Below are 89,578 nucleotides of genomic sequence, written 5' to 3' on the forward strand. Positions count from 1 at the left end.
TCGACCGCGTGCAGTCAATTTGGCATTCTTATGGCTGTTCACCCTGTCCTCGGCTCGGTTTACTGTTGTCTGTCAACTCCAGCTTTACCGGCTTGAGGCAGGGTGAACAACCTATTGGAACATTACATCTAGATCTTTTGAAACGCCCGCTTCAACGCTTCACGGCGAAAGCGAATTTCGCATACGCCTACGCGGCTGCCGGGGCAATTTCAAGAAGAAATTGTCCTATGCCGGATAGCGGGTCACGATAATGCTGGAATTCTGTCCGCCAAAGCCCAGCGAATTGGACATGGCCGCGCGCACATCGGCGGGACGCGCCGTATTAGGCACATAGTCCAGATCGCAAAGCGGATCGGGCGTGGAATAATTCAGGGTGGGCGGCAGAAGCCCCCGGCGGATGGCCTGGATGCAGGCGATGACTTCGGTGAGCCCGCCCGCGCCCATCAGATGCCCCGTGGCCCCCTTGGTGGAACTGACTGGCGGCGCGCCCTCCACACCTCCAAACACGTTTTTGATGGCCAGGGTTTCGGCCCGGTCGCCCAGCATGGTGGACGTGCCGTGCGCGTTGATGTAGCCGATGTCCTTCGGACGCAGCCCGGCCCGTCGCAGGGCCGCGCGCATGCAGGCCGCAGCGCCCGCTCCCCGCGGTTCCGGGGCGGTGATGTGATGCCCGTCGATGGTATTGCCCCAGCCCGCAAGCACCGCCTTGACGTCCGCGCCGCGCGCCAGGGCGTGCGCTTCGGTTTCGATCAGCAGGGCGCCGCCGCCCTCGCCGATGACAAAGCCGTCCCGGTTGAGATCAAAGGGGCGGCAGGCCGTGCGCGGCTCGTCGTTGCGGCGCGAAAGCGCCTTGGCCTGCGCCAGGCTGGAAACCACAATCGGGCATAAAATGCTTTCTCCGCCCATGGCCAGCACGGCGTCGGCCTCGCCGGAGCGCAGCAGCATGGCTGCCGTCATCAGGGCGTCGCCGCCAGCGGAGCAGGCCGTGTTCAGGGTCAGGCTGGGGCCGCGCATGCCGTGGATGATGGCCACCTGCGCCGCCGCCGTATTGCCGATGGCCATGGGGACGAAATGGGGGCTGACCTTATGGGTGGCGCTGGTCCGGAATGCATCCTGGGTGCGCGCCACAGTGGTGACGCCGTCCATGGCCGTGCCCATGACCACGCCCACGCGTTCCGCCTCGGCGGCCACGGCCTCCGCGTCAAGACCGCCGTCGCGCAGGGCTTCTTCCGACGCCGCAAAGGCATACTGCATAAAGGGGGAAGTGCTCCGGGCCACAGTGCGGGGCAGGAGAACGGAGGGATCGAAATCCCGGATTTCGGCGGCAATGCGCACAGGCAGGCCCGAGGCGTCAAAACGCGTGACCGGACCGATGCCGCAGGTTCCGTTGACCAGATTTGCCCAGTACGCGGGCACGCCGATGCCAATGGGGGTGACCGCGCCCATGCCGGTAATCACCAGCGCCATGTCTTTCATACAGCTACCTTTTGGCCGCCGCGCCCTTAGAAGCCGGAACCGGAGGCTGCGCCACCAGATCGCTCAGGGCCAGAATGGTATTGGCGTAGGTCTGTGAGTGATTGTAGGCCATCAGCAGCTTGTGCTGACGGGCCCGTGAAATTCCCGCTTTCCAGCCATGTTTGGCCAGATAGTTGGCCAGGCTGGCCACCGCGTCCGGCACACTGAACAGATCCACCCTGCCGTCGCCGTCGCCGTCCGCGCCATACACGGCGATATTGGACGGCATAAACTGGCAGAGGCCCACGGCCCCGTAAATGGAGCTGGGCAGAGAACGCGGGTCCGCGTTGTCGCGCAAGAGGTGCTGCACCAGGGCGCGCACTTCCTTGTAGGCCCAGTCCGCGCGCTTGGGCATGGTTTCGGCAAACCAGTCCAGATGCTCTTCATAACCGGGCATGCGCGGCAGCCAGTCGCTGATGTCTTGCGGTTGGCGGCTCACGGACATGCTGGCCAGGGTATAGAAGGCGTTTTCCGGCACATCGGCCAGCACCTTGCCCAGGCGCGTCTCCACAAAGAGCAGGGATGCGGCGATGGCCGGCGGCACGCCGTAGCGGGCCTCGGCATGGGCAAAGGCCTGGGCATTGGCCGCGATGAATTCCCGGCAGAGTCGGGCGTTTTTCTGTGTGACCACACCCTTGTAGTAGCGTGGCGCGGGCTTGCCCGAAGGTGGCTTGGGGAAAAAGCGCCGCATGTACAGCTCGCGCATTTTCCGGCCCATGGGGGACTGGCTTGGCGTGGCGGCCAGGGTGGCCAGCAGCGCGTCCACTCGCGGCCCGGACAGGCCGTCAACGGCCAGACGGTCGGCCAGGGGCCGCCAGACCGGGGCCATCGTCTGCATTCCGGCCTGGCTCCCGTTGTGGTCCGCCGCCTCAGCGGCCGGGACCACGGCCTGCGGGGCCGCTTCCGGCGCCGCAGGAACAGCGGGCGCAACGGGAGCTGGAATCGCGGGGTCTGCGGGAAGCCCGGAAGATTCAATGGATGCTGAAGGTATCGCGACGGGAACGTCCGCCGCCTGGGGCGGCAGATCGCGTTCCGTCAAGCTGTCGCTCGTCGCGCCCGCGGCGGGCGGCGTGGAAGCCGTTTGTGCGCCGCCGCAGGCGGCGAGCAGAAGACAGAGGGTCAGCAGAAAACAGCGCGGGCCAAACATCCGGCGAAAACGCCCGCTTTGACGCCGCGGCTGCCAGCAGGACATGGCTTAGAACTCCTGAAGAATCCAGACGACCTTCCCCAGCAGACGCTTGGAAAGCAGATCGGGCGTCAGTGAGGTTTCGGGGAAATCCGACGATTCGGAGCGCAGCAGATAGCCGTCCTGCGTACCGTTGAGAAACACCCGGCGCAGCATCAGGCCCTCATTGGGGGCGAACAGGGTGTAGATCTGGCCGGAAACCACGTTGGTGTCCAGCGTGTCCACGCCCAGATGCGCTCCGGGCAGGATGAGCGGGCTCATGTTGGCCCCGCGCATGCGCAGCACCAGCAGCCCCTCGCGTCCCAGAGAAAGCGGCAGCGAAATTTTGCCCGCCGCCGTCAGCTCGGGCCGGGGTTTCTTGTCACTGTAGGCGCATTGCATGTCATATTCCGTACACACGGAATTCTTGGCCAGAGCATCGCCGTAATAGGCCGCGCTTTCAGCCAGGGAGGCCGGCGCGTCCTGCGGCATGTAGCCCTGCTCGGTGCGCAGGTACATGGGCCCGACGCCCTGCTTGAGCCAGTCGGGGTTGAGTCCGTATTTTTCAAAAAGCTTCATATACCAGTCGCCGGGCACGGAATTGCGCCTCTTGGCGTCTGAGATGCTTGACTGGCGAATATCCAGCACTTCAGCCAGTTCCACCTGGGTGCGGCTGCTGGTCGCCAGTTTGATGCGTTCATATATTTCCGCAAAAACAGGCATGGGAATACTCCATAACGCGGAGGAACCGCGTCATCAGTGTTGCAGATTAAGCAAGGGCGCTTCGTTGGAAAGCACCATCTTGCTATTGTCCTTAAAGGACTTGCGCATAGCCTCCAGCCAACGCTGGTAGGCATAAAATTCAGGAGACTTGCTGTAGGCCTCGGCATAGGTGCCCGCGGCCTGGGCGTCGCCCTTGCCGCGCTCGACCTGCGCTTCACGGGCGGCTTCGGCCACAATCACGGAGCGCTGACGGTCGGCGTCGGAACGGATGCGCGTGGATTCCTCCTCGCCCTCCGACCGGTATTGCTTGGCCTGCCGCTCGCGTTCGGCGCGCATGCGGCCGAAAATGGCGCGCTGGTTTTCCGCCGGCAGGTCCGTGCGCTTGATGCGCACGTCCAGCACTTCCACGCCGTAGGGCTTCATCAGGTCCGAGACCTTGTCGGTCACTTCCTTCATGATGGCCGCGCGGTGCGAGGAAACCACCTCGGTGAGGGTGTACGCGCCCACCAGCGCCCGCAGTTGTGAATAGACCACGTCGTCCAGGCGCGCCTGCGCGCCCGGTATGCTCCGCATGGTACGGTAGAACTGGAGAGGATTGATGATCTTCCAGCGGGCGTAGTTGTCCAGCACAATGGCCTTTTTGTCCACAGTGAAGGCCTCGCGCGAACGCGCTTCGTAATCCAGCACGCGGGAGTCGAAATAGACCACGTTCTGAATGAAAGGCAGCTTGAAATGCAGGCCCGGACCGTACACCTCCGAAAGCGGATCGCCCAGTTGCAGCACCAAGGCTTTCTGGGTTTGATGCACGGTGAAGAAGCACTGGCTTCCCAGAGCCAGGATCACAAGGGCCAGAACGATCAGAAGCAGCGGATTGTTACGCATATCAGTGTTTCTCCACGGGCTTCGGATTCTGGATGATCTGGGAAGCCTGGGGGGTCTTGAAATCCTTGGGCGCCTGCGGCGCGCTCAGGCCGGGCAGCGGCAGATAGGGCAGCACGCGGGAGGCGGCAGCGCCGTCCATCAGCACCTTCTCGCCCGCGCCTGCCAGAATTTCTTCCATAGTTTCATAGTACAGCCGCTGCTTGGTGACCGCGGGGGCCTTCTCATATTCCAGGCGCAGGGCGTCGAAGCGCGCGGCGTCGCCTTCGGCGTTGCGTATGCGGGTGGCGCTGTAGGCCTGCGCCTGGTTGAGCATGGCCGCAGCCTGCCCCCTGGCCTTGGGCAGAAGTTCGTTACGGTAGGCTTCGGCCTCGTTGATGATCCGGCTTTTGTCCTCACGAGCGCTGGCCACATCCTTGAAGGCGTCAATGACCTCCTGCGGCGGATGCACGTCCTGCAACTGCACCGCGAGAACCTGAATGCCCGCGCCGTAGCGGTTGAGGATCTGCTGCAGCAACTGGGTGGCCTCACTCTGGATCTTCAGCTTGCCGTCGGTGATGGCCGAATCGATCTGGCTGTTGCCGATGACCTCGCGCATGGCCGCCTCAGCGGCGTTGCGCACCAAAGCCGTGGGCGCGCTGACATTAAAAAGGTATTGTACGGGATCACTGATCTTGTACTGCACGCTGAACTGCACATTGACGATGTTTTCATCGCCCGTGAGCATGGAGGCTTCCTCGGGGATGGTCCGCACCTGTCCCTGCTGGAAGGTGGTGGACTGCCCCACGGAGCGGAAGCCCACCTCACTGCGCAGCACCTGGGTGACCTGCGGCTTGTAGACCGTTTCAATGGGCACGGGCCAGGCATAATGCGGACCGGGACCCTCCGTGCGGTCATACTGGCCGAAGCGCAGCACCACGCCCTGCTCGTCGGGATTAACAATATAGATGCCCGACAACAGCCAGAGAACCACCACGGCCAGAAGCACCAGCAGCACCGCGCGGCCGTTGGGCACGCGCATCTGCGAGAGGCGCTTGAACGGGTTCGTATCCGGCCCGCCGCCCTTGCCGAAAGGGGTACGCCGCGCGCGCGGTTGCTCGTGCTCAGCGTCGTCGTTGTCCTGATTCTGGGGAGGTCTGGGGGGCGGATTCTGCCCCTGCTGCCGCTGCCGCTTTTCCTGTAATTTATCCCAATCCCAATTCATAGTGGAGGCAATACCTTCGTTTCAGAAGTACGGGGCGCCCGCAGAGGCCCATTAACGCTCACAACGGTGAGGAGTAGTGTTCATAGATAGGACACGAATGCGCCTTGGTCAAGACGGAGTGCGGCACACGCCATTATATGGCGCCAGAGAGGGGGGGGGAAGGGGCGCTTCCCGAGGGAGAAAGGGCGGTGCGGCGGGCGACACGCGGACAAGCTCCGGATTGCGAGAAGCGGGGCTTGTCCGCGCTTCTGCCACGGTTTCGCCGTGAACGGCTCGCGCGCGTCGCTAACGTGACGACTCCGCGTCCGGATTCGCACAAGGGCTGCGCAAAGATCTCCCGGCCAGCGGGATGACGCGCACCACGTGCACCACCTGGGCCTGCACCGCGAAATTGGGCACATATTCATCCTGCCCCGCGCGCGGCATCCGCCCGCTCCCGCCCTGCCAGAGCATGACGGCGAAAAAGCAGGCGCAGCCCAGCAGGGCGGCGCTCAGCAACGCATACGGCGTATTGTTGACGATCATTTGTCTTGCCATGGCAGCCTCCCGGAGCCGGGCGGCATATTTTTCAGCCCGAAGCTCCTGCCTATGGCAAAGCAAGAATCATGCCGGATAGTTCAGACTCCCGTCCGGCTCAGACCTGGCTGATGATCGGCACCACCACCGGGTCGCGTTCCAGCACACGGCGGAAGAAGCGCCGCAGGGAGGAACGGATGCCCTCCTGCATGCGGGTGAGCTGGCCGGGCCGGGCCGCTTCGATTTCGTCCAGCACCAGGCATTTGGCGTCTTCCAGCAAATGGCTGTAGTGCTGCTCGAAGACAAAACCCTTGGAAATCATTTCCGGCCCGTGCAGCACGCTGCCCGTCTCCGAATCCACCACCAGCACCACGATGACCATACCCTCGTCGCCCAGGATGCGCCGCTCCTTGAGCACGGCGGAGCCCACGTCGCCCACGCCCTTGCCGTCCACCAGGGTGCATTCCACGGGCACGCGGTCCTCCAGGCGGAAAGCGTCGGGCAGAACTGTCAGCGGACGGCCGTCCTCCAGAATGATAATTTTTTCCGGGTCCACGCCGCAGCTTTCGGCCAGGCGGCCGTGCTTGACCAGGTGCTGGTATTCGCCATGCACCGGCACGAAATGCTCGGGCCGCACGGCCAGCAGCATTTCGCGCAATTCCTCGCTGTGGGCGTGGCCCGAGGCGTGGATGGCGTGCACGCTTTCATAGAGCACTTCCGCGCCAAGGCGGTACATCTCATTGATCAGGCGGGAAATGGCCTTGGCGTTGCCCGGAATCATGCGCGAACTCATGACCACGGTATCGCCTTTGCGGATACAGAGCTGGCGGTGCCCGCCCAGAACCATGCGCGACAGGGCCGAAAGGGGCTCGCCCTGCGCGCCGGTGACCACCAGCACCAGCTGGTCGTCCGGCAGGTCCGGCACGCCGTTGTGGGCGTTGAAAAAGGAGGGCGGCAGCTTGGCGAAGCCCAGATCCCGCGCCATTTCAATATTGTTGGCCAAGGATTTGCCGCTGATGACCACCGTACGCCCGCGCTCGCGGGCCAGGTCGAAGACTTCCTGGATACGCTGGATATGGCTGGAAAAGAGCGTGATGACGATGCGCCCCTTGGCCGAATCGAACACCTTGCCCAGAGAATCCTTGACCTCCCGCTCGGTGAGCGAACGGCCCTCGCGCATGACGTTGGTGGAATCCGAAAGCAGCAGGCGCGCGCCCTCCGGCCCGGCGAAGTCCCGGAACAGCCGCAGGTCCGTGCCCGAGCCGCCCAGCGGATGGGGATCAATCTTGAAGTCGCCGCTGTGCACCACCCGGCCCACCGGCGTTTCCACGCCCAGGCCGAAGCCCTCAGGGATGGAGTGACAGACCGGAAAGAAATGAAAGGTCAGATCGCCCAGGGGCAGCACCGTCTTCGCGTCCACCGGACAAAGCTCCACCCAGTCCAGAATCTCGTGTTCGCGCAGCTTGTGCTCCACCAGGGCCAGGGTGAAACGCGAACCGTAGATGCGGGTGCCCTTGAGTTCCGGCACCAGCCAGGGCAATGCGCCGATGTGGTCCTCATGCCCGTGGGTGAGCACGATGCCCAGCAGCCTGTCCTTGACGGCGCTCACCGCGCCGAAATGCGGAATGACCACGTCCACGCCCAGATGGGCGTCGTCCGGGAACATCAGCCCGCAGTCCACCATGACCACACCGCCCTCTGTCTCCCAGAGCTGGCAGTTGAGGCCGATTTCGCCGAGACCCCCCAAGGGGGTGATGCTAAGATAGGGTTCGTTCATGCCTGCCGTCGTCTGTTCTTGTCGCGCCGCAAACGGGACGCGCTCCGTATGGATCGGTATGGATCAGCGCCGCATCAGATCTGGATGAAATTCGCCCATGGCCACGTAAATCTGGGCCAGGGCCGTGAGGTAGTCGGCTTTGGCGCCGGTCAGCGAGGCCTGGGCCGTGGTCAGCTTGGAAGAGGCGTCCAGCACGTCGAAGTTGGTGCCCACCTGCTCCTGATAGCGGGCCAGGGCCACGTTGTAGGCCTCCGTGGCCTGCTCCACGCCCTTTTCCGCCACGGAAATGCGCTTTTCAGCCTCATGCACGGCCAGCAGCTTGGACTTGATGTCGTAGCCCACATTGAGCTTCAGATTTTCCTCTTCGTAGCGCATCTTGGTCACCAGCCAGCCCGCCTGTTTGTCGGCGTAATAGGTGGCGCCCCACTGAAAAGCGTTCCAGGTGGCCCGCGCCCCCACCTCCCAGGTGGAGCCGCGCGAACCCCGGTCGCCGGATTTTTGCAGATCCGGGGTGTTGCCGGTCTGGTTGATGTTGTAATAGGCCTCCACCTGCGGATAATAGTCGCTCTGGACCACGCGCTGGTCCTTGCCCGCGATTTCCACGGACTTGGCCGCCATGTAAAGATCCGGCCGCTGGCGGTAGGCGATTTCCAGGCACTGCTCCAGCGAACGCCGGAAAGGCACGTGAGCCAGCTTGCCCGTGTAATTTGCCCTGGCCGTGGCCGGCAGGCCCAGCAGAGTATTGAGCATGGCCAGATAGGTGTCGCGGTTGTTCTCCGCCTGGATCAGCAGATTTTCCGCCTGGCTCACGTTGACCTCGGCCTGAAGCACGTCCAGGCGCGGACGCAGGCCCACGTCATAAAAAGCCGTGGTGATGCGCAACTGGTCGCGCAACCGGGCCAGGGAATCGCGCTCGCTGCGCACGTTTTCCTCGGCGCGCAGATAATTGAGAAAATAGGTCTGGACCTGCTCGGTCATGGCCAGTTCGGCATTACGCAAAGCGGCCTTGTCGCTGTCGGCCTGAAGCGCGGCCTTCTGGTAGGTGGCCAGCAGCTTGAAGCCCTGAAAGACCGGCTGGGAGATTTCCACGGCCCAGCTGTAAGTGCCCAGTTCCGGCGGACGCGTGCTGGCGGGCGAGTTTTTTTTCTCCTGCTTGATCGCCGTGTAGCTCATGCCCAGCTTGGGACCGAAGGCCCCGCGCGCCGACTTGCGCCCCTCTTCCGAGGAACGGCTCTGGGATTCCTGCGCGCCCAGGCTGGGATTGAACTTCAGGGCACGCTGCACGGCTTCGGGCATGCTGACCGCATCGGGCAGGCCCAGATGCGCGTCCTTGGTGTCCGGAGCGCGTTCCCCCGTATACAAGGGCGCGGGAGGAGACTTCATGTCACCGGCGCGGGACGCGGCCTGAGCCGCAGTCAAAGACGGACCGCTGAAAAAGCAGACGAGGCCGAACAGCCAGGCGCCGACGAGCAGACGGCACACGGAAGCGCGGCGCGAAAAAACGAGTATGCGCATGGAACGCAGCATACACATACAGGCGCGGCATTGGCAATACAGACTTTGCTCCGAGCCGACGACGCCAGCCCGCCCTGCTGTCCGCCCCCGCCGCGTCATGGCCGGAGGCCGCCCGGCCGGAGTCTACCCCTCCCGCCGGCTCGTCGTGGAGCCGCGGGGCTTTTTGGCATAAGCGCCGGAGTGCGGACGGCGCGCGCCGAAGCTTCTGGCCTTGCGCGGATACGGACTCTCCGCCCCGCCGTCGTCCACTTGCGCGGTCACCCGCATTCCGCAGATGAACACGCCCCTGTTGAACACGGCCAGCACGTCCTCGGCCAGATCCTCGGCCACCTCCACCACGCTGAACTGTTTGCGGATGCCGATGGCCCCGATATGACGGCTGGAGATGCCGCACTCGCCGGTGATGGCCCCCACCAGCTCACGGGGGGAAACCTTGTTGGCGTGCCCCACGCTGAGCCGCAGCTTGGTCATGGGCGCGGCGTTCCTCTGTTCCCGGGCGCGCGGCTCCGGCCTGCCTTTCGCCGCATGGTTCCGCGCGCTTTCCCGGGGAGGCCGCCGGGCTTCCTCGGCAAAGACGTCAGGCGCGTCGGCGCTGTCCTGCTTGCCGAAATCCCGTTGCATCAGCAGCTTGAGCAGGGCGGCGGACATATCGCGGCCGGTGATCTCGCCTTCCGGGAACTGCTCGGCCAGAAATTCCTCCACCAGCAGCAGCCAGCGGTCCAGAGTGCCGGCCTCGACGGTTTGGCGCACTTCCTCCAGCAGCCGCGAAGTGCGGATATTGTCCACATCCCGCAGGGTGGGCAGGCGGCCCTGGGTGATGCGGGCCTTGGTGCAGCGGATGATGTCGCGCAATTTGTAATGCTCGCGCAGGGTGACGAAGGTGAAGGCGCTGCCCACGCGTCCGGCCCGGCCGGTACGCCCGATGCGGTGCACGTATTTTTCCACGTCGTGCGGCATGTCGTAGTTGATCACCGCGTCCACGTCGTCCACGTCGATGCCGCGCGCCGCCACGTCCGTGGCCACCAGAATGTCGATGCCTTCGGCGCGGAAGCGCTGCATGACCCGGTCGCGTTGCGGCTGGGCCAAGTCGCCGTGCAGGCCGTCGGCCTGATAGCCCCGCTGTTGCAGATGCGTGCTCACTTCATCCACGCTGCGCTTGGTGGAACAGAAGACCAGAGCCTTGCGGAATCCCTGCGAATCCAGCACCCGGCACAGCGCGTCCATTTTCTGGTACGGCCGCACCTCGTAGTAGGTTTGTTCAATGGCCGGGATGGTGAGCATCTTGTGGGCGATGGTCAGCATCTCCGGTTCGCGCAGGAAACGTTTGCTCAACTCCAGGATAGGCGTCGGCATGGTGGCCGAAAACAGCACCCGCTGGCAGCCCGCCGGGGTTTGCTCCAGAATGGCTTCAATATCTTCGCGAAAGCCCATGTCCAGCATTTCATCCGCTTCGTCCAGCACAATGCAGGCCAGACCGTCCAGGCGCAGCGTGCCGCGCTGCAAATGGTCGATGACCCGGCCCGGCGTGCCCACCACCACCTGCGCGCCCTTGCCCAGGGCGCGGATCTGCCGCTCGATGAACTGCCCGCCGTAAATGGGCAGAATCGCGATGTCCCGCTTGCGGGCGGCCAGCCTGTTCAGTTCTTCGGCCACCTGAATGGCCAGTTCGCGCGTGGGACAGAGCACCAGGGCCTGCACGCCTTTTCCGGCACTGGTCTTTTCCAGAATGGGCAAACCGAAGGCCGCCGTCTTGCCGGTGCCCGTCTGCGCCTGCCCCAGCGCATCCCGTCCGGCCAGCAGGGACGGAATGGCCAGAATCTGAATGGGGGAAGGCTCCTCAAAGCCCAAATCCTTAACGGCGTCCAGAAGTTCCCTGGACAAGGCCAAATCTTCAAACGATGCGCTCATGCTTTTCCTGCGGATAAAAATGTACGAAGGAGAGAGCATAGCCTTATCTCGCGCAATGCACAATGAAAGTCCGCACCCGGACCAAAGCCCCGCACCGGACCCCTCATATTTGGAAGCATTCACTCTAAAATTGCAGATTCCGCATGGAGAAGCATCCGGACTATTCATAAAATACATAATAATAACAGCATATTATAAATAAAAATCAACCTGGCATGCTGATTGCTCTTCCATGGCATCACAACCGTGGAGAGGATTATGTTTCTACTGTTATTGGCGGCGGCTGTCTTTGTCGGAGGGCTCATCGGCACTGTGGGCGTGGGCGGCATTCTGCTGATTCCGGCCCTCAGCGCCCTGGCCGGGCTTTCCACCCATACGGCCATGGGCACGGCGCTGTTCAGCTTCATCTTTACCGGCCTGCTGGGCACCTGGCTTTTCCAGCGGCACGGCAGCATCGACTGGCGCATCACCATTCCGGTCTGTCTGGGCGGCCTGCTCTGCGGTTACCCCGGTTCCCTGGCCAACGCGGCGGCCCCGGCCTGGTTGCTCGACCTGCTGCTGGGGGCCGTGATCATCTTCGCGGGCGTCTATGCCCTCTTTCCGGCCAAGGGCGGTTCGCCGGAATACCGGGCCATGAAAGGCCGGGGGAATTTCAGGCAAAAGCTGCTTCTGCTGACCATCGGCGGCGCGGTGGGCTTCGGCTCCGGTCTGACCGGCGTCGGCGGTCCGGTGCTCTCCGTGCCGCTCATGGTCATCCTCGGCTTTTCACCCCTCACGGCCATCGCCACCAGCCAGGTCATCCAGATCACCGCCGCCCTGTCCGGCAGCGCGGGCAATCTGGCCCACGGCTTCATCGACGCCGACGCCGCCGTCTGGGTCACCGCCGCCGAGTTGGTCGGGGTCACGGTCGGCGCGCGTCTGGCCCACAGCATCTCACAGGCATCCCTCAAGAAAGTGGTTTCCGTGGTCTGCATCGTGGTGGGCGCGTTCATCATCCTGCGCGCCTGCATCTAACCTTTTCACCGGCACAGGAGGAATTCCATGCCTATCCGCCTCAAGGAACGCCCCATTTTCATGATCGGCGCCGAACGCTCCGGCACCACCCTGGTCATGGCCCTGCTTGGCTGCCATTCACGCATCGCCGTGCCCGAAGTGGTCTGGTACTACCCGCGCTTCCATCCCTATCTGCACACCTACGGCGACCTCTCCCAGGCAAGCAATTTCCGCGTCCTGGCCGAGGAAATGGTTTTCGGTCTGAAGACCCCCTTCTGGGGCATGAAGGTCAATCCCCGCACCATTGTGGACGAAGTGCTGGAGCTGGCTCCGGAACGCAGCTTCGCCGGGCTCTACGCGGGCATGCACCTGCGCTTCGCCCGGTACGCGGACAAGCCGCGCTGGGGTGAGAAGACGCCGCACAATCTCTATTTTGTGGGTCCCATGCACCATGACTTTCCGGATGCGCAATTTATCTATATCACGCGCGACGGCCGCGACTCCTGCGTGGACTACATGGAATCATCCTTCGGACCCACCAACATTTATTGCGCGGCCCATTCCTGGAAACGCTGCTGGAACGCGGTCAAGGAGTGGCGCGAACCCCTGCGGGACAAGGGACTCTGGCTGGACGTGAAGTACGAGGAGCTGGTGCGCGAACCGCAAAGGGTCATGCGCGGCGTGTGCGAATTCCTGGGCGAAGACTTCGAGGACGGCATGTTCGACTTCTATAAAACCGACCTCTGTCAGGCGCGCGGCGCTTCGCGCGACCACGCCCCGCTGGGCAAACCCATCAGCGACAAATACGTGGGCATTTACAAAGACCTGCTCTCCCGGCGCGACCAGCGCATTTTCGCGGCCGTGGCCGGCAAGGAACTGGAGGAAGCCGGTTACAAAAACGACGTGGACGCGGAAATGCCCGATCAGCGGATGATCGAAAAATACCTGGAATTCGACGGCCGCATCCGCGCCGCCACCCTGGACGGCTTTGAAGGCCATATCGTCTTTGAAAGCTACAACGACTGGCTTATCGACCAGCGCGAGGAACGCCGCAAAAAAGGCGTCTGGAATCCGGCCAATGCCCCGGTGGTCTTCCCGGCCGGAGACCCCGACGAAGAATACATCACGGGTCTGCGCGCGCCCGCCCGCTGGAAAAAGCACTTTTCCATCAAGCGGCGTTATGTGGGTGACGTGGTGCTGTAGCGGCCACGCCCTTTCCGCGCCCCGTCCGTGCGGACCGCGCGGGAACAACGCTCCCCGGCGGGCCGGGCCCCGGCCCGCCGGAACAGCTCCGGAGAAAGCTCATGTCCGATACCCATTCCGCAATGCGCCGCGCTCTGCTTATCCTGAGCGGCCCGGCCCTCCTGCTGCTGGCCCTCTGCCTGCCCTGCTTCGGTCCGCTCAACGCCCGTTTCGGCTTCGGCATCCTGTTCTGGATGGTCTGGTGGTGGATCACCACCGCCGTGGACATCAAACTGACCTGTCTCGTGCCCATTTTCGTGGTCTGCGTTTACAGCTACATGCCGCTGGGCAAGGTGCTGGAGGCCTACGTGCACAAGGAGGCCGCGCTCATTTTCGGCGCCACGGCCATCACTTCCGCCTGGGTGCGCTGGGGGTTCGCCAAACGCCTGGCCCTCAACTTCCTGATGCGCGTCAGCGGCAACGTGCGCGCCCAGACCGCCGGATGGTTCATCCTCTGCGGGGTCACCTCCTTTGTGGTGGGCAACACCACGGTGGCGGCCATGTTCGCGCCCGTGGCCGTGGCCTCGCTGATGTATGCCGGTTACAGCAACAATGAGGAACGCTGGAATTCCAAGGCCGCGTCCAATATCCTCATCGCCGTGGCCTGGGGAGCCAGCGTGGGCGGCATGGCCACCCCCCTGGGCGGCGGCCAGTCCGTGGTGACCTACGGCCTGCTCAACAAATATCTGGGCCACAACATCTATTTCCTCGACTGGACCCTGCGCATGCTGCCCGTTTCCGTTCTGGTGGTGCTGGGCGTGGGCATTATGATGTATTTCATGAAGACGGACCGGGAAAGTTTCGGCGGCAACAAGGAATTCTACCGCCAGGAACTGGCCAAGCTCGGTCCCATGAGCTACGAGGAAAAAGTCTCCTTCTACGGCTTTGCCCTGGCCATCGCCCTGGCCGTGCTCCAGCCGCTCTACGCCCCTTACACCAAGGGTCCGCAGTGGGCCTGGCTCCAGCCCACCCAGCTTTTCTGCATCATTCCCCTGCTTCTGCTCTTCTGGCCCTCACGCGGCGTCAAGGACGAAAGCATTCTTTCCCCCCGGACCTTGCGGGATCATTTCCCGGTGACTATCCTGTTCATGTGGCCCGCGGCCGTGGCCCTGAGCAAAATCCTGGGGGCCACCGGGGCCTCTGCCGTTTTCGGCCAGTGGATCACGCCCTTTGTGGGCATCAGCGACGGTTTTTCCATCGCGGCCTGGAGCGTGGCGGCCAACGCCCTTTCCCAGGTCACCAGCGACACTGCGGCGGCCGGGGTCATGGTTCCGCTGGCCATTGAAGCCATGAACCACTGGAACGGCCTGCAATTCGGCGCCGTGCCCTGGGTCTGGATCACCGGAGCGGCCATCAGTTGGAGCTACGCCGTGGCCTCGGCCACCGGCGCGCAGGGCATTGTGGCCGGTTACGGGGCCAATCTGCGCACCATGTTTCTCTGGGGTCTGGCGGCGGCTGTGATTTCCGTGGCCGTCACCATCCTCTACTTCTGGCTGGCAGTGGTGGTGCTGGGGCTGGACTTCTACATTCTGCCGCCCGCGTAAGGCATCATCTGTTCTTTCCTCCGCATGCCGATCTCCTCCGGGAAGCCCGGCGCGCATCCTCCGTCTCCGCGTCCGCCCTCAGGGCGGGCGCGGATGACACATTCCGGCGAATCCGCCACAGGACGCAGCCATGAGCCATGTTCCCTTCCGTTTTGCCTTTGTCTCCAACTCCCTGCCCGTGGCCCAGACCGTGCGCGACTACGCGGCGACCCGCCACCTGCCCATGGAAATCCGCCTGGCCGGCATGGAAGAGGCCCTGCCCGTGGCCCGCGCCCTGCTGGCCGAGGGCACGGACGTGATTCTGGGCGGCGGGGGCACCGGCAAACTGCTGCGCCGTCACTTGCGCCGCCCGGTGGTGACCATCGCCCGCAGCCACCTGGACATCCTCGAAGCCCTGCTCAAGGCGCGCGAGCACGCGGACTATATCGCCTGCACCTGCTACGGGGCGCTGCCTCCCTGGCCTGCCCTGTTTTCCGAACTGCTGCGCGTGCGTCTGCTGCCCGTGCCCTTCACCACTACCCAGGAACTGGTGTCCGGCATCAGCCGTGCCGTGGACCAGGGCGTAGGCTGCGTGGTAGGCGGCGGCATCTGCGCGGAGATAGCCCAGGCCCAGGGCTGCCGGGGCGTGGTGGTCACGCCGGGCGAGGAGGCCCTGGAGCGGGCCCTGGATGAAGCTCTGAACATCGCCCGCTCCCAGCAGCAGGACCGGGAGCAGACCGCCTGGCTGCGCGGTGTGCTGGAATCCCTGCATGAAGGCATCGTGGGCGTGGACACCGACGGGCGCACGGCCACCAGCAACCGCGCCGCGGAAGTTCTGCTGGAAGACCTGCTTGATTCCGCCGGTGCTGACGGCCCCGGCCTGCCGGAAAGCCTGGGGCTCGCCAAAGCCCTGAAAACCGGCCGCGGCGAGGAAGGGATCATCCGCCGCATCAACGGGCGCGAGTTGGTCATCAACACCCGTCCGATCCTGGTGGACGGCAAGCCGCGCGGCGCGCTGGCGGCCTTTGCTCCGGCCGCCCGCCTGCGCGATCTGAGCCGCAAGCTCAAAAACAGCGGCCGACGCGGCTTCATCGCCCGCCACAATCTGGACAGCCTGCTGGGCGCAAGCCCGGCCATGCGCGAGCTGCGCCTCCAGGCCGCCCGCTTCGCCGACGCGGACGCCGCCCTGCACATCCACGGCGAAAGCGGCACCGGCAAGGAGCTGCTGGCTCACGCCCTGCACCAGGCCGGGCCGCGCAGGAACGGTCCCTTCGTGGCCTTGAACTGCGGCGCGCTGCCCGACAGCCTGCTGGAAAGCGAACTCTTCGGCTACGACGAGGGCGCGTTCACCGGCGCACGGCGCGGCGGCAAGGAAGGCCTGTTTGAAATGGCCCAGGACGGCAGCATTTTTCTGGACGAAATCGCGGACATCAGCCCGGCCGTGCAGATCCGCCTGTTGCGCGTGCTGGAAACCGGCGAAATATTCCGTCTGGGCGGCGACAGGCCCATTGCCGTCAACGCCCGCGTGATCAGCTCCTCCTGGAAGGATCTGGTGGAAGAGGTACGGTCCGGGCGCTTCCGGGCTGATCTCTATTACCGCCTCTCCCTGCTGCGTCTGCAAACCCCGCCCCTGCGCGAGAGGCCGGAGGACATCCCTCTGCTGGCGCGACACATTCTGGCAAGGCTAAACATGGCGCACAAAGAACTTTCGCCCCATGTCCTGGGCCTGCTGAAGGACTATGCCTGGCCCGGCAACGTGCGCGAGCTGGACGCCCTGCTGCGCCGCTACTGCCTGCTCTCGGACGGCGGACAGTGCGACAGGGCCCTGTTGGAAAAGCTGCTTGACGATCTGCGCGCCACGCAGGGGCTGCTTGCCCCGGCGGAACGGCCCGCCGACAAAGCCCCCACCCTCCCCGACGGCCGCGCACAAGGCCGGGGCAATCTCAGGGAACGTCTGGAAACCCTGGAGCGGGAGATCATCCGCGCCGAACTGGAAAAATGCGCGCACAACCGCGGCCGGGCCGCCAAAAATCTGGGCATCAGCGCCAACACCCTCTGGCGTAAAATGAAGGCCGGTCCGCGCTGAACGCCACGCGGCCGCCGCCTGCCGACAATCTAAAAAAAATCTTGAAAAAAGAGACTACTCGTTGCATTCTCCGCCTCGAAGCCCTGTCGCGGGCCTAGCGGTTCCGCCCCCTTGCGGTGGACGTTTTTTTGCGTCCGTTGTCCGGCGTTGTTTTGCGGCCGTGCCGGAACAAAAACGGAACGCCCCTGACACGCCCGCGCGGCGGCGCAAAGCCCGCGCAAACGGCTTTGATCGCGCACTGTTACGGAGAACCACATGGAATTCAGTTTTTTTTCGATGATCGCCCAGGCGAGCCTGGTGGCCAAGGCCGTGCTGGCGCTTCTGGTGCTCATGTCCATCGGCAGCTGGGGGATGATGATCCAGAAGTTCATCGCGCTCAGCGCGGCCAGCCGCAAGGCTCTGAGCGGCACCGAGCGTTTCGAGAAGGCCGCCAGTCTGCGCGAGGCCGTGCAGTCTCTGGGGTCCGACCCGGCTTCGCCGCTCTACTACATCGCCCATCAGGGCGTCCTGGAGTTCAACCGCTCCAAGGAGCTGGGCAATTCCAGCGAAGTTGTGGTGGACAATGTGCGCCGGGCTCTGCGTCAGGGCGTCGCCAGTGAGCTGTCCCGCCTGCAGCGTTCCCTCTCGGTGCTGGCCACCACGGCCAACACCGCGCCCTTCATCGGCCTGTTCGGCACGGTCTGGGGCATCATGAGCTCGTTCCACTCCATCGGCATGCTCAAATCCGCCTCCCTGGCCACCGTCGCGCCGGGCATTTCCGAAGCCCTGGTCGCCACGGCCATCGGTCTGGGCGTGGCCGTGCCCGCCACGGTGGGCTTCAACATCTTTATGGGCAGGCTTTCCCAGGTGGACACCCTGCTGGTCAATTTCGCGGGCTTCTTCCTGAACCGCGTCCAGCGCGAGCTCAACGCCCACCGTCCCGTGCAGCGCGCGGGCGCCACGGAGCTGTAATCATGGGCGCGAGCCTCGGCAACAGCAAATTTGTCTCGGAGATCAACGTCACGCCCTTTGTGGACGTGATGCTGGTGCTCCTGATCATTTTCATGGTGGCCACGCCCATGATGAGCCAGGGACTGGACGTGGATCTGCCCCAGACCAAACAGGTGGAAGTACTGCCCACCGAAGCGGACCACATGGTCCTCACGGTGCGGAAGGACGGCAAGATCTTTCTGGACGAATACGGCGTGGACAATATGGAAGACCTGGAGGGCTACCTTCAGCGTCTGGTCAAGGAAAAGAACAAGAGCCTCTTTTTGCAGGCCGACAAGGAAGTTCCCTACGGCATCGTGGTGGAGGTCATGGGCCATATCAAGGCCGTGGGCATTGAAAAGCTGGGCGTGATGGCCGAGCAGCCCGAGGGCGCGGCCCCCGGCGGCGCGAAACCCGCTGCCGCCGGAACCCGGAAGTAGGTTCCGCATGCGCCTGGCCTCCTATGTCCTTTCTTTCTGCCTGCATCTGGCGGCCTTTCTGCTGATCTGGTTCTGGCCCAGCCATCCTCCGATCCGGCTGGACACCCCGCCGGTGATGATCAGCCTGGTGGAAGGCGCGCCCGGCGGCAACCGGACGCCCTCGCCCATTCTGGGGCATATGGGTGAACCGGCGGAAGGTCCCAAGGCCCCTACGCCGCCCGCGCCCAAAAATGAAATCGCCGCGCCCGCGCGGGAAGAGGTCCGGGAGCCCGCGCCTGTGCCCGCGCCGCCCAAGGAAGCCGCGCCGGTTAAAAAGCCCGAGCTCAAGCCGGAACCGAAGCCGGAACCAAAACCCGAACCCAAGCCCGAGGCCACCCCGGTAGCCCAGAAAAAGAAAGACCTGCCCAAGAAGGAAGAGCCTCCCAAGGACGAACCCCAAAAGCAGGAAAAAAAGGAAGAGCCCCAAAAGGCCAAGCAGGAGCAGCCCAAAAAGCGGGCCCCCAAGGAAGATCCGGTGGCCGCCGCTTTGCAGAAGGCCCGCAAGGCCACTTCCCGCGCCGAATCCGGCGACCGGGGCAACGCCATTGAACAGGCCCTGGCCCAAGCCCAGCGCAAGGCCGGCGGCAATCGCGGCGGGGGCGGCGGCGAAGGCGACGGCCCCGGCGGGGGCGGCCTGGGCGACGTCTATATGGGCCAGGTCATGCTGGCCGTGCGCCCCAACTGGGGCTTCGCCTCGGCGGCGCGCGCCAATCTGGCCTGCTCGGTCAGGGTCAGGGTGGACATGCAGGGCAAGGTTCTGCAAGCTGAACTGAGTCAAAGCTCGGGCAATGCCCAGTACGACGCCTCGGCGGTCAACGCCGTGGTGCGCACCGGTCAGGCCGGACAGTTCCCGCCGCCGCCCTCGGCCGAATACACGGACCTGGAGCTGGTTTTCAGCTATGATGAACTTATGGGACGCTGACCGGTCCGGGAGAAAGACATAACGCCGCTATGCCGCGTCCCCTTTTTTGCCGCTCGCGCGTCCTGAGTTCCCGCTGCCGGGCGACGAGCGCAAATGACGGGCATATCGGAATGTAAACCATGCGGACGTTACAGCCGAACTGGAGCCATGCCGCTGCGAAATATGCCGATTTTCGCCGTGCGATTGAATTAATGCGGGCATGCGGGGCAACGTCCCACGGACGGGATCAGCCAGAGTTCGGGCAATCCGCACTTTAACGCTCCGGCGCTCAACACTCGGCACACCGACGAGGTCCGGCAATTTCCGCCGCCCTCGGCCGCATATACAAAACTGGATCTAGTGTTCACCCTGGATGAACGATGGGGCGCTAATCCGGACCAATCCGGGAGGACGACATGGCATCCCCGTTGCGCGCGGGCCTTGCGGCCCTGTTGACACTACAGCTTATTACGGCGGTTCCGGCCTTCGGCGCAAGCATTGCGGCGGTGGATCAGAACGGCGGCTATTCCGGCAAGGTGCTGGACAAGGTTATTGCGATCTGGGCGCCGCCGCCGGCGCTCAAGGGTGATTTTACCGTCAGACTGAAAGTTTCCCTGGACGGCCAGGGCAAGGTGCTGGACTGCAGATCCGTCAAAGCCTCGGGCATGGAAGCTCTGGACAGCTCCGCCTGCGGCGCGGTACGCCAGGCGGCTCCGTTCGGAGCGCCGCCCTACGGCATGCCTCTGGACGTGCATCTGGCCTTCTGGACCGGCACGCCCAAGGGCAAGGCCCAGGCCGAAACCCTTTCCACGGAAGAAGCGCTGCGGGCGGAGGTCATGGCCAGGACCAAGGCGGAAGGCCTCATGGGCCAGCAACGGGCCAGTTCCGTGGAGGAGCGCGCCCGTGAGCGCGCCGAGGCCATTGCCAAAAACGCCGGCCAGCCCTTGCCTGACGTCAAGGCCGCGCCCGTGGCCCCGCCGCCCCGCGCCAAGGCCGCGCCGGGCGCAACGCAAAAAAACGCCTCCAAAAACCCGCGCTCCGGTCTCAGCACGGACAGCCCGGCCACCGAGAGCATTCGCTCCGCCAAGGGAAAAACCGCCGCGCCGTCCGCCAACGCCACGGGGCTCACTGAAGAAGAAATGCGTCTGGATATTGATGCGCCCGCCGCTCCGGCGGCTCAGTCGGTTCCGGGCAACGGCAAAACCGTGGATCCGGCCCCGGCCGCATCGCGGCCTGCGGAAAGCAAGCCCGCCGTCATGGCGCAGGACCAGTACGACGCGCGCTACAGCAAATATTTTTCCACCATCACCCGGAATTTGCGCAACGCCATGTTCATCCCCGCGGAAACCGCGCCGGGCACCTATTACGCTACAGTGCGGCTGGACGTGGACGCCGCGGGCGCCATCAAAAAATCCACCCTGCTGCAAGGCAGCGGGGACAAACTACTGGACAGATTCGTGCTTCAGGGCATTCGCCGGGCAGGCAGCGTAACGCCGCCGCCCGCAGGCCTCGGCAACACGCTGGACGTCACCTTTACACTGGTGCGCCGCTGAGGCGCGCCGACCGAATGAGGAACACCGAGCCATGAAAAAAATCCTTCTTCTCCTGGCCCTGGCTCTGTCTGCGGCGTTGGGGCCGTTTTTCGGTTCCGCCGCCGAAGCGGCCATGCGCGTGGATATTATGAATCCCGGCCAGAATATCGTCAATCTGGCGCTGGCCGCGCCGCTCAAAGGCCCGCAGGTCCAGGCCACGGGCATGGGCGGGGAACTGCAAAAACTGGTGGAGCAGAACCTGAGCTTTCTGCCCTTCATGCGCCTCACTGACCCCAAGGCCGTGCTGGGCGGTGTGCTCCTGCCCGGCTACGAGCCGCCCGCGTTGGACTTCAAACGCTTCCAGCTGGCCGGTTCGGACATCGTGGTCACCACTTTCTGGCCCGACGGCGACAGCGGCACCCGGCCCGTCCAGATCCGCGCTTTTGAAACCAATACCGGCGGCCGCCTGTTCGGCAAGGAATATCCCAAGGTCAACAGCCGCGACCTGCCCGAAGTGGCCGACCGCTTCTGCGCCGACCTGCTGGAAGCCCTGACCGGCAACGGCGCCTTCTTCCGCTCCACCCTCGCCTTTGTGAAGAAGACCGGCAAACTGAGCGCCAACGTCTGGCTGGTCAAGCCCACTGGCCGCGATCTGCGCCAGATCACCAATATGCCGGGCGAGGCCATGTCTCCGGCGTGGTCCCCGGACGGACGCTTTGTGGTCTTCACCCATATCGACCCCAAGTCCCACGCTCTGGGCGTCTGGGACCGCTCCACCGGCAAGGTGCAGCGCATCCGCTTCCCCGGCAACGTGGTGATCGGCCCGGCCTTCATGCCCGACAACAAGGTGGCCGTGGCCCTGTCCAACGGCAAATACCCGGTCATTTTTCTGCTCAACCATGTCTTCCAGAAGGAGCGCGTGCTGGAACAGAGCAACGCCATCAATGTTTCACCCACCTTTGACAGCACGGGCACCAAGATGGCCTTCACTTCCTCCCGTCTGGGCGGACCGCAGATCTTCCTCAAAGACCTGAACAGCGGCAGCATCAGCCGGGTGAGCAAGAACGGCACCTATAACAGCGAAGCCAATCTTTCGCCCGACGGCACCCTGGTGGTCTACAGCCGGATGACCGATTACGGCCACCGCATCTTCGTGCAGGACATGCTGACGGGCATGGAACGCCAGATCACCTTCGGCCCCGGCAGCGATGAGCAGCCCTCCTTCTGCGCGGACAGTTACTTCATCGCCTTCGCCTCCACCCGCAGCGGCGGACGCGGCATCTATCTGACCACCCGCCACGGCGGCGACGCCAAGCAAGTGCCCACCGGCGGCGGCGCGGCTTCTTTCCCGCGCTGGGGCATGCCTGTGACGCAGAAGTAAGGGTTACGCCCGGCCTCCGTTTGTTTTTACCCGGTCGTCTGAAGTTCCTTCAACGGCCGGGTAAAAAAAATTTTACGAATATGCCTTCCATACCTTGACAAAAATAGAGGGGCAGATACCATCTTTCTCGCGTGATCAAGGGATTACGCATTGTGCAGAAAGGAAAGGTATTTTTTTTGGAGTATGAGCTGTTCAGGAGGACACACAATGAAACGCTACGCTCTTATTCTTGCTCTGGTTATGGCCCTTGCCGCCGGTTTCGGCTGCGCGAAGAAAACCACCGCCGAACCCGGCTATGATGATGGTCTGACCCCTGAAATGCGGGCCGCCATTCAGCAGATCACCGACGCTCGCGTGTACTTCGCTTTCGACAAATTCAACATCCAGCCCGAGTACAAGGACATGCTGAAGACCAAGGCCGAGCTGATGAAGAAATACCCCAGCATTCGCGTGCGCATTGAAGGCAACTGCGACGATCGCGGCACCCAGGAATACAACCTGGCCCTCGGCGAACGCCGCGCCCGCGCCGCCTATGAATACCTGGTCACCCTGGGCGTGAGCCCCAACCAGCTTGAAATGATCAGCTACGGCAAGGAAAATCCGGCCGTTCAGGGTACCGGCGAAGCCGTGTGGGCCAAGAACCGCCGCGACGACTTCCGCGTGATCGCCCACTAGGCATCCGTTGACGCGTTTCCTCAAGGCCGCCCGCAAGGGCGGCCTTTTTTGTCGTCCGGCAGGGCACGCAGGGCAGGCATTCCGCGCGGCGCGGATTAAGCCCGGCAATCCGGCGCTTTTTGCCGCTCCCGTACCTGAAGAACATCGCTGCTCCCGATGCCCGTAAATCACGCTACATTCGCCAAGGGGCACGACCCTCCAGGCCGTTTTCCGGTCTGTCCGCGCGCCAAAAGCGCCATTTTCCTTGCCGATGCCGGAAAATCCCGCTTCAGCCGTTGCGGCGCAAGAGTTTTAGAGTGTTTTAATTTTGAAAGGCTCTAACGAGGCTACACAGCCGCCTCTCGCCACGAAGCCGTAAGTGCAATTTATTTTCGCTGTTAAGAGGCGGAATTGACGTTTATTTAAACTTTGAAATGTACAACATTTCAAAATTAATCTGCTCTAAATGTAATGTTACAATAGGTTGTTCACACTCATTCAAGTCGGTAAATCTGGAGTTACCATACTACTAAAACCGACCGATGGGGAAGGTGAACAGTCATACAAATGCCAAATTGACGGCCAAATGTTGAGAGGAAATGATCCGGCTGATGCATACCGTCCGGCCGCCGAAGTTGCCACCGACTTTGGCGTAAGCATACGTACTGCCAGAAAGTGGATGAGTCGCTATCGGCACGGAGGAGAATGTTTATCGCATGTTAGCGTTGCGGAAGATGCGTATGACAACTCGGCTTTTGCCGCAGCAGCGTGTTGCGCGCCTTACGCAAGCTTGCTTGCTCCCGGCTTGCCTCCTTGGAGGAGAAACTGCCTGTTGTCCGCTATCAATGGGAAATGCCGGGACAAATGCTGCATCTGGATATCAAGCGGCTTGGAAAGATTGATGGGTTTGGGCACAGAAAAGTAGGTACACGGCAAGTCCATCGACGCCGACCAGGCTGGGAATATTTGCACGTATGCGTTTGATGGCGCATCCCGCCTTGCATATGCGGCAATATTCTCGGATGAAACCGCAGAATCAGCAGTGAAATTCTTATGGTTTGCCGTTGCGTGGTATGCCTCACATGGGATTAAAGTAGAGCGCGTGCTTACGGACAATGGCGCTTGCTATAAATCATGAAATTTTCGCGATGTTTGCCGAGAATTCAGCATAAAACACAAACGTACACGGCCTTATCGCCCGCAAACTAACGGTGAAGCGGAACGGTTCATCAAAATAGCATTAAAAGAGTGGGCATATGCACCAACATACACCCACTCCCGGCAAAGGACCGATTATCTGTCGATCTGGACATACCGCTATAACTATGTGCGGCCGCATTCGGCTCTTGGCAGAAAACCTCCAGCTTCAAAACTGGGCGCAGGGTGAACAACGTGTTGACACTCTACATCTAGAGTCACTGCCGCTATCCATAAGCCGCCGGCACGGCAACGGCCAGCGCGTTTTTTAGAATTCTCCCGGCGTCTGCCATCCGCCTGCGCATCGCTCCGACGAAGCGATGCGATGCAACATTTTCTTCACAAGTCTGTAACCGGCTACCGTCAGCCGGAATCCCGCCAAAAATTCGCGCCTCCGGACTCTGAGGGGGCGGCGCTCAGCTTCCTTCAACCAAGCAAAAATAATGCGGACACGACCTCCGACGACGGGACAACAGCGCGGCTGGCCACACCGCCTGATGGGATTGCGGTTAGCTGATCCTATATGGCTGCTTTTTGAATCCGAACCGGCGAGAAGGTTATTTTGTACCTGCGTTTGAGCTTTTGGAAAACATATTTGAGAATCTGTGATAACGTTTGGGAAAATTGTGTGTTATTATAGATCAACTCAAAATTTAAAATCAGCTTATATACTTGTTCTATATACGCTGTTTATACAACATATTATTGATATTTCTTGATATTTTTAATTTTATTTAGTTTGACAAGATTAGTCTGGTATAAAAAATATATTCCCAGGACCTTGAAAATTTTCATTTATTATTTGATAAGCTATGCATAAATTTTTATTGCACAACATTATGAACATAGTGAGCCTTGGTCCGGCATAGTTACTACAGCCGACTGTATTTGTGAAATCAATGCCTTACCTTGCCGGTTTTCCGGGCTATGTGCGTCATGAACGGCCGGAGCGGACATGCGTTGGGTGTGACGCCTACTCCTCGGCCAGGCTTGACGATGTCGGCAACCGACGTGCGCTTTTCGAGTAAAAACTGATCACATGCCGCGGTTGCCATCTCAGGCTAAGGGCGGCACGAAGATCCCGGCATTCAAAGAGACACGATTGACTGCTGTCACAGGGGAGTCGCGCTGAGAAGGGGAGAGAGTGTTTTCTGTGGAGAGCATCAGACAAGGAGGACAATGTTATTTCAGCAGTTCAGCATCATCCATACTGCAACGCATAGGAGGAACCATGCCCCTTTCTTTTCGAGAGTTGGAATCCATCCTTATGGATCAGTTGCGTCTCTACCACCATCCCATAGCTGTAACCTGGCTGTTTACGGATGAAGAGGTGGAAGAGTTCAAACGCCGCGCCCCATATGTGACGCCGATCAAGCCGCTGACCTTCTGCCAGTGGGAAACCGCAGCCCGCATGCAGGGCAAGACTGTTTTGGGCACGGCGGAAACCCTGGCTTGCACCAATTCCCAGGTCAGCTTCGGCTGGCGCGAAATAGATGAAAAGGAAGTGAAGTCCCAGCTCAAATACTGTGTGGACGAGGCCCAGACCGAGCGCTTCCTCCGCTCCAAACCTCACATGCCCATGAACAGCCTCAAGGCGGTGGCGGTGGGACCGTTGGGCGAGGCCGTGCTGTCGCCGCATGTGATTCATTTTTATTGCGATAGTGTGCAGGCCTATCACCTGGCTGTGGACTATATGGCCGCCACGGATACGCACCCCCTGCGGCCGCAGATCACCATGAGCTCGTCGGCGTGCGGCGGGTCGGTTTTTTGCTGGCAGCAGAAGACATTCAATCACTGCCCGCCTTGTTCCGGCTCATATAACGCGGGCAAGACCGAGCGCGGAGAAACCTATGTATTCATCCCCGGCGAGCATCTGGAGGCCGTGGTGGCCCGCTTGCTCCAGCGCATTAAAAAAAGCGGCTCCAGCTCCGTGACGCGGCCGGGCGACTACTTCCCCGGTGGGGATATCTGCAAAAACTGCCCCCTGATCATCTTCAAGAACGGCGACGGCTCCGCCTGTGCGGGCTGTGGCAAAGGGTAGCCAGGTGAGTATGATGCTTATGTTCCGCAAAAACATATGGTGTGGAAAATTGCTGGCGATTTTCATGCTGACGGCCTGTTTGTTGGCGAGTGCGCCCGCCGGGGCCGCCATGCAGTCCGGAGAGCCGACGCAAGGCAGCCTGATGGAGGCCGCCCCACCGTCCGCGGCCGGAGCCGGAACCGTCAAGCCAACCTCCATGCCGACGCAGGCCGACACTGCCGACCGTCTCAAAACGGCCATTGCCTCGGCCACAGCCGCAGGCAAGATTGACTCCTCCGCCGCCACCGGCTTTCTGGGCATTCCCGGCGCGCCCAACGTCAATATGGTTCTGGCCTTCTGCTGGGCCGTTTGGGTGGGCTGGATATTCTCCAGCGTGGGAGCGTTCGGCGGCGTCATGGCCTCTGTGGGGCATATCAGCGTGTTCGGCCTGGGCGAGTACGCGGCCTCCTTCGGCAAGGGCACGCCCATGAACAAGCTGGTTACGGACTCCATTCGCGTGTCCAACCAGTGGCTGGTGGGCACCTCGTCTCTGATATCTTCTTTCAAGTACTGGACGCTGGGGCGCATCGTGCTGCCGCTGGGCATCGCCCTGGGCACGGGTTCGCTGGTAGGCTCCATTCTCACGCCCATTCTGACCCAGGGCAAGATCTCTTTCCGGGATTATGTGGGTTATTTCGGCGTGTTTGTGCTGGGCCTTGGCTGTTACCTGCTCTATGAAACCTCCCCGGCCGCCCGCGCCAAGAAGAAAAAAGCGGCAGCCGCGGCCAAAGCCTTTGAGGAGGCCAGCAAGAACCACGCCGGCAATGCCGCCGCGGGCACGCGCGTGACCATCGTCAGCGTCGGACTCAAGCGCGTGGTCTTTACCTTCTGCGGAGTGGAATTTTCCTTTAATCCCTACATGCCGGTGCTGGGCGGCTTCGTGGTGGCGGCCGTGGCATCTTTCCTGGGCGTGGGCGGCGGTTTTCTGCTGGTTCCTCTGTTGACCAGCATCGCCCAGTTGCCCATGTATCTGGCGGCGGGCACTTCGGCTTTCGCCGTGCTGGTGGGCATGGTGACCTCCATCAGCACCTTCATGTTCGGCGGCACACCCGTGTACTGGCCCCTCATCGGCCTGGAGTTGGTGGGAATTGTCATCGGTTCCTGGGTGGGCCCCATCACGGCAAAATATCTGCCTGACATCTGGTTGAAGCGCCTTTTCATCCTGGTGGCTTTTATCGTGGGCATCAATTACGTGCTGCGCGGTTTCTTCGGCGTGCGACTCTGGTAACGTCGCAGTGAAAGGACAACCCGGACCGCCGTGCGGTCCGGGCCTCGTCATCATGGATTTCACCTCACTTGTCCCTCCCTGGCTTGACGCCTTGCTGATCGCGCCCTTCCGCTGGCCAGCGGAACCTCATGCCGGTCTCTGGCTGGGTGCCGGATGTCTGGCTGGCCTCTGCCTATTGCTGGGGGAGCTGACGTCATCCCTGCTGTTCTGGCTGCAACGCCGCCGCCTGCTGGCCATGCAGGACAATCTGCTGCATTACCACAATCTCTCTGTGGACGCGCTCCATGCCGGGGACAAGACCGCTTACCTCGCCGCCAACAAGCTGGCCCATGAGGATTTCGGCCGCAACTTTTTCGCCCAGGCCGCCGTGGGCATGTCCGGCCTCTGGCCACTGCCCTTTGCTCTGGCCTGGATGTCCCTGCGCTTTGAGGGCATTACCTTGTATCATATCCCGGGCACGGATATGCACGCGAGTTATGTTTTTGTGCTCCTGTCCTGCTATCTGCTTTTGCATCTGATCTTCGCCCGCTGCAGAAAACATCTCCCCTTTTTCTCTTACATTGAGGGCATCAAGCGTCAGGCTCGTGAAAGGCGCGGCACTGCCCGGCATTTCTGAAGACGCGTTTGCCGTTTCTCCTTTTTGTTTGCGGTTCTTCGTCAACTCCCTTTCTGGTCCAGATAGAGCTCTGAGCTTTACCATATGGCATTATACCGGTAACCAGAAAGTTTTTACATGAGTCAGCCCTGCTCAGGCGCGGCCGGGCGCTTGCGGCCCGAACCGCCTCGGGCTACACTAGTCCCCCACGCGGCCGTGGGCCGCGCACAGACAGCAACCCAAGGATTCCCCATGAAAATAGTCATTCTCGACGGCGCCATACTTAATCCCGGCGATGTGGACTGGGGTCCCATCGAAGCGCTGGGCGACGTGATCGTGTACGACGAAACGAGCAAGGAACAACTGGCGGAACGGGCCAGGGGCGCCGATGTGCTGCTGGCCAACAAGACCTGCCTGCGCCGCGACGATCTTCCGGCGCTGGAGGACGCGCGCATGGTGGGCGTGCTGGCCACGGGGTACAATACCGTGGATGTGGATGCCTTTGCCGAACGCCGGATCCCGGTCTGCAACGTGGTGGCTTACGGCGTGGACGACGTGGCCCAGCATGCCATGGCCCTTTTGCTGGAGCTCTGCCGCCATACCAGCCGGCATACCGAAAGCGTCAAAGCCGGGGACTGGGAACGGGCCGAGCAATGGTGCTACTGGAAAAGCACTCCACTCTGCCTGGAAGGCCTGACCATGGGGATCATCGGCTTCGGCTCCATCGGACGCCGGATGGGCGAACTGGCCCACGCATTCGGCATGAGCGTGCTGGCCCATTGCCGCACGCCCAAAAATCCGCCGGCCTACAGTCCCTTCGCCTTTGCCTCCCTGGACCAGATTTTCGCGGGTTCGGACGTTATTTCCCTGCACTGCCCGCTCACGCCCCAGACCCACCACCTGATCAACGCCAAAAGCCTGGCCAAAATGCGTAACGGAAGCATCGTTCTGAACACGGCGCGCGGCCCGCTGGTGGACGAGGCGGCGGCGGCCGAAGCTCTGAAGAGCGGGAAATTGCGCGGCCTCGGCACGGACGTGCTCTCCCAGGAACCGCCCAGCCGGGACAATCCCCTGCTCAGCGCGCCCAATACCCTGATCACCCCGCATATCGCCTGGGCCACGGTCAAAGCCCGCCAGAACATTATCAATCTCACGGCTGAAAATATCCGCCGCTGGCAAGAGGGCCATCCAATCAACGTGGTCAACGGGGTGAGCGGCACAGCTGCACAGTGACGGCGGGCAAGCGTTCCGGGGCTTACTGCAACCGTTGTCGCGCAGCGGTCTGAGCCGTTCATGGCGAAACCGGGTCGTCCCGCCGCGCTGCGGGCACGGCGGCCTCGGGGCCATTCGCCCGCAACGTATTGCCACGAACCGCGCGCAGGCGTTTTTGCCCGCCGCAAGCAAGATTTCAAGCGTTACATTTCGCAGGGCCGACCATGTTCATCGACATCCATACCCACGCCTTTCATCCCAAGATCGCCCACAAGGCCGTCGATCACCTCAACAACTTCTACACCGTCGCCTGCGCCGGCGACGGTACCATAGACCATCTGCTGGTCCGCGAAAAACACGCGGGCGTGGACAAATGCGTGGTGCTCTGCGCCGCCACGGCCCCGGCCCAGGTGATTCCGGCCAATAATTACGCCATAAGCCTGCAAAAAAAACATGCCGAGGTCATTGGTTTCGGCACCCTGCACCCCGGCTACGCCAACTGGGAGGCGGAACTCAAACGGATCAAGGCGGCAGGCCTGCGCGGCCTCAAACTGCACCCCGACTTCCAGGGCTTCTGGCTCGACGACGCACGCCTGCTGCCGATTTTCGAGGCGGCCCAGAAGGATTTTATTTTTGAAATTCACATCGGCGACAAGACCAGCCCGGAGAAAAATCCCTCCTGCCCCTACAAGCTGGCCGCCATTCTAGACGCGTTTCCGGGCCTGACGGTCATCGCGGCCCACCTGGGCGGCTACCGCATGTGGGACCACGCCCTCAAAGCCTTGGGCGGACGGCGGCGCGAAAACCTCTGGTTTGACACCTCCAGCGTCACGCCCTTTGTGACGCACGGGGAACTGCGCGCCCTGCTGGACGCCTTTCCCCGTGAACGCCTGCTTTTCGGCACAGACTGGCCGCTGTATGACCCCGAGGAAGAACTGGAACGCCTGCAACGCATGGCCGGACTGAGCGATGCGCAACTGGAAGCCGTGCTGAGCAATGCCGAACGGCTTTTCGCGGCCCAAGGCCCGGCTCTGGCCTGAACCGGCATACGGCCGCGCCATTTCTCGGCGTTTACGGCAGCTGACGGCTCTTTTTCCAAAGAACCCGCCGGGCGGAGCGCGATTGACAGCCCCTCCCTTTGCGGGTAAAGCATTGCTCAAGCCGGACGGCGGCAACACTGCCAACCCCGTCAGGTCCGAAAGGAAGCAGCGGTAACAGACGTTGCCGGGTGTCCGGCCCACAAAAAACGCGACAAAGTCAACTTTGTCGCGTTTTTTGCGTTCACTAGAAAATTTTGCTTTTAAATTGCCCGGTCCGCTGCAAGAGCAGCCGCTCGCCACGAAGGCGCGTCATTTCTTTGTGTTGTTAAGCGCCGAAGCGGGCGTCTTCAAACGGTAACAATGTAACCTCTTAACATTAATTCGCTCCAGGCGTGCTTCGCCGCGCCATGGCGCGGCGGGCTCAACGCCACAAGCCCCTACCCCGGCGCACGCTCCGGCGCGCCGAACTTCAGGGGCGGAAATTCCTGCTCGTCCGGCTGAGACGGCGACGCCGGATCCAGGGGGGCAAAATCCTCGCCGCCTTCCCCGGCCGCCCGCGCGGCCATCAGGTCCACCAGGTAAATGCCGCGCATCTCTTCCAGATGCAAGCGCATGGCCTGCTCGGCCAGATCCGGATTCCGTTCTTTCAACGCCTCAAGCACGGCCACATGCGCGGTGTACGAACGTTCGCTCTGCCGCCGCACCTGCATGGAAGCATACAGGGGCGTAATCAGCCAGCCCCCGAAGCCCTCAGCCAGCAGCCCGAGAAAAGGATTACCCATAAATTCCACCAGAGCGCGATGAAAGGCGATATCCGCCTCGGCAAAGGAACGGATCTCCGACCTGTCCAGAAAGTTCCGCTGATTGACGAGGATGTCCCGCAGCGACCTTAACTGGTCGTCCGTCACCTGCCGGGCCAGTTGCCGGGCCACGGAAGTTTCGAAAAAAAGGCGCAGGTCATGGAGCTGCCGCCAGCCGTCCGGCGAACTGGAATAAATCTGCAACGTGGCGCGCATTTCGCCCAGCAGGGGCTTGAGCGTAAGCTTGCAGACCCGGGCGCGCATGCCGGGCGAAATTTCGATCAGACCCATGCGCCCCAAAGCGGACAGGGCCTCGCGCACTGCGGGCCGCCCTACGCCGAACTCCTCCATGAGCTCCCGCTCGGAGGGCAGCTTCTGGCCCTCCTGGTAAACCCCGGCCCGGATATCCTCCAGAAGACAGGTCAATACCTCGGTATGCACACGCGGACGCTGAATATTGCGCCGTCTGTTCCCAAGTATTTCTGTATAGTTGTTTTTCATGCGTATCGTTGGTAAGGTGTGAACAATTGGTGAAAAAAACTATGCCGGCGGGCTTAGTGTGCCCGGCTGGCACGGTTTTGTAAACCCGGCTGAACAAATTCGCAAAAAGGCAAAAGGCCAAAGTTTCTTTGTCCTTTTTTGGTATGACATGTTGACTTGTTAATAGCAATGACCTATTCAGAATGAAACGGCAAAAAGCAGCGCGGTCCGGCCACAAACCGGGCAGGCGGGCATGGCGCAGACGGTTTTGCGCGGCCCGGGCCCCCAAAGGGACCGATCCGCCCCGGAGTACTCCCGAGAGTGAGGAATGCGCGCCGGAACAAATGTCGCTTGATTGACGTGGCAGAGGTTTTTTCAGACGACTTTTATCCACAGGAGTCTTCACATGGCTGTTATGCGTTCTATCTTTTATGTGCCCGGCAACAATCCCAAATTTATTGACAAAGCCCCCAGCATCCCGGCCGACATCATCACGCTCGACCTGGAAGACGCCGTCCCCCCGTCCGAAAAGGAAAACGCCCGTCGGATGATCGTCGAAAACATGAACAAGATCGCCAAGGAAAGCGTGAGCGGCGCTGAAATCTATGTGCGCATCAACAATTGGGAAACCGAAATGACCAATGACGACCTTGAAGCCGTGGTGCAGCCCGGCCTCAACGGCGTCACCCTGGCCAAAACCGGTCATCCCGACGACGTGAAACGTCTGGCCTGGAAGCTGGAAGAACTGGAACGCCGCCGCGGCATGGAAATCGGCTCGGTGAAGATCTCCATGCTGCTCGAAACCGCCAAGGGCATCATGAACGCCTATGAGTGCTGCATGGCCAGCCCGCGCAACGTCAACGCCATCTTCGGCGCCGTGGACTACTGCCGCGACATGCACGTCAAAATCACCAACGAAGCCGTGGAGCAGCTCTGGGGCCGCGCCAAGGTCGCCATCGCCTGCCGCGCCTCCGGCCTTGTGGCCATTGACGCCCCCTTCGTCTCCTTCCAGGATACCGAAGCTTTCGAGCGCAACGTGCGCGACGGCCTGCAGATGGGCTACGGCGGCCGCATGATCATCCATCCCAGCCAGGTGGAGCCCTCCAACCGCCTGTACGCCCCCGACCCGGCCGATGTGGAATGGGCTCGCGGCGTGGTGAAGGTGTTTGAGGAAGAAGGCCTCGCCAAGGGCAAGGCCGCCGTGTCCTACCTGGGCAAGATGGTTGACACGCCCGTGTACGACAACGCTCGCGACATTCTGGCCGCCCAGGCTGAAATCGACGCCAAGAACAACAAATAAAGCGGCCTTGCCGCTTTGGGTTCCGGGCGGCGCGCGCCCGGAACCCCCTCAACCGGGGCCGTCTGATGCGCGAATGCACTGCGACATTCCGGCTCCGCCAACCGGATGCGTCCAAGGAGAACACATGTCTCGGATCAAAAATTTGCGTGAAGAAGCCCTGGCCATGCACAAGGATAACCTGGGGAAAATCGAGGTCCGGGTCAAAGTGCCCGTGCGGGATACCGATGACCTGACGCTGGCCTATTCTCCCGGTGTTGCCGAACCCTGCATGGAAATCAACAAAAACCCCGATATGTTGGACGTCTACACCAACCACTCCAACTTCGTCTGCGTGGTTTCCAACGGCACGGCCGTGCTGGGCCTGGGCGACATCGGCCCCGCGGCGGCCATGCCGGTTATGGAAGGCAAGTCCCTGCTTTTCAAGACCTTCGGCGATGTGGACGCCTTCCCCATTTGCGTCAATACCAAGGACACGCAAAAGATCATCGAGATGATCGAACTCATGGCCCCCACCTTCGGCGGCGTGAACCTTGAAGACATCAAGGCTCCCGAATGCTTCATCATTGAAGACGGCCTCAAGGAACGCGGCATCTTCAAGGGCGCCATTTTCCACGACGACCAGCACGGCACCGCCGTGGTCACCCTGGCGGGCCTGATCAACGCCCTGAAAGTGGTGGGCAAGAAGCTGGAAGACGTCAAGGTGGTCACCAGCGGCGCGGGCGCGGCGGGCATCGCCATCATCAAGCTGCTCATGGCCGTGGGCCTCAAAAATGTGATCATGTGCGACTCCAAGGGCGCCATCTGGGAAGGCCGCCCGGAAGGCATGAATCCCTACAAGGACGAGATCGCCAAGCGCACCAATCCCGGCAAGGTCAAGGGCGGTCTGGCCGAAGCCATCAAGGGCGCGGACGTCTTCATCGGCGTCTCTGCTCCCGACACCCTGAACGAAGATATGATCCGCAGCATGGCCAAGGATCCCATCGTCTTTGCCCAGGCCAACCCCATTCCGGAAATCTGGCCCCTGCAGCGCGCCTATGACGCCGGCGCCAAAGTGGTTTCCACCGGCCGTTCCGACTGCCCGAACCAGATCAACAATGTTCTGGCCTTCCCCGGCATCTTCCGCGGCGCCATCGACGTGCGCGCCACGGACATCAATGACGCCATGAAAATCGCCGCGGCTTACGCCCTGGCCGATCTGGTCAAAGCCGAGGAACTGGGCCCGCAGATGATCATTCCTTCCACTCTCAACCCCGATGTGGCCCCCATGGTCGCCGCGGCTACGGCCAAGGCCGCCATGGACAGCGGCATCGCCCGCGTGAAGATCGACCCCGCTGTTGTGGCGGAAAATTTGCGGAAGCGCCTGGCCAAGCAAGTGCGCGCCTGAGCATCTCGCTCACAAGAAATCCTCTAACCCTGTTGGGGAAAATGTATGTTGAGTGATTCCCTTGCCAAGGAATTCGAGGCCATTGTCGGTAAGGAAAATGTCTTTACCAGTGAAGCGGACCGCCAGAACTATTCGTATGACTCCTGCGTGTGGACTCCGTGCATTCCCGGCGGTGTGGTGCGCCCCACCAACACCGAGCAGCTCGGCCCGATTATCGAGCTCTGCTACAAGGAAGGCATTCCCATGACCGTGCGCGGCGCGGGCACCAACCTTTCCGGCGGCACCATTCCGGACACCACCGATACCATCGTCATCCTGACCACCGCCCTGAACCGCATTCTTGAAATCAACGAGGAAGACCTCTACGCCATCGTGGAACCCGGCGTCATCACCGCCCCCATGGCCGCGACCATCGCCTCCAAGGGCCTTTTCTATCCCCCGGATCCGGGCTCCATGTCCGTGTCCACCATCGGCGGCAACGTGGCCGAAAACTCGGGCGGCCTGCGCGGCCTGAAATACGGCACCACCAAAGATTATGTCATGGGCATGGAAGTCTATGCCAATACCGGCGATCTGGTGCGTTGCGGTTCGCGTTGCGTGAAATGCGCCACCGGCTATGCCATTTCGCCCCTTCTGGTGGGCAGCGAAGGCACCCTGGCCGTTACCAGCCAGGTGACCCTGAAGCTCGTGCCCCCGCCGAAGGCCTCCAAAGCCATGATGGCCCTGTTCACGGACATGCAGTCCGCCTCCAAGGCCGTGGCCGCCATCATCTCCGCCCACGTGGTGCCGTGTACGCTGGAATTCCTGGACCACGCCACCATCAACTACGTGGAAGACTATGTGAAGATTGGTCTGCCCCGCGACGCTGGCGCCATGCTGCTGGTCGAAGTGGACGGCCATCCCGCCCAAGTCGAGGACGACGCCGCCGTGGTGGAAAAGGTGCTCAAGGACTGCGGCTCCACGGAAGTGGTCGTGGCCAAGGACGCCGAACAGAAAAAGAACATCTGGGAAGCCCGCCGCGTGGCCATTCCGGCCCTCGCCCGCGCCAAACCCACCTTTATGATGGAAGACGTCACCGTCCCCCGTTCCAAGATCCCGGCCATGATCGCGGGTCTGGAAAAAATCGCCAAGGACCGCAACGTGACCATCGCCACCTTCGGCCATGCCGGCGACGGCAACCTGCATCCCGGCATCCTCTGCGACAAGCGCGACAAGCAGGAATGGGCCCGTGTGGAACTGGCCGTGGACGATCTCTTCAACCTCGGTCTTGAACTCAAGGGCACGCTTTCCGGCGAGCACGGCATCGGTCTTGCCAAAAAGCAGTGGCTTGAGCAGGAGACTTCGCGCGGTTCCATCATGTTTTCACGCCGGTTGCGCAATGCCTTTGACCCCAAGGGCCTGTTTAATCCGGAGAAAATCGTCGGAGCCCGTGGGTAGAAAATCCGCCGGGGCGGCTTCTGGCCGCCCCGGAACCATAAATCTCAAGCAGCCGGATGGACGGCAAAAACCTTTCCGTCCGGCACTGGGGCTGGAGCATGAACGATCTTACCAGGCTTGCCAATTCGTTGATGGCTCTGGACGACAAGCTGGTCTCCTGCATGAAATGCGGCTTCTGCCAGGCCTTCTGCCCGGTTTTTGACGAAACCGGCGAAGAAGGCGACGTGACCCGAGGCAAAATCGCCCTTGTGGAAAACCTGGCCCACCTTGTCATCCAAGATCCTGAAGCGGTTTACGAACGGCTTTCCCGTTGTCTTCTCTGCGGCGGCTGCAACTTCAGTTGCCCGGCCGGCGCGCCCACCATGGAAATTTTCCTCGAAGCGCGCGCCATTGTGGTCAGCTATCTGGGGCTTTCCCCCATCAAGAAAGCCATTTTCCGGACCTTGCTGCCCAATCCGCGGCTGTTCAACACCCTGATGAAACTGAGCTCGCCCTTCCAGGGCCTGTTCATCAAAAAAGACAATTCGCCGCAGAACACGGCCTGTGTGCCCATGTTCAAGGCTTTCATCGGCGAACGTCACATTCCCATGCTGGCCAAAAAGACGCTTTCGGCCAAAGTGGGTCCCCGCGACACCCCGGCCGGCAAAAGCGGCCTGAAGGTGGCCTTCTTCCCCGGCTGCATGGGCGACAAGATCTACACCGACATGTCCGAAGCCTGTCTGAAGGTTTTTGAACACCACGGCGTGGGCGTCTACATGCCTGACAATCAGGCCTGCTGCGGCATTCCGTCGCTGACTTCCGGCGATCTGAAGAGCTTCGGCAAACTGGCCGCCTACAATCTGGATCTGTTTGCGAAGAGCAAGTTCGACTACATCATCACGCCCTGCTCTTCCTGCACCGCCACCATCAAGGAACATTGGCAGAACGCTGAGGACCTCACCCCGGCGCAGCGCGCGTTTGCCCGTACGCTGGGCGAAAAAGCCATGGACATCAACGCCTTTGTGGTGGACGTGCTCAAAGTTACGCCGCCCGAGGGCGCGGGCCAGGGCAAGACCAAGGTCACGTATCACGAATCCTGCCACCTGATGAAATCCCTGCACGTCAGCAAACAGCCCAGGGATCTCGTCAAGATGAACAAGGACTACCAGCTTGTGCCCATGAAGGAAGCCGACCACTGCTGTGGCTGCGGCGGCACCTTCACCCTGACCCAACCCGAACTCTCCGCCAAGATCGGCCAGCGTAAACGCGACAATATCGTGGCCAGCGGCGCGGACGTGGTGGCTATGGGCTGCCCGGCCTGCATGATGCAGATCTCGGACATGCTCGCCCGCAACCACGACTCGGTCAAAGTCAAGCACACCATTGAAATCTACGCGGACTCCCTGTCCTAAAGCGATGCCGCTCCCCCCGGCGACGGGGGGAGCGGCCATGGCCTGATTTCAATCCCGGCCGCAAGGCCGGAACAGCACGAGCTGCCTGAAAAACCTTTCCGGCGGACCATGTTGCGACACCACGCCCGACTTTCGCAACACACCCGACATTGCGCGTCTGGCGCAACCTCTTCCCTCGACAGGCAAAGACCAGGAGGCAGCCCTATGAAACTGAACAAAACCGGTGAAGCCGGCGCGGCGGAAAGCGGCGACATTCTTGTGACCGTCGCCCCCTCCGAAGAGTCCGGCATCCAGATCGAACTGAGCGGCAAGTCCGTCATCCTCAAACAGTTCGGCAGACAGATCAGGGAACTGATCCGGAAGACCGCCGAGGAAAACGGCCTGGAAAACGCCCGGATCAGCGCCAAGGACAACGGCGCTCTTGACTGCACCATCAAAGCCAGAGTCCGCGCCGCCATCCAGCGGGCTGTTTAAAGGAGTCGCAGCATGAAAAGCATTTTGCTCATCAACGGCAACGACCCCAAAGCCCTGCTCAACTCCACTCTCTACGGCGCGGACGCTGTGGCCTATGACCTGCACGAAGCCGTGAGCGCCGATGACAAGGACGCCGCACGCCTGCTGCTGCAGGAAGCCCTGGCCTTCTTTGATTTTGGCGACTCAGGCGTTTTTGTGCGCGTGAACCCCATGGACGAAGGCGGCGGAGAAGACATCGCCGTGGCGGGCAAGGGAAAACCGCAAGCTTTTATTCTGCCGCGCGCCGATGCGCAAAGCCTGCCCCAGGCCGACGCGGCCATTGCCGCGCTGGAAGCCGCAAACGGTTTTGCCGCCGGGTCCGTCAAACTGATTCCCACTGTGGAATCCGTTGCCGCTCTGGAGAACATCAGCGCTCTGCTGTCGTCCTGCCCCAGAATCATGGCCGTGATCTTCAACGCCGGAAACTTTCTGAAGGATCTGGGCGTGGCCGAGACCGGCGACGCCGGCCAGATTCTCTACGCCCGCAGCAAGGTGGCCCTGGCCTGCCGCGCGGTCGGCATTCCGGCCATTGACCGGCCCTGGAACGATGTGAAGAACCGCGACGGCTTTGAGGCCGACGCCCGCAACGGCAGGGCCGTGGGCTTCAGCGGCAAGCTGGCTGTCAGCGGCGGCCAGGTGCCGCCGATCAACGAAATTTTCGCCTGACCCGGCCCTCCCGGCGGGTCTGGAGCGTTTCATGCCTGAGATGCCCGCTTGCCGACAGGCAACGCCCGCCGACTCGCATTGTGCGGCAAAAATGTGCAGGCAAAACTCCTTGCAGGGCCGATGACGCTTTTCATGCGAGAACCGCCCCAAGCCCGCCGCACGAAGCCTTGCCGACGCCCCGGGCAGCACACAGTTAAGGAAGATGAGGGAAAAAGACATGAAAAACATCCTCGGCCGTGAAATCCCCGAATATATCGAGGGCTATGGTCAGGTAAGGCCATATAAAGGCGCCTACGCCAGCATCGACCCCAGAACCAGAACCACCATCACCCGCCGCTCGATCAAGCCCGGCAACAAGCTGGAGCCCGGCGACGCCAAGCTGCTGGCCTCCATTGAGGAAGCCGTGGAAAAAACGGGCCTCAAGGACGGCATGACCGTGTCCTTTCACCACCATCTGCGCAATGGCGACTACGTCACCAACATGGTTATGAAAGTCATTGCGGACAAGGGCATCAAGGACATTCACGTGGCGGCCACCGGCATTTTCGCCTGTCACGAGCCCCTGGTGGAATACATCAAATCCGGCGTCATCACCGGCATTTCCGTCAACTACATTTCACCCGGCCCGGTGGCCAAGGCCATCACCAAGGGCCTGCTGTCCAAACCGGCGGTCTTCCGCAGCCACGGCGGCCGCCCGCGCGCCGTGGAGGCCGGCGACCTGCATGTGGACGTGGCCTTCATCGCCGCGCCCTGCTGCGACCATTACGGCAATATCAACGGCACCCACGGCAAATCGGCCTGCGGCGTGCTCTCCTATATCTATCCCGACGCCCAGTACGCCGACCAAGTGGTGGCCGTGACGGACAATCTGGTGCCCTACCCGGCCTGCCCCATTGAAATCACTCAGGATTTCGTGGACTACGTGGTGACCGTGGATTCCATCGGCGATCCCAACGGCATTGTCTCCGGCACCACCAAGGTCACCTCCGACCCCATCGGCCTGAAAATCGCGGCGGCGGCAGCCGAGCTCATCGACGAGACCGGCTACATCAAGGAAGGCATGTCCTGCCAGACCGGCGCGGGCGGCACCTCCCTGGCCGTGGCCGCCGAGATCAAAAAACGCATGCAGGCCAAGGGCGTAGTGGGCTCCTTCGGCGCGGGCGGCATCACCGCCTACTTTGTGGAAATGCTCAACGAAGGCCTGTTCCGCGCGCTCTTCGACGTGCAGGACTTCGACCTGGTTTCCGTGGCTTCGGCGGGCAGCAATCCCAAGCACATGGCCATGAGCGGTTCGCTTTACGGCAACCCGCACAACTGCGGCCCGGTGGTCAACAATCTGGACATCATGATCCTTGGCGCCACGGAAATCGACACGGACTTCAACGTCAACGTGGTCACCGGCTCGGACGGCACCATCATGGGCGCTTCCGGCGGGCACAACGACACGGCGGCGGGCAGCAAGATCTCCATTGTGGTCACCAACCTGCTCAAGGGCCGCCTCTGCGTGCTGCGCGACAAGGTGACCACCGTGACCAGCCCCGGCGAAACCATCGACGCGCTGGTCACGGACCGGGGCATCGCCATCAACCCCCGCCGGACCGACCTGCTGGAAAAACTGAAGAATTCCAAGCTGCCCATCATGGACATCAACACACTCAAGGAAATCGGCGACAAACTGGCCGGAAAACCCGACCCCATCGAATTCACCGACAGGATTGTGGGCGTGGTGGAATACCGCGACGGCACGGTCATTGACGTGGTCAGGCAGCCCAAATAACGCCGCCGACAAGAGATAACGACATTAAACCGCCGTGCGGTTCAATGTCGGCGTGGTCGAGCTGAGGTTGGAGCTTCCCTCGCCGCGTAGCCCCGGCATAACCGTTATCCCGCGGATATGCCGGGGCTTTTTCGCGCCTGAGGCTGCCGACTTTGGCGACAGCCTCGAAAATAGGGAGCAGGTCGCAGCTATGCTGCGCTGTTAGAGCAAGTTTACTTTAAAATTGCTCACAGAGTCGAGCAAAGTGAGACTCATCTCTGCTCTCTTCATCCGTAACTCGCTTCGCTCGAACGGCTGAAGGCGCCGCGACGCCGGAGTAGCCGCAATTCACTCGCGGCGTGCAGCTCCGGCGGAGACGTGAAACTTATGGGTTAGAACATCGTGTCCCGCTCATGTATAATCTTAAAGTTAATTCGCTCCAGTTGGCCAAAGGCGCTCCGAAGGGGCATTTCCCTTGGCGCAGAGCAGCGACAGCTTTTCGTGTCTTTCCGCTCGGCTGCTCTGCCGCCGTTAGCGGCGCAAACCGCGCGAAGCGGGATTTGTCATCCGTCTGGCGCGCGCTTTCAGCTTATTTGGCCTCTGAGGCAGCGGCCGCGCGGGCCTGCGGGCTCATGTGGCAGGGACGGCAGCCTTTGAAATTGGGATATTTGCCTGCCAGTTTTCGGTGACAGCCGTAACAGGAACGGTCCGTATCCGGGGAATGGTAGGCCATGAACAGGCTCATGGGATCGCGTTCGCGCGCGCCCTTGATGGAATGGCAGTCCTCGTTGGTACAGGAGGCGTAGCGGTTTCCCGGCAGCCCTTCATGGTGGCAGGTGCGGCATTTGACATCCTTGTGCGAGGAATGCCTGAACATGACGTACATGCGCTTGGAGGTGCCGTCATTGAGTTCAATGGGTTTCTTGATAGTGTTCAGATTTCCCCGTGTCTCCTGGGCCTGCGCCTGCACGGCGCACAGCAGGGAAAGCACGAACAGGGCAACAACGAAATATCTCATGAAGACGCTCCTGTTAAAAAAGATTCCAGAAGGAAGCTTTGAGCGGGCCCAACCCTTTGCGCGCCGCGACCATGTCCAAGTGTAGCATGCCCAGGGCCATGGCGTCCATGTCCGGAATCGCGTCGTTCTCGCGCAGGTCGAGCGTGGGGCAGTAGGTTTTGCAGCTGGTGCACCAGTCCAGGCGCTCTCCCCGGGCCGCCCCGCTTTCGCGCAGAATTTCCATGACGCCGTTGCCGTCCTTCCCGCAGGAGGGGCAGGCGCCCCGCCGGAATTTCCAGTTTGTGCCGCACAGCGAACAGTAGAGATGCTTTTTTCCGCCGCCGCCGGAAAGAAAGGCGTTTTTCTCTTCAAAAAACGGTTTGTCCAGCCAGCCGATAACCGGGAAAGAGCCGCAGACCGGGCAATAACCCTGCCGCCACGCGCCCTCTTCGTCCCAGGGCGCGGCGTTCCGTTCTTCCCGCTCAACCTGTCCGGTTTGGACGGCACGCGCGGCCAGGGCACGCAGGGGCGGTGAAAGAATAAATTCCGCTGCGAATTCCAGCAGTTCCGGGACCAGACCGGCCTCATCCGCGAGATTCCGGAACGCCGGGGCATCGCCGCTCAGCATAGCCCGGGCCAGGGCGTCGCGCCGGTCCGGCTCAGAATCCGGCCCCAATACCGGCGGAGCCAGAAAAAAAGCCTCCAGCGCGGTTCTCTGAGAGGCCAGGCTTTCCTGGGCGCAAAGCAGGGGCAGCAGCCTTTCCGCGGCCGTGCGCACGCTGATGCACAATCCCGTCAGGGGAGCGCCCGCCAGCAGGCTCAAGCCCCGCGCGGCCCGCTCTGTCTGCCATTCCGGCGGGCACGGTCCTCCGGCGGCCGCCGGATTTGTCCATGCCGCCGTCAGTTCGCCGGCCAGAGCCGAACGGGCTGCCAGTAGGTCTTCAAAAGCACGCAACACAGGTTCCAACACAGGACGGCGCGTAACGACGTCCGCCAGGGTTTGCGCCACGCTCTGACAAGATAGGACCATGTCCGCTCCCCATTGCGCGGAGGACGCGCCTCCGTCCGAAAAGTGAACACGGCGCGCGGACTTGTTCCGCGCGCCGTGTGGTTCCGCTCTATATGAAGGCGGCGTTTTCGTGATAGTATTCCTTTTCTTCCGCCAACAGATAAATGACACTCACGTCTTCCGCATCCACAAGGTGCGCCTTGGGAAAGCGCTCTTTGGCGACGGCCAGACGCTGTTGCGCCACGGCCAGCAGAGCCTCGCGCTCGTCAAAGACCATGGCCCCGGTGGGACAGGTTTTGACGCAGATGGGCGGCAGCCCGGCCTCCAGCCGGTCAATGCACATGTCACACTTGGCGATGCGCCTGGTCGCGGCGTCATAGCGCGGGATATTGTACGGGCAGGCCTCGGTGACGGCGCGCGCATCCTCGGCGCTGAGTTTGGCGCTTTTTTCCGTGGCCAGCACCGCACCGGTTTTGGCGTCCTTGACCAGCGCGCCGGGCACGGTCATGTCCGCCACGTCCACGCACACGGGCGACAGGCAATGACGGCACTGATCCGGAAAGAAATTCCAGACCACGTCGCCCGCCGCGTTGAGATGCTCGTGGAAACGCACTATTTTATAGTTGTTGGGGTTGAGATCCGGGGGATTCTGGTGTGTGCCGCGCTGCTTTGTGGCGTTGGCCGGAAGATCGTGCCATTCCTTGCAGGCCAGCTGGCAGCCGCGACATGCCGTACACCGCGTGGTGTCGATCAAAAAGGTTTTCGGCATAGCAATGCTCCTTGCGTGGGCGCGCCCCTGCGGACACGCCCGTCCGGTCAGGCTATTTCTGTCAGCTTGTCGGCCTTGCGCACGTTCACGCAACAGGCCTTGGCCTCAGGGATGGTCGTGTTCGGATCATAGGCCGTCACGGTCAGGCGGTTGGTGGCGTCGCCGCATTTTGGCGTGGTCCAGCCGAAGGCGAAGGGCATGCCCACCAGATGGACGGTTTTGCCCATAACGGTGAACGGCCGGATGCGCACTGTGACCATGGCGATGGCCTCCACGCGCCCGCGCGCGCTTTCGATAATGACGCCGTCGCCGTTGGCGATGCCCTTCTCCTTGGCCAGCTCATGGCTCATTTCAATATAGAGCTGGGGCTCGGCTTCCAGGAGGTTCGGCACATTGCGCGTCTCGCCGCCGCCGCACCAGTGCTCGGTCAGACTGTAAGTCGTCAGCACGATGGGATAGCGCGGGTCGGCCGCCTTGGCGAACTTGTCCATTTCCGAGTCGTGGAACTTGTACACCGGGCTGCTCAGCTGCCCGGAGAAGGGATGGCGGGCCAGAGGCGTTTCCGCCGGTTCGTAGTGCTCGGGGAAAGGGCCGTCCAGACGGCCCGTGCCGTATAACTGGGCATAGCCGTCGGTATTCATGATGAAGGCCAGCTTGCCCTTTTCCGTATCGGCCTGCGGGGGCCACGGCCCGTCGGGCACGTCGCCCACCCATTTGCCGTTCTCCCAGGCGATGACGGCCTTGGCGGGGTTCAGGGGCTTCCCGTTCACGTCCACTGAAGCGCGATTGTACAGGATGCGCCGGTTCACCGGCCAGCACCACGACCAGTTGGGATACAGGCCGATGGCGGCCTGCATGGGCGTCTGGCTGGGGTCGCGGCGTTTGGACTTGTTGCCCTCCTCTTCCGTGAAGCTGCCGCAATACAGCCAGTTCAGCGAGGATGTGGAACCGTCCTCCTTCAACTGGCCGAAAGCCGGGACCAGCTGGCCGCGCTTATAGGTTTTGCCGCCGACCTTGCTGTCGGCCCAGAACAGACCGTTGATGCGGCGGGTCCACTCCTCGGCGTCAAAGCTTTCCGGCCAGTTCAGCTTGAGCAGAGGGTCAGGGAACGCGCCGCCCTCGGCCTTGTAAAGCGCGCGCAGTCTGTTGACCAGAGGCACGAAGATGTCCGCGAAGCTGCGGGCCTCGCCGCCGGGTTCCACGGCCTTGTCGAACCACAGCAGCCAGCGTCCGCTGTTGCTGATGGTGCCCGCCTTTTCCACGCGGTGGGCCGAAGGCAGCAGAAAGACCTCGGTCTTCTTTTCCTTGGGGTCCACACCGGGACGGCGCCAGTTGTCCGTGGTTTCCGAATGGTGCAACTCCGAGCAGACCAGCCAGTCCAGGTTGTCCAGCGCGGCGCGCATCTTGTTGGTGTTGGGGAAGCTGTTCATGGGATTCACGCCGAAAATGAAGCCGCCCTTCATTTCGCCGTGGAACATCTTGTCCATGGTGTACATGTAGGAATAATCGACGCCCTTGTCGCCCTTGGGCAGCAGGTCGTAGCAGAAGTCGTTTTCCGGCGTGGCCGCGTCGCCGAACCAGCCCTTGAGCAGGCTGACCATATACTTGGGCCGGTTACCCCACCAGTTGGCGCTGTTTTTCAGCGCGGTCACCGGCGTGTTGGCCTTGTTGAATTCCGCCAGGGTCTGCCACTGGTCCTGTGGCAGGGCGATGTAGCCCGGCAGGATGTGGTACATCAGCGCATGGTCGGTGGAACCCTGCACATTGGGCTCGCCGCGCAGGGCGTTGATGCCGCCGCCCGCCACGCCGATGTTGCCCAGCAGCAACTGCACCAGGGTGGAGCAGCGAATATTCTGCACGCCCACCGTATGTTGGGTCCAGCCCAGGGCATAGAGAATGGTGCCCGCCTTGTCCGGTTTGCCCGTGGCGCAGAAGGCCTCATAAACCCGCAGCAAATTTTTCTCCGAAACGCCGGTCACGTCCGAGACATTTTTCAGACTGTAACGGGAATAGTGCCGCTTCATCAGATTGAAGACGCAGCGTTCGTTCCGCAGGCTGACGTCGCGCAACGGCGCGCCGTCAGGGCCTTTCTCGAACGCCCATTTGCTCCGGTCGTAGCTGCGGGTTTTGGGGTCATAACCGCTGAAAAGGCCGTCCTCAAAGGCATAGTCCTTGCCCACCACAAAGGCGGCGTTGGTATAATTGAGGACGTAATCTTTAAAATAGCTCTCCGACTGCAGGATATAATTGACCATGCCGCCGAGGAAGGCGATGTCCGTGCCGGAACGCAAGGGCACATGGAAATCGCAACGGGCCGAAGTGCGCGAGAACTTCGGGTCCACATGCATGAGGACCGCGCCCTTGTCCTTGGCCCGCATGATCCACTTGAAGGCGACGGGATGATGTTCCGCGGCATTGCTGCCGATAATAAGCACCGCATCGGCATTCTTGATGTCGATCCAGTGGTTGGTCATAGCACCGCGTCCGAACGACTCTGCCAGAGCCGCAACAGTGGGGCTGTGTCAGACCCGGGCCTGGTGGTCCATATGGACAACACCCAGGCCGCGCATGGCTTGATGGATGACCGCGCATTCCTCGTTGGAGGCGTGCGAGGTGCCCATCATGAAAATGCTCTCCAGACGGTTGACCGTCCGGCCTTCCGCGTTTTTCAGAACCATATCTTTGTCGCGGGCGTCCTTGACGCGCCGGGCGATCTGGTCCAGCGTCCAGTCCCAGCCCTTCTCTTCCCAGGTGTCGCTGTGTGGGGCGCGGTACAAAGGTTTTTTCAGCCGGTGGTCGTTGGTGTACATGCTGTACAGGGCCGCGCCCTTGGCGCAGAGCGCGCCCTCGTTCACCGGAAAATCCGGATCGCCTTCCGTGGAGACGAGCTTGCCGTCGCGCACATAGGCGATGACCTGACAGCAGACCGCGCAGAACGGACAGATGGTCACTACTTCTTTGGCGCCTTCAATCTTGAGCGATCTGGAGTAGGCCAGGGCATCCTCCAGATTGAAGCCCAGTTGCCCGAGGCTGAGGCACAAAGTCCCCATGCCCGCGAGTTTCAAAAATTTCCGACGTGAGCACTGCATAAGGCCTCTCCTTGTTGGAGCTGAAAAACCTCCAAAACAGCGACGGCCGTACGATTGCCGTCACTCGTCCGCACGCTTTCGCCTCAATATGTGTTTTCAAGCATATATGAAGACTATGCCAAAATGGAGCCCGTCGCAAGGGAGGAAAACGTTTTTTCGTTATTGCCCCGCGCACGGGCCGTCCGAAAAACAAAACCGCCCGTTGGGCCGCTCCATCCGTCAGGACGGAGTGGCCCAACGGGCGGCACGCTTTCGGAAACTATTCGATTCTAGGAGCTGTTTCTGAGAACAGATTAACTTTAAGAATATATATCCTTAAAGTTTGAAGACGCCCACTCCGGCGCTTAACAGCGCAAATAAATTACTCTAATGCCCGGTAATGCCATACTTTTTCAGCTTGTACTGAAGCAGGCTCTTGGAAATGCCCAGGTACTCCGCCGCCTTGACCTGCACCAGATCGGCGCGCACCAGCGCCCGGCGGATCAGGGCGGCCTCGATCTTTTCCAGTGTGTCGGCCAGATCCAGCTGCACGGGCAGCAGATCCACGGCGCTTTTAAACTGGGATTCCTCGTCGCGGATTTCCGCCGGAAGGTTGTCCACCTCAATGACCGAACCCGGCACCAGCACCAGACAGCTTTCCACCACGTTTTCCAGCTGGCGGATGTTGCCCGGCCATTCGTAGCCGGTGAGATAATTGAGGGCCTCGGTGCTGAAGGTCTTGGAAGGCATGTTGTTGTCCGCGATGACCTTTTCCACGAAATGGGCCACCAGCAAGGGGATGTCCTCCCGCCGTTCGCGCAGGGGCGGCAGGGGAATCTGGACCACGTTCAGGCGGTAATAGAGGTCGTCGCGAAAGGCGCCCTTCTCCACCATGGCCGCCAGATCCTTGTTGGTGGCCGCCACCACGCGGATGTCCACCTCAATTTCCTCGCCGCCGCCCACGCGCTCGAAGCGGCGCTCCTGCAGCACGCGCAGCAGTTTGACCTGGAGATCGGGCGTCAGTTCGGCGATTTCGTCCAGAAAAAGCGTGCCGCCGTCGGCCTGCTCGAAGCGGCCGCGCCGCATGGCCACCGCGCCGGTGAAGGATCCTTTTTCATGGCCGAACAACTCGCTTTCCAGCACGCCGGGATTCAGGGCCATGCAGTTCACGGACACAAAGGGCTTGTCCTTGCGCGGACTGGTGTAATGGATGGCGCGGGCCACCAGCTCCTTGCCGGTACCCGACTCGCCGGTGATCAGCACCGTGGAGCGGCTGGGCGCGGCGCGGTCCACCATGACCAGCACGTCGCGGATGGCCCGACTGCGGCCCACGATCTTGTGCACGCCGTAGCGCTCTTCCATGACCTCCTGCAACAGACGGTACTGGCGGTGGGCACGGGCGAGCTCCGTGGCGTTGTGGATGGAGAGCAGCAGTTCATCATTGGAAAAGGGCTTGGTGATGTAGTCAAAGGCCCCGTATTTCATCACCTCCACGGCGCTTTCAATGGAGCCGAAGGCCGTCATGATCAGCACCGGAATATACGGCCAGGACTTCTTGACCCGTTGCAGCACCTCCCGACCGGTGACCTTGGGCATTTTCATGTCCGTCACCACCACGTCCACCTCGCTTTCGTCCAAAAACGCCAGCGCGGTTTCCGGGTCGCTGATGGCCGTGACCGTATAGCCCTCGTCTTCCAGCAGGGTCTGAAGAACCAGAAGATAGTTTTTTTCGTCGTCCAGGACCAGAATATGCGATTTTTCACTCATCTTGAACCTCGGGCGCTTTCAGGTCGGCGGCGGGCAAAAGTACCCGCACCAGCGCCCCGCCTTCGGGGCCGTTTTCAAGTTCGATCTGACCGCCGTGGCTGGCGATGATCGACTGGACGATGGGCAGGCCGAGGCCCGTGCCGCCGTCCTTGGTGGTAAAAAAGGGATCCAGCAGACTGGGCAGGGTGGCAGGATCGAAACCCGGCCCGGAATCCAGAAATTCCAGGCGTACGCGGCCCGGCCCGTTTCCCTGGTCCGGCTCCAGACCGCCGCGAATCCGCACGATACCCGGCCCGTCCATGGCCTGCTGGCCGTTGACCAGAATATTGTAAAAGGCCCGGTACAGCAAATCCTTGTCCCCACGCACAAACAGGCCGGGCTCGACTTCACGCTCCACAGCCACGCCGTGGCGGCCCAGCTCCCCTTCCAGGAAAGCCATCACCTGATCCAGCACCAAGTTCACGTCCACCAGGCTCTGGCGGGGCTGGCGCGGCCGGGCGTAGTCCAGAAAATCGTTGACCGTCTGGGAAAGACGCACGGACTCGTCGTAAATGGCGCCCAGAATACGCGAGGTGCCCGCGTCGGCCTTGTCCGTACGGCGCTGGAGCAGTTCGGCGCTGGAGCGGATGATGCCTAGAGGATTGCGGATCTCATGGGCGATGCTGGCCACCACCCGCCCCATGCCGGCGAGCTTTTCATTGCTGTGCAGCTCGTTTTCCAGCAGACGGTTTTTGTGCATACGCTCGGCCAGGATCCGCTCGGCGCGGTGGATGAGCATCAGCAGCAGGCCGAACATGACTACCGAGGACAGCAGGCACATGACCACAATGATGCCCTGAAACGCCAGCACCTGCTCATAGTCGCCGGTAATGTCCTGGGTCAGCTCCAGCGCGCCCATGACCGGAGCCTGCTCGCCGGGCCGCAGGGTTTCGCCGCGCAGGGGGTAAAGCACGCGCAGCACAAAGGTGCCCTCGCGCAGCGGCACCCGGAAGGGAGCCTGCCAGGCCGGTATGCTGGAAATGATCTCGGACTTGGGGGCCGCGCCGTGCAGCACGTCGTCCAGATTGGGCGGCGACAGACCGGCCCGGCCCAGGTCTTCCTTCTTGGTGGAATACGCCACAAGACGCGAAAAATCATAGATGCGCAGCCGCTCCACGGGCAGCCCGTGGATCACGGACTGCACCACCTGATCCAGCCGTTCGTACTGGGCGGGCTGGCGCAGGGCGATGCGCCCGTTGGCCAGAATGGTGGGCAGGGCGAAACGCCGGAAAATCTGGCTGTTGAGGTTTTCCACCAGCAGTCGCGCGAAATCCTCCTGACGGGTCAGCAGGGTTTCGCGCGCCGAATTGGAAATAAAAAACGACAGTCCGAGACTGGTCAGCAGAATGACCACCAGCGACAGCCAGGACAGCGTGCGGGCATAGCTCAGGGGCAGGGCGCTTTCCACGGGCGCGTCCTGCCGACGGCAGTCGCAGTTTTCCGGCGCCGCGGGGTTTGACTGGCTCATGCGCGCCTCTTGGAACAATTCTCCATTGCAATACCCAAGCCTGAAGGCCGTTCAGAGCCTCAGGATACATTTCAGAGCGTTTTCAAAGCTGTAAAAAAGAAAGCGTACTCATAAAAGCGTCTTCACGAAGTAAACGCGGCGGTAGCCCTTCTCCACGCATCCGTGACTTTCAGTATAGCCCAACCGTGGATACCAGGCCAAATTCTCCGTCATGACCTCGTTGGTGTAGAGCTGAATACGCCGGCAGCCGAGACTGCGGGCCTTTTCTTCGGCGCAGCCGGCCAGCGCCCGGCCGTAGCCTGTGCCCCGAGAGCCGGGGCGAACCGCGATATTGTCCAGAAGGAGCGTATCTTTGTCCCGCGGGAGCAGGACCACATAGCCCTCGACCCTGCCCGCAGCCTCCAGCACCAGAATATTGCCGTTGCGGATATGGACGCCGTAGTCGTCAATCATGGGAAAGGGTTTGATGTCCATCCGCTCCAGATACACGGCATAGGCGCTTTGGGCGATATTCTCAATGGCGGCGCGGTCGCGCTCCTCGGCCGGACGAATGCAAAAGGCGTCTGGAGCAATCGCCTCACCATCTTCTCTGGTCATGTCCATGCGCCCCTGCCTGCCGCGAAAAAAGCGCGGGGTTTCCTTGCGACTGGGTATCTACAGCAGATTAATGTTAAGAATGTACATTCGTAATGCTTAAAGACGCCCGCTTCGTCGCTTAACAGCGCAAATAAATTGCGCGGCGGCTGCTCCCGCAACCGCCAGAGAAATTTCAAAGCGAAATTGCTCTAAAAGCCCTGTGTCCGTTGCGGCACAGCCAGATAGGCGGCCAGATCCGCTTCTTCCTGCGGGTAGCCGCCCGCGCCCAGGCGGGCGTTGGCCAGACGCTTGCCCAACTCCACGGCCGGTTGATCCAGAGGATTGATGCCCATGAGCCAGCCGGTGAACAATGTGGCGGCTTCCAGCAGCATCATCAGCGAACCGGCGGCGCGGGGCCCGGTGTCGCTCATCTCGATATGCACCAGCGGCACGCCGCTCTTGCACAGGGCCATGCGCGTGCCCAGCGCCTCGGCCTCCAGCAGGCTGCCGAAAGGCTTGGCGCGCAGCCAGGCCCATTGTTCAGGCACGTCCATGCCGAAATTGCGGCCCTGAGGCTGGTTCCGACTGGTCAGGAAGAGGCAGCCCTTGTCCCGCCGACCGTCCAGAAACATCTGGTTGATGGAATGCTGGTCCGTCACTCCGGTGGCCGGCACGGGCATGCTGCCCTGGCCGTCCTTGCCCAGACTTTCGGCCCAGAGCTGGCCGAACCAGGGACCGTAGGTGGCCCACTGCGGAATGTAACAGAAAAAAATCAACTGGCTGTAGCCATGATCCTCCAGGGCTTTGGCCCAGCAGGCCAGTGCGAAGGACGGATGCTGCCCGAGACTGTCGGGATGTTCCACCAGGGGACGGGCCACGTCGGCCGCGCCGTCCAGCAGAGCCTGCCAGTCGATGCCCAGAAAAGCGGCGGGCAGCAGGCCCACGGCGGACAGGGCGGAATAGCGCCCGCCCAGATAATCCGGCACTTCCAGGGCCGTGAGGCCGTAACGCGCGGCTTCCTCGCGCAGATAGCCCTTGTGCTCGTCGGTGACCACAATCATCTGTTCCTGCCAGCATTCTCCCAGCGCGGCCTTGAGCCAGTCACGCACCAGAAAATACTGGGCCAGGGTTTCAATGGTGCCGCCGGATTTGCTGATGCAGACCACCACGGTTTCGGCGGGATTGAGCTTGCCGAGCAGGGCTTCAAACTGTTCGGCGCAGACATTGTCTGCAATCCAGAGCCAGGGGCCCTTGTGGCCGGGACCGTCCTGGCCCGGCGCAAAGGCCCGCTGCATGGCGCGCGCGCCCAGGGCCGAGCCGCCGATGCCCAGCACCAACATATGCTTGTAGGCCTTGAGACGCGGAACCAGCGGAGCCAGCTCCACTTCCAGCTTGGCGCGATAGGGCATGGTCAGGAAAGGCAGTTCTCCGGCGGCCGCCTCGCGGGCCAGACGTTGCACCAGTTCCTCGCTCCGGGCCGCGCAGGCCGCGGCAGCCGTCTCGGGCAGACGGGCCGTATACGCTCTGGACCATTCAAGATTATGGGACATGACGCACCTCCCGCTTGGCACATTGGGGCTGGATGATTGCAATGAAAAATGACGCTAAAAAAGCCGCAAGGCCTTGGGCGCGAAAAAACGGCGGCGCACGGCCTTATAGGTTTGCGGGCGCACGCCGAAACGGCAGCGCCAGAGCGGGCAGCTCTCCCGCGCCGGGCAGGCCCGCACTTCGCGCCGGTTGCCCGCGCAGTTCATGCACTGCCGCCGTACGGCGCGCAACGCCGCCCGTGCCGCGTCGCCCGCCTCCGGGGTCGGGGACGCTTCGCCGGGCAGGGCCGCCAGACGCCAGACCCACAAAGGACATTGCGCGTCCGGACAGGATCGTACCGATCTGGAGGACGCCCCCTGGCATTCCAGGCAAAATTGCCGGATGAGCGCTATGGCGCCGCTTCTGGCCATGTTTATTCAGCCGCCGCCCCGCAGCACTTCTTGTACTTTTTGCCGCTGCCGCAGGGACAGGGATCATTGCGGCCCACCTTGGGTTCGGGCCGCCGGTAAGCCGCGGGACGCAGGGCCACGCCGTCCACATAATACATTTTGTCGTCTTTGCGCCGGAAAAAACTTTTCTCACCCAGTTGCCGGGGAATGCCGTCCAGCTCGTAAAACGCGCGGAACTCCACGGTATCGTATAGCTCGCCGTTTTCACCCACCGGCGCGTCGTTCTCGCACCGGCCCATTTCCAGACGAAGCCAGTGCACATCCTTACCCTGTTCCGCCAGTTTTTCCGCGGAAAGCCCTTCCCGGAAATCAGGATGCGTGCTCTCCACCAACCAGGCGTAGCGCCCCAGCGCATAGGCCGCGTAACGCGAACGCATCAAGGTTTCGGCATCGGCCGGCCAAGCCGCGCCGTCAATATAGGGGCCACAGCAGTCGGCAAAGGACAGGCCGCTGCCGCAGGGACAGAGTTTGGACATGAAAAAAGCCGCCTTTGTTTGACGCGGCCCGGGATGGGCCATGTCCTTCCCTACAGCATAGCCTATGGTCTGACGGGCGGCAAGGGCATGAAAGGCGGCGGAGCCCGTCAGCCGCGCTCGTCCGCTTCCGGCTTGGGAACGACGGGAGGCCGCAGGCAAACCAGGCAGCCGGGAAGCACAGGCACGTCGTCCAGCATGACCAGTTCCAGAACGCCCTTGTGCGCCTTTTCCGCACGCGCCTCGCCCAATGGCTGACCGGCGGCGTCCAGAATCTGGCGGGCTTCTCCGGGGCGGGGCGTGCCGGGTCCGGAAGCCAGGCACCAGATATGGCAGGGAGCGCCCTCCGCGCTGACGCGGAAGACCTCGCCGCAGCCCAGTTGTGTCAGCAGCCGGAAATAGCGGCGGCCCAGCAGATAGGTGAGCGCGCTGCAGACAAGCCCGAGACCGGCGCACCATGCGGCCAGCATAAAGGGATTCCAGCCCGTGATGCGGCGAATCCAGGAAAGCGAACCGGCCCGTTGCGCCTCTTCGTCGGCCCAGACCACCAGAACGAACTTCTGCGCACTCTGCGCCGTAGCGCCCTTGAAGGACAAGCGTAATTCGTAGCTGCCCGGTTCGGCCTGGGGTTCGGCCCGCACTTCGCCGCGCCACATGCCGTTGCCGAACCAGTAACCGGTGAAAAAGCCTTCCAGATTGAAATGCAGAGGCGCGTTTTCAGGCGTGAAGCGCACCTGCACGTCGCTGTTGAGCGGATTTTTGAGTGCCGACGGACCGGAAAGAGGTACGGCCTGACCGGACAGAATCTCCACCTGGTCAGAACCGGCGCGCATGCCCGCCAGCAGGCCGTCGATAAGTCCCAAAAGGGCCACGGCCAGCAGCAAGGCGCTGACCTTGCCCACAAGGCGCTGCCGCTGGCGGGTCTGCCGACAGGCGTCCCAGAGAGGTGTGCTGAACTGTAAAGTCATGGCTTCTTTTATACGGGCAAGCGGTCATTGGGACAAGCAAAAAGCGCGCGGTGTTTCGCGCGCTTTTTGCCGCTGTTCGTTGTCAGCGGCGCCGATAATCCGCGAACAGGCGGAACCTATTCCCGCTGTAAGTGAGCGGATTTCGTGCATCCCGTTCGGCGAGTTCTTTGAAAACAAGCCGACAACGGCACAAACCCCGCAAAGCGGGGTTTGTCATCAGTCCGAGACGCGTGGAACGCCGCGCGCCTGCAAATTTCGCCGCATCCGGCTCTCATGCCCGGGGGCGCTCCTGTCGCGCGTCAGCGGGCCAGAAGACAATTGCCCCCTGCTTCTTCCTGCACGCGCCAGCGCACCAGTTGGCGGCCCTTGCGAGGCAGGTCGATCAGGCTTTCATGTTCCGCCGGGAAACGCCGCCGCACCAGGCGCGTCAGATAGAAGGCCCCGATCCAGACCGGTACGGTGATGCCGAAAAACCAGAAACAGAACACCGCTTCCGACGGCCACGACGACCACTGGGAGGCCCGGTACATGGACAGGAACACCGCCCCCAGCATGAGCAGGTTGGCCGCGATGCGGATCAGCACGACATACAGGGATTGTTTGTAGCTGTTCATGATATTTTTCTCCGTCCGCGCCGCGCCGCCGGACGGGGTTCAAGCCCCGTCCGGCGGATTACGGCGGATTGCCGGGTTTACTTCTGGAAGATGTTGGTCTTGCTCACGTTCATGATACGAATGGCCTGATTCTTGTCGGAATTGCGGAAGGCGATGCGCATTTCGTCGCCGGCCGTCCAGGTGTAGGGCGGCAGATCCAGCGCGGGCGCGGGCACCTTGAAGGTAATCAGGGCTTCCAGACGCCTGGAGTAAATGGTGACGCTTTCCTTTTCCTTGTCCACGATGGGGAAGGTCTTGCCCGCCACCTTGGGATGCTTGGCGCCAATGTTCTTTTCCACATCCGTGAACTGCACGGGCAGTTCCTTGACGCTCTTGGAAGCCGGATCATAGAGCAGCAGGGAGGACTTTTCCAGATCGACCATCAGACGGCCGCCCACAGCGGGGACCGGACCCATGTCGCGGGCTTCGGCGGGCAGCTTGTAGGTATGTACGCCGCCGCTGTAATGGGGATTGAACTGGTCGTGGGTCACGTCCACCACGATGGTCAGGGTTTTCGCGGCCGGGTCAAAGGCCACGCAACGGCCCTGTTCCACACCGCCGTCAAAGTCGCAGGCCGCGAGAGCAAAGGAGAGGGCCAGCACCAGCGTAAGCAGCAAACTACGTATTTTCATGGCTTGTCTCCTTCTAGTTGCCGGCGGCGTGTTGCTTCTTGGCCGCAAGTTCCGCCTTGGCGCCCAGGACCATCCGGATAGTGATGTAAATGGAGATGGCGCTCACGAAGCCCAGCACTTCAACAGTGGCCAGCGGGCTGAAAAGCCAGGCATACGCGGGGAATTCAGCCTGGAGGAGCTTGAGCACAACGGACATCAGGCAGCCGAGTACGGCCAGGCCGAACACGATGCGGATGCCGTAACCCTTGACGTACTTGGTGGCGACGACGCCGATCTGAGCGCCAATGGCAGCGCCGCAGAGCATGATGATGGCGGCCAGCAGTTCAACGCGGCCCTTGTACGCATAGGAGGCCGTGCCGTACAGGCCGGAGATGGCCACTTCAAAGAGGTCCGTGCCCACGGCGAGGTGGGTCGGGCAGCCGACCAGGTAGACCAGGGCGGGCATGCGGATCAGGCCGCCGCCGATGCCCAGGATGCCGGCCAGCCAGCCGGTGAAGAAGCTGACGATAATGGGCAGCCAGGCCGAGCAGGTGATGTTGGCATGCTTGAAGTGCACGACCGGGGGAATCTTGATGGCCTGAAGCTTGCTCCCCCAGTCCAGACCCACGGCGGTCTTGTCCAGATCCTGATGCTGAGCCTTGGCTTCGCGTTCCTTCTTGCGACGCAGGGCCACATCATGGAAGACCAGCCAGGCCAGCAGGATGAGCAGCACCACGTACAGCCAGCGCACGACCTTGTCCACGGAACCGATGCGTTCCAGCCACATGACCATCTGGGCGCCGATTTCCACGCCGATAACGGTACCGATCAGCATGGTCAGGCCCAACGCGTAGTCCACGTTGCCGAACTTGCCGTGCCGCATGGTGGAAATCAGCGATTTACCGGCCATCTGCGCCACGTCGGTGCCGATGGCGAAAGCCATGGGGAAACCAAGAATATTCAGACCCGGCGTCACCATCCAGGCGCCGCCCAGACCGAAGAAGCCACCGATGATGCCGACGCCCAAACCGAGGATAACCAAGCCGGGCCAGAAAATGCTCACGCCGGAAATGGGCATCAAAATATACAGCCAATCCATATCCGCCTCCTTTCCGGGCTACTTTTCAGCCAGTTCGCGGTGTTTGAGGTCAATGCCGATGTGGGACATGACGATGTCAGCGAGAAAGCCGAGAAGACAGCCGAGAATCGGGATGATGATCATGGTCAGAATGGCGAAGAAGAAATGGCTTTCATTATACATTTCCGCCCACCAATACAAAATGCCGTCCAGCTTGCGGGTGTCGGCCACGATGACCACGTCGGCCTTTTTCTTGGCCGCCAGCGCCACTGAGGGCATCAGTACGGGCAGCATCAGCGCGCAGCCCAAAATCCAGGTCCAAAGCCTGCGCATTTTCTTCATGGTATCCTCCACAATTGTTTGGTTCCCTTCAGGCGGCGCAGCCGCCGGTCAAACCACATGCCACTGCAATTTGTGAAAATAATAGCAAAGCCCGTGCCACTGCGTGATTTCAAAGATTTTTTTCGTATTATTCCAGCAAATCCCGCTCACAGCCTTGTCAAAAAGGTGTTTTTTTTCTATATTCGGCCCAGAGCTTGCGCTTTTTTGCGCAACCAAGGAGGAACATGCGCTTTTTTGGTTTCATCGTCGGCGGCAACTCCGTGGAAACCGCCTCCTTTTTTGTGAACCGCAGCCTGACAAGCCGCATGTTGCTGCTGGGCCTGCCCTTGCTGGCAGCGGTTCTGGCGCTGATTTTTTTCGTGACCGGCGGCAGCCTCGCAAATCTCGTCAATCGCGCAATAGCGCGCAACACACAATTACAGACCCAGGCCATGAGCCTTGCGCTGGAACAGATTCTGGTGGAAACGCGCAACCAGCTGCTGATTCTGGCCGCCGGCTCCATGGACCGGCAGGAAATGGCGCGCCGCCTCAAATTCCGCTCCCGCGCCGACGGCCTGCGTTACCGCGAAGTGGCCTTCATGGGCCTGACGCCTGAAAACCGCTATCTCCTTTTAAACTACGGCGGCGAGATCATCGCAGTGCCGCCCCATGTGGCTCTGGACGCCCCGGCCGGTCCCTTTCACAACATCAGTCCCGGTCAGCGGCCCGGTCATGTGAACGTAAGCCAGCCCCTGGAAGTGGTCTATTCCATGGTGCCCATTGACAAGTCGCTGCAAAGCCTGGCCTTTTATGTGCTGCGCTTTTCGACGCCCATTTACGACGCGGCCGGAAATTTTCAGGGCATTCTGATTCTCTCGCTGGATCTCAACGCGTTGCGCGACACCATGTCGCTGTACTCCTCGCCCGAGGCGCCCATCAGTGCCGGAGCGGGAACCAGAGTGCGCAGCCTTTTTTTCGATCAGGACGGCTGGATGCTTTTCCAGTCCGAAAACCTCGACAACGATTCCGGCGAAAAAGCCCTGCGTTCCGATGCGGTGCGGGCCGGTTTCCGCGGGGATTTCGGCCGCCCCGGTTTCAGCATGGCCTTTCGTCCCGGCCCGGAACATCTCAACTATTGGACCATGGTGGCCGAGGTGCAGGCGGGCCGCTCCGGCCGGCTTCCTCTTTCGGAGGTGGGCACGGCCTGGAATAGCGGCCAGATGCGGGTTGAAAGCGTGAGCTACGCGCCGGTGACCTTCATGCCCAATCCGGAAGGCCCGCGCGTGGTGGTCGGCGGGCTGGCCATGCTGGACAGCAGCTTTACATCCACACATGCGGGCATACAGCTGCTGAGCATTTACACCCTCTGTTTTCTGGGCGGGCTGCTCCTGCTGGGGCTGAGCCTCTGGTGGCTCGCCCGCAACATGGGCCGGAGTCTGAATCTGCTTTCCGGCGAGCTGCGCAGCCGCAATGAAGACGACAGCGCCGAGCCCCTGAATCTGCCCCCTCTGCCGCTGGAACTGGAAGCGATCAAGCAGAACGTGGACACCCTGCTTAACCGGCTGCGCCGGGCCAGGGCCGACCAGCGCTCCCAGGCGGCGGCGCAGACCGCCCTCTGGCAGCGGGAGGCCGTGGAGGACCTGCCCGACCCGGCGGATCTGCCGACCCGGGGTCTGGTGGGCGCTTCCCTGCCGATGCAGGCGCTGTATGGTCAGGTTCAGAAGGCCTCCCAGGTGCTGGCCGATGTGCTGATCGTGGGCGAAACAGGCACCGGCAAGGAACTGGTTTCCGAGTCCATTCACCGTCTGAGCGCCCGCGCCGACGGCCCTTTCATCACCATCAATTGCGGCGCTCTGGATGAGGCCCTGCTTATGGACACCCTCTTCGGGCACGTCAAGGGCGCGTTCACCGAGGCCAAGCAGGCGCGCAAAGGGGCTTTTCTGGCCGCCGAGGGCGGCACCCTGATGCTGGACGAGGTGGGCAACGCCACCCCCAAGGTGCAGCAGGCCCTGTTGCGGGCGCTCTCCACCCGGTGCATCCGTCCTCTGGGCTCGGACCACGACGTGCCCTTTGATACCCGGATCATCGCCGCCACCAACGCCGAACTACGCGGCGACGGGCAGGACGGCTCCTTTCGCGATGACCTGTACTACCGGCTGGCCGTCATTACCATTCACACCCCGCCCCTGCGGCAACGCAAAGAGGACATTCCGGCCCTGATGGTCCATTTTATGAATGAGGCCGTGAAGACCCGCGAGCCGGGCATGCCCAGAACCATTCCCCGGATCAGCCGGGGCGCATTGGAAAAGCTCATGCGCCACCACTGGCCCGGCAATGTGCGTGAGTTGAAAAATACCCTGACCAGAGCCTTGACCTTTTGCGACGGAGATCTGATTCTGGCGGAAAACATCCAGCTTGATCCCGGCGGCCAGCCGGTGAACGACACGCCGGACGGCAAGGCTTCGCGGGAAAGCCGGACGCCGGAAGAGACAAAAGGCGGAGAGCCGGACACGCACCGTGATCCGCCCGCGCGTCCGGCTCCGACTTCGGAGCAGGGCACGGGGGAAGCGCCGTCCGTCCCGAATCCGGACCAGCTCAACCACCGGCAGCGGGAACTGCTGCCGCGCTTGGCGGTATTGGGCAGCGTGAGCCGCCAGGAATATCAGAACCTGGCTGGCAAGGGCATTTCCATGCGCACGGCGCAATACGACTTGCAACAGATGGTGCGCCTCGGCCTGATGCGCAAGGAAGGGCGCGGCCCGGCCCAGCGTTACGTGATCGTGCAGCCCGGCGGACAAACACCGGCCGACAAAGGACGCCCCAGATGAACGCCGTACAGACATTGCGGAAACTGCTGGGCCTCGCGCCGCGCATCAGCCGTGAGCAGGCCATGGCCGCCTTTACCCGCCGTTACGCCTCCTTCAAGGAATTGTTGCAGGCCAATGCCGACCTGGCCGGCATTCTGGCCGGGCTGAACGCGGCCCAGCGCGGCGACCGCAGCCTGGAAACCAGGCAGGTGCGCAAGGAAGCGCGCCGGGCCATCCTTCAGTGCGAACGCATGGCGGCCTGCCTCAACGACATTTCCAATCAGCGCCATCGGGATCTCAGCGCGGCGGTGGAAGCTCTGGGCGGCCGTATTGAACGCGAGTTGGAGCAGCACGCGCGCGGCGACGTGACTTCCCTGACCCTGCCTCTCAGCGAGGTGGACGCCAGCATGGCCTACAGCGTAGGCGGCAAAAACGCCAACCTGGGGGAACTGCGCAACATGCTGGACATGCCCGTGCCGCGCGGCTTCGCCATCACCATCAAGGCGGGGACGCTTTTTCTGTTGCGCAGCAGCGGCCTGTTCAGGAATATTTACAGCCAGTTGCGGTCGGTGGACACCGAAAAGCCGTCCACCATCAGCGCGGCCTCCCAGGAGGTGCAGCGTCTCATCCTGGAAGCCGAGGTGCCTGACACGGTGAGCGACCCCATGCTGGCGGCCTGGGACGAAGCCTTCGGCGCGGAAAGCGACATTGTGGCGGCCCTGCGCTCCAGTGCCGTCGCCGAGGACGGGGTGCAATCCTTCGCCGGGCAGTACCGCAGCATTCTGGGCGTCAGGCGGCAGGACCTGCTCATGGCCTTCAAAAAGGTTATGGCCAGCCTTTTTTCCGAGCGCGCCCTGACCTACCGGGCCGCGCACGGCTATGCCCTGGACGCCACGGGCATGGGCCTCTGCTGTCTGGAGATGGTCAAGGCCAAGGCCGCGGGCGTGGCTTTCTCGCGTCATCCCGTGGACCTGCGCTCCAACTGCGTGCTGATCAACGGCCTCTGGGGACTGGGCGAAATGGTGGTGGACGGCTCGGGCACGCCCGATCAATGGCTGGTTTCGCGGGCCACCCGCAAAATCACTCAGGCCACCATCGCCCATAAGGAGACGCGCCTGCAGCTCGCGCGCACGGACAAGGGCGTGGAAAGCGCGCTGGCCGACGTGCCCGAGGAACTGCGGGACGTGCCCTGCCTCAGTGACGGGCAGGTGCGGCGGCTGGTGGAAATGGCCCTGGAACTGGAGCGTCACTATCAGTACCCGCAGGATCTGGAGTGGGCCGTGGACGAAGACGACCAGATCGTCCTGCTCCAGACCAGACCCATGGGCCTGGACAGCACGCCGGAGGAGAGCGCGGCCCCGGCCCTGAAGCATATGCGGCCCCTGCTGTCCGGCGCGGACGTGGCGGCCAAGGGCGTGGGCTGCGGCCCGGTGGTGCGGGTGCATCCGGATGAGGATCTGACCCACTTTCCGGAAGGCGCAGTCATGCTGATGCAGCATTCCTCGCCCAACGCCATGACCGCCATGCAGCGGGCGGCGGCCATCATTGCCGAAACCGGCAGCCTCACCGGGCACATGGCGTCCATCTGCCGCGAATTCGGCGTGCCCACGCTGATGAATCTGGCCGGAGCCACCAGCCTGCTCGCGCCGGGTCAAGTGGTGACCGTGGACGCCTTGTCGGGCCGGGTTTTTGACGGCGAGGTGCCGGAACTGCTGGCCCTGCGCCTGGCCCGCCGACGCCCTGGAGTGGATACGCCCGCCCTAGTGCTGCTGCGGCGGGTGGCCCCGTACATTCTGCCCCTGCACCTGGTGGACCCGCAGTCGGCCCTGTTCAGCCCGGCCAACTGCACCTCCCTGCACGACGTCATGCGCTACGCGCACGAACTGAGCTATTCGGAGATGTTTCTGCTCTCCGACAGCCTTTCCGAAAGCGGGGCGGGCGGCGTGGCCAGCCATCTGGTCTGTTCCGTGCCGCTGGACCTCTACATTATCGACCTGGGCGGCGGCCTGAAACATCCCGAAGCCTCCACAGCCAAGCCCGAAGACGTGACCAGCATGCCCTTCCGGCATGTGCTCAACGGCATGCTCAATCCCGCGGTACAGGCCAAGGGTCCCCGCCCGGTGAACATGCGCGGTTTTCTCTCGGTCATGGGCCAGACCATGGTCGGCGGCAACCAGCACGGCGGCGAGCGCTTCGGCGACCGCAGCTACGCCATAGTCTCCGACCGCTACCTCAATTTTTCCTCGCGCGTGGGCTATCACTACGCCATTCTGGATACCTGGTGCGGCGACACCCTGAGCAAAAACTACATCCGCTTCGAATTCGCGGGCGGCGCGGCGGGCAATGAACAGCGCGCGCGGCGGGTGCGCTGCATCGGGCTCATCCTCACGGAACTCGGCTTTACCGTCGAGGTCACGGGTGATAGGATACGCGCGCGCTACCAGAAATACCCCAAGCTCGAACTGTGTTCGCGCCTGGATCAACTGGGGCGTCTGCTGATTATGACCCGCCAGATGGACATGCTTATGGTCAATGACGAAGCCGTCCAGGTGTACGCCGCCAAATTCCTCAACGGCGAATACCACTAAGCGGAGGGCTTCCACACCGGAAACCAATGAGGCCCCCATGCCCCCCTTTGCAGGACCGCCGGAACAGCCCAGGCGTTGGGACAAACCCTCCGAGCCGCCCCAGAAACTCTTGAGCCGCGACTTTATCCTGCTCTTTTGCATGGCCATGTTCAGCAACAGCTACATCGCCGTGTTCTACTGTTTCGAGCAATGGCTGGAAGGCCTCAGCATCAGCCCCAACTGGCGCGGCGTGCTGCTTTCCTCCCTCTTCGCCATGGTGCTGCTCTGCCGTCCCCTGGCCAGCGTGCTGCTGCTCAAGCGCGGCAAGCTGTTAGCCATGCTTGCCTCCATCATGGTCTCCAGCTGCGTCATGCTGGCCTATCCTTATGTCCGGGGAGAGCACGTCATCGGCATCATCTGGCTGTTGCGCATCATTCAGGGTATCGCCCTGGCCGTCTATTCCAGCTGCACTGTGGCCGTGCTGGTCAGCTGCATTCCCAAGGGGCAGAGCGCCAGAGGCTTCGCCCTCTTCTCCCTGACCATGCTGTTGCCTTATTCGATCATTCCGGCCCTGGCCGAGCGTCTTCTGCCCGTTCTGGGCGGCGAGCCGCGTCTTTTCGCCCTCACGGCCGTGCTGGGCCTGCCCGCGCTGGCCATGCTGATTCCCCTGGCCCCACGCCTGCGGACGCCGGAAATGCCCGCACAGGGCGAGAACAGCCTTTCGGGCCGCGCCCTCTGGCAGGCTGTGAGCCATTCGGGCCTGTTTTTCGTCTACATGGCCTGTCTGACCTTCAGCATTATGACCGTGCTGGCCATTTTCTTCATGAAAGGCCTCTGCGCCGTGACCGGCGCGCAGCCGGCCTGGTTTTTCTCCACCTACACGGTGACCATCATTCTGGTCCGGCTGTTCGGCAGCCACCGCCTGGACACGCTGCCCCGCTACCGGGTGACCACGCTCTGCTGCGCGGTGCTGGCCTGCTGCATGCTGGGCCTGGCCTGGGGGCCGCTCTGGGCCTTCATTCCCCTGACCTGTGTCTACGGTCTGGGGCTGGGCCTGCTCTATCCCCTGCTGGCCGCCGCCGTGTATGACCGCTCCACGCCTACCACCCGCTCCATCAATTCCAATGTGATGATGGCCACCTTTGACTCCAGCGGCATGCTGGCTCCCCTGCTGGGCGGTCTGGTGATCCATGCTGGCTACGGCTATCGCGGGGTGTTCACCGCCACCGCCGTCAGCGTGTTCATCTGCGGCTGCTGCATGGTGATCGACAGGACGCGGATGCTCCGGCGGGATGCGGCGAAGCGACGCCAAGCCGGAGCGGAATCCCTTTAACAAATTATAAGATGTAGAAATTCAAGAGATTGCGTCCTCTCTCCCCAACCGTTACGCTGTATCCGGCAACAGCGCGGAGTACTGACGCGGCACTGCGCGAAAAAACGCTCACGGCAGGCAGCCGGCGCTTTCCGTTCGCAGGCTTTCAGCGGCCTTTGAACATATGTATTATTGTGGAGTGGAACATGACCCCGGAAATGAAACAATATATCCGTCAATTTTATCTTGATGAAGCCCTGGACGCCGCCGTCTATACGGTTCTGGCGAAAAAGACCAAGTCGGAGCACAACCGCGGGGTGCTGGAAGCCATCGCGCGGGATGAACAGAGCCACAAAGCCCAGTGGGCATCCCTTTTGGACGCGCTTCCCCGACTCAGCGTTTTCCGGGTCTGGTTTTTTATCTTTCTGGCAAAAATTTTCGGTCTGACCTTTATCATCAATCTGATGGAATCGGGAGAAACCAAAGCCATTGAAAAATACAAGGCGGTTTCGGAACAATTCCCCATTGCCCGGAAAATACTGGAGGACGAAAGCCGGCATGAAGCGGAACTGGCCGCCATGATTGAAGAGGACGGCCTCAGCTATATCAGCTCCATGGTTCTGGGGCTCAATGACGCCCTGGTGGAGCTGACAGGCGCGCTCGCCGGTTTTACCCTGGCGCTGAACGACAACAAAATGATCGGCCTAGCCGGTTTCATTACCGGCGTCGCCGCCACCCTGTCCATGGCGGCCTCCGAATATCTTTCCAAAAAAACGGACGAGGGCGGGAAACATCCGCTGAAAGCGGCCACATATACCGGCCTGGCCTACATGTTTACCGTGGCCCTGCTGCTGGCCCCGTATTGCATCTTTTCCGCGCCGCTTGTGTCACTGGTCTTCTGCCTGCTGACCGCCGCCCTGATTATTCTGGGCTTCACCTATTTTGTCTCCGTGGTGCGCAAATCCTCTTTTCTGCGCGGCTTCCGGGAGATGCTGGCCATAAGCTTCAGCGTGGCTCTCATCTCCTTTCTCATCGGCTGGGGCGCCCGCGCCTGGCTGCAGATTGACGTGTGATTTCGCCCGCTCCCAAGCTGTTTCCGAGCGGGATTGCGGAGCATTGCAACGCTGAATGCGACAGGAGCCGATGGCCTTTGAAAAAACATAGCGCTCCAAAGGTCATCGGCTCCACCATACCGGTGTGCCGGTCATTCGCCCACATTCAGGCTCTCGGCGCGCACGCGGTCCAGCAGTTCCTCCAGATTTTCCACCGAGGTCAGACGAAAGCCGTTTTCCACCGGGCTGACCCGGCCAAGCACCTCGTAGTTTTCGCCGTTGCCCGCGTCATGCACCACAAAGGGCACCAGCCAGCCCCGGTTGTCGGACCTGGCCTGGCCGATCCGCCGGATCTCCTTGCGGCCTGTGGAAGCGTCGGCAAAAAGCGGGGCCAGCAGGCCCTGGGCGGCTCCTCCGCTGGGAGTGCGCCCGGCGAAAGCCCCGGAAGACACGCCGTTGATCACAAAAGCGCGGGCTTCGCTGAACAGCAGATTACGCAAATTGTTCCCGCCGGAATCCCCGGAAGCGGCCTGGGAAAACATCACGGCCAGCAGGGGCGGCAACCGGGCGGCAACTTCCGGCTTTTGCGCGTCGCGCAGAAAAAGCGTCAGGGCCGCGTCCAGAATGGCGTCCACATCCACGAGGCGTTCAAAGGCGGCGGCGTCCGCCGCGTCAATGGCCCGCCCCACGTCCGCCACACACTGACGCGGGTCAGCGGCGCGGACAAACGGAACCGAGACGGACGCCAGCAGCGCGAAAATTCCCAAAGCCAGAAGCGCACAACACAGCGCACCCCTGCGGCGGCGCGGAACGACCACACTCATAGACCCTCCGGCAGCGGCCCTTTAAGCGCCAGCGGCAGACCGCAACTGACAAAAATCACATGGGTGCAGACGCCCGCCAACGTCTGATTGGCCAGACCCAGCACATCCCGGTAGACGCGTCCCAGCGGCGTGGGCGGCACAATGCCCAGCCCCGTTTCCGCGCTGACCAGAGCCACCGGGCGGGCGCGTCCCCCCGGCTCATCAGCCAGTCCGGCAGCCAGGGCCGCCACCCGCGTCCGGATCACCTCGGGCGTCAGCCCGGCGGCCAGCAGATTGGCAATCCACAGACTGACGCAGTCCAGCAGGGCCACGCCGGCCGCGTCGCTGTCCTGGCCGGAAGTTCCGGCCAGGAAGCCTTTCAGCACAGTCAACGGATCCAGGGGCTCTTCCACACAAAACCAGCCCGCGCCGCGTCCGGCCTGATGCCGGGCCACGCGCGCGGCCATTTCAGCGTCATTGTCCTCAACCCGGCAGGTGGCCAGAAAAAGCCGCCGCGGGGCCTGAGCCTCGGCCCAGCGCTGGGCCAAGCCGCTTTTGCCGCTGCGCGTGCCGCCCACAAAAAAAACCAGCGGCGCGTTCACCGGCCCTGGCCGCCCACCTGGACGGGAGCGGGCACAGCCAACGGCTGCGCGGGCGCGGGCGCCGCCGGAGGCGTCGCGTTTTGCGGCGCTGTAGCCTGCCGCGCCGCATTGCGGGCCGGTCCCGCCCCGGGAGCCGACGGGAGGGGCGGGGCGGACGGAGCCTGACCGGCCCTGTTGGCGGGCGTGTCCGCTCCGGCCTGGGCGCAACGCCGGGCCAGATCCCGCAGCACGCCGGCGGCGCTCTGCACGGAAGCCAGGGCCTGCGGCCCTTCTTGCAAGCGCCGGTCCACCCAATACGCCACAAAAAGCAGGGAATCGTCGTCCAGAGCCTGACCGCCGCCCTTGCGGATGGCCGCCACCAGAGCGCGCTGCGCGGCCGCGCGTTCTTCCAGCACCCGGCGGTAACGGGCGCTCAGGCCGTCCACGCGCAACTGTGTGGTCGTGATTTCGGGCTGGGAGGCCTTGCTTTCACGCAACTGGTCCAGATCAAAAACCGCCGTGGTCATCTGGGAATTGATCTCCAGCACGTTCTGGGAAATCTGTTCCAATCCCTTGATGCGCTTGTTCAGATCCGGCACCGAAGCCACGCCTTCCAGCGCGCCGGCCAGCATCACGAAGCGGCCTGCCAGAGCCATGTGCATTTGCCGGTTCTGCTCCGGCGACAGGGCCTTGGCCGCCGCCTCGCGATCCAGCGCCGCCATGAAACGGTCCACATACAGCGCATACAGGCTCTGGAGCATGGTGGGATGGAAAGCGTAACGCAACAGGCCCGCGCGACCTCCTTCAGCCATGCCGGCCATCTTGACGCCGTAGCGCTGGTTGACGCTCTGCACGCTGACGCCCAGCGACCCGCCGCGCGGACCGGGCTTGTAACGCGAAACCAGATAGGCGGCCAGATCTTCCACAAAATCCGGGCGCACTCTGCTGTCAGCCGTCACCTTGGGGACCACGGCCTCCTGTCCGAACTGGCCGGGCATGCCCGTGCCGCCCGCAAGCCCGCTCTGCCCCGACGGCAGGCTGGTATCCACAGGCGCGCCCACCGTGCCCTGCACATTCTGGCCGGCCAGCGTGCCCGGCGCGGTATTCGGGCTGGTCACCGACGGAGGCGGGGGCGGAGGCCCCTCCCGCAGCAGATCGCCCACGCCGGCCAGAGGCGTGCCGTTGGTAGCGTTGTCGATGACGCCGGCGGCCTGTTCCCGCCACAGCTCGCGGATGGACGGCTCACGGGTCAGCCAGAAGGCCGCCCCGCCCACCGCCAGCACCGCCACCAGGGCCAGCAATCCGGCCTTGCGCCCGCCGCCCTTGCCGGGCCGGGGTTTGGGGAGGTTCATGATGTCGGGAACCTGGGGCGTTTTCTTTTCCAGTTTCATGCAGGTCTCCTCGGGCTTATCCCCCGTTTCCGGCGGAGCTTTTCGCCTGCGGCACGATATCATTGCTTTTTTCGGGTGTGAATACTTTTTCCAGACTTTGTCTCGAGACTTGCTCGACGCGCAGGCACTGCGGATTTTTTGAATATATACTAATAGATATAACTGTCGAACAGATGCGGCAGCCGAAGAATCGCTCCGGTCCGCTGGGCGGCAGAACCCGTCACAGGGCACGGCCAGGCCACCGCGATCACCCCGGATGCCCCGCCGGGCAAGGTTTTTCCTTTTCCTCCCGGATTCCGGCTTTATGTTGACGCCAGGACGCCTTATGGTTACTTGAAAAGTACCGATATGCTGCAAGTCCGCGCATCGGAGGCACGGATTTTTGAGTGGTTCATTTACTTTTGCATACAGAGGGAGCTATGCCAAACTACGTTTATTTTCTTCTGTCCGTGGCCGCGCTGATTGTCGGCTACATCATTTATGGGAGCGTTGTGGCTAAAGTCTTCGGCGTGCAGCCCAACCGCGCCACCCCCGCCCAGACTCTCGCCGACGGCGTAGACTACGTGGAAATGCCGGTCTGGAAAGTCTGGCTGGTCCAGTTGCTGAACATCGCGGGCGTGGGCCCGGTGTTCGGCCCTATCCTGGGCGCGCTGTGGGGCCCCTCGGCCCTGGTCTGGATCGTGGTCGGCACCATTTTCGCGGGCGCCGTGCATGACTACATGTCGGGCATGCTTTCCGTCCGTTACGGCGGGGCCAACGTGCCCACCTTCGTGGGCTACAACCTGGGCAACGCCGCCAAACAGATCATGCGCGTCTTCGCCGTGGTGCTGCTCATTCTGGTGGGCGTGGTCTTTGTGGCCGCCCCGGCCGCGCTGCTGGCCAAGCTGACGCCCATCTGGATGAACCTGACCTTCTGGGTCTGCGTGATCTTCGCCTATTACTTCCTGGCGACCATCATGCCCATCGACAAGATCATCGGCCGCTTCTATCCCATTTTCGGCGCCATCCTGATCTTCATGGCCGTGGGCATCACCGTGATGATGTTCGTCAGCGGCACGGAATTCTACAACTCCGCCCAGTGGGCCAACCAGAATCCCAAGGGTCTGCCTATCTTCCCGCTGGTATTCATCACCATCGCCTGCGGCGCGCTGTCCGGCTTCCACGCCACCCAGTCCCCGCTCATGGCCCGTTGCATGGCCAATGAGAAGCTGGGCAAGCCCGTGTTTTACGGCAGCATGGTGGCCGAAGGCTTCATCGGCCTGGTCTGGGCCACCGTGGGCATGAGCTTCTACCACGGTCCCGACGCGCTGGCCGCAGCCCTAGCCGCCGGCGGCCCCGGCAACGTGGTGACGGAATCCTCCTTCGCCCTGATGGGCGCCGTGGGCGGCGTGCTGGCCATCCTGGGCGTGGTGGTGCTGCCCATCACCTCGGGCGACACGGCTTTCCGCGCCGCGCGCCTGACCATCGCCGAAACTTTCAACTATTCCCAGAAGGCCGTTTCTCCGCGCCTGCTCATCGCCGTGCCCATGTTCGTGATCGGCGTGATTCTTTCGCAGGTGGACTTCAACATCATCTGGCGCTACTTCGGCTGGGCCAACCAGTCCCTGGCGACCATCGTGCTCTGGGCCGGGGCGGCCTACCTGGCCCGCAGGGACCGCCTCCACTGGATATGCACCCTGCCCGCCGTATTTATGACAGCGGTCTGCGTTTCCTACATCTGCTACGAGCCCTCCATGGGCTTCGGCATGAGCATCGACATCTCCAACATCATCGGCATAGTGGCCGCCATCGTGGCCTTTGTGGCCTTTATGGTGCTGGGCCGCCGCGCAGTGGCCGGCGCGCCGGAAAACGTCTAGCGGCCGGGCCGCGTCTTGCGCGCCCGTCCGGCACGGGCTATAAGAGTTCCGCCGGACAACGCGTTTCAACCATCCGGGCAGAGCCGCAAGGCTCTGCCCTTCCTTTTCTCAACCACAGCAACACCATAACGGGAGAGCATATGCCGACCCCCCCCAACATTCTGACCATTGCCGGTTCCGACTCCGGCGGCGGCGCGGGCATTCAGGCCGATCTGAAAACCATCATGGCCCTGGGCGGCTACGGCATGAGCGTCATCACCGCGCTGACGGCCCAGAACGGTCAGGGCGTCACGGGCATCCACGCGCCGGACCCCGATTTTGTGGCTCTGGAGCTGAACACCGTGCTGGAGGGCTTTCCCGTGGCCGCGGCCAAAACCGGCATGCTGTTCTCCGCGGGCATCATCCGCGCTATCAGCCCCATTCTGCGCCAACGGAAATTCCCTCTGGTGGCGGACCCCGTATCCGTCAGCCAGAGCGGCAGCCGCCTGTTGCAGGAGGACGCGGTGACGGCCCTGAAAGAGGAAATCCTGCCCGGCTGCGACCTGCTCACGCCCAACCGGCCTGAAGCCGAAATGCTGACCGGCCTGAGCATCGTCGATGTGGAAGACGCCTTCGCGGCGGGCGAAAAACTGCTCTCCATGGGGGCCAAAGCAGTACTTATCAAGGGCGGGCACATGGACAGTTCCATTGTGGTCACGGACTGCCTCTGCCTGCCCGGCCAGGAGCCCAGGGCTCTGCCCCAGGCCAAGGTGGAAACGGAAAACAACCACGGCACCGGCTGCACGCTTTCGGCGGCCATCGCCACGGGTCTGGGCAAAGGCCTGCCCCTTCAGGTGGCCGTGACCAAGGCCCAGGAATTTCTCAATCTCGCCCTGCGTAAAAGTTACAGCCCCGGCAAGGGCTGCGGACCGGTGAACCACGCGGCGGCGCTGAACGTCTGACCGGACGCGAAGACCTGGCGTGCGGCGGGCCGTGCCCAAGGGCGATCCGGCTTTTGGCCCGCAGATTGCAACTCCCCCTGGCGACCCAAGACAAGCGTCAAAAACAAGGCGGAGCTTGCATGCCATTTCGCTTCAAAATGCAGAAAGTGCTCGACTACCGGGAACAACTGGAGGAAGAGGCCAAGGTGCGCCTGGCCACGGCGCAGCGCCGCCACCAGGAGGCCCGGGAGCGCCTGGAGCAGCTTCAGGCCGAGTTGCGCCGTTCCCAGGACCGCCTCTGTGACGAAGCCATGATGGACGCCGCCGAACGCTGGCTGCTGGAGCAGTATGTCAAAGGCCTGCGCGGCGACGAGGCCGCCGCCTCCCTGCAGGTGCGCATGCTGGCCCAGATGGTGGAGGAAGCCAGAAATCTGCTGGCGGCCCGCGCCATAGACAAAAAGCTGCTGGACAAACTCAAGGAACGGCAGAAACAATATTATGCCCGCGAAGAACAGTTGAAGGAGCAACGCTTCAATGACGAAATCGCGACCCTCCGCTACAAGGCTCCGTCTTTCTAAGCTCTTCCGCTGGCTGGCGGTATTGTGCTTCATCAAACTTGCCGTTCTGGGCATGCTCATGCTGGACGTGCCGCTGCCGGGCCGGCTTGGCGACGCTCCGCGCGACATGGCGCGGCAGGACGCGCACGAGGCCGTCCGAAGCGCCGCCGTCGATCCCGCCGCCCCTCTGCTGACGGCGCGCGCTCCTGAAAACAGCGCCGCCTCCACAGTTCCCGGCAAAACCCTTCAGCGCGATTCCTCCGACCCTCTGCCGTCCGGCGATCTGCCCCAAGGGTCCGCCGCCGCGCAACTGGCCGCCGCCGCAAAGCCGCGCCGCCAGACGCAGACGGGAGCGGACGCCGCGCTTCCCGCGCCCATGGTCACAGCCGGAAGCAACATCGCCGCCGCTGCGGGTGACGCCGTATTCAGCCCGCCCGCTCTGCCCGCTCCCGCGCCTTTGGGCGGCCCTGTGGCCGAAGCCGGGACACCGGCCCCGAACGAAAACGTTGCGCCTCTGCTGGCCGCCTCTCCGGTACGCCGCACAGGCCGCGACGACGGCCTGCTGGACGCGCTGGGCCTGAAAAACCTGCCCATTCCGGGACTTGGCAGCGTGCAGGCCGCGCACGCCGCCGCGCTGGACATGCCCGTGCCCCAGACGCCGTCCGGCGCTTCCCCCTTTACCCCGGCGGAACAGAGCGCGCCCACGACCATGCCCGGCGCGCCGGACATTCCGGCCAATATTCCGCGCGGCCAGGGAACCGACGGCGCGCCGCTGCCTCCGCGCGGCGCTGGGGCCTCCTCAGTCCTTCCCTCCCTGCCGCAAAGCGGCCAGTCCACCGCCCTGCCCGCGCCCGCGCCCCGGGTGACGACCACTCCCCCACCCGGCGATCCCAACGACAAGGCCCAGGAACTGGCCCGCCAGCAGCAGGACATCCTTATGCTGCGCCAGCAGATGGACCAGCGTCTGAAAGACCTGCAGGACGCCGAGCGGAAAATGAAGGATATGATCCGCGAAGCCAAGGACCTGGAAGACAAGAAAATCCGCAATCTGATCCAGATGTACGCCAATATGAAGCCCCGCACGGCGGCCAAGGCGCTGGAGAGCATGGACGAGCGGGTGGCCATCCGGATTCTGTCGGGCATGGCCCCCAAACAGTCCGGCGAAATTCTGACCTACACCAATCCGGCCAAGACCGCCAAATTTACGGAGCTGATCACCCGCATGAGGCTGCCCGACTGATGCGCCTGAAACTGCTGCTGGCCTATCTGGGCGCCGGCTACAGCGGCTGGCAGATTCAGGAAAAGCCCTCGCCGCCGCCCACCATTCAGGGAGAGCTGGAGGCCGCCCTGCGCGTGCTGGCCGGAACGCCCGTACGGGTGCACGGTTCGGGCCGCACTGACGCGGGCGTGCACGCCCACGGGCAGGTGGCCCACTGCGACGTGCCCGACGACAAGGCCAAACAGTCCTGGCGGCGCAGCCTCAACGCACTGCTGCCGCCGGCAATCCGCGTGCTGGCGGCCGAGCCCGCGCCGCCGGACTTTCACGCCCGCAAGGACGCCCTGCGCAAAACCTACGCCTACCAGTTCTGGCAGGAACGCAATTTTGTGCCGCCGCAACTGGCCCCATTTGTCTGGAACTGCGGTCCGCTGGATGTGCAGGCCATGCGCGCGGCCCTGCCGTATCTGCTGGGCGAACAGGACTTTGCCGGGCTGCAAAACGCGGGCACGGACATGGAAAGCACGACGCGCCACATCAGCACTGCCGCCCTGGACATTCTGCCGCCGTGCGAATTTTACCCCCCGCACGCGCCCCTGCTGCGCCTGACCGTCACGGCCAACGGCTTTCTCAAGCAGATGGTGCGCAATATGGCCGGTCTGCTGGCGGCCTGCGGCCAGGGCAAAATCCATCCCGAAAGCATCCCGGCCCTGCTGGCGGCCCGCGACCGCCGGGCCGTGCCCTCGGTCACGGCTCCGGCCGGGGGCTTGGCGCTGGTCCGTGTGGAGTATCCCCAGTAAATTTCAGGACGCTTCAACAACGCCAAAAGCCGCCTGTAACCGGCGGCTTTTGGCGTTGTTGGGGACAACGGCGCTCAGATCATATCACTGTTGGGCTGCTGCTCCCGTTGCTTGAATTTCTGCTGGAGCATCAGCGGCAGAGCATCGGGGTCCGCGGGATCGTATTCAAACATGACGGCCGTGCCGAAGCAGGAAAAATATTTGCTGCCGTCCGGGTGGAAGGCCACATTTTCGCTGTAGCCCACAATAGCCTGAGCCCCCTTGTTCATGGCGCGGCCCGCCATGCCGAAAAAGGCCTCGTCCGAATCATAGCCCCGGCAGCAGACCAGACCCAGCACCTTGGCGATGCGGCGGCCCTCCACCTGATGGGTGGTCACCACGGGAAAACGCCCGGCCAGAAAGACGTTGCGCACGCGGGCGGTGCTGTCAGACATACGCATCTGCTTCTCGGCCTTGCGGGCTTTTTTGTCATTGCCTCCCAGCAAAAAAAACATGCTGAACCTCCGGTATTGGCGGAATTGGCGCGCTTGGCGCACTTGAATTGCCGGACATGGCCGGACACGCAAAGCTTTTTCACTCTTCTTTTTGCAAACGGCTTGCCAATACAATTTATATCATAAATATCAATATGTTATATAAATAAAACCCGGCAATCGTCAGTAAACTGACAATTGCCGGGATGAAATGGCCCGCCTTACAGGAGGCGGAAACGCGATGTATTTGCGCTGTCAAACGTCGAAACGGGAACCTTTAAATATTAAGAAGGTACATTCTTAACGGTAAGCTGCGCCAAGGGCTGTTTCCAAATTGTGGAGTTTTGACTTTCCGGCAAGGAACACAAGCTGTTTTGCGAAGGGAGTGTACCCTGATGGCACTCGCTTCACTTTAGCCGGAGGCGAACTTGTGAGCCGTACGAATAAAGACAGCATAGATGACGCAGCCAGAGGGCAAAAGGCCCCATTGGGAAACTCGCCCTAGGATTGGTTGGCCGCCCGCGCAAAAGCATTATACGCCTCGCGGCTGCGAGCGGCGATGCTGTTCAGATCACGCCGGAGCGGACTGTAAAATCCTTCGGCCAGACCGCGCGCAAGGCCCTCGGGAAACAGCGCGGCTTCCTTGAGAAAGGCGCGGTAGCTCCGCTCCAGTTCCGGCGACGCCGGGAACGGCGGCCGCCCGGCCTTGGCAAGAACGGATTCCAGCTCACGGCGCAGTTTTTCCAGGGCTTCTTTGTCCGGCTTTTCCGGCCCCAGCAGACCGGCGGCCTTGCGGAAAAGAGAAAAGATTTTTTCCGCCGCCACGATCTGGCGCTGAAGAGGATGGTCGCGCAGCAGCACTTCCTCGGCCTGCGCGGCCCGCGCCTCCACAATTTCCAGATAGCTGTCGCGGGCGGCCATAAAAACGGCATGGGACGCGCCCAGGCTCTCCACCAGCTTTTTGCCCCTGACGCCGTCGTCGATGACGCTGTCGTCCTTCACGTAGCGTTCCAGGGATTTGTAGTCCGCCAGCATGGCGTCCAGAGCCTTGTCCATGTCCCGTACCCACTGGGCCAGTTGCGCTTCCGTCGCCGCCGGGAAAAGCCCCTTGGCGGGCGCAAGACCGCGCGCCGCGTCCCCCCGCGCGCCGCGCACAGCGGGCCGGGCCGCCAGACGCCAGTCCTCCAGGTAGGCGCGCGCATTGTTCAGCAATACGTCGGGCAGGCCATACCAGCCGCCGGACAGGGCCGCGGCGGCGGTATTGTAGAAATCCACCATCCTGTCGGCCCGCGCTTTTTCCTCGGGCGTGGCCGGAGGCAGGGACGCGGGAACGGCGGGGGCCGTTTCCGCAGCTTCGGGAACCAAGGACGGCGCGGCGGACGGTTCCGCCGAGGCGGCGGGCGCGCTCTCTCCGGCGGTTTTTCCGGCCTTATCTTCGTCGCCGGAGCCGCAGGCCGTCAGAGCCAGGGCCAGCCAGAAACAACAGAGCAAAACAAGAGCTTTTTTCATGGCAAGAAAAGAAATCGGCTCTCCGCCGGAACCCGTCCGGCTGAGAGGCGGGCATATGTGCAAGGAAAGGCGCACGTCAGACCCTGGCCCGGATCCAGTCGTTGAGCCCGGTCAGATCCGCGCCCCAAGGAAAGGGACCGCCCTTGAGTTCCTGCCCCACGCCGTAGAACAAGGCGCCCACATGGTCCGCCGCGTCGCGGTCCGTCACGGCATCGCCCACCATCAGGACGTTTTCAGCTTCCACCCCGGCGTCGCGCACGATGCGCTCAAGCACCTGGGCCTTGGCCGGGGGCGAACCGTGGATGCCGGTAAAATAAGCTTCCAGTCGGCGTTCATGCAGGACCAGACGCAGTTCCTCTTCCGGCGCGCCGGAGCAGACATAGAGCGGCAAACGGCCGCGCCAGGTTTCCAGCACGTCCCGCACGCCGGGGATCAGCGGGCAGCGGCGCACTTCGTCCAGGGCGTATTCCGCGAAACGGCGGCCCCACTGGGCGGATTCCTCCTCGCTGATCTCGCGGCCCAGCACTTCGCGGAAGAACCATTCAAACTTCTTGTAGCGGCTGACCCCGCCGTGCACCGTATGATACATGACGAAACGGTCCCGCGCTTCCGGGCCGAAGGGCTCGGCCAGACGGGCGAAAGCCCGCGTCTTGACCGGCACGCTGTCCAGAATCACTCCGTCGCAGTCAAAAACCAGACATTGCAAAGGCATATGTTTTCCTCAAAAAATAATCACGTATTGTCCCGGTTGCAACGGCGCATACGAGAGCATTTCAAGTGTCAAATGCTCCGGGGCTGTTTAAATTGAGGAGTTTTGCCTTTCCAGCGAGGAAAACAAGCTTTTTGCGAAAGGAGTGTACTCTCAATGGTACTCGACTGGAGCAAAAAGCGCAGATTGGCGAAGCTGGAAGGCAAAAGAACCAATTTAGGACAGCCCCTAGCCACGGCGTCCGATCTCCTTGGCCGGCACCCCGGCCACAATGGAAAAGGGAGCCACATTGCGCGTGACCACCGCGCCCGCGCCCACCACGGCCCCGCGCCCGATGCGCACGTCGGGCGTGATGACGCAGTTGGCCCCGATCCAGACGTCGTCCTCAATAAACACTTCGCCCGGCTGATGGCCCTGGCGCATGATGGGCAGATCCTGCCGCTCAAAGCGGTGATTGGCCGCGCGGATCACCGTGCCCGGCCCGATGGCCGTATGCGCGCCTATCTCGATGCGCCCGCCGTCGGCCCCCAGATGCGCGCAGGGCGACACGGCCACATTGTCGCCCAGAACCAGACTGCCGCCCCCGGCGGTCACAAAACAGCCCCGGCCCAGACGCACGCCGTTGCCCAGGCGCATATTCCGGCAACCGGCCAGGGTCAGGCCCGTGCCGAAGCGCGCCGAACCGCAGGCCGCGAACAGCCAGCGCCAGGCCAGCAGGCGCAGGGCCAGGCCCAGAGGCGTGGGCACCCACGCGAACAGCGCGATCCAGAATTCCTCCAGCGCGGTCCCCAGACGGGACCACGCCGAAAGGGCGGCAGGGGCGGACACGGGCGCGGCGGAACCGGAAGCGCCGGAAGAAGGTGCCGGGCTTTCCATTTACTTGCTGTACGCCTTCATCAAATCGTCGCCTTCCATGAGCCGGGCCACCCGAGCCAGATCCTCGGGCGTGTCCACGCTCCAGGTGCGGCAGTCGGTAGGCACCATGCGGACTTTTTCGCCGTATTCCAGAATGCGCATCATGTCCACGGATTCATAGATTTCCAGCGGGCTTTCCTCCATTTCATTGAAGCGGAGCAGATAATCGCGCCGGAAGGGGATGATGCAGACCTGCTTGCGCATGGGCACCTTGTCCGACCCCTTTTTGCGGGACGGAATGGGTTCGCGCGAAAAATACAGGGCGTTGTCGAAGCGGTCCACCACCACCTTGACCTCGTTGGGATCTTCAAATTCCTCCAGGGTGTCCATGTCGGCCATGAGGTTGACCACGTTGATGGACGGGTCGTCCAGCATGGGCCGCACGGCGGCGTCGATCATTTCGGGCCGGACCATGGGCTCGTCGCCCTGGACCATGACCACGATGTCGGCCTTTTTGCCCGTGGCGGCCTCAATCTTGAGCAGGGCCTCGGCCGTGCGCGTGGAGCAGCGCACATGGTGGTCGCCGGTCATCACACACTTGAGGCCCGCGTTTTTGCAGTAATCCTCAATGATGCTGTCGCAGGTGGCCACATAGGTGTCGGACAGCACCGTGCTCATGGCCGTGCGGAAGGTCACATGCCCCACCATGGGCACATTGTGGATCAGGGCCAGCGGTTTGCCCGGATAGCGGCTGGAGCCCATGCGCGCCGGGATGATGGCAATGATGTTCATATTCCCTCTCCTCAGATTACCTTTATAGAGTACATGGCTGGGACACTATATTCTGACCGGCAGGTTTCACGTGTGTCACGCGCGTGAGCGCACGCGCTTCAACAGGGCTTCCAGTTTTTCCCGCGTCTCGCTTTCCGCGGCCAGCCGCTCTTGCAGCGCGTCTAGGGCCTGTTCGCTCCTGCCGATGGTATCAAAGAGCCCGCGCAAAAGATAGAAGGCCCCGCTCTCGCCATAGGCCGCGTTTTCCACCGGCCCGGCATAGGGGCTGCCGCCCCGGCGCAGCCAGCGGGCATAGTCCCGCTGCCATTCGGGAAAGCAGGCGGCGGTAAGCCCGTCGTTCCAGAGCTTGTACGCGCCGAAGGCATGCACCACCGGCGCGTACACGGCCGCCGGATTGCGCGGATGGCAGTTGAAACGCAACGGCAGCTCGGCCAGTTCGCCGGGCCGCTCGACGCGCATCCACTGGGCCAGGGCGTTGAAGGCCGCCTGATCCGGATAGCGTAGCCGGGGGCCGTGCTCCCGCAAAAAGTCCAGGCAACGCCGCTCCAGCGCCTCGGGATCGCGCAGGCCGCGCCGCCAGACAATGACCCCGGAGTTCAGGTTGGGCGCATCCGCGTCCACGCCGGGCACGTCCTCATAAAAATTGACGCGGACCGGGCTGGTGCGGCCTGCGCCGGTAAATTCCGGGTCTTCCACGGCCAGGGCCAGGGGGCCGCAAGGCCAGATGTCCTCCAGGCTGTCCTGGATCAGCAGGTCCGTATCCAGCCAGAGCACGCTTTCATAGTCGGACAACAGGCGGAAGCAGGCGAACTTGGCCAGGCAGAGCGGCGAGAAAAGACGCACGGCCTCGGGCCGCAGCCCGTCACAGGCCACGGCGAAAGGCTCGCAACGCGCCCCCAGGCCTTCCAGCAGAGCCTGGTCCGTGGGCCGCAGGGCCTCGTCGTGAAAGACAAGGATGTCCGCATCCAGGTCAGGATTGTGTCGCCGCAGGGCCGACAGCAGCGTGCCCGCCGCGAAGGCCCAGTCGCCGGTGACGCCCAAGGTCACCAGACGGGAGGGACGGCCCGGCGCGCCGGCGGCATCCCCCGCCGTGGCGGCGCTAGTCATCGGTCGGGACCAGATAGCCCCCTTCGGTCTGCAGTTCCGGGTGCAGGGCCTTGTGCTCCTCTTCCATGACCCGCAGTATGCCCTGGCCCAGATCCACCGTGAGCGGCGGCACCAGCTTGCGCCCCACCTTGGGCATGAAGGCGTAGGGCGTGATCTGGTAATGCCCGCTGTTGGGATCGTTCTGATAATTGATGGTCAGCTCCTTGCCGAGCATTTCGCCGATCATTTTGAACAGATCCCCCACCCGCATGGGCTGGTTGCCGGAAATGATGATGTTCTGGTTCTCGAATTCGGGGGCCAGCACCGCCAGGGTGGCCGTGGAGGCGTCGTCCACGTGCACGTATTCGCGCAGGGCCGTGGGCGCGCCGTAATAGGTGATGCAGCCCGTGGTCAGGGCCTCACTGACGAAACGCTCAATGGCGTTGCGCTTGTCCGCGCGCGGGCCGTAGAGCGAGCCGTAGCGCAATATGGTGTACGGCAGGTTGTGCATGGCCTGGTAGTTTTCGATATAAATCTCGCAGGCCTGCTTGCTGCAGCGGTAAAAGCCGCCGGACTTGCCGTAGACGTACAGGGACGAGGCGAAGACATAGCGTTTGACCTGCTCCTTGCGGCAGGCCTCGAGAATCATGACGTTGCCCAGGACGTTGATGCGCGCCGTGTCCACCGGGCGGTTGTTGGCCTCGCCGATGTCCGCGATGCCCGCGTAGTTGAAGACCATATCCGCGCCTTCCACACCTTTGCGCACGGTCTCCTCATCCAGAATGTCGCCTGTGAGCATGATCTGGTCCGGCCGCAGCCAGGGCGAAGGATGCAGGTCCACAATGGTCACCGCGTGTCCGGCCTCGGAAAGCTTGTCGCAGATATGCGAGCCCAGAAAGCCGGAGCCGCCGAAAACAGTGATTTTCACAGCTGGTTCTCCACGCCGGGGCGTTCGGCCCCTTGCCATAAAAATACCGAGTCAATGCCGTAGGCGATGAAGCGGCTGCCCGCCGCCACCTGCCGGGCCAGTTCCGCCGGATCAGGCTGCACGATGTGCAGGCCCATACGCGCCTTGTGTTTTTGGCAGGCCGCCTGAATGCGCGCCATGGCCGCCTTGAAGTCCGGATGATCGAATTGCGCGGTCAGGCCCATGCTGCCCGAAAGGTCGTAGGGCCCGACCATGATGGCGTCCAGACGGGGATGGGTCAGGATGGCGTCCAGATTGTCCACGGCCCGGATATGCTCGATCTGGGCCGCCAGAAAAAGCTCGGGCGCGCGTTCCTGCCGGTATTCCTCAAAATTCTTGCCGAAGACGTTGGCCCGGCAATAGCCAACGCCCCGATATTCCGCCGCTGTTTCGCCCGGCGCTCGCCACGCGTCCTGCCCGGGATACACGGCCCAGTCAATGGCCTTGTCGAGCTGTTCGCGGCTTTCGATCATGGGAAAGATCAGGCCCTGCGCCCCGGCTTCCAGCGCGGATTTGATCTGCGTCTTGGTCGCTTCGGGCAGACGGGCGAAGGGCGCGGCCCCGCCGCATTCAATGGCCCGGAAAATGTCCGGCAGGCCGGTGCGGCCGAAGGAGCCGTGCTCCATGTCCACGGCCACCCAGTCATACCCGGCGCGGGCCATGAGTTCGGCTACGTCCGGCGAGGGCAGTTGCAGCCAGGTGCCCACAGTGGGCTTGTCGCGGGCCAGCAGGGCGCGGATGTCATGTACGGTCATAAAATAACGGCTTGCCGCCGTAGGGTTGGGGTTGCGGAACGGTTCAACATAGCGCTTGGCCGCCTTGGGCGCAATATCCCGGCCCGCGCTTCCGGAATTGTGGGGGACACGGACCGACGGCCGACGCCGGACGGATATGAAAACAAGATGCGGCCTCCTCGCGGGAGGGCCTTTTCTTTTCCTTTTCCGCCAAAACGACTATGCTGATTCAAACACAGTCAGCCTCAGGAGAACCCATGTCCTTCAAACGCAATGTCTACCTGAAAATCCTGCCTCTGCCCGAAGCCGTGGCCAAGGTGCTGGACGCCCTGGCCGACCGGTCAGCAGGCCAGGACGACGTCCGCTCGCTTCTGCCGGGCAGGGAATTCTGCCCGGCGCAGGAGGCCGTGGGCCGGGTGCTGCACGAAGCCGTGCACGCCCGCTATTCCTCGCCCACCTGTCACGCGGCGGCCATGGACGGTTTTGCCGTGCGCGCGGCGGACACCTTTGCCGCGCGCGAGGGCGAGCCCCTGCTGCTGCGCGAAGGCGAAACCTGTTTCGCGGTCAATACCGGGCAGCCCCTGCCCGCGAACTGCGACGCCGTGATCATGATCGAGCATGTGGCCGTGGACGGCCGGGGCGGCGTGAGCGTCGAGGCTCCGGCCTTTCCCTGGCAACACGTGCGGCGTATCGGCGAGGACATTGTGGCCACGGAACTGCTCTTCCCGCGCAATCACCAGATCCGTCCCTGCGACGTGGGCGCGCTGCTCTCCGGCGGAATCTGGGAAGTGCCGGTCTGGGAACAGCCGCTGGTCCGCATCATCCCCACGGGCGACGAAGTGCTGGACTTCGAGCAGCGCCCCGATCCGGGCCGGGGACAGGTCGTGGAATCCAATTCGCAGGTGCTGGCGGCCATGGCCCGCGAACTGGGCTGCCGGGTGGAGCGCGTCAAGCCCGTGCCGGACCAGCCGGACCGGCTGCGCGCGGCCCTGCTGGACAGCCTGGACGCGGGCGCGCATGCGGTGATCTTTTGCGCCGGTTCCTCGGCGGGCAGCAAGGACTACACCCGCTCCATCCTGGAAAGCGAGGGGGAAATCCTGGTGCACGGCATCGCGGCCATGCCCGGCAAACCCTCGCTGGCCGCAATCTGCCGGGGACGGCCCGTATTCGGCGCGCCGGGCTATCCGGTGAGCAGCCTGATCTGTTTTGAGGAATTGATCACCCCGGTCATCTGCCTGCTGGCGCACCGCCCCCTGCCCGCCCGGCCCGAAATCGAGGTGGAGCTGACCCGCAGTCTGCCCTCGCGCCTCGGGCTGGAGGAATTCGTGCATCTGGCCGTGGGCCGGGTGGGAGAAAAGGCCGTGGGCATTCCGCTCAACCGGGGCGCGGGCAACATCACCACAGTGACACGCGCCCAGGCGGTCATGCGCATTCCGGCCGAGGCCGAAGGCATCGCCGAGGACAGCCTGGTGCGGGCGCGCCTCTCCGTGCCCCCGGCCCGGCTCTACGACAATCTGATCTGCGTGGGCAGCCACGACAACGTGCTGGACCTGCTGGCCGACGAACTCATGGGCCTGCCCCGCGCCTTCCGCCTGATTTCCGCGCATGTGGGCAGCATGGGCGGCATCGCGGCCCTGAAAAAGGGCGTCTGCCACATGGCCGGGATGCATCTGCTGGAAGAGGACAGCGGCGACTTCAACTTCGCCTTTCTGCGCAAGTTTTATCCCGAGGGCAGGATCGTGCTGCTCAACCTGGCCATCCGCCGGCAGGGCCTGATCGTCCCGGCGGGCAATCCCAAGGGCGTCAGGGGCGTGGAGGATCTCAAGGGCAAAGGCCTGCGCTACATCAACCGCCAGCGCGGCGCGGGCACGCGCATCCTCTTTGACTGGCATCTGCGGCGCGCGGGCCTCAAACCCGCGGATGTGGACGGCTACGCCAAGGAAGAAAGCACACACATGGCCGTGGCCGTCAACGTGCTGACCGGCGCGGCGGACTGCGGCATGGGCATTTACGCGGCGGCGCGGGCTCTGGGCCTGGATTTCGTGCCTCTGGCGCGCGAACGCTACGATCTGGCCGTTCCGGAACGCTTCTGGGAAGACCCGCGCATCCTGGCCGTGCGCGACATGCTGCAAACCGAAGCCTTCAAGGCCCGCCTGGAAAATCTGGGCGGCTATGAAACCGGGCTCACCGGACAGATCATGCACCCGGGCGTCCGGCTGGGGGAATAATCGCGGCGAAACCCCGCCGACGGGAGAACGGCGGGGTTTCGGTCGGAAGGCCGGGCCGCGAACGGACCCGGCGGAGGCTTGGGCCAGATCAGAGCATGGGCCGCAAGGAATTACGATAAATCCTGGCCACGCGCTCACGTGATCCCTTGACCGGCGCCACGGAGAGCAGCAGGCCCAGCGAGGGGGTCTGCTCCACCAGGTCGCAGAACTTGTCCACATCCGCCTCGCTGATGCCGAGGTCCGTCAGCTTCCGGGTCACGCCCAGGCTGAACAGCCATTCCTCCACGGCCTTGGCGGCCTTGCGGGCCTCGTCGGGCGTGCCCTTGAGGCCGGGAGCCAGGGGTTCCAGAATATGGGCCAGCACGCCGGGCCGCGCGGGATAACATTCTTCAATGACGGCGGGCAGCAGCACGGCCAGGCCCAGGCCGTGGGTCAGGTTCGGCTGCACGGCGCTGAGCGGATGCTCCAGAGCGTGGGTGAAGTGCAGCAGGCCGTTGTCAAAGGCCACTCCGGCCTGCATGGCGGCAAAGGCCAGCTCATACCGCGCCTTCAGGTTTTTGGGATCTGCCACGGCCTTGGGCAGCCAGGCGTGCACCAGGCGGACAGTCTCCCGCGCGAGCATCACGGCAAAGGGATTGGATACCGTGGTGGTGGCGGCCTCTATCACGTGATTGACCGCGTCGATGGAGACGTAGCGGGTCTGGTCGGCTGAAAGGCCGGTCATCAGGGCCGGATCGTCGATGGCGTAACGCGGATAGATGCAGTCGTAAGCGATGGCGGGCTTGTAGTTGAGCCGGGTCACCGTGGCCACGGCGAAACGGTTCACTTCGCTGCCCGTGCCGTGGGTCAGGTTGATGGCAATGACCGGCAGCGCCGTGGTCGGCGTGAAGCGGAAACAGTAGAGATCCTCGCCGGTCTTGCCGGGATTGGCCAGCAGGATGGCCGCGCTTTTGCCGCAGTCAATGGGGCTGCCACCGCCGATGGCCAGCACGGCTTCGGCATTGACCGCCCGGCCCAGGGCGGCGGCCTCGTCCACGCTTTCCGTGGTGGGATTGGGCGTAACCTTGTTGTACAGGGCGAGCCTGATCCGGTGCCTGGCGGCGGCCGCCTCCACCTTGTCCCACGCGCCCGTGGCCTTGTAGGCGTGCCCGCCGCTGACGCAAAGCAGCGCCCGCACGCCTTCGGCCCTGAACCGGCCCAGAATGTCGTCGATTTTATCTATGGCGCCCACGCCCAGGTAGGCGGTAGTCTTCACGCGGATTTCCCTGACAGTATTATAATCGCAACCTTCATCCCACATGGCGACCTCCATATGTCGATGCCTGTGCTGTTTGATTGCTCAATCTTTTCAATTCAAAGATAGACTCACGTCCAGTGGAGGTCAAGGATTTGTATAAAATTTCACAAAATATTTATCTAATAATTTCAATATATAATATATTCATACTAAGAAAAAATAAAATATTTTTGCAGCACGCCTTTTATTTGTCCAAACATTCACAATAAAAAAGACCACGGCTTGCCGCCATGCCGTAAAGGTCGTAAGGTAACAGCTCCGGCGGAAGCCGGATCAACACCGCTCTTCAGGAGGGCATCGCCATGAAAATCGGCATTATCCGTTGTCGGCAGACTGAGGATTACTGTCCCGGAACCACGGACTTCGTCACGGCCGCCAAAGGCAAGGGCGCGTTTGAATCCTTGGGAGGCTGCGAGGTGGTGGGCTTCATTTCCTGCGGAGGCTGTCCCGGCAAGAGCGCCGTGCTGCGCGCCCAGATGCTCCGCGACCGGGGAGCCGAAGCCGTGGCCCTGGCCTCCTGCATCACCAAAGGCAACCCCATCGGCTTCCCCTGCCCCAACCGGGAAATGATGCTGGCGGCCATCCGCCGTAAGCTGGGCGACGATTTCCCTGTGCTGGAATACACCCATTGATGTGCCGCGAAAATTCAGTCCGTAATGACGCGTTTCAGGGCGGGCGCATCTAAAAAATTGTTATCTATTGGCAGGATAGCCGTAGAAATAAACAAAAAGAGGCAACGCCGCCTTTGCTCCGCCGCAGCGAAGCGCAGGCGGATGGAATGAAAGACCGGCAAGAGCTGAAATGAAACGCTCCGGCCTTGGGCAGGCTTGCCTGATCCAGATAAAAAGGAGCGGCGGCCGGAAATGTAATCCGGCCGCCGCTCCGCATTGTTATTCCCGCCGGAAGCGCGTTCAGGCTTTCCGCCAGGAAAAGATTCGCGGTTCCTTCCGTTCCGAAGGCGGCAGGCTCGCCTTGCTGTAGCCCAGCGTCATGGGGCAGACCAGGCGGTAGGATTCCGGCACATTATGGACGCGCTTGAATTCGGGCGTGTCCAGAATGTGCTCGCCGAAGCCGATCCAGCAGGTGCCGATGCCCATGCTGTGCGCGGCCAGCATGATGTTGGCCGCGCACAGGGAACCGTCGTAGGCATACCAGTGGGACGCCGTGTCGCCGTAAATGAGCAACAGTGTGCCGGCATGGTTGAATACGCTGTAGGAGGGCTTGTTCAGCCACTCCCTGTACTGTTCGAGGTAGGGATAGTCGGCGAGGTGCTCCAAAAGCCAGCCTTTGGTTTCTTCGGAAAGGCGCTGGATTTCGTCCTTATCCTGAATAACCGCGAAGCCCCAGGGCTGCTCGTTGGAACCCGTGGCCGCCTTGACGCCCAGACCGATAAGTTCGCGCAGGGTTTCTTCGCTGATGGGTCTGTCCGTATATGTGCGGATGCTGCGCCGTGTTCTGATGCATTCCAGAATATCCATGTTCGTTCTCCTTGCAAGTGGATCAGTATACAGGCGCAGCATAGCGCCATTTGATATCAAAGACAAAGGGGCGCGCCGCTGTGCGACACGCCCCCGAATCGGTGAAAGACCTTTGCCCGCCGTTTATCTGGGCACGGCCAGAATGACGTGCATGGCCTTGACGATGGCCGTGACTTTCTTGCCCGGCGCCAGCTGGAGTTTGTCCACGCTGCCCATGGTCACGATGGCGGTGATGCCCGTGCCGCCGAGCAGGTCCACCAGCACTTCGGCGTTGACCGCGCCGGGGGTCACCCTGGACACAGTGCCGCTGAACTGGTTACGGGTGGAAAGCAGATAGTCCTCGGCGTCGTTCATCAGCAGAACGAAGCTGGCCTTGATCAGGGCCATGGCCTCCACGCCGGGCTTGAGGCCCAGTTTTTTGGTGCTGGTCTGGGTGATGGAGGCCACGATGCTCTGGCCGCCTTCCACGCTCAGTTCCACTTCATCGTTGACCGCGCCGGAACGAACCGCCACGACCTTGCCGTGAAAAACATTTCTTGCGCTGGTTTCCATATTTTTTCTCCTTGCCGCGGGCACAGCCCCGCGAAGATGGCGGCGGAACGCGTCCGCCGCGAGTTGCTGTCACGATGCGATTTTGTAGGCGTATTCCCCCCAAAGGTCCAGCCGGTCACGCTTTGCCGCTTTCAATGCATATGGGCGCAAAGGAAGTGCAGCCCCCACCCGGCGGCATCGCTCTCAACTCCTTTATAATCACGTTGTTGCAATAAACCGTGATTATTGTCACGCTTGGGTTTTTGCAAGGCGCGTCCGCCGAAATTTTTTCGCTGTTCCACAAAAAATATCTTCAGACGCACAAAAAAGCGGAGGGGGAGCTCCGCCTTTTGCCACCCGGATGGAGGCCGGATGTTGTGGCCCGGCGTGATTGGGGCACGTCAGGCCTCTGGAAATTCAGAAAGTTACAACATTGCCGTTGCCAAACCGGGCCAACGGCCCGACAAAGTAACGTTACTCTGCCCTAGAAAGGCCAGATATTGTCCATCAGCCGCGTAAACCACCCCGGCTTCTGCTTGTCGGCCAGCACGCCGCGTCCGTAGTATTCAATGCTCGCGTCCGCGATCTGGGTGGAATAGACGCTGTTTTCGGCATCCACGTCCTTGGAGCGGATCATGCCGCGCACCACCATATATTCGGTTTCCTCGTTGACCCGGATCTCGCGCGCGCCCTCAATCTGCAACAGGCCGCCGGGCAGTACGCGGAGAACACGGGCCGCCATGGAGGTGGTCACGTAGTTTTCACGCTTGGTCTTGCCTGTGGCCGAAAGATCGCTGACCGAGGTGGTGCTCAAGGTCGGCGTGCCCACGCGGCTTTGCGGGCCGAGGCCCACCAGAGGGATGAAGCCGCTCTTGCTTTTGCCGAACATGGCGGCCACCTGGTAATCGTTGGAGCCGTCCTTGTTGGCCGTGGTCTCGGCCTTGTTCTGGGCCTTGGTGTTTTCCACCAGCTTGACCACCACGATGTCGCCCACGCGCCGGGCGCGGCTGTCGGCAAAAAGCGTGTCCTCCTCGCTGGCGGCGAAGAGCGAACCGGGATTGTTGGGGCCGCTGGTTTCCTGGCGGTACTCCTGCGGCGGCGTGACCGGAGGCTGCAGGGCCGGGCGCTTGTGCGCGCCGCCGCCGCAGGCCGTGCAGAGCAGAAATGCCAGCCCCAGAACCGGGACGATCAACTGTGTTTTCATACGCTCCTCTCCTCGCGGCCGCGTGGCGCGGCTTAATGGATCTCTACGGTGCTGCCGTCTTTGACGGTGGCGTAGACCTGTTTTTTGGTTTGCAAATTCCGCACCGGAATGGTGGCGCCGGGCTCGCCGTCGGCCAGGGCTTCCGCCTGGGTGGTCATGCGCAGATTGCCGCGCGTGTAGATCAGGGTCAGGATGCCGCCGCGCCGGACCATGAGCTGGCTGGCCAGATCGCTTTGCAGAATGGGCTCGCCCGTGTTCAGGGAGCGCACCACCTGCCAGGGGCCGCCATGGCCGTCCCAGGGCAGATCCCGCAACTGATTGGCGTTGATGCGCATGAAGGTCACTGCTTCGGGCGTCAGCGCGTCGCCCTTGCCCAGCGGCCTGGAAGCCGCGGGCACGGTGATCCACAAAGTCAGGTTTACTGTTCCGGCCACCCGCCGCAACACGGCGCCGTCCGCCTCCTGCACGGCAAAGCGCAGAGGCACGCGGCCCGGCGCGAGTTTGCCGGGTTCCAGCTGGATGCGCTGCTGGCTGTGGGCCAGAAAAATATATTCCGGCAAGCGGAATTCGCTCAGTTCAGCCTCGCCGGGCATGGCGGCCAGTTGAGGCGTCAGGCTTTTGACGACATAGGAACGCAGGTCATCTTCCCTGAACACCAGGCCGCCGCGCTGGATGACCAGCGAGGTGGGCAGAATGCAGCGCCCGGCCAGATCGTTGCCCAGGCTCTGGCGCAACGCCTGTGAAAGACGGGAACGGTTGACCTGGAGGGGTTTGCCCTCTTCCGGCGGCGCGGGCCAGAGCCGACGGTTTTTGAGATCGCTCCAGAGCGCGGGGTCCATATGACCCAGCGGCGCGGCGATGTCGCCCAGCAGCACTGTGTCGTTGTTGGTCACGGCGGCGGCGGCCACCTTGAGCCGCCAGTCGCCCTGCTCCAGCATGGGCAGTTGGTCCCCGGCGGCGGGCGGCGCGGCCAGGGGCACGGCATTGGCCGCCACGAGATCGCGAGTCTTGGCGGCGCGCTGGTCCTGGGCTCCGGCGGCCAGGGGAATCTGGGCGGCGCGCACCTGCGGCGGGCGCAACTGGCGCTTGATCTGCGAAGGCGAACGGCGGTGATTGCGCTCGCTGTCCTGCCAGACGGCCTGCGGCACGCCCCCCTGGGCCGCGGCCTGAAGCGGCTCGGGACACAATGCGCAGAGCAACGCCAAAACGAAAAGCGCAAGCACGGCCCGCGCACGGCCGTATGAGCCGCGCGCCCGGAGTTCGCTCCCGCCTGTCCCGAATGCTTGCCGTCCGCGCATGGTCCGTCCCCTTCAGTCCTAACTGCGCTTGAGCTGCACGGCGATGCCCAGCATGGAGTCCGAGGTCTGGATGGCTTTGGAATTGACCTCATAGGCGCGCTGGCCCACGATCATATTGACCATCTCGTCCACCACTTCCACATTGGACATTTCCAGAAAACCCTGGGCCAGGGTGCCCACGTTGTCCGTGCCGGGCACGCCTTCGGTTTCCGCGCCGGAAGCTTCGGTAGGCGTGTAGAGATTACGGCCGCGCGCGTCCAGACCCGCCGGATTGATGAAGGTGTAGAGCGGGATTTCCGCGCCGGCGATTTCCTGCCCCTCACTGTCCAGCGCCGCGATATGGCCGGAGGAAGAAATGGAAATGTTCTTGGTTTCCGCGGGCACGGCGAATTCCGGCTGCAAAATGTAGCCGTTGGCCGTGACCACGGTGCCGTCCTGGTTGAGCTTGAAGGAACCGGCGCGGGTGTACATCAGCTCGCCGTTCACATCCACCTGGAAAAAGCCGTCGCCTTCAATGGCCACGTCCAGAGCGTTGCCCGTATTCTGGAAGTCGCCCTGGGTGAAGAACTTGTGCACAGCCGTGGGCCGCACGCCCATACCCACCTGGATGCCCACGGGCAGCCGGTTGTCGCCCTCGGTGATGGAACCGGCGATCTTCATGGTCTGGTACATCAAGTCCTCGAATTCGGCCCGGCTTTTTTTGAAGCCAGTGGTGTTCACATTGGCCAGGTTGTTGGAAATGACGTCGATGTTGAGCTGCTGGGCCACCATGCCCGTGGCGCCGGTATACAGGGAACGCATCATGGGGATTTCTCCTTCTCTCAGTCACGCGGCAGGCCCGCGCGCGGGCTAGCCCTGGCGGCGCCCTATTTTTTCGTTAGCCGCGCGGTCCAGGGTATCCGAGGTCTGCATCACCTTCTGGTAGGCCTCAAACTGCCGCTGCACTTCAATCATGTTGACCATTTCCGTCACCACTTCCACATTGGCCGCCTCGGTGAAGCCCTGCTCCAGCCGCGCGCCGGCCAGATAGGCATCGCCCTCGGCCACATTCACGTTTTCGCGCGGGCGGAACAGATTGTGGCCCAGCTTTTCCAGATTCTGCGGATTGTCCACATTGATCAGGGCGATCTGGTTGACGACCGCGCCGTCGGCAATGACCTGGCCGTCCCCGCCGATGAGCACGTTGCGCGTGCCCGGCGGAATGACGATGTTGCCGCCCGTGCCCTGGAGCGGATAGCCCTGCGGGGTCATCACCGTGCCGTCGCCGGACAACAGAAAGTGGCCGTTGCGCGTCAGGTAATCCCCGTTGGGCGTGTTCACCCGGAAAAAGGCGTTCTCGCCGCTGATGGCCACATCCAGCGGATCGCCGGTGAATTGCATGGACCCCTGGGAAAAGTCGAGTTTGGACACGGCGATGCGGGGCCGGGCCATATTCTTGGGCTCGGGAAAGAGCGGATCGGACCGCAGATTCATCAGGGGCTCACGGATCTCGTCATGCGCATAGGAAGCCATGGTGTCCTTGAAAGCCAGGGTGTCGCGTTTATAGCCGTGGGTATTCACGTTCGCCAAATTATTGGCGATGATGCTCATGCGGTGTTCTGTGGTCAGCGCGCCGAAAAGCCCGCTAAACAACGCGTCTTGCATAAAAAACTCCTTTGTCCGCGGCCGCTTGCCCGTCGGGCGGGCGCAGCCGTTGCCCAAGGCCGAAGCAGCCTTTGCCGGAAATTATGCAAGGAACGGGCCACAAAGATCGACGGCCCGGCCTTCCTTTCCGGGCAGCCCGGCGGCGCGCGGGCGAAATTCGGCGCGGCCGCAAAACAGGCATATATCCTTACGTGTCAATATCGTTACAATCCGGCTATTCATTGTTTCGCAATATCGTAAGTCAGGAACCTTTATCAGATGTTGGGAGGGCCATATTGCCGAGTCCGACAAAATCAACAAATCATAAACCGCTTGCTTTATAGTTTAATTACATGTTATATATGTGACATAATCCGAAAAGGAGGTGCGCCCATGTCTTGGCAGAACATGCTCAAAGAAAATATTGTCACTGTCGAGCAACTGCAAGAGCACATCTTCTTCCGGGAAGAGCATTTGGAGCAATTGCAACGGATCAGCAAGCGGTTTCCTTTTTCCATTCCGCCCTACTATCTGTCTCTGGTCGATCCTTCAGATCCTCATGATCCCATACGGAAGATGTGTGTTCCCAGCCCGGACGAGCTCGACCCGGGCGGACGCTTCGACACCAGCGGCGAAGCGTCCAATACCGTGGTGCCCGGCCTGCAGCACAAATACCCGCAAACCGCGCTGATTCTGACCACCAACGCCTGCGCCATGTATTGCCGTCACTGCTTCCGCAAACGTCTGGTAGGCCTGGAAGACAAGGAAACACGCCCGCAGCGCGACAAAATCATGGCGTATATCCGCGAGCATACCGAGATCAGCAATATTCTGCTCTCCGGCGGCGACGCCCTGCTCAACCCCACGTCCGTGCTCCGCGAATACCTGGAGGATCTCTGCAGCCTGGGGCATCTGGACGCCATCCGGATCGGCAGCCGCACTCCAGTGGTGCTGCCCATGCGTATCTACATGTAATGTTCCAATAGGTTGTTCACCCTGCCTCAAGCCGGTAAAGCTGGAGTTGACAGACAACAGTAAACCGAGCCGAGGACAGGGTGAACAGCCATAAGAATGCCAAATTGACTGCACGCGGTCGA

The 89,578-nt window shown here is 62.4% G+C and carries 78 protein-coding genes and 1 other RNA gene; 36 read left to right on the top strand and 43 right to left on the bottom strand.

The features are described 5' to 3' along the window. Window positions 1-225 precede the first annotated feature (225 nt). The 9 genes from fabF to FYJ44_RS11710 form a co-directional block, all read right to left on the bottom strand. Window positions 226-1,476, bottom strand: a complete 1,251-nt coding sequence (gene fabF, locus FYJ44_RS11670) for a beta-ketoacyl-ACP synthase II (protein WP_154512315.1) — start codon at window positions 1,474-1,476, stop codon at window positions 226-228. A 4-nt stretch (window positions 1,477-1,480) separates the two neighbouring features. Next, window positions 1,481-2,707 (bottom strand): lytic murein transglycosylase, encoded by a 1,227-nt coding sequence (locus FYJ44_RS11675; RefSeq protein WP_154512317.1) that lies wholly within the window; start codon window positions 2,705-2,707, stop codon window positions 1,481-1,483. A 3-nt stretch (window positions 2,708-2,710) separates the two neighbouring features. Then, window positions 2,711-3,403: a LexA family transcriptional regulator gene (locus FYJ44_RS11680; RefSeq protein ID WP_154512319.1), complete on the bottom strand. Its 693-nt coding sequence runs from the start codon at window positions 3,401-3,403 to the stop codon at window positions 2,711-2,713. A 33-nt stretch (window positions 3,404-3,436) separates the two neighbouring features. Continuing rightward, window positions 3,437-4,285, bottom strand: a complete 849-nt coding sequence (gene hflC / locus FYJ44_RS11685; RefSeq protein ID WP_154512321.1) for a protease modulator HflC — start codon at window positions 4,283-4,285, stop codon at window positions 3,437-3,439. A 1-nt stretch (window position 4,286) separates the two neighbouring features. Beyond that, window positions 4,287-5,486, bottom strand: coding sequence for an FtsH protease activity modulator HflK (gene hflK / locus FYJ44_RS11690; protein ID WP_154512323.1), 1,200 nt, complete (start codon window positions 5,484-5,486; stop codon window positions 4,287-4,289). A 285-nt stretch (window positions 5,487-5,771) separates the two neighbouring features. Next, a complete protein-coding gene (locus FYJ44_RS11695; protein WP_154512325.1) occupies window positions 5,772-6,023 on the bottom strand; it encodes a hypothetical protein in 252 nt (83 codons plus the stop codon). 97 nt (window positions 6,024-6,120) lie between these two features. Then, window positions 6,121-7,779 (bottom strand): ribonuclease J, encoded by a 1,659-nt coding sequence (locus tag FYJ44_RS11700; RefSeq protein ID WP_154512327.1) that lies wholly within the window; start codon window positions 7,777-7,779, stop codon window positions 6,121-6,123. A 63-nt stretch (window positions 7,780-7,842) separates the two neighbouring features. Continuing rightward, complete coding sequence (locus tag FYJ44_RS11705; RefSeq protein WP_154512329.1) at window positions 7,843-9,294, bottom strand: TolC family protein; 1,452 nt, start codon at window positions 9,292-9,294, stop codon at window positions 7,843-7,845. Between the two features lie 123 nt (window positions 9,295-9,417). Next, window positions 9,418-11,202, bottom strand: a complete 1,785-nt coding sequence (locus tag FYJ44_RS11710; RefSeq protein WP_154512331.1) for a DEAD/DEAH box helicase — start codon at window positions 11,200-11,202, stop codon at window positions 9,418-9,420. Window positions 11,203-11,460: 258 nt separating this feature from the next. Here FYJ44_RS11710 and FYJ44_RS11715 point away from each other — a divergent pair, with 258 nt between their 5' ends. The 17 genes from FYJ44_RS11715 to ffs all read left to right on the top strand — a co-directional run bounded on the left by FYJ44_RS11715 (window position 11,461) and on the right by ffs (window position 30,517). Further along, the gene (locus FYJ44_RS11715; protein WP_154512333.1) at window positions 11,461-12,216 is read left to right on the top strand and encodes a sulfite exporter TauE/SafE family protein; all 756 of its coding nucleotides are present in this window, start codon (window positions 11,461-11,463) and stop codon (window positions 12,214-12,216) included. A 27-nt stretch (window positions 12,217-12,243) separates the two neighbouring features. Further along, window positions 12,244-13,398 carry a sulfotransferase family protein gene (locus tag FYJ44_RS11720; protein ID WP_154512337.1) on the top strand — a complete coding sequence of 385 codons (1,155 nt, stop codon included), beginning with the start codon at window positions 12,244-12,246 and terminating at the stop codon, window positions 13,396-13,398. Between the two features lie 101 nt (window positions 13,399-13,499). After that, the gene (locus FYJ44_RS11725) at window positions 13,500-14,981 is read left to right on the top strand and encodes an SLC13 family permease (RefSeq protein ID WP_154512339.1); all 1,482 of its coding nucleotides are present in this window, start codon (window positions 13,500-13,502) and stop codon (window positions 14,979-14,981) included. A 130-nt stretch (window positions 14,982-15,111) separates the two neighbouring features. Beyond that, window positions 15,112-17,046 (top strand): sigma 54-interacting transcriptional regulator, encoded by a 1,935-nt coding sequence (locus FYJ44_RS11730; RefSeq protein WP_154512341.1) that lies wholly within the window; start codon window positions 15,112-15,114, stop codon window positions 17,044-17,046. Window positions 17,047-17,301: 255 nt separating this feature from the next. Beyond that, entirely contained in the window at window positions 17,302-17,997 is a 696-nt protein-coding gene (locus FYJ44_RS11735) for a MotA/TolQ/ExbB proton channel family protein (RefSeq protein ID WP_154512343.1), read from the top strand. Window positions 17,998-17,999: 2 nt separating this feature from the next. Continuing rightward, window positions 18,000-18,455, top strand: a complete 456-nt coding sequence (locus FYJ44_RS11740; RefSeq protein WP_154512345.1) for an ExbD/TolR family protein — start codon at window positions 18,000-18,002, stop codon at window positions 18,453-18,455. Window positions 18,456-18,462: 7 nt separating this feature from the next. After that, window positions 18,463-19,416, top strand: coding sequence for a cell envelope integrity protein TolA (locus FYJ44_RS11745; protein ID WP_154512347.1), 954 nt, complete (start codon window positions 18,463-18,465; stop codon window positions 19,414-19,416). A 395-nt stretch (window positions 19,417-19,811) separates the two neighbouring features. Then, window positions 19,812-20,948, top strand: a complete 1,137-nt coding sequence (locus tag FYJ44_RS11750) for a TonB family protein (protein ID WP_154512349.1) — start codon at window positions 19,812-19,814, stop codon at window positions 20,946-20,948. Between the two features lie 31 nt (window positions 20,949-20,979). After that, window positions 20,980-22,308, top strand: coding sequence for a beta-propeller domain-containing protein (locus tag FYJ44_RS11755; RefSeq protein WP_154512351.1), 1,329 nt, complete (start codon window positions 20,980-20,982; stop codon window positions 22,306-22,308). Window positions 22,309-22,515: 207 nt separating this feature from the next. Continuing rightward, window positions 22,516-22,983 carry a peptidoglycan-associated lipoprotein Pal gene (gene pal, locus FYJ44_RS11760; RefSeq protein WP_154512353.1) on the top strand — a complete coding sequence of 156 codons (468 nt, stop codon included), beginning with the start codon at window positions 22,516-22,518 and terminating at the stop codon, window positions 22,981-22,983. A gap of 1,207 nt (window positions 22,984-24,190) precedes the next feature. Continuing rightward, window positions 24,191-24,349 carry an integrase core domain-containing protein gene (locus tag FYJ44_RS15060; RefSeq protein ID WP_407643781.1) on the top strand — a complete coding sequence of 53 codons (159 nt, stop codon included), beginning with the start codon at window positions 24,191-24,193 and terminating at the stop codon, window positions 24,347-24,349. Between the two features lie 1,041 nt (window positions 24,350-25,390). Further along, window positions 25,391-26,200: a DUF169 domain-containing protein gene (locus FYJ44_RS11780; protein ID WP_154512357.1), complete on the top strand. Its 810-nt coding sequence runs from the start codon at window positions 25,391-25,393 to the stop codon at window positions 26,198-26,200. Window positions 26,201-26,396: 196 nt separating this feature from the next. After that, complete coding sequence (locus tag FYJ44_RS11785; RefSeq protein WP_229772687.1) at window positions 26,397-27,467, top strand: sulfite exporter TauE/SafE family protein; 1,071 nt, start codon at window positions 26,397-26,399, stop codon at window positions 27,465-27,467. 52 nt (window positions 27,468-27,519) lie between these two features. Next, entirely contained in the window at window positions 27,520-28,083 is a 564-nt protein-coding gene (locus tag FYJ44_RS11790; protein ID WP_154512359.1) for a hypothetical protein, read from the top strand. A 231-nt stretch (window positions 28,084-28,314) separates the two neighbouring features. After that, window positions 28,315-29,295, top strand: coding sequence for a D-2-hydroxyacid dehydrogenase (locus FYJ44_RS11795; protein WP_154512361.1), 981 nt, complete (start codon window positions 28,315-28,317; stop codon window positions 29,293-29,295). A 203-nt stretch (window positions 29,296-29,498) separates the two neighbouring features. Next, window positions 29,499-30,314, top strand: coding sequence for an amidohydrolase family protein (locus tag FYJ44_RS11800; RefSeq protein WP_154512363.1), 816 nt, complete (start codon window positions 29,499-29,501; stop codon window positions 30,312-30,314). Between the two features lie 117 nt (window positions 30,315-30,431). Beyond that, window positions 30,432-30,517, top strand: an RNA gene (ffs, locus tag FYJ44_RS11805) — signal recognition particle sRNA small type. Between the two features lie 234 nt (window positions 30,518-30,751). Here ffs and FYJ44_RS11810 read toward each other — a convergent pair. Continuing rightward, window positions 30,752-31,540: an FCD domain-containing protein gene (locus FYJ44_RS11810; RefSeq protein ID WP_288957341.1), complete on the bottom strand. Its 789-nt coding sequence runs from the start codon at window positions 31,538-31,540 to the stop codon at window positions 30,752-30,754. Window positions 31,541-32,000: 460 nt separating this feature from the next. Here FYJ44_RS11810 and FYJ44_RS11815 point away from each other — a divergent pair, with 460 nt between their 5' ends. From FYJ44_RS11815 to citF, 7 genes are all read left to right on the top strand, one after another. Beyond that, on the top strand, window positions 32,001-32,894 hold the full coding sequence (locus tag FYJ44_RS11815; protein WP_154512367.1) for an HpcH/HpaI aldolase/citrate lyase family protein: 894 nt from the start codon (window positions 32,001-32,003) through the stop codon (window positions 32,892-32,894). A gap of 124 nt (window positions 32,895-33,018) precedes the next feature. Then, window positions 33,019-34,278 carry an NAD(P)-dependent malic enzyme gene (locus FYJ44_RS11820; protein WP_154512369.1) on the top strand — a complete coding sequence of 420 codons (1,260 nt, stop codon included), beginning with the start codon at window positions 33,019-33,021 and terminating at the stop codon, window positions 34,276-34,278. Between the two features lie 45 nt (window positions 34,279-34,323). After that, the gene (locus tag FYJ44_RS11825; protein ID WP_154512371.1) at window positions 34,324-35,715 is read left to right on the top strand and encodes an FAD-binding oxidoreductase; all 1,392 of its coding nucleotides are present in this window, start codon (window positions 34,324-34,326) and stop codon (window positions 35,713-35,715) included. Window positions 35,716-35,813: 98 nt separating this feature from the next. Further along, window positions 35,814-37,106 (top strand): (Fe-S)-binding protein, encoded by a 1,293-nt coding sequence (locus tag FYJ44_RS11830; protein ID WP_154512496.1) that lies wholly within the window; start codon window positions 35,814-35,816, stop codon window positions 37,104-37,106. Between the two features lie 204 nt (window positions 37,107-37,310). Continuing rightward, window positions 37,311-37,580 (top strand): citrate lyase acyl carrier protein, encoded by a 270-nt coding sequence (gene citD / locus FYJ44_RS11835; protein ID WP_154512373.1) that lies wholly within the window; start codon window positions 37,311-37,313, stop codon window positions 37,578-37,580. 12 nt (window positions 37,581-37,592) lie between these two features. Continuing rightward, window positions 37,593-38,285, top strand: coding sequence for an HpcH/HpaI aldolase/citrate lyase family protein (locus FYJ44_RS11840; protein ID WP_154512375.1), 693 nt, complete (start codon window positions 37,593-37,595; stop codon window positions 38,283-38,285). Between the two features lie 217 nt (window positions 38,286-38,502). Continuing rightward, window positions 38,503-40,062: a citrate lyase subunit alpha gene (citF, locus tag FYJ44_RS11845; RefSeq protein ID WP_154512377.1), complete on the top strand. Its 1,560-nt coding sequence runs from the start codon at window positions 38,503-38,505 to the stop codon at window positions 40,060-40,062. Between the two features lie 568 nt (window positions 40,063-40,630). On the opposite strand, the gene FYJ44_RS11850 is transcribed toward citF, so the two are convergent. From FYJ44_RS11850 to FYJ44_RS11920, 15 genes are all read right to left on the bottom strand, one after another. After that, the gene (locus FYJ44_RS11850) at window positions 40,631-41,059 is read right to left on the bottom strand and encodes a cytochrome c3 family protein (protein WP_154512379.1); all 429 of its coding nucleotides are present in this window, start codon (window positions 41,057-41,059) and stop codon (window positions 40,631-40,633) included. Window positions 41,060-41,072: 13 nt separating this feature from the next. Further along, window positions 41,073-42,068, bottom strand: coding sequence for a formate dehydrogenase accessory protein FdhE (locus FYJ44_RS11855; protein WP_154512381.1), 996 nt, complete (start codon window positions 42,066-42,068; stop codon window positions 41,073-41,075). A gap of 88 nt (window positions 42,069-42,156) precedes the next feature. Continuing rightward, window positions 42,157-42,816 carry a 4Fe-4S dicluster domain-containing protein gene (locus FYJ44_RS11860; protein ID WP_154512383.1) on the bottom strand — a complete coding sequence of 220 codons (660 nt, stop codon included), beginning with the start codon at window positions 42,814-42,816 and terminating at the stop codon, window positions 42,157-42,159. A 47-nt stretch (window positions 42,817-42,863) separates the two neighbouring features. Beyond that, window positions 42,864-45,905 carry a formate dehydrogenase-N subunit alpha gene (fdnG, locus tag FYJ44_RS11865; RefSeq protein WP_154512385.1) on the bottom strand — a complete coding sequence of 1,014 codons (3,042 nt, stop codon included), beginning with the start codon at window positions 45,903-45,905 and terminating at the stop codon, window positions 42,864-42,866. A gap of 366 nt (window positions 45,906-46,271) precedes the next feature. After that, complete coding sequence (locus tag FYJ44_RS11870; RefSeq protein ID WP_154512387.1) at window positions 46,272-47,651, bottom strand: sigma-54-dependent transcriptional regulator; 1,380 nt, start codon at window positions 47,649-47,651, stop codon at window positions 46,272-46,274. Beyond that, window positions 47,644-49,158: a sensor histidine kinase gene (locus FYJ44_RS11875; RefSeq protein ID WP_154512389.1), complete on the bottom strand. Its 1,515-nt coding sequence runs from the start codon at window positions 49,156-49,158 to the stop codon at window positions 47,644-47,646. The genes FYJ44_RS11870 and FYJ44_RS11875 overlap by 8 nt, the downstream gene beginning before the upstream one ends. A gap of 108 nt (window positions 49,159-49,266) precedes the next feature. Further along, complete coding sequence (locus FYJ44_RS11880) at window positions 49,267-49,755, bottom strand: GNAT family N-acetyltransferase (RefSeq protein ID WP_154512391.1); 489 nt, start codon at window positions 49,753-49,755, stop codon at window positions 49,267-49,269. A 188-nt stretch (window positions 49,756-49,943) separates the two neighbouring features. Further along, the gene (locus tag FYJ44_RS11885) at window positions 49,944-51,284 is read right to left on the bottom strand and encodes a phosphoglucose isomerase-related protein (RefSeq protein WP_154512393.1); all 1,341 of its coding nucleotides are present in this window, start codon (window positions 51,282-51,284) and stop codon (window positions 49,944-49,946) included. Between the two features lie 54 nt (window positions 51,285-51,338). Further along, window positions 51,339-51,692 carry a hypothetical protein gene (locus tag FYJ44_RS11890; protein WP_154512395.1) on the bottom strand — a complete coding sequence of 118 codons (354 nt, stop codon included), beginning with the start codon at window positions 51,690-51,692 and terminating at the stop codon, window positions 51,339-51,341. Window positions 51,693-51,694: 2 nt separating this feature from the next. Next, the gene (locus tag FYJ44_RS11895) at window positions 51,695-52,207 is read right to left on the bottom strand and encodes a YchJ family protein (protein WP_154512397.1); all 513 of its coding nucleotides are present in this window, start codon (window positions 52,205-52,207) and stop codon (window positions 51,695-51,697) included. A 107-nt stretch (window positions 52,208-52,314) separates the two neighbouring features. After that, window positions 52,315-53,172 (bottom strand): hypothetical protein, encoded by an 858-nt coding sequence (locus tag FYJ44_RS11900; protein ID WP_154512398.1) that lies wholly within the window; start codon window positions 53,170-53,172, stop codon window positions 52,315-52,317. Window positions 53,173-53,471: 299 nt separating this feature from the next. Then, complete coding sequence (locus FYJ44_RS11905; protein WP_154512400.1) at window positions 53,472-53,786, bottom strand: hypothetical protein; 315 nt, start codon at window positions 53,784-53,786, stop codon at window positions 53,472-53,474. A gap of 77 nt (window positions 53,787-53,863) precedes the next feature. Continuing rightward, window positions 53,864-54,457 carry a DUF4881 domain-containing protein gene (locus tag FYJ44_RS11910; protein ID WP_154512402.1) on the bottom strand — a complete coding sequence of 198 codons (594 nt, stop codon included), beginning with the start codon at window positions 54,455-54,457 and terminating at the stop codon, window positions 53,864-53,866. A gap of 13 nt (window positions 54,458-54,470) precedes the next feature. Next, window positions 54,471-55,535 (bottom strand): sulfite exporter TauE/SafE family protein, encoded by a 1,065-nt coding sequence (locus FYJ44_RS11915; protein ID WP_154512404.1) that lies wholly within the window; start codon window positions 55,533-55,535, stop codon window positions 54,471-54,473. 18 nt (window positions 55,536-55,553) lie between these two features. Next, the gene (locus tag FYJ44_RS11920) at window positions 55,554-55,856 is read right to left on the bottom strand and encodes a DVU0150 family protein (protein ID WP_154512406.1); all 303 of its coding nucleotides are present in this window, start codon (window positions 55,854-55,856) and stop codon (window positions 55,554-55,556) included. A gap of 224 nt (window positions 55,857-56,080) precedes the next feature. On the opposite strand from FYJ44_RS11920, the gene FYJ44_RS11925 reads away from it, so the two are divergent. The 4 genes from FYJ44_RS11925 to FYJ44_RS11940 all read left to right on the top strand — a co-directional run bounded on the left by FYJ44_RS11925 (window position 56,081) and on the right by FYJ44_RS11940 (window position 63,594). Then, entirely contained in the window at window positions 56,081-58,663 is a 2,583-nt protein-coding gene (locus tag FYJ44_RS11925) for a sigma 54-interacting transcriptional regulator (protein WP_154512408.1), read from the top strand. Beyond that, on the top strand, window positions 58,660-61,230 hold the full coding sequence (locus FYJ44_RS11930) for a PEP/pyruvate-binding domain-containing protein (protein WP_154512410.1): 2,571 nt from the start codon (window positions 58,660-58,662) through the stop codon (window positions 61,228-61,230). The genes FYJ44_RS11925 and FYJ44_RS11930 overlap by 4 nt, the downstream gene beginning before the upstream one ends. Before the next feature lie 37 nt (window positions 61,231-61,267). Continuing rightward, a complete protein-coding gene (locus tag FYJ44_RS11935) occupies window positions 61,268-62,542 on the top strand; it encodes an MFS transporter (protein WP_154512412.1) in 1,275 nt (424 codons plus the stop codon). A 185-nt stretch (window positions 62,543-62,727) separates the two neighbouring features. Further along, a complete protein-coding gene (locus tag FYJ44_RS11940) occupies window positions 62,728-63,594 on the top strand; it encodes a VIT1/CCC1 transporter family protein (protein ID WP_154512414.1) in 867 nt (288 codons plus the stop codon). Window positions 63,595-63,725: 131 nt separating this feature from the next. On the opposite strand, the gene FYJ44_RS11945 is transcribed toward FYJ44_RS11940, so the two are convergent. From FYJ44_RS11945 to FYJ44_RS11955, 3 genes are read right to left on the bottom strand one after another with little or no spacing between them, the layout of a single operon-like run. Continuing rightward, complete coding sequence (locus FYJ44_RS11945) at window positions 63,726-64,397, bottom strand: hypothetical protein (protein WP_154512416.1); 672 nt, start codon at window positions 64,395-64,397, stop codon at window positions 63,726-63,728. Further along, window positions 64,394-64,978, bottom strand: coding sequence for a bifunctional adenosylcobinamide kinase/adenosylcobinamide-phosphate guanylyltransferase (locus tag FYJ44_RS11950; RefSeq protein WP_288229315.1), 585 nt, complete (start codon window positions 64,976-64,978; stop codon window positions 64,394-64,396). Before FYJ44_RS11950 ends, FYJ44_RS11945 begins: the two co-directional genes overlap by 4 nt. Continuing rightward, window positions 64,975-66,348, bottom strand: coding sequence for a hypothetical protein (locus tag FYJ44_RS11955; RefSeq protein ID WP_154512418.1), 1,374 nt, complete (start codon window positions 66,346-66,348; stop codon window positions 64,975-64,977). The genes FYJ44_RS11950 and FYJ44_RS11955 overlap by 4 nt, the downstream gene beginning before the upstream one ends. A gap of 419 nt (window positions 66,349-66,767) precedes the next feature. On the opposite strand from FYJ44_RS11955, the gene FYJ44_RS11960 reads away from it, so the two are divergent. The 5 genes from FYJ44_RS11960 to truA all read left to right on the top strand — a co-directional run bounded on the left by FYJ44_RS11960 (window position 66,768) and on the right by truA (window position 71,697). Further along, window positions 66,768-68,204 carry a carbon starvation CstA family protein gene (locus FYJ44_RS11960; RefSeq protein WP_154512420.1) on the top strand — a complete coding sequence of 479 codons (1,437 nt, stop codon included), beginning with the start codon at window positions 66,768-66,770 and terminating at the stop codon, window positions 68,202-68,204. Window positions 68,205-68,344: 140 nt separating this feature from the next. Continuing rightward, window positions 68,345-69,145: a bifunctional hydroxymethylpyrimidine kinase/phosphomethylpyrimidine kinase gene (thiD, locus tag FYJ44_RS11965; protein WP_154512422.1), complete on the top strand. Its 801-nt coding sequence runs from the start codon at window positions 68,345-68,347 to the stop codon at window positions 69,143-69,145. A gap of 119 nt (window positions 69,146-69,264) precedes the next feature. Then, window positions 69,265-69,702, top strand: coding sequence for a flagellar export protein FliJ (fliJ, locus tag FYJ44_RS11970; RefSeq protein WP_154512424.1), 438 nt, complete (start codon window positions 69,265-69,267; stop codon window positions 69,700-69,702). Continuing rightward, window positions 69,659-70,921 carry a MotE family protein gene (locus FYJ44_RS11975; RefSeq protein WP_154512426.1) on the top strand — a complete coding sequence of 421 codons (1,263 nt, stop codon included), beginning with the start codon at window positions 69,659-69,661 and terminating at the stop codon, window positions 70,919-70,921. The genes fliJ and FYJ44_RS11975 overlap by 44 nt, the downstream gene beginning before the upstream one ends. Beyond that, a complete protein-coding gene (truA, locus tag FYJ44_RS11980) occupies window positions 70,921-71,697 on the top strand; it encodes a tRNA pseudouridine(38-40) synthase TruA (protein ID WP_154512428.1) in 777 nt (258 codons plus the stop codon). Before FYJ44_RS11975 ends, truA begins: the two co-directional genes overlap by 1 nt. A gap of 74 nt (window positions 71,698-71,771) precedes the next feature. On the opposite strand, the gene FYJ44_RS11985 is transcribed toward truA, so the two are convergent. The 8 genes from FYJ44_RS11985 to FYJ44_RS12020 all read right to left on the bottom strand — a co-directional run bounded on the left by FYJ44_RS11985 (window position 71,772) and on the right by FYJ44_RS12020 (window position 78,843). Continuing rightward, a complete protein-coding gene (locus FYJ44_RS11985; RefSeq protein ID WP_154512430.1) occupies window positions 71,772-72,191 on the bottom strand; it encodes a YbjQ family protein in 420 nt (139 codons plus the stop codon). Between the two features lie 480 nt (window positions 72,192-72,671). Continuing rightward, the gene (locus tag FYJ44_RS11990) at window positions 72,672-73,679 is read right to left on the bottom strand and encodes a hypothetical protein (protein WP_154512449.1); all 1,008 of its coding nucleotides are present in this window, start codon (window positions 73,677-73,679) and stop codon (window positions 72,672-72,674) included. Between the two features lie 76 nt (window positions 73,680-73,755). Further along, on the bottom strand, window positions 73,756-74,391 hold the full coding sequence (locus tag FYJ44_RS11995) for an HAD family hydrolase (protein ID WP_154512462.1): 636 nt from the start codon (window positions 74,389-74,391) through the stop codon (window positions 73,756-73,758). Between the two features lie 225 nt (window positions 74,392-74,616). Then, window positions 74,617-75,264 (bottom strand): acyltransferase, encoded by a 648-nt coding sequence (locus FYJ44_RS12000; protein ID WP_154512464.1) that lies wholly within the window; start codon window positions 75,262-75,264, stop codon window positions 74,617-74,619. Further along, window positions 75,265-76,035, bottom strand: a complete 771-nt coding sequence (locus tag FYJ44_RS12005) for a 3-deoxy-manno-octulosonate cytidylyltransferase (RefSeq protein ID WP_154512466.1) — start codon at window positions 76,033-76,035, stop codon at window positions 75,265-75,267. It abuts the gene before it with no gap. A 75-nt stretch (window positions 76,036-76,110) separates the two neighbouring features. After that, window positions 76,111-77,142 carry a glycosyltransferase family 8 protein gene (locus FYJ44_RS12010; RefSeq protein ID WP_154512468.1) on the bottom strand — a complete coding sequence of 344 codons (1,032 nt, stop codon included), beginning with the start codon at window positions 77,140-77,142 and terminating at the stop codon, window positions 76,111-76,113. Further along, complete coding sequence (locus FYJ44_RS12015; RefSeq protein ID WP_320861025.1) at window positions 77,135-78,049, bottom strand: NAD-dependent epimerase/dehydratase family protein; 915 nt, start codon at window positions 78,047-78,049, stop codon at window positions 77,135-77,137. The genes FYJ44_RS12010 and FYJ44_RS12015 overlap by 8 nt, the downstream gene beginning before the upstream one ends. Further along, window positions 78,046-78,843 carry an HpcH/HpaI aldolase family protein gene (locus FYJ44_RS12020; RefSeq protein ID WP_154512472.1) on the bottom strand — a complete coding sequence of 266 codons (798 nt, stop codon included), beginning with the start codon at window positions 78,841-78,843 and terminating at the stop codon, window positions 78,046-78,048. The genes FYJ44_RS12015 and FYJ44_RS12020 overlap by 4 nt, the downstream gene beginning before the upstream one ends. Window positions 78,844-79,079: 236 nt before the next feature. Here FYJ44_RS12020 and FYJ44_RS12025 point away from each other — a divergent pair, with 236 nt between their 5' ends. Further along, window positions 79,080-81,050 carry a molybdopterin biosynthesis protein gene (locus FYJ44_RS12025; RefSeq protein ID WP_154512474.1) on the top strand — a complete coding sequence of 657 codons (1,971 nt, stop codon included), beginning with the start codon at window positions 79,080-79,082 and terminating at the stop codon, window positions 81,048-81,050. 88 nt (window positions 81,051-81,138) lie between these two features. Here FYJ44_RS12025 and FYJ44_RS12030 read toward each other — a convergent pair whose 3' ends face one another. Beyond that, entirely contained in the window at window positions 81,139-82,350 is a 1,212-nt protein-coding gene (locus FYJ44_RS12030) for an iron-containing alcohol dehydrogenase (protein ID WP_154512476.1), read from the bottom strand. Between the two features lie 299 nt (window positions 82,351-82,649). On the opposite strand from FYJ44_RS12030, the gene FYJ44_RS12035 reads away from it, so the two are divergent. Beyond that, on the top strand, window positions 82,650-82,979 hold the full coding sequence (locus FYJ44_RS12035; RefSeq protein WP_154512478.1) for a CGGC domain-containing protein: 330 nt from the start codon (window positions 82,650-82,652) through the stop codon (window positions 82,977-82,979). Between the two features lie 279 nt (window positions 82,980-83,258). Here the strand turns inward: FYJ44_RS12035 and FYJ44_RS12040 are convergent, their stop codons facing one another. The 6 genes from FYJ44_RS12040 to FYJ44_RS12070 all read right to left on the bottom strand — a co-directional run bounded on the left by FYJ44_RS12040 (window position 83,259) and on the right by FYJ44_RS12070 (window position 88,502). Then, window positions 83,259-83,825, bottom strand: coding sequence for a nitroreductase family protein (locus tag FYJ44_RS12040; protein WP_154512480.1), 567 nt, complete (start codon window positions 83,823-83,825; stop codon window positions 83,259-83,261). A 123-nt stretch (window positions 83,826-83,948) separates the two neighbouring features. Then, window positions 83,949-84,377: a TOBE domain-containing protein gene (locus FYJ44_RS12045; protein WP_154512482.1), complete on the bottom strand. Its 429-nt coding sequence runs from the start codon at window positions 84,375-84,377 to the stop codon at window positions 83,949-83,951. Between the two features lie 463 nt (window positions 84,378-84,840). Next, on the bottom strand, window positions 84,841-85,560 hold the full coding sequence (locus FYJ44_RS12055) for a flagellar basal body L-ring protein FlgH (RefSeq protein ID WP_154512486.1): 720 nt from the start codon (window positions 85,558-85,560) through the stop codon (window positions 84,841-84,843). Between the two features lie 32 nt (window positions 85,561-85,592). Beyond that, a complete protein-coding gene (gene flgA, locus FYJ44_RS12060; RefSeq protein WP_326833686.1) occupies window positions 85,593-86,783 on the bottom strand; it encodes a flagellar basal body P-ring formation chaperone FlgA in 1,191 nt (396 codons plus the stop codon). A gap of 93 nt (window positions 86,784-86,876) precedes the next feature. After that, window positions 86,877-87,662: a flagellar basal-body rod protein FlgG gene (gene flgG, locus FYJ44_RS12065; RefSeq protein ID WP_154512490.1), complete on the bottom strand. Its 786-nt coding sequence runs from the start codon at window positions 87,660-87,662 to the stop codon at window positions 86,877-86,879. A 45-nt stretch (window positions 87,663-87,707) separates the two neighbouring features. After that, window positions 87,708-88,502 (bottom strand): flagellar hook-basal body protein, encoded by a 795-nt coding sequence (locus FYJ44_RS12070; protein WP_154512492.1) that lies wholly within the window; start codon window positions 88,500-88,502, stop codon window positions 87,708-87,710. Window positions 88,503-88,874: 372 nt separating this feature from the next. Here FYJ44_RS12070 and FYJ44_RS12075 point away from each other — a divergent pair, with 372 nt between their 5' ends. Next, entirely contained in the window at window positions 88,875-89,456 is a 582-nt protein-coding gene (locus FYJ44_RS12075) for a KamA family radical SAM protein (RefSeq protein WP_229772686.1), read from the top strand. The last annotated feature ends 122 nt before the right edge of the window (window positions 89,457-89,578 follow it).

The organism is Desulfovibrio porci (genome assembly GCF_009696265.1).
GTDB lineage: Bacteria > Desulfobacterota > Desulfovibrionia > Desulfovibrionales > Desulfovibrionaceae > Desulfovibrio > Desulfovibrio porci.

Bases quoted from the DNA above. Each gene is read 5' to 3' on its own strand.
- fabF (WP_154512315.1), bottom strand. From the start codon at position 1,476: ATGAAAGACATGGCGCTGGTGATTACCGGCATGGGCGCGGTCACCCCC.
- FYJ44_RS11675 (WP_154512317.1), bottom strand. From the start codon at position 2,707: ATGTCCTGCTGGCAGCCGCGGCGTCAAAGCGGGCGTTTTCGCCGGATG.
- FYJ44_RS11680 (WP_154512319.1), bottom strand. From the start codon at position 3,403: ATGCCTGTTTTTGCGGAAATATATGAACGCATCAAACTGGCGACCAGC.
- hflC (WP_154512321.1), bottom strand. From the start codon at position 4,285: ATGCGTAACAATCCGCTGCTTCTGATCGTTCTGGCCCTTGTGATCCTG.
- hflK (WP_154512323.1), bottom strand. From the start codon at position 5,486: ATGAATTGGGATTGGGATAAATTACAGGAAAAGCGGCAGCGGCAGCAG.
- FYJ44_RS11695 (WP_154512325.1), bottom strand. From the start codon at position 6,023: ATGGCAAGACAAATGATCGTCAACAATACGCCGTATGCGTTGCTGAGC.
- FYJ44_RS11700 (WP_154512327.1), bottom strand. From the start codon at position 7,779: ATGAACGAACCCTATCTTAGCATCACCCCCTTGGGGGGTCTCGGCGAA.
- FYJ44_RS11705 (WP_154512329.1), bottom strand. From the start codon at position 9,294: ATGCGCATACTCGTTTTTTCGCGCCGCGCTTCCGTGTGCCGTCTGCTC.
- FYJ44_RS11710 (WP_154512331.1), bottom strand. From the start codon at position 11,202: ATGAGCGCATCGTTTGAAGATTTGGCCTTGTCCAGGGAACTTCTGGAC.
- FYJ44_RS11715 (WP_154512333.1), top strand. From the start codon at position 11,461: ATGTTTCTACTGTTATTGGCGGCGGCTGTCTTTGTCGGAGGGCTCATC.
- FYJ44_RS11720 (WP_154512337.1), top strand. From the start codon at position 12,244: ATGCCTATCCGCCTCAAGGAACGCCCCATTTTCATGATCGGCGCCGAA.
- FYJ44_RS11725 (WP_154512339.1), top strand. From the start codon at position 13,500: ATGTCCGATACCCATTCCGCAATGCGCCGCGCTCTGCTTATCCTGAGC.
- FYJ44_RS11730 (WP_154512341.1), top strand. From the start codon at position 15,112: ATGAGCCATGTTCCCTTCCGTTTTGCCTTTGTCTCCAACTCCCTGCCC.
- FYJ44_RS11735 (WP_154512343.1), top strand. From the start codon at position 17,302: ATGGAATTCAGTTTTTTTTCGATGATCGCCCAGGCGAGCCTGGTGGCC.
- FYJ44_RS11740 (WP_154512345.1), top strand. From the start codon at position 18,000: ATGGGCGCGAGCCTCGGCAACAGCAAATTTGTCTCGGAGATCAACGTC.
- FYJ44_RS11745 (WP_154512347.1), top strand. From the start codon at position 18,463: ATGCGCCTGGCCTCCTATGTCCTTTCTTTCTGCCTGCATCTGGCGGCC.
- FYJ44_RS11750 (WP_154512349.1), top strand. From the start codon at position 19,812: ATGGCATCCCCGTTGCGCGCGGGCCTTGCGGCCCTGTTGACACTACAG.
- FYJ44_RS11755 (WP_154512351.1), top strand. From the start codon at position 20,980: ATGAAAAAAATCCTTCTTCTCCTGGCCCTGGCTCTGTCTGCGGCGTTG.
- pal (WP_154512353.1), top strand. From the start codon at position 22,516: ATGAAACGCTACGCTCTTATTCTTGCTCTGGTTATGGCCCTTGCCGCC.
- FYJ44_RS11780 (WP_154512357.1), top strand. From the start codon at position 25,391: ATGCCCCTTTCTTTTCGAGAGTTGGAATCCATCCTTATGGATCAGTTG.
- FYJ44_RS11785 (WP_229772687.1), top strand. From the start codon at position 26,397: ATGCCGACGCAGGCCGACACTGCCGACCGTCTCAAAACGGCCATTGCC.
- FYJ44_RS11790 (WP_154512359.1), top strand. From the start codon at position 27,520: ATGGATTTCACCTCACTTGTCCCTCCCTGGCTTGACGCCTTGCTGATC.
- FYJ44_RS11795 (WP_154512361.1), top strand. From the start codon at position 28,315: ATGAAAATAGTCATTCTCGACGGCGCCATACTTAATCCCGGCGATGTG.
- FYJ44_RS11800 (WP_154512363.1), top strand. From the start codon at position 29,499: ATGTTCATCGACATCCATACCCACGCCTTTCATCCCAAGATCGCCCAC.
- FYJ44_RS11815 (WP_154512367.1), top strand. From the start codon at position 32,001: ATGGCTGTTATGCGTTCTATCTTTTATGTGCCCGGCAACAATCCCAAA.
- FYJ44_RS11820 (WP_154512369.1), top strand. From the start codon at position 33,019: ATGTCTCGGATCAAAAATTTGCGTGAAGAAGCCCTGGCCATGCACAAG.
- FYJ44_RS11825 (WP_154512371.1), top strand. From the start codon at position 34,324: ATGTTGAGTGATTCCCTTGCCAAGGAATTCGAGGCCATTGTCGGTAAG.
- FYJ44_RS11830 (WP_154512496.1), top strand. From the start codon at position 35,814: ATGAACGATCTTACCAGGCTTGCCAATTCGTTGATGGCTCTGGACGAC.
- citD (WP_154512373.1), top strand. From the start codon at position 37,311: ATGAAACTGAACAAAACCGGTGAAGCCGGCGCGGCGGAAAGCGGCGAC.
- FYJ44_RS11840 (WP_154512375.1), top strand. From the start codon at position 37,593: ATGAAAAGCATTTTGCTCATCAACGGCAACGACCCCAAAGCCCTGCTC.
- citF (WP_154512377.1), top strand. From the start codon at position 38,503: ATGAAAAACATCCTCGGCCGTGAAATCCCCGAATATATCGAGGGCTAT.
- FYJ44_RS11850 (WP_154512379.1), bottom strand. From the start codon at position 41,059: ATGAGATATTTCGTTGTTGCCCTGTTCGTGCTTTCCCTGCTGTGCGCC.
- FYJ44_RS11855 (WP_154512381.1), bottom strand. From the start codon at position 42,068: ATGGTCCTATCTTGTCAGAGCGTGGCGCAAACCCTGGCGGACGTCGTT.
- FYJ44_RS11860 (WP_154512383.1), bottom strand. From the start codon at position 42,816: ATGCCGAAAACCTTTTTGATCGACACCACGCGGTGTACGGCATGTCGC.
- FYJ44_RS11870 (WP_154512387.1), bottom strand. From the start codon at position 47,651: ATGAGTGAAAAATCGCATATTCTGGTCCTGGACGACGAAAAAAACTAT.
- FYJ44_RS11875 (WP_154512389.1), bottom strand. From the start codon at position 49,158: ATGAGCCAGTCAAACCCCGCGGCGCCGGAAAACTGCGACTGCCGTCGG.
- FYJ44_RS11880 (WP_154512391.1), bottom strand. From the start codon at position 49,755: ATGACCAGAGAAGATGGTGAGGCGATTGCTCCAGACGCCTTTTGCATT.
- FYJ44_RS11885 (WP_154512393.1), bottom strand. From the start codon at position 51,284: ATGTCCCATAATCTTGAATGGTCCAGAGCGTATACGGCCCGTCTGCCC.
- FYJ44_RS11890 (WP_154512395.1), bottom strand. From the start codon at position 51,692: ATGGCCAGAAGCGGCGCCATAGCGCTCATCCGGCAATTTTGCCTGGAA.
- FYJ44_RS11895 (WP_154512397.1), bottom strand. From the start codon at position 52,207: ATGTCCAAACTCTGTCCCTGCGGCAGCGGCCTGTCCTTTGCCGACTGC.
- FYJ44_RS11900 (WP_154512398.1), bottom strand. From the start codon at position 53,172: ATGACTTTACAGTTCAGCACACCTCTCTGGGACGCCTGTCGGCAGACC.
- FYJ44_RS11905 (WP_154512400.1), bottom strand. From the start codon at position 53,786: ATGAACAGCTACAAACAATCCCTGTATGTCGTGCTGATCCGCATCGCG.
- FYJ44_RS11910 (WP_154512402.1), bottom strand. From the start codon at position 54,457: ATGAAAATACGTAGTTTGCTGCTTACGCTGGTGCTGGCCCTCTCCTTT.
- FYJ44_RS11915 (WP_154512404.1), bottom strand. From the start codon at position 55,535: ATGGATTGGCTGTATATTTTGATGCCCATTTCCGGCGTGAGCATTTTC.
- FYJ44_RS11920 (WP_154512406.1), bottom strand. From the start codon at position 55,856: ATGAAGAAAATGCGCAGGCTTTGGACCTGGATTTTGGGCTGCGCGCTG.
- FYJ44_RS11925 (WP_154512408.1), top strand. From the start codon at position 56,081: ATGCGCTTTTTTGGTTTCATCGTCGGCGGCAACTCCGTGGAAACCGCC.
- FYJ44_RS11930 (WP_154512410.1), top strand. From the start codon at position 58,660: ATGAACGCCGTACAGACATTGCGGAAACTGCTGGGCCTCGCGCCGCGC.
- FYJ44_RS11935 (WP_154512412.1), top strand. From the start codon at position 61,268: ATGCCCCCCTTTGCAGGACCGCCGGAACAGCCCAGGCGTTGGGACAAA.
- FYJ44_RS11940 (WP_154512414.1), top strand. From the start codon at position 62,728: ATGACCCCGGAAATGAAACAATATATCCGTCAATTTTATCTTGATGAA.
- FYJ44_RS11945 (WP_154512416.1), bottom strand. From the start codon at position 64,397: ATGAGTGTGGTCGTTCCGCGCCGCCGCAGGGGTGCGCTGTGTTGTGCG.
- FYJ44_RS11955 (WP_154512418.1), bottom strand. From the start codon at position 66,348: ATGAAACTGGAAAAGAAAACGCCCCAGGTTCCCGACATCATGAACCTC.
- FYJ44_RS11960 (WP_154512420.1), top strand. From the start codon at position 66,768: ATGCCAAACTACGTTTATTTTCTTCTGTCCGTGGCCGCGCTGATTGTC.
- thiD (WP_154512422.1), top strand. From the start codon at position 68,345: ATGCCGACCCCCCCCAACATTCTGACCATTGCCGGTTCCGACTCCGGC.
- fliJ (WP_154512424.1), top strand. From the start codon at position 69,265: ATGCCATTTCGCTTCAAAATGCAGAAAGTGCTCGACTACCGGGAACAA.
- FYJ44_RS11975 (WP_154512426.1), top strand. From the start codon at position 69,659: ATGACGAAATCGCGACCCTCCGCTACAAGGCTCCGTCTTTCTAAGCTC.
- truA (WP_154512428.1), top strand. From the start codon at position 70,921: ATGCGCCTGAAACTGCTGCTGGCCTATCTGGGCGCCGGCTACAGCGGC.
- FYJ44_RS11985 (WP_154512430.1), bottom strand. From the start codon at position 72,191: ATGTTTTTTTTGCTGGGAGGCAATGACAAAAAAGCCCGCAAGGCCGAG.
- FYJ44_RS11990 (WP_154512449.1), bottom strand. From the start codon at position 73,679: ATGAAAAAAGCTCTTGTTTTGCTCTGTTGTTTCTGGCTGGCCCTGGCT.
- FYJ44_RS11995 (WP_154512462.1), bottom strand. From the start codon at position 74,391: ATGCCTTTGCAATGTCTGGTTTTTGACTGCGACGGAGTGATTCTGGAC.
- FYJ44_RS12000 (WP_154512464.1), bottom strand. From the start codon at position 75,264: ATGGAAAGCCCGGCACCTTCTTCCGGCGCTTCCGGTTCCGCCGCGCCC.
- FYJ44_RS12005 (WP_154512466.1), bottom strand. From the start codon at position 76,035: ATGAACATCATTGCCATCATCCCGGCGCGCATGGGCTCCAGCCGCTAT.
- FYJ44_RS12010 (WP_154512468.1), bottom strand. From the start codon at position 77,142: ATGACTAGCGCCGCCACGGCGGGGGATGCCGCCGGCGCGCCGGGCCGT.
- FYJ44_RS12020 (WP_154512472.1), bottom strand. From the start codon at position 78,843: ATGACCGTACATGACATCCGCGCCCTGCTGGCCCGCGACAAGCCCACT.
- FYJ44_RS12025 (WP_154512474.1), top strand. From the start codon at position 79,080: ATGTCCTTCAAACGCAATGTCTACCTGAAAATCCTGCCTCTGCCCGAA.
- FYJ44_RS12030 (WP_154512476.1), bottom strand. From the start codon at position 82,350: ATGTGGGATGAAGGTTGCGATTATAATACTGTCAGGGAAATCCGCGTG.
- FYJ44_RS12035 (WP_154512478.1), top strand. From the start codon at position 82,650: ATGAAAATCGGCATTATCCGTTGTCGGCAGACTGAGGATTACTGTCCC.
- FYJ44_RS12040 (WP_154512480.1), bottom strand. From the start codon at position 83,825: ATGGATATTCTGGAATGCATCAGAACACGGCGCAGCATCCGCACATAT.
- FYJ44_RS12045 (WP_154512482.1), bottom strand. From the start codon at position 84,377: ATGGAAACCAGCGCAAGAAATGTTTTTCACGGCAAGGTCGTGGCGGTT.
- FYJ44_RS12055 (WP_154512486.1), bottom strand. From the start codon at position 85,560: ATGAAAACACAGTTGATCGTCCCGGTTCTGGGGCTGGCATTTCTGCTC.
- flgG (WP_154512490.1), bottom strand. From the start codon at position 87,662: ATGATGCGTTCCCTGTATACCGGCGCCACGGGCATGGTGGCCCAGCAG.
- FYJ44_RS12070 (WP_154512492.1), bottom strand. From the start codon at position 88,502: ATGCAAGACGCGTTGTTTAGCGGGCTTTTCGGCGCGCTGACCACAGAA.
- FYJ44_RS12075 (WP_229772686.1), top strand. From the start codon at position 88,875: ATGTCTTGGCAGAACATGCTCAAAGAAAATATTGTCACTGTCGAGCAA.